The following is a 115,343-nucleotide window of genomic DNA, read 5'->3' as shown; positions in this document are numbered from 1 at the left end:
AGCTCTATGGGCTACAGGGCACGATGCTTGACCAATATATCTCCTTCTGGGGCCGCGTGCTGCGCGGCGATTTCGGGCCGTCGCTCTCGGCCTTCCCGACGCCGGTGATGTCGCTGATCATGGGCGCGCTGCCCTGGACCATCGGGCTTCTTACCCTGGCGCTTGTCATCACCTGGACGCTGGGGAATCTCCTCGGCGCGCTGGCGGGCTATTATCGCTCCAATGTGCTGCTCAAGCTGTCAGGCGCGGCGGTGATGGCTCTCCATCCGGTGCCGGCCTATATCATCGGCCTCGTGCTGCTGCTGGCCTTTGGCTTCATCTGGCCGGTGCTACCGATTTCGGGCGGCGCGCAGATGAACCTGCAGCCTGGCTTTACCTTTGAGTATATCCGCTCGCTGATCCTCCATGGCACGCTGCCGGCGCTGACGCTGGTGCTGGTGGGCATCGGCAGCTGGTTCATTTCCATGCGCTCGCTGGTGTCCAATATCGTCACCGATGACCACGTCGTTTACGCCGAGCTGGGCGGGGTCAACTCATCAAAGATCTTTTTCCCAATATGTGGCGCGCAATGCGCTCCTGCCGCAGTTGACGGGCCTGGCGCTGAGCCTTGGCAATGTGTTCGGCGGGGCCGTGATCACCGAGTTCCTGTTCAACTATCCAGGCGTCGGGCGGCTGCTGATCCAGGGCATTTATCGCGGCGACTATTCGCTGGTGCTGGGGGTGACGACCATGTCGATCATCTCGGTGGCGGTCGCTGTGTTCATCATTGACCTTCTCTATCCGCTCATCGATCCGCGCGTGAGGCTGGGCTGACCATGTTCAAGATTCTGCGCGATCTTTTGCGCTACAATATCGAATTCACCATCGGCTTTATCCTGACGCTGGCGATCTTCCTTTTCGCGCTGGCGCATTTCTGGGCGCCGATGCCGGATACGGCCATTTATCTCCTGCCGCCTGATATGCCGCCTTCGGCCGAGTACTGGTTCGGCACGACGTCGCGCGGCCAGGACGTGCTCTGGCAGATGAGTTCGGCCATCTGGAACACCATGCTGTTCGGGCTGACGGTGACCGTCCTCAGTCGCCTCCTGGCGGTCGCGGTGGGGATGATCTCGGGCTATCTCGGGGGCAAGTGGGACGAGTTCCTGATGACGATCAACGACACGATGATCGCCCTGCCCAACATTCCCATCTTGCTGCTGGTCTATTTCGTCATGCGCGACCAGATGAGCTGGCCGATCCTGGCGCTGACGGCGGCGCTGCTGGGCTGGAACTACGATGCGCGCCTGATCCGCTCGGTGACGTTGAGCCTGAGGAACCGCGAATTTACCCGCCATGCGGTGTTCGCCGGGATGAGCGTGCCGCAAATTCTGGTGCGCCAGCATCTGCCCTATGTGATGCCCGTCATCTTCTTTACGGCGATGAACAATCTCATCTGGGCCATCGGGCTTGAGGTGACGCTGTCGGTGCTTGGGTTCTCGGACATCAACCGGCCGACCATTGGCGGGATGATCTACTGGGCCAACCAGCACCAGGCGATCATTGCCGGCATCTGGTGGTGGATCGCCTTCCCGATCATTGCCGTGGTGCTGCTGTTCCTCGGGCTCTTCCTGCTCGCCATTTCGGTCAACGAATATATCGACCCTCGCAGTCGCCTTAGCCGGATGGGAGCGTAGCCATGCTTGCCGCAGTCGAAAACAAGCCGGTCAGCGTTGAAGCAAAACCCGTGCTGAGGGTGGAAGGCCTCAAGGCCTACTATCAGATGAACTACTTTGGCGTGCGCCGCGAAGTGCGGGCCGTCGACGATGTCTCCCTGACCATCAATCGCAATGAAATCTATGGGATTGCCGGGGAGTCATCCTCGGGCAAATCCTCGCTGATCAAGACCATTGCCGGGGCGATTACGCCGCCGCTGCGGGTGGTCGAAGGCTCGGTCAAATTCGATTTCGGTGGCAAGGAGCTGGACGTCTATGCCCAGCGCCCGGCGATGAAGGCGGCGCGGTGGAAGCATCTTTCTTATGTGATGCAGGGTTCGATGAATGTGCTGAACCCGGTGCGCAAGGTGAAGCATGCCTTTCGTGACTTCGCCTTCAAGCATATGGGGCTTTCCGAAGGCGAGTTTCGGGCGCGGGTGGAGAGTCATCTGCAGCGCATCGGGCTCGATCCAAGGGTGCTGGAATCCTATCCGCACCAGCTTTCGGGCGGTATGCGGCAGCGTCTAACCATTGGGCTCGCGACGGTGTGCGAGCCGGAATTCATCATTGCCGACGAGCCGACGACGGCGCTCGACGTCCTGGTGCAGCAGGATGTGCTGGCGCTGATCAAGGGCGTGCAGCAGCGCATGGGGTCGTCGATCATTTTCGTGACGCACGACATGACGGTGCATGCGGCGATCGCCGACCGGATCGGGATTGTCTATGCTGGCCGGCTTGTCGAAGAGGGATCGACGCTGGATGTCTTCCAGCACCCACAACATCCCTATACCGCGCATCTGATCGCCAGCCTGCCGCGCATTGGCGATACCCGGAAGCGCGTGGCACTGGGTGGCAAGCCGCCGAACCTGGCTGATCCGCCGAGCGGCTGTCGTTTCCATCCGCGCTGTCCGCTGGCGGTCGACAAATGCAAGAGCGAGAATCCGCCGCTGCTGGCACGCAATAGTGGCCGGGTCGCCTGCTGGCGCGCCGGGGAGGTGGAGGCCGCATGACCGCGCTGCTCGAACTTCAGGACGTCAACAAGGACTATCGCGTCGGCGGCTTTCTTGACCGCTCGACGCTGCATGCGGTCAAGCATGTGAGTTTTACGCTCGATGCGGAGAAGCCGGAAATCTTCACCGTGGTGGGGGAGTCGGGCAGCGGCAAGACGACGACGGCGCGCATGATCCTTGGCAATGAAACGCCGACCAGCGGCACGCTGCGCTTCATGGGCAAGGATATTGCCGCGGTGCGCACGCGCAAGGAGCGGCTCGAATTCATGTCGCGGGTGCAGCCGATTTTCCAGAACCCGTTCGAGGCGTTCAATCCGCTGACGACGCTCGACTACTATCTGTTCTCGACCGCTCGGCGGTTTCTGGGGCTGAAGGACAAGGCGGCGGTGGAGGCGGCGACCGATAAATCGCTGCAGCATGTGGGCCTGTCGCTCGCCGAAGTGCGGGGGCGCTATTCGCATGAGCTTTCAGGCGGGCAGTTGCAGCGTATCGCGGTGGCGCGGGCGCTGATCCCGGGGCCGAAGCTGATTGTGGCGGATGAGCCGGTTTCGATGGTCGATGCGTCGCTGCGCATGTCAATCGTCAACCTCTTCCGGGAGCTGCGCGATACGCTTGGCGTCTCGATCATCTACATCACGCACGATCTTTCGACGGCCTATTACATTTCGGATCGCGTCATAATCATGCACAAAGGAGATGTGGTGGAGGCGGGGCGCGCCGAGGATGTGCTCGGCAATCCGACCCACGAATATTCCCGTGCCCTCAGGAGCGCGGTGCTGCCGCCAGACCCGGTCGTTGCCAGCGCGATTATTCGCGAGAAGCTGCGGGCCATCTAGCGCCGGGACCCTGCCATTTGGGCCGCATTGTTTGGAGGAACTTATGGCTGAATCCCTCGAAGGCAAGATTGCCGTCATTACCGGTGCGGCGTCGGGCATCGGGCTCGCGAGCACGAAAGCGCTGCTCGCAGAGGGCGCAACGGTGGTGATGGTGGACTGGAACCGGGAGGGGCTGGAGCAGCTTGCCGGGAGTCTTGGGGAGCGGGCCATTCCGCAGGTGACTAACCTCCTCGATGCGGAGAGCTGCAATGCGATGGTGCCGGAAATCCTGCAGAAGGTGCCGCATATCGACATTCTCTACTGCAATGCGGGGACCTATATCGGCGGCGACCTGACCGAGACGACGCCGGAAGCGATCGACCGGATGCTCAATCTCAACGTCAATGCGGTGATGAAGAATGTGCATGCGGTGTCCCCGCACATGATCGCACGGAAGACCGGCGATATCGTCGTGACCTGTTCGATTGCCGGGCATTTCCCGACTTATTGGGAGCCGGTCTATTCGGGTTCGAAATGGGCGATCACCAGCTTTGTGCAGGGCATGCGCCGGCAGATGGTGCCGCATGGCGTGCGTGTGGCGCAGGTGTCGCCGGGGCCGGTGGTTTCGGCGCTGTTGGCTGACTGGCCGGAGGAGAACCTGCGCAAGGCCAAGGAAAGTGGCAGCCTGATGGACCCCGAAGAAGTGGCCGATGCGATTGTCTACATGCTGACGCGCAAGCGGACGGTGACGATCCGCGACATGATCGTGCTGCCGAGCAATTTTGATCGTGTCTGAGCGGGGCCAGATGTCGTTTTCGGGCAAGACGGTCATTGTGACGGGGGCGGGCAAGGGGATTGGCCGGGCTTGTGCGCAGGTGCTGGCGGAGCGGGGCGCGGAGGTCGTGGCGCTGAGCCGGACGGTGGCTGATCTTGAAAGCCTGCATACCGAGATCGGGTGTCGGACGGTGGTGGTCGACCTCATCGATCCCAAGGCGGCGCGGGCGGCGATGGCGGAGGCGGGGACCTGTGATTTCCTCGTCAACAGCGCCGGGATCAATGTGCTCGAAAGCGTGCTCGACATGACCGAGGCGGGGTATGAGGCGGTACTGGGGATCAATCTTCGGGCCGCGCTGATTACCTGTCAGGAGTTTGCGCGGCGGCGTGTGGAGGCCGGTGGCGGTGGCGCGATCGTCAATATCACCTCCATTGCCGGGCATCGTGGCTTTCAGGATCATCTGGCTTATGCGGCGTCGAAGGCGGGGCTTGAGGGGGCCAGTCGGGTGCTCGCCAAAGAACTCGGGCCGCATGGTATTCGGGTCAATTGCGTGGCGCCGACGATCACGTTGACCGAGCTTGCAGCGGTCGCCTGGAGCGATCCGAAGAAGAGCGAGCCGATGATGGTTCGTCATCCGCTTCAGAGGTTTGCGCTGGCCGAAGAAGTGGCGCACAGCGTTGCAATGTTGCTCTCGGATGATAGCGCCATGGTCTCGGGAGCGGTGCTGCCGATCGATGGTGGCTTCCTCTCCGTCTGACGTTATTTCGCGCTGATTTCTGACGTTCGGAGTGCGTTCCGGCGGCGTCTTTTGGCCTGTGACACCGTGTGCGACGGGCCCTGTCATCGATCCTCCTCCGATCCTTCGTCAATCCGACACGCAGTCTTAGTCAAAGCGCCATGGCTTTGAGAACGACCTGTCATGCGGGGCGCCTAGGAGTCCGCCCGCCAAACGGCCTTAAATTCGGAGACAGGCTAAAATGACTAGCATCCGGCTGCTCAGTGCAGCGTCCACGATCGCAGTGCTTTCCATCGCAGCTGCTGCACCTGCCATGGCCCAGACCAAGTTCGAATTCTGGTATGGCCTTTCCGGCGACCTTTCCGAGCGCGTTCAGGAAATGTGCAAGGGCTTCAACGAATCTCAGGCCGATTATGAGATCGTGTGCGTCAGCCAGGAAAACTACGACAACACCCTGCAGAACACGATCGCTGCCTACCGTGCCAACAAGCAGCCGACGGTCACCCAGATTTTCGACGCCGGTACGCTCGACCTGATGCTCTCGGGCGCCTACATGCCGATCCGCGAACTGATGTCGTCGAACGGCTACGAAATCGACTGGAACAACTACCTCTCCGGTATCGCTTCCTACTTCTCGACCTCGACCGGCGAGATGCTGTCGCTGCCGTTCAACAACTCGACCGCCGTCATCTATTACAACACCGACGCGCTGGCCAAGGTTGGCTTTGAAGGCACGCCCAAGACCTGGGAAGAAGTCGAAACCGTCGCCCGCGCCATGAAGGACGCCGGCTATGAATGCCCGATCGCCTTCGATCCGTCGGGCGCATGGCAGTGGTTCGAACAGTTCTCCGCCATCCACAACCAGCCGATCGCCACCAAGGGCAATGGCTTTGGCGGTCTCGATGCCGAAATGGTCGTGAGCCAGGGCAAGTTCGTGGACCAGCTGACCTGGATCAAGAAGATGTACGATGAAGGCATCATCGTTCATAAGTCCAAGGACGCCGGCGAAACTGCCAACGACGCCTTCGTCAACGGCAAGTGCCAGATCACCTCGTCCTCGATCGCCGACCACGGCACCTTTGGCAAGCAGGCCGCCGAAGGCGTGCACTGGACCAATGCCATGCTCCCGATGTGGTCGGATACCGAACGCACCAACTCGCTGGTTGGTGGCGCTTCGCTCTGGACCCTCAAGGGCAAGTCGGAAGAAGAATACAAGGGCGCTGCCGCGTTCTTCAACTACCTCGCCCAGCCCGAGCAGGCCCAGACCTGGTCGACCATCACCGGCTATGTCCCGGTCACCATGGCTGGCTTTGAAGCCATGAAGGCCAACGGCTTCTACAACGAAGCTCCCTACAAGGGTCGTGAACTGGCCGTTGAATCGCTGACCTTCACCCCGCCGACCGAGAACAGCCGCGGTATCCGCCTCGGCAACTATGCCTCGATCCGTCAGGAAATGGTCAAGACCATGCAGGACGTGCTGTTCAACAACGCTCCGGTTCTCGAAACCCTCCAGGCGTTCGACGCCAAGGGCAACGAAATCCTGCGTCGCTTCGAACAGACCTACAAGGGCGCCCAGCTCCCCTGATCGTCTGATCTGATCGCACGGATGGCCACAGTGCCGTCCGTGCTTTCTCTTTTTTCCTCTGGAGACGGCGATGGAACGACGCGCCTTTTACCGCAACCCGGTGCTGCCCTGGCTTCTGATTGGCCCGCAGCTCCTGCTGGTTCTGGTGTTTTTCTACTGGCCCACTTCGCAGGCCCTCTATTGGGCGTTCACGCTCGAACAGCCCTGGGGCGGCGGCAATAGCTGGGTGTGGCTCGACAATTTCATCGCCATTTTCCGCGACCGCGAATATTGGGCGACCGTTGCGCGCAGCGCGTTCTACGCCATCTGCACGACGGGCCTTTCGATGGCCGTAGCGCTGTTTCTCGCCTGTTTCGTCGATCGCTCGCTCAAGGGCACGAAGCTTTTCCAGTCGGTCTATGTCTGGCCCTATGCCATTGCGGCGCCGGCAGCCGGCGTTGCCTTCCGCTTCATCTTCGCGCCGCAATCCGGCATCATCGGCTCGATCAACCAGATCTGGCCGGGCATCTGGGACCCGTCCACGAATGGCGTGCATGCGCTGGCGATGGTCATCATCTGCCACGCCTGGCTCGGCATCGGCTACAATTTCATCTTCTTTCTTGCTGCCCTGCAGATGATCCCGCGCTCGATCACCGAGGCCGGGGCCATGGATGGCGCGCGTCCGGTGCGGCGCATGTTCGACCTGCAGCTGCCCCTGATCGCGCCGACCGTATTCTTCCTCCTGATCATGAACCTGATCTCGAGCTTTACCGACAGTTTTGGTCTCATCGACACGATGACCGAAGGCGGTCCGGTCGGCTCGACCGAAGTCATGGTCTACAAGATCTATTTCGACGGGTTCAAAGGCCTCGACTATTCGGGCGCAGCTGCCCAGTCGATCGTCCTGATGTTCCTCGTCATCGCGCTCACTTTCGTCCAGTTCAAATGGGTCGAAAAGCGCGTCCACTACAATTGAGGGCGCAGAGATGATCGAACGTTCGCCTGTCTTCAACATCTTCACCTATGCCGCCATGACCCTCGGGCTGCTGGTGGTGCTGGTGCCCTTCTGGATCGTCATCGTGGCCGGCAGCCAGTCGCTGCAGGAAGTGAGCCGCGTGCCCATCGTGCTCTGGCCGTCTTCCCACCTTTGGGAAAACATCCAGGCCGCTTGGGCCCGCGCCGACCTCGGCCCGAAGATGATCAACAGCCTGATCGTCGCGTCCGGCGTCACCTTCGGCAAGATCGTGCTCGCCTCGATCTCGGCCTTTGCCATCGTGTTCTTCGATTTTCGGGCACGCATGGTCTGCTTCTGGATGATCTTCATCACCCTGATGCTGCCGCTCGAAGTGCGCATCGTGCCGACCTATGCGATTGCCGCCAATGCGCTGCTGCCGTTCCAGGTCGTGCTCGATACGCTGGGGATTACCGGCCTTGTGCAGACCCTTTCGAGCGTCCGCATCGGGCTCGAATGGAACCTCCTCAATTCCTATACCGGCCTCATCCTGCCGCTGGTCGCCACGGCGACGGGCACGTTCCTCTATCGCCAGTTCTTCATGACCATTCCCGATGAACTGATCGAGGCTTCGAAGATGGACGGCGCGAGCCCCGTGCGTTTCTTCTTCGACGTGCTGCTGCCGCTCTCGCGCACCAATATGCTGGCGCTTGCCACCATCATGTTCGTGTCGAGCTGGAACCAGTATCTCTGGCCGCTGCTGATCACCACGGACCGCACCAATTACGGCACCGTGGTCATGCAGCTCAAGGCGCTGATCCCGACACAGAATGGTACGCCCGACTGGAACGTCACCATGGCTGGCGCCCTCATCATCATGCTTCCCCCGCTGCTCATCGTTGCGCTCATGCAGCGCTGGTTCGTGCGCGGCCTCATCACCCGAGACAAGTGAGACTTTCATGGCTGCGATCAGCTTTTCCGGCGTCAAGAAGCGCTACCAGAAGAATGACGTCATCCATGGCGTCGACGTGGAAATCGAGGCCGGCGAATTCGTCGTCATCCTCGGGCCATCGGGCTGCGGTAAATCCACTTTGCTGCGTATGATTGCCGGGCTCGAAGAGATTTCCGAGGGCACGATTGCCATCGACGGCAAGGTGGTCAACGAGCTTGAGCCGCGCGAGCGCGGCTGCGCCATGGTGTTTCAGAACTATGCGCTCTACCCGCATATGAGCGTGCGCCAGAATATCGGCTATGCGCTCAAGGTCGCCGGCATGCCCAAGGCGGAGCGCGAGGCCAAGGTGCTGAAGGTCGCGAAATCCGTCAGCCTTGAACCCTATCTCGACCGCAAGCCGGGCGAGCTTTCGGGTGGCCAGCGCCAGCGCGTTGCCATGGCCCGCGCGATGGTGCGTGAGCCGAAAGTTTTTCTCTTTGACGAACCCTTTTCCAACCTTGATGCGAAGCTGCGTGTTGCAATGCGCGCGGAGGTTCGGAACCTCCATCGCAGCCTTGGGGTCACCTCGGTTTTCGTCACCCACGACCAGACCGAGGCCATGACCTTGGCTGACCGGTTGATCGTGATGAATTCGGGTTTTGTCGAGCAGGTTGGCAAGCCGTCCGAGGTTTATCACCACCCGGCGAGCCTTTTTGTCGCTGACTTCATCGGCTCTCCGGCGATGAATCTGGTGCGCGGCTTCTTTGGCGAAGACGGCTATTTCCGCCATGGCAAGGGCGGCATGGTGAACCTGCCGGGTCTCGCCAAGGCGCATCTGAGCCGCGAAGTGTCCATCGGCATTCGTCCCGAACTGGTCCGGCGCGTCGATGCCGGCCACAAGGACGCTATTGCGGCGGTGGTCGACTACACCGAAGAGCTGGGCGCCTCGCGCCTGGTCTATGCCCGCGCCGATGGCAGCCCGATCATTGCCGTCGATAGTGGCACCGATGCGCTGGGCACCGGCATGCCGGTCCATTTCGCGCTGAGCGAAAGCGACATTCACGTCTTCGACCACAGCAATGGCCGCCGGGTCGACCACAATGGTCGCCCGGTTCGCGCCACCGATACTGTTTCTGCCTGATCCCAAGGAGGCCCCAATGGGCAATATCATCGGCACCGGTTTCAATGTCGGCTCTACCGACGGCGAATTTTCGAGCTTTCACGAAGACCTGCGCGCCCTGGCGGAAATGGGCGTCGATACGGTTGAGCTGGGCCTGACCAGCCTCGACCTGATCTCGGGCGGTCGCATCATTCCCGAGCGCGCCGAGCGCCTTGTTGCCATCACCAGCCAGTTCGATTTCCGCTACACGGTGCATGGCCTAGTTTCGTCCAACTTCATGGACCCGGTGACCCAGCGCTACCAGCTCGATGCCGCCAAGGCGCTGGTGGAAGTCTGCGACCGCGTCAATGCGCGCGTGCTGGTGCAGCATGGCGGGTGCCTGCGCGCCGACCAGATCGCCGAACGGGCCGGCGCCGATGAGCGGGAACGCGAAGCGCTGACGGAACTGGGTGATTTCGCTCGCCCCTATGGCGTGCGCATTGCGCTCGAGAACATATTTACGACCGAACTCGGCCAGTATCGCCAGACGCCGAAGGAAGTCGCCGAGACGGTCAAGGCGGTCAACCACTCGCAGGTTGTGGCGCTGATCGATTTCAGCCACGCTTATCTCGAAGCGACTTATCGCGGCCTCGACTTTTTCAGCGAAATCGCCGCCATGGCGCCGGTCGCGGGGCACCTGCATGTGCATGACAGCTTTGGCCGTCCGCAGGGTTTTTATAAGCCGTATCATCCGCAGGAAAACACGGCGATGGGCATCGGCGACCTGCACATGCCGCTCGGCTGGGGCGATATCGACTGGGACCGGATTTTCTCCGAACTGACCTTCCTGCCCGATACCGTCCTGATGATGGAAATTGGTCGCCGTTATCGCGCCGAGCAGCCCGAAAGCCTGCGTCTCGCTCGTGCGCTCGCTGGTCTGGACGGTCAGGCGCTGGAAGCGGCGCAGTAAAGTTCGTCTTCACCAGCGCGGGACATGACAATCGATGGGCGTCGGCCATGTGCCGGCGCCCATTTGTTTTGTGGGGGGAGCCGGCGTTTTCGTGGCGATCTGCGCCCCAAAGGCCGGTTTTGCGGGGCGCGAAGGAACCTGATAAAGCAGGGATAGCCTGCAATGGCGCACTACTTGCGGCACGATCGCACCATATGGGGATGCTTGTCGGGCCAGTGCGGGCTCAGTAATCGAGGCGCAAATGCTCAAGGGAGAGAGTATGTCGCCGTCCACGCTGGGCTCGGTCGAGCTCTGGTCGCGTAGTGCCGAGGATAGCTCTGCCGAGCATCGCTTTGCCGGCACCGGCCACGAGACCTTCGAAAATGGGCCATTCTCGGGCTTCATGGACATGCGGGCCTTGCGCGAGGGGCTCTATGTCTATCGCATCCAGGGGCATGCCCGGCACGCCTATCGGCTGGCTTCAGGGCAACCGGCGGTCGAGGGCACGCTGATCCTGGGCTGCATGCTCGATGGGGTCGGTACGTTTGGGGCGCGGGGCGGCATGAGCCAGACCTGGCGCGAAAGCGGCGCGCTCTATGTCGTTGATCCCACCACGGACCACGTTCTCTACGACCTTCAGCCCGACCGGGCCTGGCAACTGGTTGCGGTGCGTATTGAAATCGAGGCTCTCGCCCAGGGCACGGACCGGGCGGCGACCGAAGTGCTGGCCGCGGTTCGCGCCGGGCAGGACCGGGCCTTCGCCCATTCCCTGCCGCTCGACCGCCCCCTGCGCGCCAGCGCACAGGCGCTGATGACTCCCATCTATTCGGGGCGCATGGCGACGCTGCATGCCGAGGCGCGTACGCTCGAACTGCTGGCGCTGCAACTGGATCGGTTGGCGGGGCGGGCCGATTGGGTGAGCCTGACGGCGGGCGAGCGGATCCGGCTTGGTCAGGCGCGCGATGCCTTGCTGGCTGACCTGCGTGAGCCGCCGAGCCTTGCGGCGCTGGCGGGCGTGGCGCGGATGAGCGAACGCCGGCTCAACTTTGGTTTCCGCACGCTGTTCGGCAGCACGGCCTTTGAATTGCTGCGCGATGCCCGGCTCGACCTGGCGCGCACCCTCCTGGCCGAAGTGCCCGACGTGCCGCTCAAGCAGGTTGCTTTCCGCATCGGCTATGCCGATGCCTCGAACTTCGTCAAAGCCTATCGGCGCCGCTTCGGGGTCACCCCCGGCCTCGACCGGCGGCTGCGCGCCGACTGAGCGCAGGAGCGCCAATGGTGCGCGCCGCCAAAAATGGTGCGCGCCGGGCGGTCAGATTGTTCCGCCATTTTGCCCTCGCTACCCCTCCCTGATCTGCCGCGCCTTGGAGCCGCGGCGCATGGAACAGGGTAGGTCATGCAGTTTGAAGTTTCTTACCGCGCCGGTTCTCGCCGGCTGGCGGTTGGCCTGACATTGACGACGGCATTGGTATCAGGCGGTCCGGCGCTGGCCGCAGGCGAGTTCATCGATCTTGGCTGGATTCCGGGCGAGGTCCGTTCTTCGGAGGCTTATGGCGTCAACGGCGCCGGTACGATCGCGGTGGGCACATCGGTCGATGCGGCCGCCCATTCCCAGGCGGTGCGCTGGGACGCCAATGGTGACTTGATCCTGCTCGGCACGCTGGGCGGCCGCAGCAGCTATGCCACTGGCGTGTCGCTCGATGGCCGGCGCATCGTCGGCACGGCGCTCAATGCGGCGGACGAATATCGGGCCTTTCTCTGGACCGAGGGCACCGGCATCCGCGATATTGGCACGCTGGGGGGCAGTTTCAGCCAGGGTCTTGGTATTTCGGCCGATGGCGGACGGGTGGTCGGCGAGTCTGCCAATGGCGTCGAAGCGCGCCAGCCGTTCCTCTTTATCGATGGGGCCACGACGGGTGTCGCCGGCAATATCGAAATGTTTGCGCTGGGCCTGACGCCCGGCGGGCTCACCGGCTCGGCCCAGGCGATTTCGCGCAATGGCAGTTTTGCCACTGGCTATGTCTGGGGCCAGCACGACGGTCAGGCGACCATCTGGGCTCTCGATGGGGTGGAGGGCGGGTCCTCGCCGGTCACCGGCATCGGTACGCTGGGCGGGATTCATGCCGAGGGGCTGGGGATCAGCAATGACGGCAGGATCGTTGCGGGCCTTTCCTATGATGGCAATAATGACTATCGCGCCTTTCGCTGGGTGGACGGCGAGGGCATGAGCGACCTCGGCACGCTGGGCGGGAGCGAAGCCCGGGCCTTTGCGCTTTCGGCAGATGGCAGCGTGGTCGTTGGCTCGGCCCATGACGAGGACGAAATCAACCAGGCCTTCCGCTGGACCGAGGCGACGCAGATGCAGTCGGTCTCGGACTGGCTTGCGGGGGCCGGCGTCGACATGACGGGTCTCAACCTCACGAGTGCCGCAGGTGTGTCCGATACCGGCGATGTCGTTGTGGGCACCATGCGGTCGCCCGAGGGCGATGATCTGGCTTATCTGGCGCGGGTGTCTGGCGAGCATGCCGGTGTCGTCGACATGGCGGCCTATACGTCGACGCTCTATCAGGCCGGCCAGATCGCCTATGCCGGCCAACACCTGAGCTGGACACCGATGACCGGCGCGCATCATCGCAGCCTGATGGACTATCCCGTTGGCGGCAATGGCGTTTGCGGGTGGAGCACGGGCGATGTCGCGCGCTATTCCAGTGGCGGACGCGATGGGACGATCGGGCTGGTGGAAGCCGGTATCTGCGGCGATTTTGCCGACAATCAGGTCCGCGCCGGGTTGGGCCTTGGCACCAGCCATGGGCGTCAGGCCCTGCCGCTGGGTGGCTCGGCAACTCTGGATGGTCGCTATGTGGTGGGCGAGATCGATTATCGGCCTTCCGATACCGATCTCATTGTTTCGCTCACCGGCATTTATGGCGCCTGGTCGGCGAATTTTGCGCGCGCCTATGCCAATGGGGCGGGCGTCGACCTCTCTTCGGGCTCGACCGATGTGCAGACGGCACTGGTGCGTGCCAAGGCGGAATGGCGCGATGCGGCGACGCTGGGCGCCACCAGTTTCACGCCCTGGGGCTCCTTCACCCTGGGCACCACCCATACGGGCGCCTTTACGGAAACCGGCGGGGGCTTTCCTGCCCAGTTCAATGCGCAGACCCAAACCGCCATTGAAGGGCGGCTCGGGGTGACCGCTACGACGGCGCTCGGGACGGAGACCACGCTCAAGACGACGGTCGAGGCGGTGCATCGGTTCGACAGCACGGGGGGCGCTGTGTCGGGCTCGGTGCCGGGTGCCTTTGCCTTTGATCTGCCGGCGACAGCGCATGGGCAGACCTGGGTGCGCGCGGGCCTGGATATCGACCAGAAGCTGGGACAGAACGCGGTTTTGAGCGTGTCGCTACATGGCGCGACCATGGGCCAGGACGGCGATATTTCCGGTGCGCTCGGCCTGCATGCGGGCTTCTAGAAGGCCGGGCGGTGCATCCTCAGCTTGCCGGCTGCGGCTCGACGGCGCGGCGGGAGTTGAGGATGCAGGCGGCGATGATCAGGCTGCCACCGATCCAGAGCTGGGGGCCGGGGACTTCGGAAAAGAAGAAAAAGCCGAGGAGACCGGCCCAGATGAGGGCGGTGTAGTCGAGCACGGCGAAGACGCTGACTGGGAGGCGGCGGAGGCCGTTGATCAACAGCAGGAAGCCGACGGCGCCGAGGAGGCCGATGAGCGTGCCGAGGCCGGCGATTTTTGGCGTGATTTCGGGCCAGGCGCCGAGGGCGAGCGGGAAGGAGAGGATGGCCGCGATGAGGGATTGGCCCATGGTCATGGCGGCAGGGTCTTCGCGGCTGGAATGGTGCTTTAGGAGCGCGACCACGATCGCGTAAGTGAGCGGGGCGAGGAGCGCGGTGGCCCAGGCAATGGCGTCGCCATTGGCGGAGGCGAAGGGATTGGTCTGGCCGGCAAAGATGATGGTGGCGGAACCGGCGGCGCCGAGGCCGAGGGCGAGCCAGGCGCCGGGGCCGATCTTTTCATGGAAGAAAATGGCGCCGAGGAGGGTCACATAGACCGGGGCGGTCATGCCCAAGGCAGCGACGACGGCGAGCGGCAGGTGGGTGACGGCGTAGAAGAAGAGTGATGCCGTGACGACGAGGAGCGCGGCGCGCTGGGCCTGGCGGCCGAGGTCTTCGCGCTTGGGCCAGGAGGCGCCGGTTAGGGCGATCCAGAGGACCAGCCAGAGTGCAGCGCCGAGATAGCGGAGGAACACGACCTGAAAGGTGGTGAGATCGGCGCCGAGCGCCTTGGCGACCGCATCCATGCAGCACATCAGGACGATGCCGGAGGCGCAGAAGAGCATGCCGCTGAGGGATTTCACCTAGAGATCCTTTGACAGGAAGCTGCGGGTACGGCCCGGGGGGAAATTCGGGAGCGTGCCGAACACCGTGTAGCCGGCCTTTTGGTAGACGTGCAGGGCATGGGGATTGAAGGTGTCGATGTAGGCGCCGTGGCAACCGCGTTGGCGGGCCTCCTGCTCGGCGTTTTCCAGCATTTGCCCAGCAAGACTTTGGCCGCGCTGGTCTTCTTCGACCCAGAGCCATTGCACATAAAGCCAGCCCCAGGCGGTGTAGCCGGAAATGCCGGCCACGAGCTCGCCGTCGCTATCATGCACCAGGACGGCCAGCGGGCGCCGTTCGGCGGGGCCGACATCGGCCTCATTGAAGCTGGTGAGACCCTTGCCGATCCGGTCGAGATCGACGGGGGTAGGTGTTTCCGTGACCTCTATGGAGAGGATGGACATTGTCAGGCCGCCAATTCGCCGCCGGTGAGCGGATGGGGTGCGCCGGTGGTGGTTGGGAAGCTGATGGGGAGGCCGCGGAGGACGCGGACGGCGAGGAAGGCGAAGCATTCGGCCTCGATGGCGTCGCCGCGCCAGCCGACGGTTTCAGCAGGGACAGCTTCGACGCCGGCGCGGGTTTTGAGCATGGCCATAATCGCCGGATTGTGCCTTCCGCCGCCGCAGACGACGAGCTTTTCGGGGCGCTGGGGCAGGAGGTCGAGGGCCTTGCCCACGGCGCCGCAGGTGAAGGCGGTGAGGGTGGCAGCGCCATCATCGGCGCCGAGGCCATCGGCCATGGTGGAAAGGAAGTCGAAGCGGTCGAGGGATTTGGGATAGGCGGCGCTGAGGTAGCGGTGAGTTAGCAGCCTTGCGAGGCGTTCTTCGTCGACCTTGCCGCGCAGGGCCATCTCGCCATTGTGGTCCATGTCGCCGAGGCCGAGGCTCTTTACGAAGTCGTTGATGGGGGCATTGGCGGGGCCGGTGTCGAAGGCGATGAGCTGGTCCTTGCCGTCCCAGAAGGTGACGTTGGCGACGCCGCCGAGATTGAGCACGGCGGTCTTGCCGTCGGTGGCGCCGATCTTCTTGAGGAGGGCCTGGTGATAGAGGGCGGCGAGGGGCGCGCCCTGGCCGCCGGCGCGGACGTCGGCGGAGCGGAAATCATAGGCGACGGGGATGCCGAGAATGTCGTGCATCAGCTTGCCATTGCCGAGTTGGCGGGTGGCGCCGATGCGGCCGGGCTGGGGCGCGCGGTGGAGCACGGACTGGCCGTGGAAGCCGACGATGCCGATGTCTTCGTTTTTGAGGCCAGCGTCTTTGACGAGGGCAGCGACGGCGGCGGATTGGGCGCGGGTTAGAGCGTCTTCGGCCTGCGCAAAAATGGCGGGTTCGGGGCCGTCAAAAGCCCAGGTGCGGGCCTGGGCGAGGGTTTCTTCGAGCTGGTCGCGGATCGATTGGGGATAGGGCGCGAGGGTATAGGCGCCGAAGCTTTCGACGGTTTCTCCGTCCGTGCGGAGGAGGGCGACGTCGATATTGCCGTCGAGCACCGTGCCGGTCATGAGGCCAACGGCCCAGATTGGTTCAAAGGTCATTTGCTTACTCGGCGTTGATGCGGTCGCCCACGGCCCGGCGCAGCGCAAAGATGCCGCTGTCGAAATGGCGGGTGGGGTGGACGCGATTGGTAAGGAGGGTCCAGGCGTGGCCGCGGGCAAAGTCGATCCAGATGCCGGTGCCGGTGAAGCCGGTATGGCCGATGGTTTCGGGCGTGCAGTTGTCGCCGCCGGACCAACCGTCATAGGGCCGTTCCCAGCCATGGGTGCGGCGGGCGCTGAGGGGCGTGCGGATCAGGGCGTCGGGGCCGGCATTGGTGAGTTTGTTGCCGGCGAAGTCGAGCATGGAATGGACGGTGCCGAAGAGGCCGGCATTGCCGGCGCCTTCGAGGGCCGAGCAATTGTCATCGTGGACTTCGCCGACGAGGACGCGGTGGCGCCAGTAGCAGAGTTCGGTGGCGGCGGCGTTTTGCGGATCGGCGGACCAGGCGAAACCGGGGCCGGGGTCCTGCTCGCGTAGCCACTTGCCGTGGATGCGTTCGAGGGCGAAGCCGAGAAGGATGAAATTGATGTCGGAATAGACGGCGGGACCGGCGGGGAATTCGTGCTGCAAGAGGAACGTGCGCAGCAGGTCGGGGTCGCGGCCATAGGTATAAAGCGGGAAGACGGCGGGGAACGGCGTCTGGTGGCCGAGGCACTGGCGGAAGGTGATCTTCCGCTCCCAATTGTCGAGATTGTAGTGGCGATAGTCGGGCAGGATCGTCGTCAGCGGCGCGTCGAGGTCGATGGTGCCGGCTGCGGCGAGGGCGAGGATGCGCTCGGTGGTGAAGGCGACCTTGCTGATCGAGGCGAGGTCGAACCAGGTGTCCTCGGTCATCGGGCGGCTGGTGGGTACGGTCTGGGCAGAGCCGATGGCGCGGGTGGCGCGGTTGCCGTCGCGGTCGATGACGCCGAGGACGCCGCCGGGGATGCGGCCGGATGCGATGGCTTGTTCAAGGACGGGGAAGGCCCGTTCCAGCATGTCTTGCGGCTTGCTCATTTGGTTTCTTCGATGCGAACGCGGTGGTCTTGGCCGGCCTCGCGCCAATTGGCCGGGGGTGGTTCATAACCGGCGGGGCGGACGAGAGAGGGAACCTGGGTGGCGTCGACGGCAAAGTGTTGGCGGCGACGCTCGACGGCGGGAACGGCCGAGATCAGGCGCTTGGTGTAGCTGTGCTGCGGGTCGGAGAGGACCGCGCGGGCCTCGCCGATCTCGACGATCTGGCCGGCATACATGACGGCGATGCGGTGGGCGATGCGCTCGACCACGGCCATGTCGTGCGAGATGAAGAGGTAGGCGAGGCTGAATTCGCGCTGGAGATCGACAAGGAGATCGAGGACGCGAGCCTGGACCGAAACGTCGAGGGCGGAGACGGCTTCGTCGAGCACGACGACATCTGGATTGAGCATCAGCACGCGGGCGATGCAGAGGCGCTGGCGCTGGCCACCGGAGAACTGGTGGGGATAGCGGTTGAGCACGTCGGCAGGGAGGCCGACGCGATCGAGCAGGAACCGCATGCGGTCGCGCAGGGTGTCGTCGAGTTTCTGGCCATTGGCGATGGCGGGCTCGGCCATCAGGGCTTCGACATTGAGGCGCGGATTGAGCGATGCGAAGGGGTCTTGGAAGACCATCTGGATGGGACGGCGCGAGCGGCCGGCCTTGGCGGCGATGGCGCCGCGGTGTTTTTCCACGAGGCCCAGAATGGCGCGGGCGGTGGTGGATTTGCCGGAGCCGCTTTCCCCGACGATGGCGAGGGTTTCGCCGGGCATGAGATCGAAGCTGACGCCATCGACGGCGTGAATGGCGCCCTTGGGCTTGAAGAGACCCTTCTTCACCGGGAAGCGGACGACGAGGTCGTCCACCTTGATGATGGGTTCGCTGGTGGCGGTGCGCTCGTTGTCGGCGCGGACGGCCTTGCCGGAGGTGAAGTGGGGGACGGCGTTGAGGAGGTGCTTGGTGTAGTCGTGCTGGGGATTGTCGAGCACGGCGTCGGTGGTGTTCTGCTCGACGGCGAGGCCGTGTTGCATGACCATGATGCGGTCTGCGATGCCGGCGACAAGGCCGATGTCGTGGGTGATGAAGATCATCGACATGCCGGTTTCGGCGCGCAGCTCGGCCAGCAACGCCATGATCTGGGCCTGCACGGTGACGTCGAGCGCGGTGGTCGGTTCGTCGGCGATGAGGAGGCGCGGGCTGCTGGCGAGGGCCATGGCGATCATGACGCGCTGGCGCATGCCGCCCGAGAGCTGGTGCGGATAATAAGCTAGGCGCGATTTGGCGTCGGGGATGCGGACACGTTCGAGGACTTCGAGAGCGGCGCGCTCCGCTTCTGCGCCGTGGAGGCCGCGATTGAGCCTGAACGCTTCCTCGATCTGGGCGCCGACGGTGTGCACCGGATTGAGCGAGGTCATCGGCTCCTGAAAGATCATGCCGACATCGCGACCGCGAATGGTTCGGAGGACCTTTTCGTCTGCCTTGGCGACGTCGAGGGTCGAGCTATCGCTGCGTTGCAGGATGATGGAGCCATTGGTGATGCGGCCGCCGCCGAAATCGACGAGGCGATTGACCGAGAGGGCGGTGACGGATTTGCCCGAGCCGCTTTCGCCGACGATGGCGAGGGTTTCGCCGGCTGCGAGGTCGAAGCTGACGCCCTTGACCACTTCATTGGCGGCAGGGTTCTGGCCGAAGCCGACGCGGAGGTCGCGGACGGAAAGGAGAGGGGTCATGCTTCTCTCCTCTGGGTGCGGGGGTCGAGAATGTCGCGCAGGGCGTCGCCGGTGAGGTTGAAGCCGAGAATGCCGAGCATGATGGTCAGGGCCGGGAAGATCATCAGCCAGGGGGCCTGGGTCATGAGGTTCTTGCTTTCGGCCAGCATGAGGCCGAGCGATGGGGTGGGCGGCTGGGTGCCGAGGCCGAGGAAGGAAAGACCGGCTTCGGTGAGGAGGGCCCAGGCGAGAGCCAGCGTCACTTGGACGGCGAGCGGGGCGACGAGATTGAGCAGCAGGTGGTGGCTCAAAATATAGGGCTGGGAGCTGCCGAAGGTGCGGGCGGCGTCGACGAAATCGCGCTGCTTGAGCGACAAAGCCGGGCCGCGGACGACGCGGGCAAAGATGGGCGTATAGACGATGGCGATGGCGGCGACGCTGGTCGAGGTGCCGGGGCCGACGATGGCGATGATGAGGAGGGCGAGGAGGATGGCCGGGAAGGCCAGCAACACGTCCATGATGCGCATCAGGATGCCGTCCCACAGCGTGCCCCACCAGGCGGCGAGGAGGCCGATCACGGTGCCGAAGAGGGTGGCGAGGCCAACCGAACAGAAGGCGATGATCATCGACTGCTTGATGCCGACCATGAGGCGGCTAAACGTGTCGCGACCGAGGAGGTCGGTGCCGAACCAATAGGTCGCGCTGGGCGGCTTCAGCCTATCGATGGCGAAGAGTTTTAGCGGGTCATGCGGGGTGAGGCCGACGATGCCGAGCAGGGCTGCGATCAGGTAGAGCGAGATGATGGCGAGGCCGATGCGCCCGGAGGGGTGACGCAGGAAGGCGCGAGCGAGCTTTGACATCAGCGGCCCCCGATCCGGATGCGCGGGTCGAGCGCGACATAGGCGAGGTCGACGAGCAAGTTCACCAGCAAGAAGTTGAAGGCGATGAAGAGGACGGTGCCCTCGACGAGCGCGTAATCGCGCTGGGTGATGGCATCGAGGACGAGGCGGCCGAGGCCGGGCAGGGCAAAGATCTGTTCGACGATAACGGCGCCGCCGAGGAGATAGCCGAATTCGACGCCGGAGAGCGTCACCACCGGAATGAGCGCATTGGGCAGCGCGTGGCGCCAGACGACGCTGCGCTGGGAGGCGCCCTTGGAGCGCGCGGTGCGGATATAATCGTCGCTCAAGACGTCGAGCATGGCCGAGCGCGAAATGCGGGTGACCGAGGCGGCGAAGGCAAAGCCGAGGGTGATGGCCGGGAAGATCAACTGGCCCACGCTGGCGAGCGGGTCGACGGTCAGCGGCGTGAACGTGCCCATGGCGGGGACGAAGCCGAAAAAGACCGACAGGACATAGATGATGAGGACGCCGATGACGAAGCTCGGGGTCGACTGGCCGAGCATGGCGAGCATGCGGACGATGAGGTCGCTGGGGCGTTCGTTGCGGGTGGCGGCGAAGACGCCGAGGGGGATGCCGACGCTGAGGGAGATCAGCATGGACATCAGCGCCAATTGCAGGGTCAGCGGGAAGCGCTCGAGGATGATCGAGAGAACCGGCTTGCCATAGATGGAGGAAATGCCGAGATCGCCCTGGAAGAGGCCGGAGAGCCAGCGCAGATATTGGGACCAGATGGGCTGATCGATGCCGAAATAGGCGGCGAGGGCGGCGCGTTGATCGGGGGTGAGAAGGCCGGCTTCGGTGCCAAGCATGGCGGTGATCGCGTCGCCGGGGACGAGGCGGATCGAGACGAAGACGAGTATCGAAACCCCGAGCAGGATCAGTGGGAACGTCAGGAGGCGTTGCACCACATAATTCATCGAACGCCTTCTCCTGGATAAAAAGGGGCCGGCCCGTAGGCCGGCTCCGAACGTAATACAAAATTACTGGATTGAAACTTCGGTGAGGCCGAACAGCGTGCCGGTCGGCGAGGGGACGAAGCCCGAAACCGTCTTGAGCTGGGCGGTGTAGCCATAGCCAGTGGACAGCCACAGCCACGGGGACTGTTCGACGAGGTGGTTTTCGAACTTGTGGAAGATTTCGACGCGCTTGGCTGGATCGGTTTCGGCCTGGCCTTCACGCATCAGGGTGTCGAGCGTGTCGTCCACGAAGTTGGAAACCTTCAGGAGGTTGCCGTCCTTGGTGAAGTAGCGGTTGTACATCGGGAACGGGTCCGGACGGCCGCCATTCTGGGCGACGGCCATGTCGAAATTGCCGGCGAGCCAGGTGTCGACATAGACGTTGAGTTCCATCATCTCGATTTCGAGATTGACGCCGATTTCCGCGAGTTGGGCCTGAAGCACCTGAGCTTCGGAGGCGGCAACCGGGGGTTCGCCGGTGGCGGCGATGACCTTGGCGGTGAAGCCGGAGACGCCCGATTCAGCCATGAGCTGCTTGGCCTTTTCGAGATCCTGCTCATAGCAGAAGAGCGAGTTCGGATCCTGGGCGAAGGCCGGCATGGTCAGGGGGCCGGTCACCTGGCCCTCGCCGGCGAGGGCTGCGTCGACGATTTCCTGGCGGTTGATGGCGCAGGACATGGCCTGGCGAACCTTCAGGTTGTCCATGGGCGGACGCGAAGGATTGAGCTGGAGCACGTTATAGGCAAGGCCGGGAACGCGGTTGAGCTGCAGATTGGCTTCGTTGGGCACCATGGTGGCAACGAGCGGATCGTTGAGCAGGGCGAAATCGGTCTGGCCGGCGCGGAGCGAGGCGAGGATCGCGGTTTCGTCGGGCAGGACCGAAATGGTGATGCCGTCGATAGCAATATCGCCGCCGGCCCAATCGGGGTTGGCGCTCAGAACTTCGCGGGAATTGGGTTCCCAGCTATCGAGCTTGAAGGGGCCGGAGCCAACGGTTTCGGTGCCGATCTTGCCGGCTTCGATTTCGCTGGCCGGAACGATGGCGGCATTGATGGTCGCCATGGCGACGAGAATCGGCACGTCGGCGGTCTTGAGATTGAACACGACGGTTTCGGCGTCGGGGGTCTCGATCGTGTCGATCGAGAGGAAATTCGAGCGCGCCACGGCGGCGGTTTCTTCATTGAGAATACGCTCGAACGAGGCCTTTACGTCGGCCGGGGTGACCTGAGCGCCGTTGGTGAACTTGGCGTTGGGGTCGAGCTTGAAGGTCAGCGTCTTGGCGTCGGGCGCAAATTCCCAGCTGGCAGCGATTGCCGGAATGACATTGAGCTCGGGGTCAAGGCGCACCAGCGGCTCATAGATCAGTTCGAGCAGGCGAATGGACGGAAAGGCCGGCTGCGTGTGCGGATCGAGACCCGTCGCGTCCTGGCTCCAGGCCATGCGCAGCGTCGCGGCTTCCGCCGGCAGCGCAAAGGCAACCGTGGACAGCGCCGTGGCAATGGCGAGCCCGGTCATGAGCTTGCGAGTATTAGTCCAGTTCATCTTATTCCCTCCTTGCTGTCGGCCTTTGCAGAAAAGGCCAATCTCCTGAAGTGCATTGCTGCTCCAACCCGAAGGGTTGCCCTGTCGGCAGCAATGGTTCGTGACAAGCCTATGAAGTCGCGCCAGCCTGTGTCAACGAGTTTCAGAAAATTGCATTTTTGTGAAACATTGTTTCAGTTTCGGACTGGTTCGAGGTAGGGTGATTGCTGCGTGACGAGCATGAGGGAGCGTGATTTTGGGAATTCAGTCGAGCATTGAAGCTTCGTCGGCAAAATTCACGCCGGCCATGCAGCGGGTGGCCAGTGTTATCAGCGACACGCCGAGCCTGGTGCTCGACAAGACGATCTATGAGCTGGCTGAAACCTGCCAGACATCGGTCGCTTCGGTGGTGCGCTTTTGCCAGATGCTGGGGCTTTCGGGCTATGCGCAATTGCGCATGTCGCTGGCGACGGAACTGGGCAAGGAGACGGCGCAGTATGGGTCGAACCTGATCCTTGGGGCGGAGATCGCCAAGTCGGACACTCTGCGGGAGATGGCATCAAAAGTCGCCTCGCTCGAGATGCTGGCGATCGACGAGACGGTTTCGGGGCTCGATTATGAGGCGCTGGAGCGGGTGGTGGCGGCGCTCGACAAGGCGCAGAGGATTTTGCTGTTCGGTATCGGGGCCAGCCAGTTCGTGGCGCAGGACCTGCATCACAAGCTGTTTCGTATCGGGCGTAATGCGTTTTTGCTGGCTGATCCGCATGAGGCCTGGACGGCGGCATTGCTGTCGCCGCCGGGGACAGTGGCTTTTGGGTTTTCGCACTCCGGGGAGACGGCGGATACGGTGCGTTACATCGAGATTGCGCGGCAGGCGGGGGCGCTGACCATTGCGCTGACGGGATCGCCGGATTCACCGCTGGCGCGGGCGGCAGAGGAGTGTCTCGTCAGCCGGGCGCGGGAGAGCCGGTTGCGGGCGGGGGCGATGGTCAGCCGCATCGCGCAGCTGGCTATTGTGGATTGTTTGTTCCTCGGGGTGGCGAACCAGCGTTACGAGCAGACCGTGGATGCGCTGCAGCGGACGCGGGACGTGACGCATCCGCGGTAGGGTCGCATGCTTCCGTGCCCACTGGCTGTCATCCCGGCCTTGAGCCGGATCCAACCTGAGATCTCAAGATGGGCCCCGGCCTTCGCCGGGGTGACAACCGAGCGGGTGGGGGCTTTGACTGGTTGGACTGCCTCTAGGAGTGGCGGCCCCAGAGCCTACTGACGGACGGATCTATAGCGCCGTCGGTATAGGCGAGGCCGTTGGGGCGATCAGCGGCCAGCAGCAGTGGGCCGTCGAGGTCGACCCAGCGGGCGAAGGGGGCGAGGAGGGAGGCCGGGGCCATAGAGAGCGAGGTGCTGACCATGCAGCCGACCATGATGGCGAGGTTCAGCTCTTTGGCGCGCTGCGCTACGGCGAGGGCTTCGGTGAGGCCGCCGGTTTTGTCGAGTTTTAGGTTGATGGCGTCGTAGCGTCCGACCAGTTGGTCAAGGCCGGCGAGGGCGTGGGCGCTTTCGTCGGCGCAGATGGGGACGGTGTGCTCGATCTCGGCGAGGAGGGCGTCATTGCCGGCGGGGAGGGGCTGCTCGACGAGCTCGACGCGGGCGTTGTGGGCGGCGCGGAGGAGGGATTCCAATTCGTTTGGCTGCCAGCCTTCATTGGCGTCGACGACGAGGCGGGTGTTGGGCACGGCGGCGCGAATGGCGGCGAGGCGGTCGGCGTCGCCGGGAGCGCCGAGTTTCAGCTTTAGCAGCGGCATGTGGGCGTGGCGCGCGGCGGCTTCGGCCATGGCTTGGGGCGTGTCGAGGCTGATGGTGTAGGCGGTTTCGATGCGCGCGGGGGGCAGGATGTTGGCGAGTTTGGCGACGTCGGTGCGGGCGCGCTTTGCTTCGAGATCCCAGAAAGCGCAGTCGATGGCGTTGCGGGCGGCGCCGGGGGGAAGGGCTGACTGAAGGGCGATGCGGTCGAGGCCTGCGGCGAGTTGCGGAGCGAGGCTCAGGATGGTTTCGAGCGTTGCTTCCAGCGTTTCACCATAGCGCGAATAGGGGACGCATTCGCCCTGACCGGTAATGCCGTCCTGTTCCAGTTCCACGCGGATGACGCGGGCTTCGGTCTTGCTGCCGCGGGAAATGGTGAAGCGGCCGGCGATCGGAAAACTCTCGATCTCGGCGCGAAGGCTTGTGCTGGTCATTGGGCAATCCGCAAAAGAAGTGGGGCACTCCTAACAGCGGATGGGTGATGGGATCAACGGCGAGGGGCCGGCGCGGGTGCATCGCGCCGGCTCGCCATTGTCGCTCAGCTTGGCAGGGTCGGGGCGACTTCGCGGGCGGCGGTGCGGACAGCTTCGAGGGTTTTGTCGACGACCTCGTCATTGTGTTCGGAGGAGACGAACCAGGCGCCGCGTTCGAGCACGCGCACGCCCTGGCGGAGGAGGGCCTGGGCGAAGCGGGCATAGCCGGCTTTGTCGGCGCGGGCGAGGTCGCGATAGTTGCGGGCCGGGGCGTCGAGACCGAAGCCGATGTGGAACATCAGTTCGTAGCCGGTGACCTGAGCCTTGATGCCGGTTTCGGCAAAGATCGAGCGGATGCCTTCGCGGAGGCGCGTGCCATAGACCGAGGTCTTTTCGTAGTGCTCGGGGGTGAGAGCCTGTTGCGTGGCGACCATGGCGGCCATGGGGACGGGCTGGGAGTTGAAGGTGCCGCCGTGGAGGACGCCGCCGGTGGCGAACATGTCCATGAGGTCGGCGCGACCGACGATGGCGGCGACTGGGAAGCCGTTGGCAATGGCCTTGGCGAAGATCGAGAGATCGGGCGTGACGTTGAAACGGCCCTGGGCGCCCTTCTGACCGAGACGGAAGCCGGTGATGACTTCGTCGAAGATCAGGATGGTGCCGTATTTGCGGCAGGCGGCCTGCACGCCTTCGAGATAGCCGGGCATGGGCGAAATGGCGCCCTGGTTGCACATGGCGGCTTCCATGAGGACTGCGGCGACGTCGCCGCGCGAGAGGCGCGCTTCGACCGCGGCGAGGTCGTTCCACTGTAGCACGTCGAGGCCATCGGCATCGGCCGGGCTCTGGCCTTTGCTGCCGGGGACGAGATTGGGGTCTTCGGCGGAGCCGGCATCGGCAAGGGAGGGGGCTGTGGACCAGAGGATGTTGTCGAACCAGCCGTGATAGTGGCCTTCGAATTTCACGATGGTGCGGCGGCCAGTGGCGGCGCGGGTGAGGCGCATGGCGGCTTGGGCGACTTCTGAGCCGGAGGAACCGAAGCGCAGGCGCTCGGCGCTGGGGATGCGTTCGCAGATGATGCGGGCAGCTTCGTATTCGATGGGCGACTGGCCGGCAAAGAGAATGCCCTTGTCGACCTGCTGTTTGACGGCTGCCTGCACACCTTTGGGGCTATGGCCGAGGACCATGGCGCCCATGCCGCAATAGTAGTCGATGATCTTGTTGCCATCGACATCGTAGAGGTAGGCGCCTTCGCCATGGGTAAACACCAGCGGGCCGTGGCCCATGCCCAGACGGAAATTGCTGTTCACGCCGCCGGCCACGAAACGGGACTCGGACGCAACGATGCGTGCGGACTCGTCAAACTTCAGCATTTGCTGCTCCTCGAATTCTCTGGGCGCAGGACACACCAGGGCGCGGTCGCGGTAAACGTCGTGCCGTTTCGTGGGACGGAATAGTTTGCGATTTCACGGGGGTCGTCGAGTTGACACGATGGTCGGCATGATCTCCAATCGCGGCGGAGAGAGTGAGGTTGGCGATGGCGAAGGGTTCGGACCAGTATTCGGTTTTGCCGGTGGCAAAGGCGATGCAGGTTTTTGCCTATGTCGCGAGCCAGCCGCATGCCGTGACGCTGGCCGAGGTGGCGCAGGCCCTGTCGCTGCCCAAGACCACGGTGTTCCGATATCTGCAGACGCTTTCGGCTTCGGGCTTTTTTGCGCATGACATCGAGCGGGACCGCTACGGGGTCGGCGAGCGGTTTCGCGCGCTAGCGCAGAAGGATGCCGTCCATCACAGCATCCGGAGTTCGGCCGAAGCCGAGCTCGATCAACTGGTCGACGGCTTTCGCCAGACGGTGAACCTTGGCGTGCTCGCCGAAGATGAAGTTGTCTATGTCGACATTCGCGAGGCGACGCGGTCGCAGCGGTTTCAGGCGCGGATTGGCCATCGTCACCCCGTCCACTCGACGTCTCTGGGCAAGGCCATTGCGGCCTTTCTGCCGGACGAGACGGTCGAACGTCTCATTCGTCCCGAGTTCGAGCAGCGTACGTTTCGCACGCTGACTGATCCGCGCACGTTTCGCCGGCAGGTCGTGGAGACGCGTCGGCGCGGCTTTGCCATGGAAACGGGCGAGAACGAGGATGGCGTCACCTGCATCGGTGTGCCGATCCTCGATGGGCACGGTTTTCCGATAGCCGCCATGAGCCTGTCGGCGCCGGAGAACCGCATGCGCGTGCTGGCTGATCGCGCCGCTGAGGCGCTGCAGGATGCGGCGCGCCGGATTACAGAGGCGCTGCCGCCGGTCGCGCCGACAATCTTGAGCTAGTGGGTCAGCCGATGCGCTCGGCCTGCTGGCGGGTGGCCTTGGCGTAGGCGACGCAGTCGAGCTCGAATTTCAGCTTGGTGCCGAGGACGCCGACGATGGTGCTGCGGCTGGGGCGGGGTTCGCTGAAATATTCGGGATAGATCTGGTTGTAGAGGGCGAGGTCGGCTTCGTCGGCGACGTAGGATTTGACGTTGACGACATGGTCGAGGCTGAGGCCGCCCGCTACCAGGATCGCGCGCAGGTTTTCGATCGAGCGGCGCATTTCGCCCTCAAACGTATCGGTGATGATTGCGCCGCTGGCGCTATCGACCGAGGCCTGACCGGAGACGAACATCAGGTCGCCAGCGATGAAAGCCGGGCTGAAAGGCAGGTGCGAGCGGGCGCCGCTATCGACGAGCTTGAGCATGAATAAAAGTCCTGATCAGTAAACGAAATGGGCCGGGAAGGTGTGGACGCCGCCTTCGCCGCGCCGGTCGTCGAGGTTTTCATAAATGGTCGGCAGCACGGTCTTGAGCCAGGCGCCGCTTTCGACGACGAAGCCGGGGCGGTTGGAATCGAGCCCATAGGGGTAGATGCGCACGGGCTTGGCGAGGGCCTCGGCCATGTGGGCATGCCAGCGGTGGTGCATGTAGCCGCAGATGAGATCGGGCTGGAATTCGGCGATGGTTTCTTCGAGCGGCTTGATGTCGGCCGTGTGGTCTTCCTGATTGACCTCGGCGATGCGCAGGATTTGCACGGCGTCGCTTCCGGCGCAGGCGGATTTGAACTTTTCGAGGCGCGAGGCCTGTTCGGACGAGATGTGGACCGTGTCGAGATAGAGCACGCGATTGGGCTTGGTGCCGAGACGCTCGAACATTTCCTCGAAGGCCGGGCCATAATCGAGGCTGTAGCTGTGGATGCCGGGAAGGTCGATGGCGGCGTCGAGCACGCTGACCTGGCTGGTGGTTTGGCTCAGCGCGGAAATGTCGGTTTCGTCGGTGATACCGGCAAGGACGACCATATCGAGCCGGTCCCAAAAGGTGACGGGCATCTTGTCGTGGGTAAAGCTGCCCATGACGAATTCGTGGCCATCCGAAACGATGCCGCGTTCGAGCGCGATGACGAGGCGGGTATAGAACTCGTTGTTGAAGATGCCGCCGCCGACGATGTTGCGATTGTAGAAGAAGCCGACGCGGTGGTGGGCTTCGGCCCAGGGCGCCTTTTCGAGAAAGGAGCCGCGGCCGACCTGGCGGCGGATGACGCCTTCGGCTTCGAGGTCCTTGAGCGTCTTGATGACAGTGATCAGCGAGAAATCGCAGAACTTGGTGATCTCGTTCTGCGACTCGATCTTGTCCCCGGCCTTGAGACCGGCCGTCTTCCAGCGGCGGAACAAGAGGTCCCGCAATTGCAGATGGCGCGGTGTCAGTTCAACATTCACGGTTCGACACCCCAGGACAGTTGGTTGGCAAGAATCCCGCCATCGATGAACAACATCTGTCCTGTAATATAACGCGCCTCATCGGAAGCAAGAAAGACTGCGGCTCCACCGATATCTTCGGGTTCGGCGATACGGCCGAGTGGAATCTGTCGAGCCAGGGCTTTTCTCAAATCCTCGGAGGCGAGAGCGGCGGCAGTAAGTGGGGTGCGGACGAGGCCGGGGCCGAGGCCGTTTACGCGGATGCCGCGACTGGCGAGGGTCACCGCGAGGGATTTGACCAGCATGAGGACGGCGCCCTTGGAAGTGTCGTAGGCTACGCTATCGCGTTCGGCGGCCATGGAATTGGTGGAGCCGACGCAGATGATGTTGGCGCCGATCTGGTCGGGTTTGACGCGGTTGGCAAAGGCCTGGCTCGCGAAGAGGTAGGCGCGCACATTGAGGGCGAAGGTGCGGTCGAAAATATCCTCGGTGAGCTGGCCGAAGGGGGCATCGAGGAAGGTGCCGGCATTGTTGACGAGTGTGTCGAGCGCTCCCCACTGCTCGTGGGCCGCTTCAATGAGCTGTTCTGCGCCGCCGGGCCTTGAGAGATCGGTTTGTACGAAACGCACTTCGGTGAGGGCAGAAAGTTCGCCGATGGCCTCTTCCGCCCGCTCGTCGCGGATGTGAGAATTGAGGATCACGCGATGGCCGTCATTGGCAAAAGCCTTGGCAATTCCGAAGCCTATGCCCTGCGTGGAGCCGGTAATGCAGACGGTGCGGCGATCCATATTTACACCCGAAACGAAGTGAGTTAACTCATTAGCATAATAACATGCTAATAGAGGTTCCCCAATGGGTGTCAAGCAGAAGTGGGCAGGCGGTCTGGTGGTGACGCCCACGGGAGTTCTGCGTCATGACCTGCTGGTGGAAGACGGCCGGATTCTGGGCGTTGTCGCACCGGAAACGGCGGTCGGGACCGATTGGCGGGTGCTGGATGCCAGCGGGAAACTGCTGTTTCCGGGCATGATCGACCTTTTGCAGCACGGGTTCGATATCAACCTCTATTCGGATGCGACGCCGAATGGCGTGGCGGACTCTGCCGCCAAGTTGCCGGCGCGTGGGGTGACGGCGTTTTTGCCGTCTATCGGCTGCCAGCCACCGGCGGAATTCGGGTCGGTGCTGTCGCGGCTGGCCGAGACTTGTGGACGGGCTGAGGGCGCGCGGGCGCTGGGTATTCACAGCGAGGGGCCGTGCTTCAATTCGCCGGGGGCGCATAATCCGGAGAACCTGCAGCTGCCGTCGGCCGAGTTGGCGGCGATGATGCTTGAAAGGGCTCAGGGGCGGCTCGCCGCGGTGACGATTGCGCCGGAACTGCCGGGTGCGGAACAGTTTATCCACGCGATGAAGGCGGCGGGGGTTTCTGTCCATTTCGGGCACAGCCAGGCGGCGCCGGACGATGTCTCGCGCTATGTTGGCTGGGGCATCGATGCGGTGACGCATATGTATGACGTGATGCGGACCATCCCGCCGGACAATTCGGGCGTGCATGTGTTTTCGCTGCCCGATGCGCTGCTGGCGGAGCGGCATCTGGCGCTGGGCGTCGTGGCCGATGGTATTCATGCGCATCCGAAACTCTTGCGCATATTGGCGCAATTGCCGGCGGATCGGGTGTTTCTTGAAACGGACTCGATGAAATATGCGGGCCTGCCGGGGACGGAGTTCGAGTTCTATCCCGGCTATTTCGTGACGAGTGCGCCAGGCAAGGCGGTAAGGGATCGCAATGGCGGGCTCTGTGGTTCGTCTTTGACCTCGGACGAGGCCATGCGAAACTATGTGTCGATGGCGGGCGCGGATCTGGTGCAGGCGGCACATGCGGCGAGCCTGGTGCCGGCGCGGGTTGTCGGGCGGGAGGCGGACCTCGGCAGTATCGAAGCGGGGAAGCTGGCCGACTTCGTGCTGCTCGATGCAGTGGACCTGTCGGTTGAGGAGACCATTATCGGTGGCAAATCCTACTTTAGGCGCGACCATGCAAAAGCTGCCTGAAACACCGCTGCGCTATCAGGAAGAGGGCAATGTTCACCTCGATTTTCATGGTGCGGTGAACACGACCATCGATTTCATCGTCGAGCGCTATGGCGTCGAAGTGCTGCACGAGATTTTCGCCAAGGTGGGCAAGGATGTTTATGTCGACCTGCGGCAGCATATGCTGGATGGCCATCCGGAGGAGATGGTGCGGCATTGGCGGCATTTCTTCACCCGCGAGGATGCCGACTATGACATTGCGGTGAGTGAGGACGAGATCGTTCTCACCGTGCGGCGCTGCACGGCCTATCACCATGTCGCGAAGATTTCCCCGTCGGTTTCGGCGCATTTCTGTGACCAGACGACCAAGGTGAATGAGGCGATTGCCGAGGGCACCCCGTACCGGATCGATACGGAAATTACCGGGCCCGGCGCTTGCCGGCAGATCATCCGGAGGCGCGCATGATCCCGAGCGACCATTTCACCCGCTTCTATAACGAGGTGTTCAAGTTCCTCGAAAGCAAGGGGCAGGAGGACCTTGACCTCTACTGGCTCGAAATTAGCAAGAACCAGGAAAAGCATATTCTGGACCTGATCAAGACCAAGGGTCTGCAGGGCATGTACGAATATTGGTCGGTGATCGAGGAAGAGGAAAACTGCGAGCTCGACCTGATGGTCGATGAGGACCATCTCGAGTTGCACATGCATGGCTGCCCGAGCCTTGCCAAGGTGATGGACAACGACGCGGCGCCGATGTCGCGCTATTGCGATCATTGCGCCGGCTGGATCGGGCCGATCATGGACAAGACCGGCTATCATCTCGTCTACGACGTCATCAGCCGCACCGAGCCGCGTTGCGTCATGCGCATCTTCAAGGATGCGGAGAAGGCGAAAGAGGCGGAGAAATCGGTGCAGTTGTTGATGGGATGGCCGGGCAAGAAGGCTGCGACCTAGTCCTTCGGCGGTCGGAGGACGTGGCGGGCGGCCACGGCGAGGAGAACCATCAGGGCCGGATGGGCCTCGGTGATGTCTCGCGTTCCGTCGATCAATTCCACCACTGGTAGCGCTTCGCTGTGGGGCGAGGCGGCGATGAGCGGGCGTAGAGCGCGGAGGGCGGTGAAGCTTTCCGCGGTCGGGCCAGTGCCAAGGCCGGCGGCGGCTTGCTGCAAGGTGGCACGGATGCTCTCCGTGCGATTGTCTTTTGCGTCGAGCGATTTGGCCAGTCGGCTCAGCAAGGCCGGCAGGCAGTAGCCGGGCATGCGTTGCTCGCGGCGCCAGTTGCGGGCGAACTGTTCTTCGATGCCGAGGATTTTTGAAATGGCCAGCAGGACCACCTTGCTGCGTGGTTCGCTGATCGGGTTTTCGTCGCCGGCCTGCTCGACATAGATGGCGACGAGGGCGGGGACGCTTTGCCGGTCGCCAAATTTTCCCAGAGCCGACGCAGCTGCGAGGCGACAGTCGATGTCGGCGTCTTCGGCGAGCATTTTCCTGATGGCAGGCAGGTAAGTCTCGGCGCGGATGTCGCCGAGCGAGCGGGCGGCCCGGGAGCGCAGGAGGCGATTGCCGTCGTCGAGGAAGCGGGCGATCTTTGCGGCGCTGGAGCGGGACTGAAGCTGGCCGAGGGAATCGAGGGCGGCATATTGCAGCTCGATCAGGCCGTCATAGGTGAGGATATCTTCCAGGGCATGGATGGCCTTGGGCGTCGGAGGGAGGCGTCCGAGGGCGCGGATGGCTTCGTGGCGGACATCGAAGCTGGGATCGGACAGGGCGGAGATCAGTTCGTCCTTGGCGAGCGTGCTGCCGGTGCCGCCAAAGCTGTAGGCGAGATCGCGGCGGCGCTGTTCCGAGGTAAAACTGGAGAAACGCTGGATGCCCCAGAGGGCGCGCAGGGGATTGCCGGTGGAGAACTGGCCGAGGAAATCGCGAACGCCGGTGGCGCCTTCTTCCTTGAGGAGGGCGAAGACGGCAGCGGAGCTGGCGGTGACGAGGGCGGCGACGAGGAAGAGAATTTCGTAGCCGCCGATATGGGCCGAGCCGAGATTGGTGCCGTTGTGCTCGAAATATTGGACCAATATGCCGGCGAGGACCGTGAGGCCGCCGCCAAAGATGCCGTCACTCGAATAGGCGAGGGCCATATAGCTCTCGCGCTCGGTGGGCGGCACATAGTTGAGCATATAGACGCTGCCGCCGACCATGGCGCCCTGCACCAAAAAGCCGAAGAGGAAGAAGACGAGGCCGACGAGTAGCTCGACGCCGGGAATGCCATCATGGAGGAAGGGCAAGGCGAGGAGCATGACGACCTGCAGCGTCTGCAGGGTGATGCGAATGGCGCGGGTGCCGTGGCGATCGATGAACCAGCCGGCTGCATAGCTGCCGGCGGCGGAGCCGACCGGGATGAGGGCGGCCATGAGCACGATCTGGCCGCTCGATATGCCCAGCCGCTCGCGGAAGAAGAGCAGCAGGAAGATATTGAGCGCCGCGAAGACGAGATACTGGCTGCCGGAGGAATAGAGGAAGGCGAGGAAATTGCGGTCGCGCAGGGGGACGCGCAATTGGCGAATAGCGTCGAGACTGCTGCGGGAGGAGGCGCGCGGGCCGCCGCCGCCGAGGCCGAAGAGGAAGAGGCCGCCGACAGTGCCGATGACGATGCCGATGGCGAAGACGGGGTAGAAGCGTTCGATGCCGTCTTGTCCATCGAGCCAGAGCTGGATGAGGAAGGAGCCGACCAGCGCGGTGGGTAGATAGGCCAGTGCGTTCTTGCCGCTGACCTGGCCGCGCACGAGACGCGGGATGATTTCCTGCGACCAGGGGACCACGGCGGCTTCGGAGAGGGTGCGACAGATGGCAAAACAGATGATGGCGCCGAAGATCAGGGCGAAGGCGACATTGGGCGTGGCGATGAAGAGGGGGGCGATGAAAAGCGGCAGGAGGAAGAGGTAGCGCGCGATGAGGGCGAGGGCGGCGACGCGCTTGGTGCCGAAGTGCAGGATGACCGGCAGGGCGGCAATGCCGAGAACCTGGAAGAAGGGCAGGATGCCGCCGATGAGGCCGATGCGGTCTTTGTCGATGCCGAGTTCTGCCGAAAACAGCACCAGCGGCGCGCCGACGGTGCAGAGCACGGCGGTGCCGGTGAGTACCGAATAGCCGTAGTAGAACGGCATTTTTCTCAGTTTTGCGTAGTCGGTCAGTTCTGGTGTCGTCGACACAATGGCCTCAGAGCCGGATGCGGAAAGTTTTGATGACGTGCTGGCTGTTTTCGACCTGCCAGCAGCAGGCGAGGTATTCGCCATTGTCCAGCGTAAGCAGGCTCGGCTGGCCGAAGCGCAGACTGGCGAATGGATCGGCCTCCCCGTCCGTTGCCCCAATCTCTCGTCGGCGAAAAGGGCGAGTGTGTCCAGCACTTCCAGACGGTCGTGGTGGAGGCGGGAGCGATAGATATTGAGGCCAACGGGGGATTCGCGGTGGGCGTGAATGGTGAGCAGTTCGCTGTGACCGAGGGCAAGGCCGTTGGAGGCCTGGGCGGGGATGCCGGTGTCGAGGGTGCGGAAGGTTTTGCCGCCATCCTCGGAGAGCGCGAGGCGATTTGTCAGGTTGCGACCGGCGGCGATATCGAAGGCCCAGAAGAGGACGGCGATGCGGGTGCCGCTGAAGTCGATGAGGCGGCTTTCCCAGGGGCAACGGCGCTGGGATCGGCGCGGAAGAAGATGGATTTTTTCTGCCAGGTTTTTCCATTGTCGACGCTGGAGATCAGCCAGCCTTCGTGATTGTCGGGGCCGAGGTGGAATGGGGCGCCCGAGCCGAGGAGTTCGCCGGACGCGCGCTGGATGATGGGGCCGGAGAGTTCGAGGCCGACATCTTCGACGATGAAGCGCTCCGGCACCGTCCAGGTGTGGCCGCCGTCGTGGGAGCGGGACAGCTTGTTGTGGAGTGGCAGGAGTTCGTTGGTCTTGGGATCGACGATGGGTGTGAGCGGGGTGGGGCGGAGGAAGACATAGCCGGTGGCGAGAAGGGTGCCGTCGGCGAGGGCAGCGGGCTTGAAGGTTTCGGATTCTTCGGGGGCGAAGGTTTTGGTGTGGAGCGGCGCGGGGGTGCTCCAGGTGTGGCCGTTATCCGTGCTGCGGCTGACGAAGGCGCGCATGTCGGTGGCGTCGAAGGCCTGGCCGATGGAGAAAAGCGCGACGATGTCGCCATTGGTCAAACGGGCAAGGCCGGGAAAGGCGGCCTGGCGGCTGACGAGGAGTGGATCGGGATTGGCGTAGATTGTGCCGGTTTCAACGAGCTGCATTGGGGCTCTCAGGCAAAGGGATTGGAGCGGTGGCGGAATTCGCCGGGCGTGCAACCGCGGCTGCGGTGAAAGGCGGCGATGAAGGTTTCGGCGTGGCCATAGCCGACGAGGCGGGCGATTTCGCCGAGCGTGTAGCGGGTGGTTGACAGCAGGTCTTCGGCGCGGCGCAGGCGCATTTCGCGCAGGTGGCTGCCGGCAGAGGTGCGGTATTGGCGACGGTGGCGCGCGCGCAGGGCGCTTTCATGGACGCCCATCACGGCGGCGACGTCGCTGAGAGTGCGCATCTTGTGGAGGGATTTTGTCGCCTGGCCCCAGGCCATGTCGAGGCCGTCATCGCCGGGTGCAGGCTCGCTGTGGGTGGCGGTGGGGTGATCGAAGCAGTCGAGCATGACGAGGAGGAGCCGGCGGCGGCGTTGCAGGTCCGCCTCGGTGGTCGCGTTGGCGAGATCGAGGCTCAGGCGCAGCATGGATTGGACGTGCATGGCTTCGCCGGGGCGGGGGAGGAGATAGCCGGGGCCGCTGGTTTGCGCGCTGACCAAAGTGAAGTGGCAAATCGAAGCGGTGGCGAAGCCGCCTATGGTGGTGCCGGAGAAGGGGGTGTTGGGCAAGATCAGGAGGCCGCCGGGGGCGCTGAGCGTGATGCTTTCGCCGCCATTGACGCTGAGGCGGACGCTGCCTTCGTGGATCCAGAGCAGGTCATGAAAATCCCACTGCGCCGGGCCGATGGGCATGCGCCGGTCGAAGCGACCGAGGCGGTGCTCGCGCAGAATGATGCTATCGGGATCGACGCTTTGGATCATGTCGGCACAGCACCATGAAGTGGGGTGTGCCGCCACTGATGTGTGACAGGCGCAATCGGAATTCCTAGTTCACTACCGTACTGCTCAACAGACGATGGACGGCGGTTGGTCTCAGATGGTGGCAGAGGGAACCAATAAGGAGAATGCCGATGTCCGTGGCCATGCAGGACCCGCTCACCAGCCTCAAAAGTGATTTCGACCGGGATGGCTTTATCGCCATCAAGCCGCTTTTCGACGCCAGCAAGATGGCGGAGATCAATCGCGAATTCGACCGCTATGTCGAAAGCTGCGTGCCTGAGATGATGGACACGGAAGTGTTCTACGAAGAGAAGGGTGCCAAGGGCACGCTCAAGCAGATGCAGAACATGCAGCACTACGATGCGTATTTTCGCGATCTGCTCGAGACCGACACGATCCGCGAACTGGCCGAGAGCATGCTGGGCGAAAAGGCGCGGGCGGTGAACCTTGAATATTTCAACAAGCCGGCCGGTATCGGCAAGCCGACGCCGCCGCATCAGGATGGGTATTATTTCCATTTCAATCCGCCTGCGGCCGTTACCGGATGGCTGGCGCTGGAGCGGGTCGATCCAGAAAATGGCTGCATCCATTATGTGCGTGGGTCGCACAAAAACGAAGGCTATCGACCGCATGGGCGATCGGAAATCCTTGGCTTTTCGCAGGGGATTACCGATTTCGGCACTACGGACGACAAGGCCAACACGGTGGCCTTTCCGGGCGACGCGGGCACCTTCCTGATGCACCACTCCAAGACCATTCACTGGGCCGGGCCCAATACTTCGCCAACGCGGGCGCGGCGGGCGCTGGGCTTTGTCTATTTCGGGGAGAGCGCCAAGGTGGATGAGGAAGCAAGGGCGGCATATCAGGCGAAGTTGCAGGCCGATCTTCGGGCCGCAGGCAAGATCTGAATGGCAATGGCGGAGCCCCGGAGGGCTCCGCCGCAAACCTCTTTGATCTTGCGGGGGGCTTGGCATGGTCACCTCAATGAAATCACCTTGCCCTGAAGCTTGGTGAAGGGTAGGCGGCGCAGGTCGCTGGTGCAGAGGCCGGGGCTGTCGACGTAAAAGCTGGCGCGCTGGATCGAGTCATAGGCGGCGCGATGCGAGACGGCGGCCTTGATGACGACATAGGTGGCGTCTTCGGGGCGCAGTCCCTGTGAATGGTATTGGCCGAGATCCATGGGCGCGGTCTTGCGCTCGGAGAGCAGGATTTTGGCCTGGTCGTTGGTGATGACGGCGCAGCGGCCCATGCGGATGGTCGTGCCGCCCATGGAGGCGAGGTGCGATTTCGGGTTTTCGAGCTGGAAGACGCCGTCGCTGAGATGCTCGACGATGCCGGTGAAGGGGATCGGCGCGCCGTGATGGGCGTCGGTCTTGCCGCCGATCAGCAGCGAGACTTTTGCGCCCGCTCCGGCGGCAAAGCATTTGGCCACGGCTTCGCGATCTGCGAGGGCGGCGAGGATGTTTTTGCGGCCGGTTTCGAGGAGGGGGCCGAGTAGGCCCGTCGCATCGCCCGGCGTGCCGCCACCGATATTGTCGGCAGGTTCGATAAGGAGGATCGGGCCAGTGCCTGGCGGCAGGACGTCGGCTTTGGCCAGGGCGGTGGCGAGATCGTCTTCGTGCGGGTAACCGGCCTCGATATTGGCTTCGAGGACGCTGACCAGGGTGTCGAGGTGCTTTTCGGCGGCGGCGACCGGACCCTTGGTGACGAGATTGAGGCTGAAGCCGCAATCGGGAATGTCGGAATAGGCGTAGCCGGCCATGACGTTGATGGTGAGGATATTGGGATCGCTGGCCTCGATAGTGCGGGCGGCGGCGAGGACGCTCTTCATCGGGTCATTGGCGGAGCCGACGCCGACGGGCGAGATCACGTATTTGGTCGAACGGTGCAAAGCCTTGATATCGGGCTCGCTGAAGGCGCGGTCGAGCAGTTCGGCGGCAGCCACGGCGGATTCATAGGCGTCGGTATGCGGGTTTTCGCGATAGGCGCGGAGGATCGTCGAGTTTTCCACCATGACTTGCGAAATGTTGCCGTGGAGGTCGAGGACGGCGCCGACCGGCAGGTCGTCGCGGCCGGCTGCTTTCAGGCGGTCGCGAATGGTCTTGATGACGAGGCCTTCGACGTCGTCGGAGCCCTCGCTGACCATAGCGCCGTGTAGGACGAGGAAGATGCCGTCGATCTCATTGATGTGGCGGTCGAGACCGGCGAGGAAGTGCTTGAAAAAGGTCAACCACGTCGTCGGTCACCTTGCCGGCCGGCTGGGCCGCCATCTGGATGGTGGGGAGGACGCGCCAGCCGGCCTTTTCGGCATAGTCGATGAAGCCGGCGCTCGGTGAGCCATTGCCGCGGTTCTGGTCCAAGGCCGCCTGACCGATGCGGATGCCGCCATCTTCGAACTGGGCCATGCCGGTCTTGTCGGCGAGGAAGGTGTGGGTCTCGTGATAGAGGCCGCCGAAAAGCACGGTCTTGGACATGATGGGCCTCAGAAGAAGGTCAGGACGCCGTCGATGACGGTGTAGTCGTCGTCGACGATGGGCAGGAAACTCCATTTGTCGAAGGCGGTGCAGGGGTGGGAGACGCCGGAGGCGACGAGGTCGCCTACCTGCCAATCGGTGTCTGCGCCGAGGCGCACATAGGCGTGCTGGTCGTTGGTGGCGAAGATGGTCGCTTCGCCGACGGGCAGGAAGCCGGTGCCGGGGCGGTAGCGCTTGAAAGGGACGGGCAGGCCTGAATCGTAGGGCACGTCGCGCTTGCCCATGGAGAGGAAAGCGAGGCCGGGTTCGGGCATGGACTGGACATAGGCCCAGGCCTCGAGCGCCGGCTGCAGGTCGGATTTCCAGGAGCGGCGCGGATCGGCCTTGGCCTCGTCCTGCGCCTTCTTGTAGGCGCCGGAATCGTTGGTGACGTAGCAGCCTGAGCGCAGCAGCACGCGGACGGGTAGGGGCAGGTCGAGCGTCGAGAAACGGTCGGCGACGATGTCGAAATAGGAGGAACCGCCGCCCGAGAGAATGAATTCGTCGAGGCCGGCATAGAGGCTTTTGGGCAGGGCGCGGGCGATGTCGACGATGCTCTGGGCGAAGGGTTCGACGAGCATCGGGTCTTTGTCGATGCCGGGGACGACGCCTTCGAAGGTGGCGATGCCGGCGAAGCGCACGAGGTTCTGGTCGCTGCTGGCCAGTTTGTTGGCTAGGGCGAGCGCTTCGGCTTCGGTGCGCAGGCCGGTGCGACCACCCTTGGCGCCGATTTCGAGTAGGACCTTGATTGGGCGGATGGGTACATGCTCACGCAGATGCGTGAGCATGTTGTCGAGCTGACTGGCGGAATCGAGAAAGCACGAAAAATCGAATTCCGGGTCGGCATCGATGAGTGCCGCGATGCCGGCGAGGTGCGCCTTGCCGATGAGCTGGTTGGCGAGGAGGACGCGCTTGACGCCGTAGTGGTGCATGACCTGCACCTGATTGGCGGTGGCGGCCGTCATGCCCCAGGCGCCGCCAGCCAATTGCTCGGCGAAGATTTGCGGGCTCATGGTGGTCTTGCCATGGGGCGCGAGGGACAGGTTGTGGCTCGTCAGATATTGCCCGAAGACGCTGGAATTGTGGTCGAGCGCGCTGCGTTTCAGGAGCATCAACGGCATGGGCAGGTCCTCGCGGAGGACGTTCCAGCCTTTGCCGGCAATGTCGTTCAGCGCGAAGGGTTCGGCCGTCGCCGGGATGCCCTTGGTGCGGCCGTCGAGCAGGGTTTTCTGCAGCGCGTCGAGGTTCATCTTCCCGTCCTAGATGGCGTCGAATGCGGAAAGGACGTCGTCGGCATAGGTGGCGAGAGCCACGACGTCGGCGCCGACGCTGAGGAGGTTGTAGCCCATCGAGACATAGTCCTTCACATTGACCTTGCCGGCGACGGTGGCGGCGATCTTGCCGTGCTTGCGGGCGACTTCGGCGACGCGTTCGCGCACCTTGATGATCTCGGGCGCCTGAATCTGGCCGGGAATGCCGAGGCGGACGGAATAGTCGCCGGGGCCAAAGAAGAGGGCGTCGACGCCGTCGATTTCGGCGATGGCTTCGATTTCATCGAGCGCTTCGGGGTCTTCGATCTGGTGGCAGACGAAGCGTTCCTTGTTGGCGGTTTCGAGATAGTCGAGGAAGCCGACGCGGGTGAACATGCCGTCATTGTTGCCTCCATCGACGGCGCGGCGGCCGAGGGGGGCGAACTTGGTCACGTCGCGCACGGCGCGAGCATCGGCGGCGCCCATGACGTGGGGGACGATGAGGCCGGTGGCATCGGCCTCAAGCGGGCGGATATAGTCGGAATAGCTGCCGCGGGCGACGCGGACGAGGCTGTCGACGTCGTAGATTTTCGCAGCGCGGATCTGGTTTTCGATTGCTTCGAGGCTGGCCGAAGTGTGTTCCTGGCAGAGCCAGAGGGCGTCGGGTTGGGCCTGAGCAAAAATCTCGGCAACCTTGGCGTCGAAGGTGTTGAGCTTTAGCACTTTGGCGACGCCGCCGGCGGCGATGGTGCGCAGGACGCGGCTCTTGCGCATGCGGTGCTGGGTGGCGGGGGTGGCGGAATAGAGCTGCTTTTCGGTCATGGCTGTTACTTTGCGGTGTAGCCGCCATCGACCGGGATATTGGTGCCGGTGATGTAGGCGGAGGCATCGGAAGCGAGGAAGACGATGACGCCCATGAGATCGGTCTCATTGGCCATGCGGCCGAGCTGGGTGCGATCGGAATAGTTCTGCACGAAGGGTGCTGGCTGGTTGGAGAAGAGCCCGCCGGGCGAGAGGCAGTTCACCCGGACATTGTCCTTGCCCAGAATGCTGGCGGCCCAGCGGGTGAAATTGATCATCCCGCCCTTTTCGTAGAAGTAGATGGGCGAGGGATTGGGGTTCATGTCGGTGCCGGCATAGTTGCCCATTTCGACCCCGACCATGCCCATCATCGAGCCGATATTGATGATTGAGCCGTACTTGTTGGCGGCCATGGACTTGCCGAAGAGCGAGGTGATCTTGAAGAGGGCCGAGGCGTTGACGCGGAGGCTCCGGTCATAGGCTTCGAGATCGTGGTCCCAGCCATCGGTGGCAGAGCGAGTGACGGCGTTGTTGACCAGGACGTCGCAGCGGCCGCTGCGCTCGAAAATGGTCTTGTGCAAGGCTTCGATGGAAGCGTCGGAGCTCAGATCAAGCGAGAGGGCGGTGACGTCATTGCCGGCTGCGCGTTCCTCGGCGGCGACTGCTTCGAGCTTGGTCTGGTCGCGGGCGGCGAGATAGGTCGTGGCGCCCGCTCCGGCGAGGGCGGCGACGATCTGGCGGCCATAGAGACCTGCGCCACCGGTGCAGAGGGCAACTTTGCCCTTCAATGAAAAAGTGTCGAGAACGCCCATGGGTCAGGCTCCGAAGCTGGAAAGCAGGATTTCAGCGCCGCCGGCCTCGCGGCTTTCTATGCCGGCTATGACCAGTTGCATCAATTCGCGCGTCTGGGCGAAGGGGACGGGTGGCACGCCGGTGCGCAGGAACCCGACATAGCTTTCGAGCTGCGCCTTGAAGGCGGTGTAGGTGTCCTGGCTGCGGAGGGTCACGCCGCCCTCGGTGCCGGCGAGGGTGATGAAGCCGGAGCCGCCGATCTGGTCAGCGGTGACGGTGATGACGATGTCGATGCCCTTGGAATGTTTCAGGTGCACGACATTGCGCTCATAGGTGCCGGTATTGCGGACAGAGACGAAGCCGGGGCCGGTAATCGGGTAGATCGATTCCAGCGCGTGGATGCCGTAGGTCTCCCACTTCTTGGCCATGGTGGCGAAGACTGTGCGCAGGGGGCCGAATTCGTAGGTGGCGCCGTGATAGGGCGCGAATTCCTTGGCAAAGCGCATGCCCGAAGACGAGATGATCGGCTTGCCCTCGGCGATCCAGTTCGAGAAGGTTTCGAGGTCGGCGCGGTTGTCGCAGAGCGGCTTGTCGATGAAGACGGGGAGGCCGGCCTCGACGAAGGGGCGGGCGCGCTCGACGTGCTCAAAACCCTTGTCGGTGGCGACGATGACCGCGTCGACATGGCCGATGACGTCTTCGGCGCGGGTGACGACATTGGCGATCTTTGCCACTGCCGCGACCTGCGGGGCCTCGGCGGGATTGTCGGTCCAGACGTGGGTGACTTCGACACCGGGAATGCCCAGCGTTTCGGGCGGCTGCTTGCCGATATAGTTGATGATCGCCGGATAGGGGCAAGTCTTCAGCGCTTCGGCGTCGTAGCGGCCGTTGATGATCATCGACCAGGAGAAGGGGTGGCCATTGCCCTCGACCATGCCGAGCATGGCGAGGCGGATGGGGCGGTCGGCGAAGGGAAAGCTCATGGAGGTCACCAGGCGGTCCAGCCACCATCTACGCCCAGCACCTGGCCGGTAATGTAGGAGGCAGCATCGGAAACGAGGAATACGGCGGCGCCGGCGGTTTCATGCTGGCGGCCGATGCGGCCCAGCATGGTTTCGGCTTCAAGATTGGCGATGAAATCGGGATGGGTTTCCTGCACCGCAGCATGCGGGAAGGGACCGGGATAAAGCGCGTTTACGCGGATATTCTTCGGGCCATAGTGGCCGGCCATGTAGCGCACCATCTGGTTGAGCCCGGCTTTGCCGACGCCGTATTCGATGGCGTTGGGGGCCATCTTGCCGGGGTAGTTTTTCGGGTCGGGCGAGACGACGCCATACATGGAGGAATAGAGCACCATGGCACCGCCGGGGGCCATTTTACTCGCCGCGGCGCGGGCGAGGAGGAAGGTGCCGGTCAGGTTGATGCGGTTGGCGAGGTCGAAGGTATCGGCGTCGAGCGCGTCAAAGGTCTTGCCGGAATTGAAGGCGGTGGCGGCGATGAGGCCAGAGAGATTGCCGAAGGCCATGGCCGCGCCGTCGACGCAGGCGAGAATCGAGGCTTCGTCGGCCATGTCGAGGGGCAGGGTGGCGACGCCGCCGGTACCGGGCGCCGCGGCGATGGTGGTGCGGGCGACTTCTAGGCGGTCGATGTCGCGGTCGGCGATGATGACATTGGCGCCTTGGGCCTTGAGCAGCAGGCAGACGGGGGTACCGAGGTAGCCGGCGCCGCCGGCGACGAGGACGCTACGGCCTTCTAGAGAAAACATGTTCGGCCTCAGCGGTTTATCGAGACGATGACGCGATCTCGCCAGGACTTTTTGGCGGCAAGGGCGATCTGGAGGTTCTGGCGCGCTTCGCCGAGGGTCGCGAGATGGCAGGGCTTGCCTTCGAGCGCGTCGAGCATGGCGTTGGCCTGGATGGTGAAGCGGGCCTGATGGGCCTCGGTCGGGACGAGGCCGTCCATGTAGTCGTGGCGATCTTTCCACTGGCCGCTGTCGTCGTCGGCAAAGCTGAGGACGGAGTGTTCGAGGAAGAGATTGCCCGATGTGCCGATGAAAGAGGCCTGATTTATATTGGGTTTCTGGAACTGGTTGATGGTCACATTGGCCATGGCGCCGTTTTCGAAACAGATGTTTACGAGGCAGGTATCCTCGGTTTCGGTGCCTTCAAGAACCAGCCGATCATACATGGCGCCGACGGCGACGGGCTGGCCCATGAGCCAGATCAGCATATCGAAAGTGTGGCTGGCGGCATCGAGAATGGCGCCGCCGCCCATCTCCGGGCGGGCATAATAGGTGCGCTGGAAGTCGGGGCGGTATTTGGGAAATTCCTGCGAGGAATTGACGTAGGCGAGCTTTAGCGAACCGATCTTTCCGTCATGGATTTGTTGACGGACTGCTAGCACCTCGGGGGCGATGCGGCGGATATAGCCGACCCTGGCGAGGATGCCGGCGCTTTCGACGGCTTCGAGCGCGGCGTCGACGCCATCCATGGTCACGGCGAGGGGCTTTTCGACCATGAAGGGGAGCTTCGCGGCGGCGCACTTAAGCATGAGCGGTACATGCAGATGGGCCGGGGCGCAGATGACGGCGAGATCGAAGGCTGAGAGGTCGGCGTCATCGAGATCGGCGTAGCTGCCGACGAGCGAAAACATCGCTTCGGCCTCGGCGCGACGCTCGGGGTGCGGCTCGACGATGGCAAGGCTCGCCCGCCCCGTCGCCGCATAGCCGCGCAGGTGCCGGCGACCAATGCCGCCGCTGCCGATAATCAGAACCCTCTTCATTCGATCCCCATCCCCTCGGATCAAGCGCAATTTATGAATGCCGCTTGACACCCCAAAAAACTATGTTGTTATGTTAATGAGATAGCTTAGGGTGTCAATAACGGTTTTAGCGGCTTAACGAGGGTGTTGGGCCGGAATTCCCGAGAAAGATAGAACGATCTTTCGTCAAACAGACATTCTGCGCTAATTCGTGAAACAATTTTTTCAGGAGGGCCGTCATTTATGTCGAAAATAGCGTCTCCTGAAGCGCCAAAGGTCAATTCTTTCAACGTTCATAGCAGTTTTGGTCGACCAAAGATGAATAATTTGACACCAAATTCAGGTTCGTGGTTGCGTGTAAGGCGCGACCATGAGGAGGAAGCGGTGACTTTGGGGGCGGCTGAAATCGCTGGCATGCTGGCGGAAGAAGTGCATGCGGGCATTCTTGAAGTGGGGGCCATGCTTCCCTCCGAGCGTGATCTTTGCGAGCGCTTCGGCGTGGGCCGGACGACGATCCGCGAGGCGGTGAAGCGTCTCGAAGGCATGCGGCTGGTGGAGCTGCGCAAGGGATATCGACCACGGGTCGCCTATCCCACGCTGACCCAGCTCATGGGCAGTATTTCGGCGGCTTCGGGGCTGTTCTTTCGGGGCACCGAGGGTGGTGCGCATATGGAGCAGGCGCGGCTGTTTCTCGAAACGAGCCTTGCCCGCTATGCGGCGCAATCGGCGACGCCGGCCCAGATCGGCAAGATGGTTGCGGCCATCGAGAAGGGTGACAAGGCGCTCGACGACTTGCCGGCGTTCCGGATTGCCGATGTGGAATTTCACCGGGCGCTGGCCGAAGTGCCGGGCAATCCGATCTTCGTAGCGCTGCACGATGCGTTCGTGGGTGGGCTGATGATGTCGCGGCCGGGGCCGAAGGACGTCGTGAGCCACAACCGGCGCAGCAATGACGAACACAAGGGCGTGGTCCAGGCCATCATCGCGCATGACGCGGAGGCCGCTGTCACCATCCTGACCAAACACCTGACGCGTAATTACGCGATCTACGTCAATCACGTGCTGACCCCGATCGGGGACGGCAACCAGAATTCGGAGGTGTGATCCAGGGTCTTTAACTCGTTGCGGTGTGGAGACCGCGACCGTCCGGCGTCACCGAGTGGGGATTCGGCCCGGACCAAATTGAACAAGTTTCATAACAGGGGAACGCAGATGCAATTCAAGAAACTCATCGCCGTCGGCCTTGCCGCGCTGATGTCGACGACTGCGATCGGTGCCGCCGTGGCCCAGCCGATCAATGAGAACCCATTGTCCGATCCGCGCGTGCGCCAGGCTATTGCCTACGCCATCGACATGGACACCATCATCGAGACCATTTTTGAAGGCCAGGCCGTTCGTGCCATTGGCATGCTTCCAGATGGTCCGAACAAGCCGACCGATCTCATCCACTACGACTACGATCCGGACAAGGCGCGTGCGCTTCTGGCCGAAGCGGGCTGGGATTCAGGCCGCGAACTCGACGTCGTCTATTACTATACTGACCAGGCGACCGCCGACCTGATGGCCGCGCTCCAGGCCTATCTGGCCGATGTCGGCATCACCATGAACTACCGCCTGGTTGAAGGCGACGTTGCTTCGCAGATCGCCGTCGTGCCGGATGATCCGGTGAACGGGCCGTCCAAGGTGACCTGGGACATGCTCTACGGCGCCCGCGCCGCGCTGGCCCTGCAGGAATATTTCAACCGCTACGCCTATGGCCTCAAGCCGATGATCCCGAACATTCCGCGGATGAACGAGCTCGTCGCCAAGGTGAACGGCACGACCGATCCCGAAGTGCAGCGTGAGGGCTACTTCGAGATGGAACACATCATCAATGAGAGTGTGTACCAGATCCCCCTCTACTATCAGCAGCTCTATACCTATGAGAGCGACCGTCTGCACCGCAACGATGCCCCCTATGGCAACGAGCAGTACAACTACAATTGGGGCGTCGAGACCTGGACGATCGATCCTGATGCCTCGGGCAAGGGTGTGCTCTACACCAATGCCGGCCCGGCGCAGTTCTTCGAAGTGCCGTGGCAGAATCTCGGTATCTGGGTCGCGAACAAGTTCGCCTTCGACACCGTGCTCGAGGCTGATGGCGCGCTGACCCCGATTGGCGGCGAAATGGCCGACACCTATGAGATCAGTGAAGATGGGCTGACCTTCACCTTCACGCTCAAGGACGGTCTGACCTGGCATGACGGTGCACCGATCACGGCCGAAGACATCGTCTGGTCGATCGGCGCGGCGGCCAAGTTCCCGGTCACGCATCCGGTGGTGCAGTCGACGCTGAAGAAGATCGAAGGGGCTGATGCCTTTATCAAGGGCGAAGCCGAAACGCTGGCTGGTGTCAGTGCCGAGGGCAATACCGTGACGGTAAAGTTCTCGACGCTCGACCCCAATGTGCTGCTGACCTTCAGCCAGTTTGCACCGCTGCCGTCCAAGCACTTCGAAGGTGTCGACCCGGTGACGCTGCAGCAGGCGCCGTTCTGGCAGAAGCCGATCGGCTCGGGCCCGTTCAAGATCGATGAAGTGGTGATGAACGACTACACCACGCTCGTTCCCTTCGAGGGCTATCACAAGGGCACGCCGAAGATCGAACAGATCATCGCCCGTCCTTCGAGCGACAATGACGGCAACCTCCTGGTCAATGCCCAGGCCCAGAAGGCCGACTTCGGCTACACCAAGGCGGCCGGCGACGTGCCGGGCCTTCAGGCCCTCGACTACATGAATGTCCACCCGATCGACATTCCCTATACCCGCATGCTCTGGATCAACCAGTTCCCGCATCCGACGAAGTGACCCTGACTGTGGGGGCATTGGCAGCAATGCCGATGCTCCCACGTCTTTTTTCCTTTTATTGACGGGGATTGGCCAGACACCATGCTGACCTACATAATCAGGCGCGTCCTGATCCTGATCCCGATGGCTTTTGTCATCTGCTTCCTGGTCTATCTGGGACTTGAACTCACGCCGGGAGACGCTGTCTCCCACATGATCAATCCCGATGCCGCGGGCAGCATGAATCCGACCCAGCTCGAAGCCCTGCGTCAATCGCTGGGGCTCGGACAGCCGTTCCATGTGCGGTTCTGGTCGTGGTTCACCAATCTCCTGCAGGGCAATTTCGGCTACTCGATGAGTGGCGGCGTGCCCATTGCCAATATCATTGCCACGCGCCTGCCGGCGACGCTGGAACTGGCGGCGGTAGCACTGGTCTTTTCGACCCTGATCGGCAGCCTTCTCGGCGTCCTCAGTGCCCTCAAGCGGGGCAGCAAGACCGATAGCGCTCTCACCGTTATCGGCATGCTTGGCGTCTCGATCCCCGAATTCTTCTTCGGTCTTGTTGCCATTTCGATCTTTGCGCTGAACCTGGGATGGTTCCCGGTCGGCGGCCGCTCCATGCCCGGCTATGTCACGCTCTGGGACCGGCTGCCGCATATGGTGATGCCGGCCATGGTGCTCTCGATCATGCTGACGGCAGGCGTGATGCGCTATGCGCGCTCGTCCATGCTCGATGCGCTGAGCCGCGATTTCATCAAGACCGCCCGCTCGAAGGGCCTGCCGGAATGGCGGGTCAATCTGCTGCACGGGTTTCGCGTGGCGCTGACCCCGGTCGTGGTGCTCATCGGCTTCCGCCTGCCGGTTCTCATTGGCGGTTCGGTGATCATCGAGCAGGTGTTTCAGTGGCCGGGCATCGGCAATGAATTCATCTCCGCCGTGCGTTCGCAGGATTATCCGGTGGTGATGACCATCGCGCTGCTCTCGGTCATGGCGGTGCTCGTTGCCAGCCTCATCGTCGATATTCTGACCGCGGTGATCGATCCGCGCGTGCGGCTGGGAGAATAGTCCATGTCAGGCCCCACCTACCCAACCACACGCCGCCGCACCCGGCTCGATGCGCAGTTCGACCGCATCCGCGCCCGTGAAGAAGCCGGCCTTGCCAAGTCCGGCGGCGGCTCGCGCGCGGTCAAGAAATTCCTCAACAATCGCCTTGCCGTCTTTGGCCTTATCGTCTTTGCCATCATCATTCTCTCGTCGATCTTTGCGCCGCTGCTGACGCCCTATGATCCCAACAAGATCGACCTGCGCGGCATGTTGCAGGCGCCGAGCTGGGAGCACTGGTTCGGTACCGACCGGACGGGGCGCGATCTCTTCGCGCGTGTGCTCTATGGCGGCCGGATTTCCATTCTGGTGGGTCTGGGAAGCGCCATCCTGGCCGCGATCATCGGTGTGTTGATCGGCGTCTATACCGGCTATGTCGGCGGATGGCTCGATGCGCTGGCCATGCGCGTCTCGGAAATCTTCATGTCGTTTCCGCAGATCATTCTCGTCTTGATGCTGGTCTCGATCATGGGCCAGTCGCTGGTCAACCTGATGCTGATCTTTACCCTCACCGGTTGGGGCGGCATCTACCGCATGGCTCGTGCGCGCATGCTGAGCCTCCGCGAAGAAGAATATGTGCTGGCCCTGCGCAGTTTTGGGCTTAGCCGCCCGCTGATTGCCTATAAGCACATGCTGCCCAACGCGTTGGGGCCGATCATGGTCAATATCACGCTCTCGACGGCGGCCTTTATTCTGCAGGAAGCGGGTTTGAGCTTCCTTGGGCTCGGCGTGCCGCTTTCCATTCCGACCTGGGGCAATATTCTCAATGTGGCGCAGGACATTCGCGTGCTGCAGACCAATTGGTGGATCTGGCTGCCGGTGGGCATGGTGATCTCGCTCTTCGTGCTGAGCGTCAATTTCATCGGCGATGGTCTGCGCGATGCGACCGATCCGAGCCAGCAGGGGTGATGCGATGACCGCTACTCAAGACATCGCCATCAGCGTGCGCGATCTCAAAACGTTCTTCTATACGAACAACCGCTGCAACAAGGCGCTCAACGGCGTGTCCTTCGACATCAAGAAGGGCAAGACGCTGTGCATTGTGGGGGAGAGCGGCTGCGGGAAATCCGTGACCGCCGCCTCGATCATGCAGCTCTTGCCGACGCTGTCGCGGATCGAGCAGGGCGAGATCATCTATCACGCCGACCGCGGCGACATTCCGCTCCATGCGCTCGAAAAGAACGGGCGGCATATGCGGCGCATTCGCGGGGCCGAGATCGCCATGATCTTCCAGGACCCGATGACGGCGCTGAACCCGGTCTATTCCGTCGGTTTCCAGATCAAGGAAAGCCTCAAATACCATATGAAGATGGTGGGGCAGGCGGCGCATCAGAAGGCGATTTCCCTGCTCAAGGAAATGGGCATTGCCCTGCCGGAAAAGCGGGTGAACGACTTTCCGCACCGCTATTCGGGCGGCATGCGCCAGCGCGCCATGATCGCCATGGCCATGGCCTGCAGCCCAAAGGTGCTGATTGCCGACGAGCCAACGACGGCGCTCGACGTGACCATTCAGGCCCAGATCTTTGAGCTGATGGACAAGCTCAAGCGCGAGCATGGCACGGGGATCATGCTGATCACCCATGACATGGGCGTGGTGGCCGAACTCGCTGACGATGTGGCCGTGATGTATATGGGCAATATTGTCGAGGCGGGGACGGTGGACGAAGTGCTGCGCCAGCCGACCCATCCCTATACCAAGGCGCTGCTCGCCTCGGTGCCGGTGCTCGGCAAGGGCAAGAACCAGGACATCAAAGCTATTCGCGGCTCGACGCCCGATCCGCTCAATCGACCCAAGGGCTGCCAGTTTGCCGGCCGCTGCGACTTCGCAACGGCGCAGTGCCAGACCATGCCCGAAGAAACCCATATTACGCCGACCCATCGGGTCATGTGCTGGCGCTACAAGGAGCTGGTCCCCAATGGTTGAGAACAAGGACGTTATCCTGCGCTTGCGCGGGGTGAAGGCGCATTTCCCGGTCAAGGCGGGCGTGTTCAAGCGCACGGTGGGCCATGTGCGGGCCGTCGATGGCGTTGATATCGATGTCTATCGCGGAGAAGTGTTGGGGCTCGTGGGGGAGAGCGGCTGTGGCAAGACCACGCTGGGCAAGACCATTTTGCAGCTCGTGCGCTCGACTGAGGGCGAGATCGTCTATCGCTCGCCGCAGGACGAGGAATCGGACCTGACCAAGCTCGACAATGCGGGGCTAGTGCCGTTTCGCAAGCGCTTGCAGATCGTGTTTCAGGACCCGCATTCCTCGCTCAACCCGGCTTTTACGATCTTTGGATCGCTGGAAGATCCGCTGAAGAAGTATGGTGTGAAATCGCGGGAAGAACGCCGAAAGATTATTGGCGATCTGCTCGAAGCGGTGAACATGCGGCGCGAATATATGGATCGCTATCCGCATGAATTTTCCGGCGGGCAGCGGCAGCGCATCGGCATTGCGCGGGCGCTGAGCATCGAGCCGGAACTGATCGTCTGCGACGAGGCTGTGTCGGCGCTCGATGTCTCGATCCAGGCGCAGGTGCTGCAGCTTCTTATGAAGCTCAAGGATGAGCGCAAGCTCACCTATATCTTCATCACGCATGACCTCAGCGTCACCGAATATATCTGTGACCGGGTGGCGGTGATGTATCTCGGCAAGGTCGTGGAGCTCTGTCGCTCCGAGGACCTTTTCGCCAATAACCTCCACCCCTATACCGAGGCGCTGCTCTCGGCCATTCCGGTGGCCGATCTCGACAAGAAGAGCGAGCGCATCGTCTTGCAGGGCGACGTGCCGAGCCCGGTCAATCCACCTTCGGGGTGTCCGTTCCATCCGCGCTGCCGCTACGCTAGGGATGTCTGCAAGTCCGTGGTGCCGCCGCTCAAGCGCTATCAAACCGGCGGGCACGAGCACTTTGCCGCCTGCCATCTCATCGATCTGCCGGAAGCGACGGAAGAGCCCGTCGCCATTTCGGCCTGACCTTTCAACCCGGAGACGGAATTGTCTGCACTTTCCAAGATCAAGGGCGTGTTGCCCGCGCTTGTTACCCCGTTCGACGAGCACGAGAATTTTGACGAGGGGCGCATGCGCGCTGTCGTCGATTTTCTCATCAACCGCGGTGTCGACGGGCTCTATGTGACCGGCAGCACCGGCGAGGCTTTCATGATGTCGCCCGAGGAGCGCAAGCGGGCGCTTGAGGTGGTGACGGATGAGGTCAAGGGCCGGGTGCCGGTGATTGCCCATATCGGGGCGATCAGCACGAGCCTATCCATTGATCTGGCCAAGCACGCCGAGAAGGTGGGCGCGGATGCGCTGTCTTCGGTGCCGCCTTTTTATTGGGGGTTTTCGCAGGACCAGATCGTTTCCTACTATACTGACATCACGGCCTCGACCGGGCTGCCGATGTGCGCCTATAACGTGCCGCTGGCGGGGTTGTTTGGCTTCGATCTGATCAAGAAGCTGGCCGATATTCCCGGTGTCGAGGGCATCAAATATACCGCGACCACCCATCACGAGATCATGCGGATCAAGGCCGAGATCGGGTCGGATTTCATCATCTATTCGGGTGCCGACGAGATGGCCATGTCGGGCCTCGCCTTTGGCGCCGATGGCATTATCGGCAGCTTCTACAATTCCATTCCCGAGGTCTATCTGGCGCTGAATGCGGCGGTGGCGGCCGGCGACATGGAAAAGGCCAAGGCGCTGCAGGAAGTGGGCAATGCCATTATCTTCTTCACGCTGGCGCGCAATCCGATTGCGGCGATCAAGCGGGCCATGGCCTGGCAGGGGGCGGATGCCGGTTATTGCCGCAAGCCGTTCGGCAATTTCTACACCGAGGTCGAGGAAGAAAAGCTCAAGGACGAGTTCCGTGCTTTCAAGGCGGAACGCGGCCTGACGGGCGTCAACTTCCTCGACGCGATCTAGAGAATGGTGGGCGAGGCCGAGATGAACGACAATCGAAAGCCTCGCCTTTCCGGCAACTGGGCCTCGCTGCTGCTGCCGATCAATGCGGATGAGAGCATCGACTTCGCACGCTTGTCCCAGGCGATCGATGTGCTGATCGCGGCCGGGGTGGACGGCATCTATTCCAATGGCACGGCCTCGGAATTCTATGCGCAGACCGAGGCCGAGTTCGACGCCATCCAGGCGCAGCTGGCAGAGAAATGTCGCGCGGCGGGGATGAGCTTCATGATCGGCGCGAGCCAGACCGATCCCGTCCTGCAATTGGCTCGGATCCGCCGCGCTGCGGCGCTGCGGCCGCGTGCCATTCAGGTCATCCTCCCCGACTGGTGGCCTGTGTCGAACGAGGAAGCCCGGACTTTTCTGCTGCGGGCGTCGGAGGCCGCTGAAGGCACCGAGCTGGTGCTCTACAATCCGCCACATGCCAAGCGCGTGTTGGCGCCGTCCGACATAGCTGTGGCGACCGCGGGCACTGCCGTTACTGCCACCAAATTGAGCCTTGTGGGCGAGACGTTCTATGCCGAGGCGCGACGGCACCTGCAGCATCTGGCTGTCTTTGTGCCGGGGCATCATCTGGCGACGGGTGTTCGGGAAGGCGTGGCGGCGGGCGCGTTTTCCAACATTGCCTGCCTCTCGCCGCGCGGTGCGCAGCGCTGGACCGACATGATGGCTAGCGATCTCGATACGGCGCTCGAATGGGAGGGCCGTATCCGCGCCTTCATCACCGAGCATATCCTGCCCTTTGCGCAGGCGGGCTATTCCAACGCAGCGCTCGACAAGCTGCTGGCCTCTATTGGAGGCTGGGCCGATGTGGGCACGCGGTTGCGCATGCCCTATGGCTCGATCGATGCGGCCGAAGTGCCGGCGCTACGCCGGGCAGCGCGGGCGCTTATTCCCGAAATCATGAGCGCATGAAGGCGTGAACGTCGGTTCGCGCCGCATCGACCAGGCCTCGGGCCGTGTCGTGGAAGAGGGCTTCGCGCTGCGTGGTGCTGAGGCCCAGTTGGCGGGCGCCGCGCTTCATGGCGCGCAATTGCTCGTAGCGGATATAGGTCATGCGGGGATCGCAATGGCCGAGCGAAAGCTGGTGGTTGGTTTCGGACAGGAAGGCCCAGGCAAAGCCGAAGGCGATGTATTTGCCGCGCATGGGGCCGATCATGTCGTCGCTGCCATACATGACGCGGTCGACGCCGACGCCATCGTAGAGCGCGTCGAGGGCATCGGCCTCGCAGACGGTGGAGGTGTCGTACCAGACATTGGGCAGGCCGCGCAGGCTCGCGGCGGCTTTCTCGATGGCCCAGGCGGAGTAGGAGCGGGCGCAATGGGCGAGAATCCAGCGCACGCGCGGGTATTTTTCGGAGAGGCGCAGCATTTCCGAGATGTTGTCGGGGTCCGAAATGGCCCGGCGCTTGGAGAGATGCATCATGACGATGAGGCCGAGACGATCGGCCAGGGCGATCTGGTGCTCGGGGAGGAAGTCGGTGATCCCGGCCTCGGCGCGGTCGGCATTGGTCGCGTAGACCAAGTAGGGTTTCAGGCCGATGGCGCCGGTGCGCTTGAGAGTGGCGAGGATTTCGGCCTCGCTCATGCCGGGATGGACCAGCATCAGGGCGGCGGAATCTTTGCTCCTGGCGGCTTCATTGGCGACGTAGGTGTTGGAGCCATCGAAGTCGCATTGGCCGGCAAAGGGGAAGGGGAATGCCAGGCGCTCGACCTTTCGGCCCGGCAGGAGGGCGGCGTCGATTTCGTCGGCCAGTTTGGTCGTCACTTCGGGGAAATAGCGGCCGATGCTGGGGGCGTAGGGGCCGGTCTCCTTGTCGGGATTGAGGTTGAAGGCCCAGCGATAAATGTGGGTGTGCACGTCAAAGACGCGCTCCGGTACGAAGCCGTCCAGCTCCTCCGCCCAGATGCGTTGGTCGAGATCGGTGGGCGTGAAATCGTACATGGCGCTGCTCCCCTTTTGCCTTGAACTATCATGTTACACTGATAACAATATAACTAAAGCGCAAGAGGAGGATTTTGTGGGGACGGGACAGGAACTCTGGAACAAGGCCAAACGGCTGATACCGGGCGGAAATATGCTGCTGTCGAAGCGCCCGGAAATGTTCCTGCCCGAGCAATGGCCGGCCTATTTCAGCAAAGCAAAGGGCTGCCGGATCTGGGATCTTGATGGGCGTGAACTGATCGACATGACGATCATGGGCGTAGGGGCCAATACGCTCGGCTATGGGGATGAGCGGGTCGATGCGGCCGTGGTCACCACCGTGATGCGGGGCAATATGTCGACGCTCAACGCGCCCGAGGAGGTGGAGCTGGCCGAGCGACTGGTGGAGCTGCATCCGTGGGCCGATATGGCGCGCTTTGCGCGCACGGGCGGTGAAGCAAATGCGGTGGCCATTCGCATAGCGCGAGCGGCTTCGGGGCGGGATGGCGTTGCCATTTGTGGCTATCATGGCTGGCACGATTGGTATCTGGCGTCCAATCTCGGGGAAGACAATAGCCTTGCGGGGCATCTCTTGCCCGGGCTCGACCCGCAGGGTGTGCCGCGAAACCTGCGCGGGACCGTCTTTCCGTTTGGCTTCAATGATATTGCGGCGCTTGAGGCGCTGATCGCGACCGGGAAGATCGGCGTGATCATGATGGAGGTGGCGCGGACTTTTGATCCGTCACCGGACTTTCTCAAGAAGGTGCGCGAGCTGGCGACGGCTAATGGCATCGTGCTGATTTTTGACGAGTGCACATCCGGGTTTCGGCAGAGTTTTGGTGGGCTGCACAAGCTTTATGGTGTCGATCCCGACATGGCCGTGTTCGGCAAGGCGCTGGGCAACGGCTATGCGGTGACGGCCGTGATCGGGCGGCGCGAGGTGATGGAAGCGGCGCAGAACAGTTTTATCAGCTCGACCTTCTGGACCGAGCGGATTGGCTCGGCGGCGGCGCTGGCAACGCTTGATGTGATGGCGCAGACCCAGTCCTGGGAGGTTATTACCGGGATTGGTCGGGACGTCACCCGGCGTTGGCGGGAGCTGGCGGCAAAACATGGGCTCGATATTTCGACGTCGGGCCTGCCGGCGCTGACCGGCTTTGCCTTCAAGGGGCCGAATGCTGCTGCCTACAAGACGCTGATCAGCCAGGAAATGCTCGACAAGGGTTATCTTGCAGCGACCAGCGTTTACACGTCGGTCGCCCATACGCCTGAGATCGTCGATGGTTATTTCGATGCGCTCGATCCCGTCTTCGCCCTTATCGCTGAATGCGAGGCGGGACGGGATGTCGGTTCGCTTTTGCGTGGCCCGGTGTGCCACGCTGGTTTCAAACGTCTCAACTAGGACTTGTTATGACTCTCGTTCTCAAGGCCCGGCCGGTGGATGCCGCGGCGCTCGCTCCGTATGCCACCGTGCTTCACGCCGCAGATGGAAAGGCGCGGGCTTTTCCCGAGGTGATGGAAAAGGGCGACGTGCCGGGCGCGCATGCCTTTACCATTCTCTGCCCCAAGCCGGTGGAGGGGGCGGTGAGGGTTGCTGCACTCGAGCGGCATCCGCATTCGACGCAGAGTTTTGTGCCCATCAAGGCGGGGCGGTGGCTTGTGCTGGTGGTGCCCAAGACGGCGAGCGGGGAGCCGGATTTGGGTGGGGCGCTAGCCTTTGTCGCCGGGCCTGAGGATGCGATCTGCATCGGGCAGGATGTGTGGCATGCGGGGCTGACGGTTTTCGATCAAGCGGCGCAGTTCGGCATGATCATGTGGAAGGCCGAGAGCGCCGAGGATGGGGTGTTGTGGCAGCTTGCTGAGGCGGTTGAGGTTGAGATTTAGGGGGCGCTTCGCCGCGGGGTCATTCCCGCGAAAGCGGGAATCTCTGTTGGACAGAAAGATTCCCGCTTTCGCGGGAATGACGCGGTGGGGAACGGGATGCCGGTGTGCTCCGAACGGAGTTAGCCGCGCCGGCCTTCCGAGCGGCTTTTGAGCATGCGCAAGAGGGGCTGGTAGTGGTCCACTACAGCCTTGCGATAGGCGTCGCCGTCGCCTGATCGTGCGGCGGCGTACATGTCGCTGTGGGCTTTGGCGGTTTGGCGCAGATCGGCCGGCAGGGCCAGATCAAGGCGCGGAAGCACCGCGGTATGAATATCCCAGAAGGCGGCGACCAACTGGCCGGCGAGCTGGTTCTTGAGCGGCGCAAGCAGCCTCGTGTGGAACTGGCGGTCTTCGTAGAGGAAGGCCTTGCCGTTTTCGGCGCTGGTCAGCATTTGCTCGACGAGACGGGGGATTTCTTCGTCGACCTGGCCCGAATGGGCTTCCACCACATCGTCCGTCAGCGCGAGATCGAGGGATCGGCGCAGGTCGACCACGTCGCGCAGGGCTGCGAGATCGTCGCCGGGCGAGAGCACGCCGCGAAACACCAGGGTTTCGACCAGTGGGGCCAGACTCATCTGGCCGACGACGGTGCCGGTGCCGTGGCGGACTTCGACGATGTCGAGGGTGGCGAGGGTGCGGATGGCTTCGCGCACCGAGGACCGCGAGACCCCCAGCTCCTGGCAGAGCTCGGTTTCGGTTGGGATCGGGTCGCCCGGATGCAGGCCCCGCAATAGAATCAGGCGCTTGATCTCTTCGGCGGTGGTGCTGCGACGCATCCGAGATTCATTGCTGGTCAGCTCGGCAGGACCGTTCATCCCCGATTCCTTTACTTGTCGCCCAACGGGCTGCGCCGCAGTTTTGGCGGTTTGGCCCGGCGAAACAAGAGGGGTTGCGCAGGGCGTCGTTAATCTCTAGAAGACATCAGACGTCTGATGTCAACTGGAGGGTCGTAATCATGCGTGTTAAGGGTTTTGGAATTTCACGGCGTGCACTTTGCCTTGCGGCAGGTGCCTTTGCGTCCATGTGGATGCTGGGAGCCAATGCTTATGCTCAGGACGTGCCGGAAGGCATTGATCCCGATGCGACGATCCAGGCAGCGATTGCCTATGGTCTTTCGGGTACGTTCGACCCGATGAGCGCCTCGGGCGCCGTTACCGTCGGGGTCAACTGGCACCTGTTCGAAGGTCTTGTGGACCTCGATCCGGTGACCCGCGAGCCTTACGCGGCTCTGGCTGCGGAAATGCCGGTCAGCGAAGATGGGCTGACCTATACGATCAAGCTGCGCGATGGCGCGGTTTTCCACGATGGTACGCCGGTGACGGCCGATGACGTGGTGTTCTCGTTCGAGCGCGTGCTCGACCCCGAATCCAAGTCGCTGTTCCGCTCGTTCGTGGCCTTTGTGGACACGGTCGAGCCGGTGTCGGCCGATACGGTCAAAATCACCACGAAATTCCCGTTCTCGCTGTTCAACGAGCGTCTGGGTTCGGTGAAAATCGTGCCGAAGGCTGCGGTCGAGGCGGATGCTGATGCCTTTGGCAAGCAGCCGATTGGTTCGGGTCCCTACAAGCTGGTGTCGGCAACGCCGGAAGCGCAGATCGTTTTCGAGCGCAATGATGCCTATACCGGTCCGCGCCCGGCGCTGGCCAAGGACATGGTCTGGAACCTGATTGCCGACCCCAGTGCGCGCGTCAATGCGCTCTCTTCGGGCACGGTGATGGCTATCGAAGACGTGCCCTATATCGACGTCGACGCCGTGGCGGCCACCTCGACGCTTGAGAAGGCGCAGTCCTTCGGTCTGCTGTTTGCGATGTTCAACACGCAGGCTGAGCCGTTCGACGACGTCCGCGTGCGTCAGGCGTTCTTCTATGCGCTCGACATGGACAAGATCATCGGCACGGGCATGCTCGACAATGCGGTGGCAGCAACCTCGTTCCTGCCGGCCACGCATCCGAACTACCATGAGGCCGCGGTGGTCTATGGCTATGATCCGGAAAAGGCCAAGGCGCTGCTCGCGGAAGCTGGTACGCCGACGCTCGACATCACGCTGATGAGCACGGATCATGGCTGGGTGAAGGACGTGGCGCCGATCATCAAGGAATCCCTTGATCAGGTCGGGTTCAATACGACGCTCGATATCGGGCAGTCGGGCGGCCAATATGGCAAGGTCGATGCCGGCGAAATGCAGGTGATGATTGCCCCGGGTGATCCGTCGGTGTTCGGCAACGACCCCGATATCCTGATGCAGTGGTGGTATGGCGACAATGTCTGGCCGACCACGCGTTACCGCTGGGCGGAAAGCGAAGGCTACAAGGCGCTGACCGCGCTTCTCTCGGAGGCGCAGCGCCTGTCGGGTGATGAGCAGCAAGCCAAGTGGAACGAAGCCTTCGACCTGCTTTCGCAAGAAGTGCCGCTCTATCCGCTGCTGCACCGCCAGCTGCCGACGGCATGGAATGCCGACGAGCTTGAAGGCTTTGCGCCAGTGCCGACCACCGGCCTTTCCTTCCTCGGTGTTGGTGTCAAGGAATAGGCGCCAAACTGCCTGGGCGCCGGTTGTTCTCCCCCGGTGCCCAGGCGGCCTCCTCCAGCTTTTTTAACGCATGTCCCTGGCCCGAAACCGGTGTCCACTTTTGGGAGACATGCTTTTTGCGAGCGAGCCCAAGATGTCAAAAGTGCTCAACTTGATCGGGCGGCGCCTTGTGCAATTGCCGCTCATGATCCTCGGGATCACCTTTCTCGTTTTCTTCGTCATGTCGTTTTCGAAAATCGACCCGGCCATTACCGCTTTGGGCGAGGGAGCTTCCATCGAGGCGCGGCAGGAATATCGGCTCGAACATGGGCTCGATGATCCGCTTCTTACTCGCTATGTGCGCTTTGTGACGGGGCTGGCTCATTTCGATCTCGGGACTTATTCGGCGCGGCAGTTGCCTGTGATCGACGAGGTCGTGCGGGCCTTTCCGGTGACGCTGCAGCTGACCTTTCTCGGGCTGATCTTTGCGGTTGTGGGGTCGCTGGTGTTGGGCGTCGTCGCGGCCATTTATCGCGATCGCTGGCCGGACCAGGTGATCCGGGTGCTCTCTATCGCCTCGCTCTCGACGCCGTCGTTCTGGCTGGCGGTGCTGCTGATCCAGCTGCTGGGCAACAAGGTCGGGATTTTTTCCATGTTGCCGACTTCGGGCAAGCTGCCGGTTCTTACCGAGGACTTTGGCGGCTGGTTTTATCGCATGTTGCTGCCGGCGGTGGCGCTGGCTGTGCCGGTGATCGGGCAGCTTTCGCGCGTGGTGCGGACCGCGGTCGTCGAAGAACTGGACCGGGACTATGTGCGCACGGCGCTGGGGGCGGGCATTCCGCGCTATGTCGTTGTCGGACGCAATGTGCTGCGCAATGCGCTGATTACTCCGATCACCGTGCTGGGTCTTAGGATCGGCTACCTCATGGGTGGCGCGGTGGTGATCGAGATCATCTTCAATATCAATGGGATGGGCATGCTGATCATGAACGGCGTGACGAATAACGAGCCCAATCTGGTGCAGGGCGTGACCCTCACCGTGGCCCTCGCCTTTGTCGTGATCAATGTCGTCGTCGACCTGCTCTACGTGCTGGTCAACCCGCGCATCAGGACGATCTGATGATCAGGACCGAAACTACGCAAAAACTCTCCGTGCCGGGCATGCGGCTTGCAGGTCTGCGGCATCTGTCGATGACTTCCAAAATTGCGTTGGGCCTGCTGGTCGCGGTCGCGCTGATGGCGGTATTCGCGCCTGTCATCGCGCCATTCGATCCGCTGGCGACGGGGCTGACGCGCGGTCCGGCGGCGCCGGATGCGGTGCATTGGTTCGGGACGGACCGGCAGGGGCGCGATGTGTTTTCGCGGCTCGTGCATGGCGCGGGTTCTTCGCTGGTGATCGGGCTGGCGGCGACAGGTGTGGCGCTGCTGGCGGCTTCCGTGCTGGGCGCCATTACGGCCACGGCGCACAAGTGGGTCGCCGAAGTGCTGATGCGCGGCCTCGACATGGTCATGTCGTTTCCGGGCATTGCGCTGGCAGTGATGCTGGTGACGGTGTTTGGGCAGTCGCTGCCGGTACTCGTCCTGACCATCGCCTTTCTCTATACGCCGCAGCTTACGCGCGTCATTCGCGCCAATATCATCGGGCAGTTCGGCGAGGATTATGTTGCGGCCGTGCGGGTTATGGGGGCTTCGACCCCGCGCATCTTGATCCGGCATGTGGCGCGCAATTGCCTGGCACCGATCCTGGTCTTTGCCACCGTACTGGTGGCCGATGCGATCGTGTTTGAAGCGTCTCTGTCGTTCATTCAGGCCGGTGTGCCTGATCCTGAGCCCTCCTGGGGCAATGTTATGGCTTCTGGCCGGCAATTGGTGATGTCGGGCGGTTGGTGGCCGACGCTGTTTGCTGGTGCCCTGATCACCGCGACGGTTCTGGCGCTGAATATTCTGGCTGAGGGCATGACGGACGCCATGGCGGCGCCGCGCAGTCGTACGCAGGTTAACGCTGCAGCTGTCGAGGCGGCGATCGATCGGGCGGAAGCGCCAAAGGTTGGGGCATCTGCAGCGCCGGTGGTTTCGCTGGAAGAGCGGCTGGCACAGTTGCGCAGCGTGGAGAGAACGCGCACGGATCGGCTGGTTTATGCCGGTGGACAGGCGCCGCTGCTGGAAGTGCGCAATCTCAGCATCGCTTTTCCGCGGCATGGCTCGGTCAATGTGGTGGACGACGTTTCGTTCAGCGTGCGGCCGGGTGAAACCATGGCGCTGGTGGGCGAGTCTGGGTGCGGCAAGTCGATTACTTCGCTTGCCATCATGGGGCTGCTCGATCCGCGCGCGAAAATCTCAGGCGAAATCCTGTTTGAGGGGCAGAACCTGCTCACCATGACCGAGCGGCAGCGCAATGGGCTGCGCGGCAAGGGCATTGCCATGATCTATCAGGATGCCCTGTCGTCGCTGAACCCGGCCATGCTGATCCGCTCGCAGATGAAGCAGCTGACGTCGCGGGGCGGGACGCGCAGTGCGGAGGACTTGCTGGAGCTGGTTGGGCTCGATCCCAAGCGGACGCTGAATTCCTATCCGCATGAGCTTTCGGGCGGGCAGCGGCAGCGTGTGCTGATCGCGATGGCGCTGACGCGGAATCCCAAGCTGGTCATTGCCGACGAGCCGACGACGGCGCTCGATGTGACGGTGCAGAAACAGGTGGTGGAACTGCTCAATCGGCTGCGTGAAGAGCTGGGTTTTGCCATGCTGTTCGTGTCGCATGACCTGGCGCTGGTGGCCGAAATCTCGCACCACATTGCGGTGATGTATGCGGGCCAATTGGTGGAGCAGGGCAGCAGCCGTGATGTGCTCACCCAGCCGATCCATGAATATACGCGGGGCCTGCTCGGCGCGGTACTCAGCATCGAGGCAGGGGCGTCGCGCCTGCATCAGATTAGAGGCGTGGTACCCTCGCCGCGCGAGTTCCCCAAGGGGGATCGGTTTGCGCCGCGTTCGTCTGATCCCAAGCGCAATGCCGGGGTGGTGCCGGTGATGCGGCAGGTGGCGGGGACATCGCACTTCTATGCCGCCCATCCTGAAGACGAAGCTGTTGCAGCGCTGGAGGCAGGCCGATGAGCACGCCCGTTATTGAACTGCGCGAGGTCTCTGTCGATTTTCGCACTCGTTCGTCGCTCTTCAAGCCACAGGTTTTGCGCGGCGTGGATACCGTTTCGCTCTCGGTGCGCCGGGGGCAGACGCTGGGGATTGTTGGCGAGTCCGGATCGGGCAAGTCGACGGCGGCAAAGGTGCTGGTCGGGCTGATCGAACCGAGCGCCGGACAGGTGCTGTTCGGCGGGGAAGTTGTTCGCCGCTTTGATGCGGCGACGCGGAAGCGCATTGGCCGGGTTGTGTCGGTGGTGTTTCAAGACCCGGCGACGGCGCTCAATGCGCGCATGCTGGTGCGCGATGCGCTGACTGATCCCCTGGAAGTGCATGGCATTGGCGATGCGGCCAGCCGGCGGGCGCGGGTGGCGGAGCTTGTGGGACTGGTGGGCCTGCCGCAATCGGTGCTCGATGCCATTCCAGCCCAGCTTTCAGGCGGGCAGAGACAGCGTGTCGCCATTGCCCGGGCACTGGCGCTGGAGCCCGAGATTATCGTCGCAGACGAACCGACTTCGGCGCTCGACGTTTCGGTGCGGGCGCAGATCCTCAACCTGCTGCAGGACCTCAAGCGCGAGCTGGGGCTGGGCATGGTGTTCATCTCCCATGACATCCAGACCGTCCGCTATATCGCCGACGATATTGCGGTGATGCGGCACGGCAAGGTCGTCGAATTCGGACCGGGCAGCCAGGTCCTTTCCAATCCTTCGCAGGACTATACGCGCACGTTGCTCGAAGCGGCGCCGAGCCTGTTGCAGGCGCAGACAACTCACTCCCAACCCTCATCTCTCTCGATCTGAGACCTAGAAAGACCATGACCAAGCACATCTATCAGGGCATCATTCCCCCCATCGTCACGCCGCTCAATGCCGATGGCAGCATCAATTATGGTGACCTCGAAAAGCTCGTCGAGCATCTGATCGTCTCGGGCGTCGATGGTATTTTTGCGCTGGGATCGACGGGGCAGGTGGCCTATCTCACCGATGCCGACCGCGTGGCCATTGTGAAGGCCGTCAGCAAGGCGGCGGCGGGGCGGGTGCCGGTGATTGCCGGGGCCATCGACTTGACGGCGGCGCGCATTGCCGAGGGCGCACGGGCGCTGGTGGCGGCAGGGGCCGATGCTATCGTCGCGACGGCGCCGGTCTACACGATCAATGACGAGGCCGAGGTGGCCGACCATTTCCGCCTGATCCGCGCCGGTATCGATGTGCCGCTCTTTGCCTATGACATTCCGGTGCGCGTGCATCGCAAGCTCTCGGCCAAGCTCCTGGTTGAGCTGGGCAAGGAAGGGGTCATTGTCGGGGTGAAGGATTCCTCGGGCGACGATGTCGGCTTCCGCCGGCTGATTGCCATGAACGAGGCGGCGGGCCATCCGCTGGCGCTGTTTACCGGCCACGAAGTGGTCGTGGACGCCATGGCGCTGATCGGGGCCGATGGTGCCGTGCCGGGCCTCGCCAATGTCGATGCCGGCGCCTATGTCCGCCTTTGGGCGGCAGCAAAGGCGGGCAAGATCGACGAAGCCATTGCCGAGCAGGATTATCTCAATCGCCTGTTCGAGATCGTCTTCTGCTCGACCGGACGGTCGGGTGACGCGGCGGGGGTTGGCGCCTTCAAGGCGGCAATGGCCGAAGTGGGCCTTCTGAGTTCGGCGACGATGACAGCGCCGATCAAGCCGCTCGATGGGGCGACCATCGACAAGATTCGCGCCATCGTGAAGGATGTCGGCCTCAAGAATCGGGCTGCGTGAGAGGCGTTGAGATGAGTGTGCTGCAACGGCTGAAAGGCGGCCTCGTCGCTTCGTGCCAACCCGTGGACGACGGTCCCATGGACCGGCCAGAGATCGTTGCAGCCATGGCCCAGGCGGCCGTGGCCGGCGGGGCGGTCGGACTGCGCATTGAAGGGGTCGACAATCTGCGTGCCGTGCGGCCGCTGGTCGATGTACCTATCATCGGCATCGTCAAGACCGACCTTGCCGATAGCCCCGTGCGGATCACGGTGACGGTGGAAGATGCTTTGGCGCTGGCTGATGCCGGCGCCGATATCATCGCCTATGACGCGACGCCCCGCGCGCGAACCAACGCGCGGGAAGAGGTATTGGCGGCCATTCTTGCGCAGGGCCGATTGGCGATGGCCGATTGCGCTGCGCTGGAAGACGGGCAGGCTGCTCTTCTGGGCGGCGCATCGGTGCTCGGCTCGACCCTTTCCGGCTACACGGCTGAGACAGAGGGCCGGCATGAGGGGCCGGATTTTGAACTGATCGCCGCCTTCAAGGCGCTGGGCGGCTTCGTCATGGCGGAGGGGCGGATCAATACGCCTGACCTGGCGGCGCGGGCTCTGGCAGCGGGTGCTGATGCAGTTACGGTGGGCAGCGCGTTGACGCGGCTCGAGCATGTCACCGGGTGGTTCGCCGCGGCCGTTCGGGGCGCCAAATGAGCGTTTCGGGTTTTGCGGTTGACCTTGGCGGCACCAAGACGGCGGCGGCTCGGATCGAGGACGGGCAGGTTGTGGCCCGGCTTCAGACGTCTACTGATGCCGGCGCGGCTATGGACGTGCAGGTCGAGGTGATCGCCGGCCTCCTCGCCGAGCTCGGCTATGGTCACGGCGAACCCCTGGGCGTTGCCGTGACGGGGCGTGTCGACCGGCAAGGGGATTGGCACGCCATCAATACCGGGACCCTGCGGGGGATCAGCGCCGCACCCCTCGGCGCCACGTTGCGCCGCCGGTTTGGTCATCGGACGCATTGCGTCAATGATGCCGCTGCCGCGGCCTTGGCCGAAGCGCGGTTGGGGGCAGGGCGCGGGACCTACAATTTTGCCTACTTGACGGTTTCGACTGGCGTTGGCGGAGGGCTGGTTCTGGGCGGCAGGCTGATCGACAGCGGCAATGGCCTGGCCGGGCATGTCGGCTTTGCCGGGAGCCGTCTTGGCGATCAGCGTTGTGGCTCGGGGCGCCTGGGAACCGTGGAGAGCGTGGCGGGCGGACGGGCGATCGCGGCGGCGGCGGGACTGCCCGATGCGCGCTCGGTTTTCGAACATGGTGGCTTTGATGGCATCGTGGATCGGTCTGCTGCCGCCATCGCTGGCTTGATTGGCGATCTTACCGCGATCCTGGGACTGGACCGCGTGGCAGTCGGCGGCAGTATTGGACTGGCGCCGGGCTACCTGCCGCGTGTGCTCCGGCATCTTGAGGATGAACCGGCGCTTTTCCGCCCAGAGGTTGTGCCGGCCGAACTGAACCATGACAGCGGACTGGTTGGTGCGCTGCTGATCGCTCAAGAGGCGTCGGCGGGCTGATGCCCTCTCCAGTGGCCTGACCCGGTCGCTAACCGCACGATCCGAAGACACAAAATAGTGAAGAGGCCGGCCGGTGTCGGGGTTTCAAATTCCCGAGAAATCAACGGCTTGACTATTTGTATCGATTTCAAATTGAACTTTTTCTTTCGGATCGGACCAAGGTCTGATCGGCAGGCGACCAACGTCAATTTCGGCTTGGCGCCTTTTGTCTGAATATTGGTGCGACCATCGTGAATAGAACGCTTCGACTGGCTCGGCTCTAATTGCACTTGAGGGGGCAAGGAGAGCGAAATGACGCATCAGTTTATCCATAGAAGCGATTTCCCTTTGTCATTGAAAAGACTGGCGGATCGGTCGATTGCCTCAGGGCGGATGCGTGAATTCTCGCAGGGCGAGACGATATACGAGTCGGGCATGAACGACATCGTCGGCTATGTCGTTTCGGGGGCAGTCAAGCTGGTAACGTTCCTGCCCGATGGCCGGTCCAATATTATCGGAGTCATCGAAGCGCCCGGTTTTTTCGGACGTATCTTTGGCGTGGCCACCGAATTTACCATTGAGGCGGCGAGTTGTGTGATTGTTGCTTGTTTCGAGCGTTCGGCTTTCGAAGCGCAACTGGTCGCGGACCCCGAACTCGAACACTTCATTCACATGGAAAACCTCCACCAGCTCGACGAAGCGCATGAGCGCATTCTCGTCCTGGCCTGCACGAGTGTCATCGAACGCGTATCGACCTTCATGATGCTGAAACTGCTGGCCGGTTCGGATCAGGATCGCAAGGCGGGCATCGTCCATGTGCCGATCAATCGGCGCGACTTTGCCGCCTATCTCGCGACCACCGAGGAGAGCGTCAGTCGCTCCATTCAGGCCCTGGTCCGCAGAGGGACCATTGCCGTGATCAACAGCGCCAATTTCCGCATCCTGCGGCGAGCCGACCTGATTGCGATCTCGCGCCAGGATGAGGAGCATCTCATTGAAATGGTGCGCAGCCGCGGAAAGAAAACGACGGAATCGGCGATGTCGCTTGAGCGCACGGATGGGTATGGACGCGCCGGCTTGCCGGCATCCCAGGCGGCGTCGTGGGTGTGATCGTTGGAGCGGAATCTGCAGCGCGTCGCGATCTCAGGGGTTCGCTTCCTGCGCTTTAGCTCTTTGTTTCCACGCATGTCTTGTTCCGAAGCCGGCGACGATTCTCGGGAGATATGCTGCAGCGCTTTGGGAGGTCGACATGGCGATACTCGTCACCGGCGGGGCCGGATATATCGGAAGCCACATGGTGCTCAACCTCGCCGATGCCGGCGAGACGGTCGTGGTGCTCGACAATCTCGTGACCGGCTTTGACTGGGCGATCGACAGCAGGGCGATCTTCGTGCGGGGCGATGCGGGGGATATCGCACTGGTCGGGCGGCTGATCGAGGAACACGACATTTCCGAGATCGTGCACTTTGCCGGCTCCATCGTGGTGCCGGAATCCGTGGTCGATCCGCTCAAATATTACGCCAATAATACGGCGACATCCCGCAACCTGATCGATGCGGCGGTGCGCGGCGGCATCAAGCATTTCATCTTTTCCTCGACGGCCGCGGTCTACGGCATGACAGGGCTCGAGCCGGTGGTCGAGACAAGCCCGCTCAACCCCATGTCGCCCTATGGGCGTTCAAAACTCATGACGGAATGGATGCTGGCCGACGTGGCGGCCGCCCATCCCATGACCTTCGGTGTCTTGCGCTATTTCAACGTGGCCGGTGGCGATCCGGGCATGCGTACGGGGCAGTCGACGCCACATGCGAGCCACCTGATCAAGGTGGCCTGCCAGACGGCCTTGGGGCAGCGGGACCACATGGATATCTTCGGGACCGATTTCGACACGCCGGACGGAACGGGCGTGCGTGACTATATCCACGTCACCGATCTTATCGCCGCGCATGCCTTGCTGCTGAAGCATTTGCGAGCGGGGATGGAAAGCAGCACCATCAATTGCGCCTATGGGCAGGGGTACTCGGTGCGCCAGGTGATCGACGCGGTGCGCGAGATTTCCGGCGTTCCCTTCCGGGTCAATGAAGCGCCACGACGTGCGGGCGATCCGGCCTCGGTGACCGCAACCGGACAAAAGGCGCGCATGCTGCTGGGCTGGGTGCCGCGGCTCAACGATCTCTATACGATTGTCGATACGGCTTTTGCCTGGGAACGGCATCTGATGCTGCGTAACCGCTGAGGCATAGCCTCGGCGTTTCCGCGGCTTCAGCGCCGGTCACGAGCGGGCGTCTGCCTGCTCCTGGCTCAGTCGGGAGGCGATGACGACCTCAACGCGGTTGCGTGCCTTGAGCTTGAGCATGAGGCCGGTCATGTAGTGTTTGACGGTCTTTTCGCTGATGTGGAGCGCGGCTGCGATCTCGCGATTGGTCCGGGCCTGCATGAGGTGGCCAACGATCTGCTTTTCGCGCACATTGAGGCGGACGGCCTCGTCCAGTGCCTGTCGGCGCGCCCGGTCGCGGAGGCCATTCATGACTTGGCTGGCATATTGGCGGGTGACGAACATCTGGTCTGCCATGACGGTATCGATGGCTTCGAGAAGTTCGGAAGAGGGGCTGCCCTTGAGGGCAAAGCCGGTGGCGCCGGCATCGAGCGCCTTGAGCGCGGATTCGATGCTGCAATAGGCGGTGAAGACAACAACCTTGGTATCCGGGGCAGTCGCCCCGATCTGGGCAATGGTCCGGAAAACGTCGCCCGGCATGCTCAGATCCATGATGATGACATCAGGGGAAAGGGTCCTGACCAGTTCCATGCTGGCATCGGCGCTGTCGGCTTGACCGACGATCTCGTGCCGATCGCTACCGGAGAACAGTGAGACCATGCCAGCAAGCAAAACCGGATGGTCATCGGCGATGGCGACTCTGATTGCTTTCCTCATTGCACAAAAGCAGTACTTGCCTGCAACCCCCGTTTTCCTCGTACTTCGGAGCCTACGACTTTATTAATGACCGGTAAATTCCCTTTATTTGTGAGTTTGCAAATGTGATTAACCCGAATGTCAGTAGTACTTACTCTTCACGGAAGGCGCGGGAAATCTGATCGGTGAAGGGTTTGACGAAATAGGCGATGGCGACCTGTTCCTGGGTCTGGACGAAGACCTCCACCGGCATGCCGGGAATGAGCCCGCGGTTGCCGAGCACCGAAAGGTCGCCGGTGACACTGGCCTCGGCGACATAGTAGCTCTGCCCGCTCTGCGGATCGCTGGTGGCGGCCGCAGAGACGCGTGAGACCACGGCGGGGATTTCCGGTGTCGTGCGTTGGTCGAAGGCGCTGAAGCGGAGTTTTATTTCCTGGCCGGGCAGGATCTGGTCGATATCGTTGATGGCGACGCGGAACTCGATCGAGAGATCGGCATCGTCGGGCACGATGGTGAGCAGGCGTTCGGCCGAGCCGATGACACCGCCCAGGGTGGTCACGGCCAGCTCGTTGACCGAACCACTCACCGGGGCGCGGATCAGGGTTCTGTCCAGGCGATCCTCGATCGCCACGAGGCGGTCGTTCAGCTCGGCAATGTTGGCCGTTACGGTGCGCAGCTCGCGTTGGGCCTCGGTATAGGCAACATCATCGATCGCCAGGATCTGCAGATTGATTTCGCTGATGCGGGCGGTGGAGCGGGCTATGCTGGCGGTCAGCTCGCCCTGGGAGCCAAGCATGCGCGCCAGTTCGCGATCGGCGGAATTGAGGCGGGTGGCTTCGATCAGGCCCTTTTCGGAGAGCGCGCCCATGCGGTCGCGTTCCTCGCGCGCAAGTGCAAGTTCGTCGGCGAGGGCGGTGGCCTGGAACTGCAGGCCGCCGATTTCCTCCTCCAATTGCGACACTTGCAGCTGGAGCTGTTCGCGCTGGGACTCGCGGTTCCGGGTCGTGCTTTCGAACAGCTGCTGTTCGCCGTGCAGGATCAGGATGGCATCGGGATAGGTCGAGAGGAAATCGAGCGGAAACGAGATTTCCCCGGCAGCGTCGCGCTCGGCGATCAGCCTTGCCTGCCGCGCCGACAGTTCGGCCAGCTGGCCCATGATGATCGAGCGCTCGGTGCGGATCTGCACGTCGTCGAGACGCAGCAGGACTTCTCCGGCATCGACATGCTGGCCCTTGTGGACGTTGATGGCCTGGATTACCCCGCCATCGGGATGCTGGATGATCTTGACGTTTTCGGCGACCAGCACGGTACCGCTGGAGATAACAGCGCCCGACAGCTTGGCCGTGGCGGCCCAGCCGCCAATGCCGGCGAGGAGCAGAATGGCTGCGATACTGCCGGTTATCACACGTCCACGCAGCGAGAAGTCCGAACTCTTGACCTTGCTATGCGTCGGGTTGGCACGAGGATAGGGTGCCGCCATGTCCATGGAACTCATCTGTTTACTCCGGGTCGCCGGTTAAGCGACTTGATTGCCGATCGCTAGAGGCAAGTGGACGCCATCCAGGGTTATGGAGATTTCATAGAAGTCGTTTCGGTCGACGTCGGCCTCGATGATGGTGTGGTCGATATCGTCGTAGGTCGCATAGGTGACGCGGATCGGCAGGCCGGCCTCGAAGCCGTCGTCGATGGCATCGTAGACGTCGCCAAAGCGCTCTTCTTCGAGCCGCTCGGCCCGGCGGGATATCTCGTACTGGGCAACGTGAATGCGGTCGCCAACGACGAAGTCGAGAATGCCGAAGACGATCTGGTGGCTCAGGGTGGGTCTTTCATCGGCTACGGCAAAGATGAAGAGGTCGTGGCCCTCTCCACCCGCAACGATGGCCGCGGTGGCGCCGAAGACGAAGGTGTCATTGCCCTCGCCGCCGATGATCTCCTCGATGCTCTCGAAAAGGTCTTCGCCGATCTCTTCGCTCAAGGCGGTGCCGGCCTCGAAGTCGAGATGAATGTCGGCAGTGAAGGTCGAATAGTCGAGCGTATCATGGCCCTCGCCGCCATCGACGCGGTCGTTGCCGGTGCCGGGGGCGATGATGTCGTCCCCTTCATCGCCATCGAGAATGTCGTCGCCTTCGTTGCCTTCTATTGTGTCGTCACCTTCGTCGCCGTGGATAACATCGTCGCCCTCGCCACCCTTGGCGGTGTCGTTTCCGGCTCCGGCGGCGACGGTGTCGTTGCCTTCATTGCCTTCGATGACATCGTCGCCTTCGCCGCCATGGATGATGTCGTCACCGGCGCCACCCTCGATGGTGTCGTTGCCTTCGTCGCCATGGATGATGTCATTGCCGGCTTCGCCGAAGAGCAGGTCATTGCCGGCGCCGCCGCCGATGGTGTCGTTGCCCTCGCCGCCGAAGATGATGTCATTGCCCTCGTTGCCAAAGAGGGTGTCGTCGCCGTCCCCGCCAATGATGTGGTCGTCGCCGAGCCCGCCGGTGACGCTGTCATTGCCGGCGCGGGCGTCGATGATGTCATGGCCGGGCAGAGCGTCGATGTCGTCGTCCCAGGGGGTGCCGGCATAGACGTCGGCATTGGCGGTCAGGTGCACCTGGTTGCGGACGATCTCGAGACTGGCGGTCTGCACGATCTCGATCAGGCCATCGCTGATCTCATAGGTGAAGGTGACGAGACCGAGCATGCCGGGGAGCGTCGTCAGGGTCCAGCCTGCACCGGTCTGCACCAGGGTGGCGCCAGTGACGGTGAGGTCGTTGATGGTCAGAATATCATTGTCGGGATCGCTGGCCCCGAAGAGCAGTTGGGAGAGGCCGATCAGGACCACCTGGCCGGCAAAGACGTCGTGGAGGCGGACCGGGCCCAGAACGGTGGGGGCGCGGTTGGTGCCATTGTCGTCGTCATCATCCTCGTCGTCGTCATCGGGGTCGGCATTGTCATTGTCGCCGTCGTCCTCGCTGGGGCTCGGGGTGTCCTGATGAGGCTTTGGACCAGAGGAGGACGGGGTGATGTTCGGTTCGGCGCGATCGAAGAGGGCAGCATTGTCGTTCTGCGGCCGGTAGTGGACGGCAGCAGGGAAGAAGGGGGCGACATTGGGACCCAGGAAGTCGAAGGAGGCCGCGGTATAGTGGAAGGCGATCGGGTCGGGCATGGTAAAAGCCTCGTCCCAGCCCAGGGCCGCGTGACGGACTGAACTCCTCGGATGCTCTTCCTCGATGCCGCCGGTGGTCATGAGATCGACCCCGGGGCCGCCGGGTTCGTGGCGGGTGCCGCGGGGAGCGCCGCTATTGGCGGCGGGATTGGCTTCGGTGCCCGGAGACACGTGGTCCTGGGCGTCAGCGGGAAAGACGCTTTTCACATAGGCGGCGATGCCGGTGAAGAACAGCGCCAGATAGACCGGCAGGCGCGAGGTTTTCTCGGGAACGTTGAACTCGAGCTTTTTCCTGAGGTCGGCCGGATCGGATTTTTGGTGCTGCTGCTGGCTGGATTTGGCCTCGATGATCATGCCATGCCTCCCGTTTCCGTCCGCGGCTCGACCACTTTGAGGCCACCGGCATTGGTATTGAGGTTGGCCTGGCGCTGGCCGGCAACGATCTCTTCCTTGGGACCGAAGGCGGTCAGCCGGCCATTCTGGATGACCGCCACCATGTCGACCTCGGCCAGGATCGAGGGGCGATGGGCAACGACAATGGCAATGCCGCCACGGGCCCGGATCTGGCGGATGGCCAGGTTCAGCGCCTGTTCGCCCTCGGCATCGAGGAAGGCATTGGGTTCGTCCATGATGACCACGAAGGGATCGCCATAAAGCGCCCGGGCCAGACCGATGCGCTGGCGCTGGCCGGCCGAGAGGGCGGTGCCCATGGGGCCAAGCTGGGTGTCATAGCCATCGGGGAGCCTGACGATCATCTCGTGCACGCCCGCCGCCTTGGTGGCCGCGACAATGGCGCGGGCATCGCGCTGCGGGGCCAGGCGGGTGATGTTTTCCACGATCGTGCCATCGAGCAGAGCCACGTCCTGGGGGAGATAGCCCACATATTGGCCGAGCTTGTCCTCGTCCCACTGGGTGAGGTCGGCCTCGTCGAGACGGATGGCACCGCGCAGGGATGGCCAGATACCGGTCAGGGCGCGAACCAGCGTGGTCTTGCCGCCGCCGCTGGGGCCGATCACCCCAAGACCCTGGCCGGCATTGAGCTCGAAGGCGACTTCGGTGAGGAGGACCCGGCCACTGGCCGGCGCGGCCACCGAGATCTTGTCCACTTTGAGCGACTTGGACGGGGCCGGCAGGTCAAGCGGCTTGGTCATGTTGGAGAGGGCCACCATGGTATCGCGCAACCGCTTGAACGCCTGGCGGGCGGCAACGACGCCCTTCCAATTGCCGATGGCCATGTCGATGGGGGCCAGGGCGCGGGAGGAAGCGACCGAGACGGCGATGATGGCGCCGGCAGACATCTGGCCCTGAATGGTCAGGTAAGCACCGACGCCCAATAGGGCCGATTGCAGCACCATCCTCAAAATGCGCGAGAAGGCGCCAAAGGTGCCGATGACATCGCTGGCGCGGGTCTGCAGGGTCAGGTGGTCCTGGTTGACCTCGTTGAAGCGGCTGACGGCCCGGCCGGCAAAGCCCATGGCCTTCAGGATATCGGCATTGCGGGCATTCGAGTCAGCCACGGCATTGCGGGTGAGGAAGGCCTGTTGGGCGGCGGCGGCGAGTTTGCGCGACTTGAGTTCGGTCCAGATGGTGAGGAGGGTCAGGACAAAGGCGCCGCCGAGCGTCAGGGCGCCGAGCACGGGGTGGAGGAAGTAGACGAACAAAATGTAGAGCGGCACCCAGGGCAGATCGAACAGGGCCACCGGGCCCTGGCTGCCCATAAAGGTGCGGATGGTGTCGACGTCGCGGCCGCGTTCCAGGGCCTCGCCGGTGGAAAAGCCGAAGCGGGGCATGTCGACGCTGACGCGATGGGCAATGGGGGCCAGCATGCGATCAAAGCGGGCCCCGATGCGCACCAGCAATTGGCTGCGCACGATGTCGAAGACGCCCTGGAAGAGATAGAGCCCGATAACGAGGATGGAGAGCGCCAGGAGGGTCGGGATGGAGCCGCTGGTCAGGGCCCGGTCGTAAATCTGCAGCATGTAGAACGAGCCGGTCAAAGCCAGCACATTGATGATGCCCGAGATCCAGAACAGGAAGACCGCGACGCCCTTGAACTCCCGGCGCAGCATCTCGTCGCCGCGATGTTCGGCTAAAACCTTTGTCGTCGATGCCATGATCAGCCCCCGGAATGGTGGATTATCGAAAGGAAAAAGCCCGGCCGGTTAAACCGGCCGGGCAGTTGGAGGCTAAAGGTTGAAGTCGGTGCCGGTCAGGGCGTGGTTGCCGGCAATGCTGATCCGGAACTCGGGGGCATTGTCCCCGGCCGTATTGCCCGAGATGACGGTATATTCCCCATCCTCCCGCGTCTCATGGGTGACCACGATCTGGCCCGGGGCCGTGGTGGAGGTTTGGAGGGTGAAGCTGTTGTTCCCCGCCACCCCGGCATTGGCATCGATCCCCGAGAGGTCGATCTTGTCGCCGGCCTCAAAGCCCTTGATCGTGTCGCCATGGGCGGCAGTGGCCGAACCGAAGACGAAGATGTCTTCACCCGCTCCGCCATCCACCACATTGACGGCATTGCTCATGGTGATCACGTCATCGCCCGAGCCGGTGGTGACATTCTCCACCCCATAGAGCGTATCGGTGCCGCTCTGGCTCGACACCGCGCTGCCGCGGCCACCCACCCCGGTGCCCAGGTCCACCGTGGCATTGGCGGTGAGGAAGGCCAGGTCCAGCGTGTCATTGCCGGCATCACCCGAGATCTCGCCACCATAATAGGTGTCATTGCCATCGTTGAGCGAACCGACGAAGAGGTCGTTGCCGGCGCCACCGAAGACGGTGTCGTCATCTGCCCCGGCATCGATGAGGTCATTGCCCGAACCACCGAAGAGGCGATCGTCACCCGCCTCGCCATAGATCAGGTCATCGTCATCGCCGCCGAAGACATCGTCGTCGCCATCATCGGCAAAGACCACATCGCGACCCGCCCCGGCATCGACGAAGTCATCACCGGCACCGGCCCGGATCACGTCCACTCCGGCATTGGCGATGATGTAGTCCGTCCCGGCAAAGCCGAACACCAGGTCCCCACCAGACGTCCCCAGCAACACATCATCCTGGGGCGTCCCAAGTACAGGACCACCGGCAGACGAGGCGTCGTCATCATCGTCATCGTCGCAGTCGTCGTCATCTTCGTGATCGTCGTTCTCGTCGTCCTCGTCGTCGTCACCACCGATCTGCGGGCCGTCGCCGGTCGCCACGTAGGAAATGCTGTGCTGGCCATTGGTCAGCGTGGTCACGCCGTTCTCGTCAGTGGTTTCGTCGAAGTCGTCCAGCGTCATCCCCTCCGGCAACTCGATCACGTCCTGGGGTCGCAAGCTGCCCACGATCGTGTCGTGGCCGCCATTGGACTTGAACACGATGCGATGTGCCGAACTCAGGGCCGAGATATCGACCGTGTCGTCGCCAGCATTGCCGTCGATGGTGATCGTGCTGAAGTTGAGGCTAGTGAAGGGCGAATTGAAGTTGCCGATCACCTGGATCGTGTCGCCGTTCGCTGCGCCACCATCGGGGGTATTCGGGTTGTTCCCGTTATTCGCCGTGGTGTTCAGCGTGTTAACACTGATCTCCTCGATATTGTCGAGCTCGGCGATGACGGTCATCGTCGCCCCCACCGTGCGGGTGATGATGATTTCGCTGTCGGCCCCGGTCACCGGGATGCCAGCGTCGAGAGCTGCCTGCCTGGCGTAAATCCGGAACGTTTCGGTGAGGCCGCCACGTCCGTTCACCACGAAGGTATCGGCGCCGCCTTCCTGTCCGTTGACCATGTCGAAGCCGTCGGTGTCGCTTCCGGCCAGGTTGGTGTTCCACACGATCGTATCGTTGCCGGTACCGCCCAGGATGATGTCATCGCCTGTGCCAGCGACGATCGTGTCACTGCCGTCGCCGGCATTGATATTGTCGTTGCCGCCATTGCCGTTGATCGTCGTGCCCAATGTATCCCCGACGATGATGTCGCTGGTGCCCGTACCAGTGATCGTGCCGGTCTGACGGACGACGGTCACCAGGTTGGCAGCATCCGTAAGAGCACCATCGCTGACGACGTAGTTGAAGGAACCGCCGGCCGGACCGGTCGTAAGATCCGAGACGGTCACTACATCCACGCCGAGAGCCGGCGCATTGAGGCCGCTCTGCGAGCCCACCGCGGTGATGCTGAGGGCGCTGCCTTCGGGATCCGTGTCGTTGGCCAAGAGGGCCGACCGCGCGATCGAGAAGGTTGTCCCGGCAGCCACGTTGGTGATGACGGTGTCGGCATTGCCAACGGGTGCGTCGTTCTGTGCCACGACCGAGATCGTGGCCGTGGCGATCGCGCTGTTGAGCAGGCCATCATTGACCGTCACCTGTAACACACGGGCAACCGTGCTTGGGTTGTTCGATGGGTTGTTGAACCGCACCTGCTGCAGCGCTGTCTGGTACGCGGCGGGCGAAGCATTGCCCGTCAGTGTCAATGTGATCTGCCCGGCGACATTGGCGACTGCCGCCGTGATTCCGGCAGGCAAGCCTGCGGCAGAGAGGGTGTCGCCGTCGCTGGCATTGGTCAGCACCACCCGGGCCGAAGCGATGGTCGTGCCGTCGTCGGTGATCACCGGCCCGGCAACGATGGCCACGCCGCCGCCGTCTTCGGTGAAAGTACCGGCGTAGTTGTTGCCGGGGGCACCGGGAACGGGCGTAAGCGTGTCGATCTCGGTCTGGATGTTGACGTTGTCGATATAGAAATTGTCGTCGCCTTCCAGGCTACCATTGGCAATAAAGCGGATTTGAGTGTTCGCTCCGGTCAGCCCCGCGGCCAATGTCTGCGAGAAACTACCGGTAGTGTCGCCGCCGAACGTGCCGATCGTGGTCCATGCGCCGGTCGTAGAGTTTCGCGCCTCGACAGACACGGTCTCATTGCCGCCATCTAGATCGTCTGCCTCCCAGGAGAATGAGAGCGTTGCCCTCGTTACGCCCGCGAGATTGACAGCACGAGCCACATATTCGCCGCCGTCCGTTGCGTTGTTAAACTGTAGCCGGCCCCCAGCTACCTGGATGTCGCCCGCCGTAGGGCTGCCGGCCCCAGCCCCGTCGTTGGTCTCGGTCCAGTTTCCATTCCAGTTCGAGGCGCCGTTGTTGAGGTTGTAAGCGTTCGATGCGAACTCGTCGCGATAGGCCTGAGCCACCGTGGCGGTCGTTGTGGCCGTAGTTGGGCCATGCAGGTCCAGCGTTGGCACTTGCAACAGGACGTCCTGGTCGGTGAAATCAAGCACTTCGACGTTCCGCACGGTGTCGGTGCCGTCAGCCTGCGTGCCGCCGACATGGGCTACCGTTATGGTGCCGTCTGGGCTGAAGTCGATATCGTATTCGGCCCGGGCGCCCGAGAAGACCGCCCGGTCGACATCGGCGATGCCGTCGCTGTCGGTTTGGTCATTGCTGTTGCGGATGGTCCGCACGATTCCCAGCTGCGCCGGATTGATCGAACCGTTGAACATCGAGGCGGCAAGCGTCGTCATCGAGTTATGCAGGGCGATCGGGGCGCCTTCATGGTCCACGTCGCCGGGGGCGTAGACCCCGATCTGCACGTCGAGCCACTTGTCACCATCGAGGATGTCGTCGCCGCCATTGCCGCGCATGGTGTCGCTGCCGTCGCCGCCGAGGATGATGTCGCCAGCATCGAAGGTCGTGACGCCAGCGCCGAGCAGCTCCTGCAGGCCCTGGATGAGGGCGATGCCTTCGGCGGTCAGCACGCTGCCGCGATAGCCGGTCGTGCCGCCTTGTGCCAGCGGCGCACGGTCTGCGGCCAGATCCTCGGTACCGGTCAGGATATCGTTGAACTTGGTACCTGACAGACCCTCGACCGATTCATACTCGTCCAGCGCTGCATTTTGGGGCAGGACAGGCGCTTCGTCGAAGATGATGGGGATCGAAAGATCCGCATTCACCGCTAGCGTATTGTCCTTGTAGGTCGCCCAGTCGAAGCCAGACATGCCCACCATTTTGCCGCGGCCGGCGCTGCCGACCATGATGTCATTGCCGCCTTCGCCGATGAACTCGTCGAAGCCGCCATCACCCAGGAACACGTCGTGGCCGTTGATCTCGTCCTGGGCGAAGACTTCGTCGAAGTTGTCGCCAGGTGCGCCGTCGAACGTGCCGGTTTCGATCCAGTCACTGCCCTCGTTGCCGAGAATGCGTTCGGCATTCTTGTTGCCATAGACGAAGTCGTCGCCTGTGCCGGCAAACACTTCGGACCCCTCGTCGGTGCCGAGGAAGATGAAGTCCGTCCCGGCGCCACCAAGGATCAGGTCGAGGCCGGGGCCGGCGTGGACGACGTCATTGCCGTCGCCGGCCTTGACGTTGTCGTCGCCGCCAATGTCGACGATGATATCGTCGCCGGCACCGGCATTGATGATGTCGTTACCGAACCCACCTTCGAGCTTGTCGTTGCCGCCGTCACCATGCAGCGTATCGTCGCCGATGCCGCCAATCAGGGTGTCGGCACTGTCCGTGCCGCCCAGGACGACGTGGTCGCCCCCGGTATAGCGCAGATAGTTGGTGTCAGCTCCTGGCGTTGCCGGGTTGTTGCGGATGACCAGCTGGGTTAGCAGGCCCGGCCCCAAGGGGTCGAGCGAGTCCAGCACGCCATCGCCATTGGAGTCATTGAACTGCCTGGCTTGGTTGACCTCCAGGATCAGCCCCGGAGCCGAGAAGACGTCGGAGGGCAGATGGGTTGCGTTGGTGTTGCGCATGATCATGGCGGCGAAGGAGTTCGCCTCCATCTCGCCGAACAGGTGCAACCCGTCGAGCCGCTGCAGATAGTAGAAGCGGTCGCCGCTTTGCAGGTTCTCCATCTGGCGTTCGAAGACGAACTGGAATGTCGAACCGAGCATGCCGCCGAACGGCATGGTCCTTTCAGCGAGGCCGCCGATCCACAGATCGACATTGTCGAGTCCGCCAAGCGTGTCGTCGTTCGCACCGACCCCGTCGGGTGCGTAGGTGCCCGTTGCATTGAGGAAGTCGAGCCGGTCAGTTGGTACGGTCAGCCCGCCGACAGAATTGCCGGTAATGATCGTCAGGGCAGCGTCGCGCTTGCCCTCGATTGTGGTCTGTCCGGTGATCAACGGATGCGTGCCATAGGCCGCGATGAAGTTGATGATCGAGACTTCGTTCTTGAGGTTGAGGGCGAAATCCGTCCAGCTCTCATAGGGTTTTAGCTGGGCGTCCTGGTTGGTCATTTCGTAGAAGGAACGGCGCGCGTCCTGCAGGGTCGGCACACCGGTATCGCGACCACGCGCCAGGTTGATGGTTGCAAGGTCGAGCGGCAGGCCCAGGAGATTGTTGCGCAGGGCGCTGGTGACGAACTCGTCGATATGATTGCCGGTTTGCCGGGTCATGCCGCGGATGATGTCACCGGCAGCGACTGCGTCATTCACCGTGCCGTTGGTGTCGAACTGGACCGGGTTCAGGAAGCCCTGGATCAGGCCAATATGGTCGGCGTTGAAATTCGCGTCGAACCTTTCGATATCCTCGTTCAGCATGGAGTGGCCGAAACGGTAGACGGTGTGGGCGAATTCCGCGACGATCGTGGGATCGAGGGTGGTGTCAAAACCGTCGGGCACGAGGAATGTGTTGATCGACGGCGTGACCTTGCGCGCGAACTCCTCGAAGACGAGGTGCTGGTACTGCATTTCGGTGCCGAACTTGGCGGCCTGGAACAGGCGCTCGCCATCCCACACCAGGGCGCTGATCTGCCCCACGGTCGTCGGGACGGTAGCCACATCGACTTCCAGCCACTCATTCAGGAATGCCACGGCCTCGGCGTGACTTGCGCCGCCCAGCAGCATGGCCTGGGCGTCGGCCACCACCACTTCCTTGGTGTGGTCGGCCAGCCGGTTGTGCTCGGCATGGAACACATGGTGCACCGCCGTCAGGCCGATATTCTCGTTGACACGGCCGTCGCCGGCGATGAAGTGCCGGTCGAGCAGTTCGTCGTCATAGTTTCCGTCAGTTTGCGAGCCATCGCCATTGTCGAGACCGATCGTGATGTCGCCATCGGCGAGACCGTCAGGCACGGCATTGTGGGCGATGTCCGCCAGGAAGGCCTGATTGGTGCGAACAATGCCGACAAGGCTGACGCCCAATCCGCCATTGGCGGCTGGATTGCCCTCGACCGTAAGGTCGTCGGCGGTATTGGGTATGCCGTCCGGGCCAATATCGGTGACTGCGAGCGGGAAGCCGTTGGTGCCGCGGATGAAATTGCCATAGGGGTCGGTGCGCAGCAGCGGCACGCTACCCACGTCCTGGTCCAGGAGCTCGAAGCCCAGCATGTCGCTGGTCTGGACCTTGAGTTCACCCCAGTTGGCCATGCCGCCATTGTTGCCTTCGATCAGGTGGCCCGTTGCTCGTGGACCATCGGCGGTCATCACATATTGGCGCAGGAACACCTGATGCGAGGGATGGGACGTATAGGTCTGATTCTGGTCGACATAGGCCGTCGTCGTATTGACCGGCCGGCCATCGTCGAGACTTTCATCGACCAGCGGCGTCGCGGGGTTGTCCCCGAGGATGCCATCGGCGCCAGGTGAGGTGGTGGCGCGGGTCAGCACCATGAAGTTGTTTGGATCGTCGGCGGTTCCGGCAATGTTGTCGGCCCCGTCAAGGTCGGGATTATAAAGTGGATCGTCCGTCGTCAGCGGGATGAAGACGGTCCCGTTCCCGCCCTTGTTCACGAGGTCCAGACCATGATCGAAGAATTGGCCGAACAGGGTGAACCAGGAGTTGAACGGCGCTGACAGGCCCTCGTCGGGCGCGATATTGGGCAGAACCACATTGGCGCCGCTCAATTCGACGCCGTTGGCGGCGAGCAAGTCATCGAACGAGACACCCGGGCCGGCGCCATCGGCGTCCAGCGCACGGGCATCGGCAAGTGCGGTCTGGGCGGCCTGGAGAACCACCAGGGCGGCAGCGGCGGCGGCGTCGAGCGCCGGGCTGGGAGGAACGGCCACGTCGGCCGCCGCCTGCGCTTCCGAATAAGCGTCGAGTGCGTCGTCTACCGCCTTGAACAGGGGCTTGAGCGGCTCGTAAGCAGCCATGATGGAGGACGCAATGACCAGCAGGTCACCGGCAATGCCGTTGCGCGTCAGCGCCGTCACGATCGCAGCCGGGTTGCTCAGCGTTTGATCGACGATGAGGTTGCTGGTGGTGCGGACCGATGGGTCAATGACGTCGCCGGGAGTGGCGTTAGGCCCAGCGCCATCGGCGTCGTTGCCCGGTGTGTAGGGAAATGGAAATTGCACAACGCCGTTCGGGACATTGGGGCCATTGGTGTCTACCGGGCCCAGGACGGTGCGAAACTCCGGCGGCACGAGCTCATTGAACTCGCGGTCCGAGGCGCCCCATTGTTCCTGGCCGGGCAGGAGGTGGTTGTAGCTGCCATCGACCGTGCGCAGGCCCCAGGCGATGTTGTAGGCCGGAATGGATCCTCCGGGCCCAAACAGCGGCTTAGCCACATTCAGCGGGTCGCCGGTCGAAATGCCCTGTCGAAATGCGGCATCGGCTTCCGAAATCTTGATCTGCTTGAGAATGAATTCAAGGTCGCTCTTGATATAGGTAACCATCACTACCCCTCCGGCGCAAAACGCAGCCTGCAATAGGCGGCTTTCACCATCCCTGGCCCCGGCGACTGCCGCGGCCTTCATCGGAGAAGGATAGTGCCCAACATCTCGGCTGGGCGTCAGGTCGGAACGTCTAGCCGATCGGCGGCATAAAGGTCCGACGCTGAACTAGACTTTTGGCCCGTCGGAAACTGTACTTAAGAACAGGTACTCGGCTCGAGATTGGTGAGTTCTTCTGTCAGTATTATTTTGTATCTCACTGATCTGCCTTGAATTTATTTGCGCCCGGGAAAATCTCGCTATTAACCCCTGTTCGAGGGGAGGGCTGGTAGAGGCAATACTGTAGGTATACTATCGAATTGGTTGAGAACGGCGTTGCGTGCGGAGCGAGATTTGACCGATCGGCGAGGCGTGTTCAAAGGGGTGCTGAAGCGCTGGAAGCGGCTCCCACTCGCCCACCAGTTCGCCCTTTATGGTAGCGCCGTCACCGTGGCCGCCATGCTCCTGTGCGGTGTGCTGATCACCAGCGCCATGACCGAAATTACGCTCGCGCGCCGCGGAACGGTGGTGCCCGCCCTCGTCGAGGGGATGATCGACCCGCATATCCAGCAACTTGGCTCGGATGGACGCCTGGCCGAGAGCGACCGGCTGGCGCTGGACGCGATGATGAATGACGAGACCCTTCTGGCCGAGTTTCCCTATCTCGACCTGTGGCTCGCGGACGGCACCATCCTTTATTCCAACAGTCCGGAACTGGAAGCGCGCCAGCTTGAAATGCCCATCAAGGTGCAGCGCGCCTTTGCGGGCGAGATTGGTGTCGATTTCACCGATGTCAGTTCGGAAGACTATGCCGAGCACGGTTTTACGACCGATTTCATCGAGGTCTATTTCCCCCTGCGCAACCGCGAAACCGGGGACATCGCCGCGGTTGCCCAGCTCAGGGAGGTGACTGCGTCGCTCGAAAAGGATCTCTGGTCGCTGACCCTGTCGAGCTGGGCGACGGCGGCCACGATAGGCCTGATCGTCATGGCGGCTCTCTTCGGCATCGTGCTCGAAGGCAGCCGCAAGATCGAGCGGCAGGGGCGGATTCTCAACCGACGACTGGCGCAATCGCATGCGCGTGCGGTCCGGCATCGTGAACTGAAGGCGGTGGCGCAGCGCGCCTCGCTGAGCGTGACCGAATTTACCGACAAGCATTTGCGCACCATTGGCACGGACCTTCATGACGGGCCGGCCCAAACGATCGGCTTTGCGGTATTGCGGCTCGATCAGATCCGCCGGCTGGCCAAGAAGGACGAGCGGGAGGCGGTTGTCGCCGAGATCGAGGATACGCTGGGGGGCGCGCTTTCAGAAATCCGCGCCATCGCCTTGGCGCTGGTCTTGCCCGACATAGAAGATCTCAATCTGGCGCAGGTCATCGAGCGCGCAATACAACAACACATTCGTCGCACCGGTATCACCATAGACGTGGACAGCCGCGTAGAACCGGTTCATGCTGCCCCTGAATTGTGTGTTTGTGTGTATCGATTTATCCAAGAGGGTCTGAATAACGCGTTCCACCATGGTCTGCCGGAGGGGCAGACGATGACTGCGACAATGCAGGGAGGGGTGCTAAAATTGTCGATCACCAATAAAAATCTAACAGACTACGTGGAACAAGCCGACCATCGGGGCATTGGCCTTTATGGTCTGCGGGCGCGCGTCCAGAGTATCGGTGGCAACCTGGCTTTCGTGCAGAAGGATGGCCAGACTCGCCTCGAGATGTGGGTGCGAAATGTCTAGGCTCCGGCAGCGGTCGAACTCAAAATGATCAGGATCGTGGTCGTTGACGATCACCCGATGTTCCGGACTGGATTGATCCAGGCCGTGACGGTCGAGGGTGATATTTCGGCCGTTGGCGAGGGTGGCAGCGCCGCAGAAGCGGTCGAACTGGTTGCCTCGCTGAGGCCGGATGTACTTTTGCTCGATGCGCAGATGGCCGACGATGGCCTCGAGCGCATACCCGACATCGTGCTCGCCCATCCCGAGACCCGGATCGTGGTGGTCACCGCTTCAGAAGATGAGAACGATATTGCTCGCGCCGTCGAGGCGGGGGTCTATGGCTATGTGCTCAAGGGTACTACCGGCTCCGATATGCGCAGTATCGTGCGCCTGGTGAACAAGGGCGAGAACGTCATTCCCAAGGACATGTTCGGGCGGTTGCTCGGCATGTTGCGGACCAAGTCCGCCCCTGCCGCGCGGGCGGGCGACGCCAAGCTTTCGAAACAGGAAACGCAGGTCCTGCAATTTCTGGCGCGGGGGCTCAGTAATCGGGAGATCGGGGTGCGACTCGATATCACCGAGCGCACGGTGAAGTTTCATCTGTCGAACACCTTCTCCAAACTGCAGGTGCGCAACAGGGTGGAAGCCAGCAATACGGCTCGTCGGATGTGGCCCAGCCTCGAAAACTAAGGCGCGTCGTGATCTGCCGGATCGCTTGTTGCGCTTAGGAGTCCGGTGCTTGCGCATGTCGCCCGAAGCCGGAAGCGCTTTCTAAGACGTGCCCTTGGGCCAGACCTGTCTTCAGCGTTCTATCGAAGGCACTGGCCGGGTTTTTGACCGGGACGGGGTCTTGCCTCGACCTTTGCCGGTGTCAGCCAGGGGCGGCGGGCTTTCGGGGATGGACAAGTCAGCGCGCCCGGCGAGACTGCGCTCGAGCTTATGCGTGCGCTGGGCCAGCACCTGATATTGCGCAGCTATCAGGCCCTCGGCCATGCGCGCCTTGCGCAATTGCTCGCCTTGTTCCTCGAGCATTCGGCTGCGCCGGGACGTCACGATACCCACCATGAGCGCCGCAAGGACCCAGGAGAGCGGGTCGGCCCAGGTCAGGCGAAAGTATTCGGCATGAGACATGTCGAAGGGGCGCGTTGGCAGGCCGTTGAAATAGGAGATCGCGGTTGCGCCCATGGCGGCGAGGACGCCGCCGAGCACGCCATATTGCGCGCTCAGCAGGATGGCGATGAAGAGGAAGGGATGCACGGGCCAGGAGGCAAATGACATCAGGCCGGAATGCTCGATGAGGGCCACCCCGCCCAGCAAGAGGATGCCTTCGGCAAAGGCGAGCACGTTTGACCGGGATGACGAAACGGCAGTTATCGGGGGCTCTCGGACGGTGCCGGAAATAACCGGATTGTCGCTGCTCATATCGGCCTCTCAATAATCTACGTTCTGCAATGAATCAGCCGGTAATGGCTGGGTTGTTGACGACGAAAGTCAGGCGGTTGAGGGTGCCCAAAGCGCGGCGCATGGCGGCATAGGCCAGGGTTCCGCTGGCGATCGAGGCCAGGACGTAGCCGAGTCCGAGATAGTCGGGATTGCTCAGCATGATGGCCGTGCCGGCCGCGTTCAGGGCCAGGAACAGGACCTGCAGCCAGAGATAGGCCTTGCCGTATTGGACGAAGAGGATGACCCCGCAACTGGCCTGGAACAGGAAGTGGAAGGCGGCCCCGACAAGCGCCAGGCGCAGCACGGAAATGGCGTCATAGGGCAGGCCGAGCAGGTCGGCGAGAAGGGGCGCCATGACCGCCAGGGACACGCTGATGGTGAGCTGGATGAGGAAGGCTGAGAAGACCGTGTCGACGGCGTTCTGCGCCAGGCTCGCTCGCTGCTCGTCGATCTGACGCAGCGTTCCGCCCGAATGCACGATGTCGCGATAGTGGCGGTAATTGTTGAAGAAGGTTGTTTCGAGCCAGACCACCAGGATCGACATCACCGGCACGATGGACAGATAGGCCATGAACATGGGGCTGTCGTAGCGGGCCGAGTAAATGAGGCCATCGGCAACGGCCGTCCCCTCGCTCGATTGCCAGACGATGATCTTGTCGATCCAGACGGCGAGGGCACTGCAGATGCCGGCGGCGATGAACGTGCCTGATACGGGACGGATTTCGCGCAGTTTTGCCGGCAGATCGCGCAGCGCTGTCAGGGGGCCGGGAAAGGTCTTGAGGATGAGGAAGTTGAGAATGCAGAACGAGATGCAGAGACCGATACTGAAGCCGATGAGCATGCCGCCGGGGCCATTGCCGAGTGCGGCTGCCGAGGTGCCGAAGATGATGGAACAGCTCAGGCCCAAGGCAAAGGCCGAGGTCACCGTGCCGTATTGCTTGATGGCGGCGACGAAGGACATGGCGAGCCACAGGTGGGACACCTGAACCACGCAGATGATTGCTGCAAGGCCAAGGCCAAGCGGCAGGCGGATGAGCATGAAGAAGACCACGGTTCCGCCGATCAGCGACAGCAAGGTGGTGATAAAGACGGCGGCGAGATAAATGCCGTGCACTTCCTCGAAGCGACGCAGGAAGAGAATGCGTGATACCCGCAGCGTCGCATCGAGCGAGATCGGCGAGGTGATGACGAGGGACAGGGCGAAGCTGTAGATCACCAGGATGCTGAAGACCTTCAGGTCCGTGGGATCGAGCAGTGGCCGCCCCAGGATGTGCAGCATCGCCAAGCCGATCATGATGACGATCCAGGGGCCCGAGGCGATCATGATCGCATGACCGCCAGCGAGGGATCGCGAGGCCAGATTGTCCTGGCTGCTCAGTTTTTTCAGTGCAAACCCTATCCCGGCCATCACGACACCATTTGGGGTTGAGGCGCGAAATTGCGCCCATAGAGTGCGCCATAGGCGTCGGCGACGGCCTCGGCGCGATAGTGCTTGCGCACGCGGCGTTGCAGATTGTCGCCATAGGCGTGGAGGCGTTGCTGGTCGGCGAGCAATAGGCCGATGGCCAGGGCGATTTCGTCATTGGCGCCCACGGGGGCGACCATGCCGCCCGGGCCGATGGATTCCCCGTCGTTGGCTGGGCCTTCGAGGATTTCGCGACATGCCCCGACGTCGGTGGCAATGCAGGGAACGCCTGCCGCGCCGGCTTCGAGGATAACGAGGGGGAGGGCCTCGCTGATGCTGGTGAGAACCAGAACGTCGATGCGCCCGAGATAGTCGACGACATTTACCGGGCCGGTGAAGGACACGGTGTCCGCCAATTGCCGCCGGTTGACCTCGGTGATGCAGCTTTGCGCATATTCGGGGTCCTCATCCATCGGGCCAATGACGAGGGCCTGGAGGTCCGGGAAGCGTCGGCGCAGCCGTTCGGCGACGTCGATGAAGGTCTGCACGTCCTTGATGGGCGTGACCCGGCCGATAAAGGCGATCGTCGGGCGGTCATGCGAGATCGGCTTGATCCGGCCGAAGCGTTCTGAATCGACCCCGTTGGGAATGACACTCAGCTTTTCGGGGCCGGCACCAAGCGCCAGCTGGAAGGTCTGGTTGGCCTCATAAAGCGCCACGATCTCGGTGGCCGAATTGTAGGCGACGCGGGCAAAGCTCTCAAAGCCGCGGGCCCAGAGTTCGCGGATATCCTTGCGGTCATCGGAGAGGTCGAGGCCGTTGTCGATGCTGTTGGAAATCCAGTCGGCCATCAGGATCTCGATGCGGCGTTCGTTGGAATAGATGCCGTGCTCGGTGATGAGGGTCTTGCGGCCGGTTTCGATGGCAGCGCGCGCACCGATGAGGCCGGCATAGCCGGTGGAAACAGCGTGATAGATGCGGGCCTGGGGCAGGGGGCAGGTCAAGACCCGGAAAAGGCCGCCGACCAGCGTCCGCCAGGCCCAGAAATAGCCCAGGAACGAGGCATGGGCCATGGAGCCATAGTGGTAGCACATGGTCTGCCAGGCTTCCGGCGAGTTGAGCAAGGTATCGAGCGAGACGCGTCGTCCCGGGGGCCGAGAAGCTTCATCAACTCGCTGAGCTGGCGCGTGTCGCCGTCGGTCAGCAGGTGGCCGATGAGTTCGCCGGTATATTCCGGGGTCGCCGCCGGCCAGTCGTGCGTTGTGCCCATATTGTTGTCGTCGAGCCGGACGTGTTCGATCGAAAGCAGGTTGTCCGGCCTGGCATAGCGCGGCTCGCTGGTCGGGGCGCCCGGCAGGATCGCAAGGACCGTGAACGTGAGTTCGGGATGCGAGCGGATCAGCCAGTCGATCCAGGTGGAGACGCCCCCGGCGACGTAGGGGTAGCAACCCTCCGCTATCAGGCAGATATCGGCGATAGGTTCCGGCGCATTGGCCGGCATCATGTTCACGTCACGCCACATAATTGAAACTCCCCAAAATTTCGCAGAACGCTGTGCGCCGCGGTCAGATCGCCGCGGGGCGACCCAGCGTGGCCTGGATGACGTTTTCACTCATGTTCGACAATTGGCGGCGCCGACTGCGGCCCCGCGTATGGGCAGCGACGGCGGCGGCCTGAACGCGGACGCGTTGATCGGTGCTGCGCAGGGCCAGAGCCAGGGCGACCTCGACGAATTTTTCGTCGTCCTCGATCGCGAGATAGGCCAGGAGGCCCTGTTTTTCCTGCATGGTCCCGGTGCTCAGGAGCGCATCATAGGGGCGCGGCAGGCGAGTCTGCGGACTGATGAGACGCCCGTCGATGATCATGTCGACCAGTGTGACGGCCGGCTCTTCGACGGGGGCAATGGTATTGTACCATTTGTCCAGCGCGTCGGCCTTGGGCCGCCAGATCGGCTGGTCCCCGAGCAGGGCCGCTGCAGCGCCGATCGGCCCGCCGGCAAAGGTCAAGAGGGTGAAGGTCTGCAGCGATCCGGTGTCGATCCTGGCCCGTTCGAGGCAAACGATCACAAAGACGAGGGCGGCGACGATGCCCAGGTGCCCCAGCGCCACCGTGCCCCAGCCATTGCCGGCCAGCGCATAGGCGCTGAGCAGGATTTCGCCGATGAGCGTGGCGATCTGCAGGGTCCTGATTGCCACGGTGCTGCCGCTGCCATGGACGGCTGGGTCGGGAACCAAATTCTGTGCACTGATATGCTCGTTCATGACAGCACTCCCAAAATAGAGGCCTGTTCGCGGCAGGTCGTTCGAGATCAGGCTATGAGGGGGCAGGTCGGACCGCATTGATGGCCGTCAATGCCGTGCTGGTGGCACTGTCCTATCTGTGGGAACGGCGCAGGAGCGGCCTGCGCAACGCCCGGCGGAAAAGATGAGCATCAGCGAAATTCTCAGTTCGAGATCCGGAAGACTGCATTCCGTGCCGATGCTTGGCGCCTCGGTGATGATGCATCTGGCGCTGGCCGTTTCGGCGAGCCCGGTTTGCGCCACGCCTGTGCGCCCCCATCTCTCCGACGCCCGCAGCTGGGGCTATCAACTGCAGATGGTGGACCCCGATCTCGTCGCAGATTCGCCCTATGATCTCATGGTCATCGACTATGCGCGCGATGGCTCGGCAGAGCAGGCGTTCAGCCGATCCGAGGTCATGGCCATGAAGCGCAAGCCCGATGGCGGCGCGCGCATTGTGCTGGCCTATCTCAGCATCGGGGAAGCCGAGGACTACCGCTCATACTGGAACCGGAGCTGGCAGACTTCGCCACCAGGCTGGCTCGGGCAAGAAAACCCGGATTGGCCGGGCAATTATGCGGTGCACTACTGGGATCCTGCCTGGCAGAGCGTGATCCTGGGCGGGCCGGAAGCCTATCTCGACAGCATCATGGCGGCGGGCTTTGACGGGGTCTATCTCGACCGAATCGATGCCTTCGACGTGTCCGACCCAGCGGTCTCACGGGCCAGCCGCATGCAATTGATGGTCGAGTTCGTCTCGACCATTGCCGCCTATGCCCGCAGCGCCCATCCCGGTTTCATTGTCGTCGGCCAGAATGCCGAAGAGCTGTTGAACTATCCCGACTATGCGGCGGCTATCGATGGTGTCGGCAAGGAAGACCTGTTCTTCGGCCTCGATGGCGACGGCACGCTTAATTCCAAGGGCGAGCTGCGCGCCAGCCTGACGCCGCTGCAGCGCTTTCTCGCCTCGGGCAAGCCGGTCTTTCTCATCGAATATCTCGATACGGCGGAATCGAGGGCCCTGGCTCACAAGAATGCCGATGCCCTCGGGGTTCCGCTTTTCATCGGCAGCAGGGAGCTCGACGATGTCCGGTCCCGTTAGTTTCCAGGATCCCAAACAGCTCTATCGCGCCGTGCCGGCGACCCCGACGCGGCCAGACCGGACGCTGCTAGCGATCATGCTCCTCGCCGTCGTGAGTCTTGCAGGCACGCTGGCCTTGCTCCCCGGCACCGAAGAAAAGGCCGAGGGCCTTCTTGCAGAGGGCCGCTATGGCGATGCGATTAACATTCTCGTCGCTGTTGAGGAGGATCGTCCGCTCAACGATTATGAGGGCTATATGCTCTTCAGGCTCTATATGCTGGCGCGACAGCCCGATAGCGCTGCTCTGCTGCTCAGTCAGCAGCCGGCGTTGCATGTCGACAATATCGAGGCTCTGCGCGAGCTCAGCGATCTCTACCGGCAGATGGGCGATGTGCATGGCGAGATGACGATCCTGCGCCGGATCTACGACGCCAGTCCCAGCGATGCCGATTTTGCGCGGCTGCGCGTGCTCTATCGCCTGACGGGCGATACCTCCGGCGAGGCGTCCTTATTGACCCGGGCGGTCGCTGACGGCCGTTCGGATGCGCCATCTCTGGAGCGGCTCGCCTATCTGCAGGCCCTGTCTCCCAATGGCGCAAGCGCGGCCGTCTGGGTCGCTCCATCGGGCAGTTTCTGGCGATTTGAGGCTGCGCGATCCGCGCAAGTCCTAGCCCTGACGAACCTGCCTTCCCCTGCAACCCCATTACTTACGGCGATTGAGTAGGAACCATTATGGCCATTGTTCTTGACGGAGCACTTCTCGACTGGACGGCTGACGACCGGCTGGAAACCGCCGCCACCACCATTGCCGGCTATGCCCTCTATGGACGGCTGGAAGGGGACGTTTTCTACTTCGCCCTCAGTTCGCCCCAGGCGATTGGCGCAACCTCGACGCTTTGGCTCAATACCGATGCCAATATCAATACCGGCTACAAGGTCTGGGGTTTTGCGGCGGGTGCCGAGTTCAATGTCAATTTCGGCGCCAATGGCGTGCCCCGGCTCTATACGGGGGCCGATGGGCAGACCCTGGTCGGTGATCTCACCTATGCGATGAGCGCTGACCGCCGGGTGCTGGAGATCGCCCTGCCCAAGAGCCTTTTGGGGGCGAGCATATCGAGCGTCGGCATCATGGCCGACATCAACAATACCGTCTTCCTGCCAGCCGACTATACCCAGGCGGCCTATACGATCACGACGCCGGCGCCGAGCGTCTTTGATGGCCTGCTGACCGAATGGACCGTGGATCAGCGCCTCGACAATGTGCCGGGAAAGACCGTTGCGGGCTATGAGCTCTATGGCAAGGTGGCGGACGACAGCTTCGTCTTCGGGCTCAAAAGCGCGGTGCCGATCGGGCCGAACACCACCTTCTGGCTCAATACCGACAACAATACCGCGACGGGCTACCAGATCTGGGGCTTTGCTGGCGGCGCGGAATTCAACGTCAATATCGGGGCGGATGGCGTCGCGCGACTCTATAGCGGGGCCGACGGTCAGACGCTGGTTGCAACGCTCGACTACAAGATAGCCTCGGGCGGGCTCAGCATGGAGTTTTCTGTACCCAAGGCCCTGCTCGGGCCGGCGGTAAACAGCGTCGTGATCCTCGCCGATATCAACAATTCCGTCTTCCTGCCGCCCAGCTATTCGAGCGGTGGCTATGTGCTGACAACACCAGTGGTGGTGCCCCCCGGACCCTATGATGGCCTGCTCACCGAATGGACGGCGGCGCAGCGGCTTGATACCGGCGCCGGCGTTGTTGCGGGCTATGAGCTCTATGGCACCGTGAGCGAGGACAAGTTTGTCTTTGCGCTCAAGAGTGCCGTTGCCATTGGGCAGAACACGACCTTCTGGCTCAATACCGATGCCAATGTCGCCACCGGCCACCAGATCTTCGGCTTTGCCGGCGGGGCGGAATTCAACGTCAATATCGGAGCGGACGGAGTTGCCCGGCTCTATAGCGGCGCCGATGGCCAGACCCTGGTCGGCCAGATCGATCACAAAGTTGCCCCGGATGGCATGAGCATGGAATTTGCCGTCCCCCGCAGCCTGATCGGCGCTTCTGTTACGGCGATCACCCTTCTGGCCGATGTCAACAATTCGGTCTTCCTGCCGACCACCTATGCCAATGGCGGCTATACGCTGGTTGATCCGGCTTCGATCCCGCCGAGCCAGTTCGATGGTGTGCTGACGGAATGGACGGCCAGCCAGCGGCTTGAAACGCCGATGACGACGGTCGATGGCCATGAGTTCTATGGCCAATATAGCGACGGCCAATTCACCTTCGGCTTCAAGAGTGCCGTTGCCATCGGGCCGAATACGACCTTCTGGCTCAATACTGATGGCAATGCGGCCACCGGTACGCAGGTCTTCGGCTTTGCCGGGGGCGCCGAGTTCAACGTCAATATCGGCTCGGACGGGGTGGCACGCCTCTATAGCGGTACGGCCGGGCAGACTCTGGTCGGGGCCATCGACTACAAGTTGGGGCCGGATGGGAAGACGATCGAATTTGCCGTGCCCAAGACGATGATTGGCGCCGCGGTCACCTCGGTCAGCATTCTTGCCGACGTCAATGACAGCGTTTTCCTGCCGGCCAATTATCTCTCGCCCGCCTATACGGTTTACGATCCGGCCTCGTTGCCGGCGGTGACTGATACCGGCAACAAGATCGCCATCGTCTTTTCGCAGACCACGGCCAACAACTATTTCAGCCCGATGGCTTATACCCAATTGGTCATGGCGGCGCAGAGCCAGGCCATGGCGGCCGGCATTCCCTTCGATCTCGTATCCGAGGCCGATCTCGCCGACCTCTCCAAGATGGTCAACTACGACGCGATCGTGTTTCCCTCGTTCCGCAACGTGCCGGCCAATCACCAGGCCATCTACGATGTGCTGACCAAGCTTGTGTACCAGTACGACGTTTCGCTCATCGCGGCCGGCGACTTCATGACCAATGACGCCGCCAATGCGAGCCTGCCCAACAATGCCTATGAGCGCATGCAGACGCTGTTCGGGCTCAACCGTACGGGTGGGGAGAGCGGGGTAACGGTCAATATCGAGGCCACTCCGACGGGCCACGCCATTACCGAGGGCTATGGCGCGAACGGCGCCATTCATACCTATACCGGGGCGGCGACGTCGTATTTCTCGGCCGCCAATCCCACTGCGGGTTCTGTCAGCGTGATTGCCGAGCAGGTGGTCAATGGAACGACCCATGGCGCCGTGCTGGGCACGGTTACCGGCAGCCGCAATGTGCATTTCTCGACTGATGCGCTGCTGGGTGACCTTAACCTGCTGGGTCAGGCCATAGACTGGGTCAATGAAGAGGTGGCTGGTCCGACCGTGTCGTTGAATATGACGCGGAACACTTCGCTCTTTGCTTCACGCAACGACATGGACCAGAGCCAGGAGAGCTTTGACGTCGACGGTGGCATCTATGACGCTATGCTGCCCTTCCTGCAGCAGTGGAAGACCGACTACAATTTCGTTGGCTCCTATTACGTCAATGTCGGCTTCAATCCGCCCGACCAGGAAACCAACTGGCTCATCTCATCGCAGTATTACGACGCCATGCGCGCCATGGGGAACGAGATCGGGTCGCACTCCTATACGCACCCTGAAGACACTAATTTCCTGCTGCCCAATGTCCTGACGCAGGCGCTGCTGGATCAGCGTATCGCTCAATATGCCGCAAGGCCGGGTGGCCCCGGCATTGTCGGGGAGGCGCTGGCCTCGATGACGCTGGCCCAGGTCAATGCCAAGCTGGCCCAGGTGCTCGCGGCGCCCAATCCGAGCGCACTCGATGCGACCTCGAAGGCCTTCCTTGAGGCGACCTACACCTTCCAGTTCGCTACAGCCCGTGCGGTGCTGGAGGCCAATCTTGGCTATTCGGTTGGTGGCGCGGCTGTGCCCGGCATGCCCGAGCAATTGCTGCCGGCCCAGCAGATCATCCAGTATTACGACTATCTCTCTGGCGGGGCTTCCATGCTTGGCGCCGGCTATCCGGGGGCCATCGGCTATCTGGCGCCGGGCGCCGATGGCCAGGTCTATATTGCCCCAAACATGTCCTTTGACTTTACCCTGATGGGATGGCTGGGGCTGACCGTCGAGCAGGCCGAGGCAAAGTGGGCGGCCGAATGGGCTCAGCTCACCGCCAATTCCGACATGCCCATCGTCGTCTGGCCCTGGCACGACTATGGCGTGACTGCCTGGTCGCTGGATGAGGGCCAGACCTCGCCCTATACCGCAGCGATGTTCACCAATTTCATCGCCGCGGCCCATGCCGCCGGCACTGAATTCGTGACACTGGCCGATCTGGCGGCGCGCATAAAAGCATTTGAGCGCACCGATTTCGGCTTCAGTGTCGCTGGTGACGTGATCACCATGCACGCCACGCCCCAGCAGGGCCAATTGGGTACGTTTGCGCTCAATCTCGATGACCTTGCCGGCAAGGTGATCAAGTCGGTCACCAACTGGTACGCCTATGATGCCGACAGCGTCTTCCTCGATGCTGATGGCGGCACCTTCACTGTGCAGCTGGGAACGAGTGTGGACGACGTCACCCACATCACTTCGATCGGTTCGCGTGCCCAGCTCGTGAGCCTGACGGGTGACGGCACCAATCTCGACTTCACCATTGCCGGGGAAGGGCGCATTACAATCGATCTCAAGCAGACCGTCGGCTTTACCTATCAGGCGACCGGCGCGACGATCGTCGGCCAGACGGGCGATATCCTCACGCTCGATCTTGGCGCCATCGGCAGCCACACGGTTGCCTTGCGGCAGGTTCCGATCAATCGGGCGCCCACTGATATCGTTGTTTCCAACCAGGTGGCCCTGCCGGAGAACACGGCCGCGCGGACCAAGATTGCCGATCTGGCGGTGATTGACCCCGATACCGACCCGTTGCTGCGCATGAATGTGGTGACGGTCTCTGATGCCCGCTTCGAGATCGATGCCTCGACCGGCGCGCTCTATCTCAAGGCGGGACAGGCGGTCAATTTCGAGGCGGGCGCAACCATTGCCATGACCTTGACGGCGACCGACGGGCCCCTGAGCCTGTCCAAGGCCATCGTGCTCACGGTGGTCAACGTCAACGAAGCGCCGACCGGTGCGCCAACGGTTGCCGGATCGGCTGTCGAAAACGTGCTTCTGAGTGCGGGCACTGCGCTGATCGCGGACCCGGATGGGCTCGGCGCCTTCACCTACCAATGGCAGCGCGGCAATGGCACGGTGTTCACCAATATCGCCGGGGCGACGGCCGCAACCTATCGCCTGGTGCAGGCGGATGCGGACCAACTGGTCCGGGTCGCCGTGTCCTATCGCGATGGCAGCCTCACCACCGAGACGATCTTCTCGGCGCCCACGACCCAGGTGGTCGATGTGCTCGCCAATACGACGCTGACGCCGCTGATGGCCAATACCGCGCGTACGATCACCACGGCCGAGCTTGTCGGGGGCGGGATCACCGGTACGGTGACGATCAATTCGCTCACCGCATCGATTGGCACCCTTGTGGCGCTTGGCAGCGGGCAGTGGACCTATACGCCGCCAGCCAACAACGATACCGGGGTCACTTTCAGCTATACCGCGACAAACGGCACGAAGCTGGCCCAGGGCACCGCAGCGATGGATCTGCTGCCGTCCAACACGATCATGGGTACGGCCGGCGTGGACAATCTGGCCGCGCGGGCCACGGCCGATACCTATCGGGGCCTTGCCGGCGGGGATACGATCTCGGGCGGGGCCGGCAATGACACGATCTATGGCGATGAGGGCAATGATATCGCGGGTGGTGGTGACGGGAATGACGTTTTCTTTGCCACGCTCTCGGACGGCAATGATCGCTATACCGGCAATGGCGGGACGGATCGGTATGACCTGTCCGGCACCACGGCCGCAGCGACGGTGAACCTGACCAATGGCACCGCCTCAAGCAGCCAGACCGGCAGCGACATTCTCGCGACCATCGAAAATGTCACGGGTGGTTCGGGTGCCGATACCATTACCGGTTCTTCGGCCGCCAACGTTCTCGATGGCGGGGTCGGCGCCGATATCCTGCTCGGCATGGGTGGCGCCGATACACTTGTCGGCGGGGTTGGTGCCGACCGTCTCACCGGCGGGACCGGGCGCGACGTGATGACGGGCGGTGCCGACAACGACACCTTCATCTTCACCGCCACCTCGGAAATGGGCAATACGACCACGACGCGCGATGTCATTACCGACTTCACGCCCGGCCAGGACAAGTTCGACTTCTCGGCCATCGACGCCAATACGCTGCTGCTGGGCAATCAGGCCTTTTCCTTCCTTGCCCCGCAAGGGGCGGCGTTCACTGGGGTTCGGGGCCAATTGCAGTGGCGGGTGGAGGACCCGGCGGGGACGACGAACGACAAGACCATTGTGCTCGGCGACATGAACGGCGATCGCGTCGCCGATTTCCAAGTCGAGCTGACCGGTCTCATTCAATTGGGGGTTGGCGACTTTATCCTGTGACCCCCTTTCGATGACGCCCCCACGTCATCGCGCAGATGCCCGGCAACCCCCACGCCGGGCATTTGTGTTTCCGGCGTTGACTGCCATCAATGCCGGGGCAAACAACCCCGCCTAGCCTGAGCACAGCCTCATCTCCCAGGGAGACAAAGATGTGCGGAATCGTTGGAATTGCCGGCTGCAAGCCGGTGGCCGATCGCCTGGTCAGCGCCTTGGCGCAGCTCGAATATCGGGGCTATGACAGCGCCGGAATTGCGACCCTCGACCACGGCGAAATCCAGCGCCGACGCGCCCCTGGAAAATTGGTCAACCTTGCCAATAAGCTTACCCTTGATCCCTTGGCGGGCACGATCGGGATCGGGCACACGCGCTGGGCAACGCATGGTGCGCCGACCGAACTCAACGCCCATCCGCATGCGACGCCGCGCGTCGCCGTGGTACACAATGGGATCATCGAAAACTATCGCTCACTGCTGGTGGAATTGGCGGCCGATGGCTATCTGCCGCTGACTCAGACCGATAGCGAAGTGGTGGCCATGATGGCGACGCGGTGGATGGATCTGGGTCTATCGCCGGTGGCCGCCGTTCAGGCGACCGTGTCGAAACTGCAGGGGGCGTTTGCACTGGTTTTCCTCTTCCACGGTGAGGAGCAGATGTTGGTCGCAGCGCGTCAGGGTTCGCCGCTGGCGGTGGGCTATGGCGATGGGGAAATGTTCCTGGGTTCGGATGCGCTGGCCCTGTCGCTCTTTACCGATAAGGTGACCTACCTCGAGGAAGGGGACTGGGCCGTCGTGACGCCGGGCCAGGCGGCGATCCGCAGCCGCGAGGGTTCCAATGTCAACCGCGTGGTGCACCAGACCAATGCCTCGTCCAATATCGTCGAGAAGGGGCCCTATCGCCACTTCATGCTCAAGGAAATTCATGAGCAGCCGGATGCGGTTTCGCGGGTCATTGGCCGGTTCGTCGATCGTGGTGCGCGGACGCTGGCGGTGCAGGACCCGCTCTCCTTCGATTTTGCAGATCTCTCGCGGATGACGGTTTCGGCCTGTGGTACGGCTTATCTAGCAGGTGTGGTCGGCAAGTACTGGTTCGAGCGCTATGCGCGCCTGCCGGTCGATATCGATGTGGGTTCCGAATTCCGCTATAGGCAACCGCCATTGGCGCCCGAGGGGCTGGCGCTGTTTATTTCGCAATCGGGTGAGACGGCCGATACCTTGGCGGCCTTGCGCTATTGCGCGGCGAATGGCCAGCACATCGCCAGCGTCGTCAATGTCGAAGAATCGACCATTGCCCGCGAGTCCAAGTCGGTGTTTCCGCTGCGGTGCGGGCCGGAAATCGGGGTTGCTTCCACCAAGGCGTTTACGACGCAGCTGACGACGCTCGCCTGTCTATCGGTTGTGGCAGGCCGGGCGCGTGGCGTGTTGGATAGTGGCAAGGGGGAAGAGCTGGTGACGGCGCTCGAAACCTTGCCCGGTGCCATCGCCAATGCGTTGTTGGCTGAAGATGAAATTGCCGAGATCGCCAGGAGCATCAGCAAGGCCAGCGATGCACTGTTCCTTGGGCGGGGGCCGCTCTATCCGATTGCCTTGGAAGGCGCGCTCAAGCTCAAGGAGATCTCTTATATCCATGCCGAGGGCTATGCGGCGGGGGAACTCAAGCATGGCCCCATTGCGCTGGTCGATGAGACCATTCCGGTCATCGTCATTGCGCCATCTGACGAGCTTTCGGAAAAGACCGTTTCCAACATGCAGGAGGTAGCCGCGCGGGGCGGGCGCATCGTGCTTGTGACCGATCCCAAGGGTGCGGAAATGCATGGCGGCATGGCGCAGCAGTGCATCGTTTTGCCGGAGGTGCATCCGTTCGTGGCGCCTATCGTGGCGGCGATTGCCGTGCAGTTGCTGGCCTATCATACGGCGGCGCATCTCGGCGCCGATGTGGACCAACCGCGCAATCTCGCCAAGTCGGTGACGGTGGAATAGGGCCGGGAAGTATTTGCGGCAAAAGGGACAAGTGCACTTGTCCCTTTTTGTCGGCGATCCCATTCTCTCCTGCAAAGGAGAGTCTTTGGTATGACCAATCCGTTTTTCGAAGAGTGGGCGACGCCCTTTGGCGTGCCGCCCTTTGCCGAGATCAAGACCGAGCATTTCAAGCCGGCTTATGAGGCGGCGCTGAAGGCGCATGAGGCCGAGATTGCGGCCATTGTCGGCGATGCGGATGCACCGAGTTTTGAGAACACGATTGTCGCGCTGGAACGGAGCGGCGCGCAGCTTGATCGGGTTGATCTCGTTTTCTCCCAGCTTGGGTCTGCCAATACCAATGAGACCTTGCAGGGCATCGAGCGCGACCTGGCGCCGGTTGTGGCCCGCCACTGGAACGCGATTTTCCTCAATCCCGCGCTCTTTGCGCGGATTGATGCGCTTTATCAAAAGCGCGCGGAACTGGGACTCGATGCCGAGGCGTTGCGGGTGTTGGAGCGCTACCACCTCGATTTCGTCCGTTCGGGGGCGAAACTGTCGCTGGCCGACCGCGAACGCTTTGCCGGGATCGTCGAGCGGCTTGCCGTGCTCGGCACGGAATTCGGGCAGAACGTGCTGGCCGATGAGCAGAACACGGTCTTTGCCTTGAGCGAAACCGAGGTTGAGGGGCTGCCTGATTTTGCGCGAGCCGCTGCCGCCGAAATGGCGCGGGATCGCAAGCTCAACGCGCCCTATGCCGTGACCACGTCGCGCTCCAGCGTCGAGCCAGTGCTGCATTTTGCGCGGGATCGCGCCGTGCGCGAAAAGGTCTGGCGTGGCTTTGTGACGCGAGGCGCAAATGGCAATGCGAGCGACAATCACGCCATAATCGGCGAAATCCTGCGGTTGCGCGGTGAGCAGGCGAAGTTGCTCGGCTATGAGAGCTATGCCGCATATAAGCTCGCCGACAGCATGGCCGGCACGCCCAAGGCGGCGCGGGGGCTGCTCGAACAGGTGTGGAAGCCGGGCCGGCAGCGAGCGCTTGACGATCGGGTGGCGCTGCAGGGGCTGATCGACGAGGAGGGCGGCGATTTCAAACTCGCCGCCTGGGACTGGCGCTACTATGCCGAGAAGCTGCGGCTGGCGCGCTTCGATTTCGACGAGAACGAAATCAAGCCCTATCTCGAACTGTGGAAGGTGGTGGAGGCCGCGTTTCATGTGGCCTCAAAGCTCTTCGGCGTGAGCTTTGTTCCGCGCGAGGATATCGAAGGCTATCACCCTGATGTGCGCGTCTGGGAAGTGCAGCGCGAAGGGAAAACGATCGGCATTTTCTATGGCGATTATTTTGCCCGCGCCGGCAAGCGTAGTGGCGCCTGGATGACCTCGTTCCGCAAGCAGGCCAAGCTCGACGGTGCGGTCATTCCGCTTGTCGTCAATACCTGCAACTACCTCAAGCCGCCTGAGGGGCAGCCCGCCTTGTTGTCGCTCGACGAGGCGCGGACAGTGTTCCATGAGTTTGGGCATGGGCTGCATGGTCTCTTGTCGAACGTCACCTATCCGCGCATTGCCGGCACCAGCGTGGTGCGGGATTTCGTGGAATTGCCATCGCAGCTTTATGAGCACTGGCTGGAGTCCAAACCCGTGCTGGCGCGTCTGGTGCATTATCGCACCGGCGAGCCTATCCCGCAGGCGCTGCTCGACAGGATGACGGCGGCGGGCAAGGCCAATAAGGGTTTTGAGACGGTGGAGTTCGTGTCTTCGGCAATCCTCGACATGGACTATCACTCAGCCATCATTGGCGAGAACGAGGATATTCCGGCGCTGGAGCGCAAGACGCTCGACGATATCGGCATGCCCAAGGAAATCGCGCTGCGCCATGCCAGCACGCATTTCCTGCATCTCTTCTCGGGCGATGGCTATGCGGCCGGCTATTACAGCTATCTGTGGTCAGAGGTGCTCGATGCCGATGGCTATGGCGCCTTCGAGGAAGCGGGTGATCCTTTCGACAAGGAAACTGCGGATAGGCTCTACAAATATGTCTATTCGGCCGGCGGCTCGCGCGACTATGCGGAGGCCTATCGTCTCTTCCGTGGACGCGATCCCGATGTGAAGGGGCTGCTGGAAGATCGCGGGCTGGCTGATTTGATCCCGATTGAGGATGGCGTGGCGGGGTAGCCACCCCATTCCACTAAATCCACCGGCTGTCATCCCGGCCTAGGGCCGGGGTGACAATCGAGTGTTTGCTTGCGTCGGAGGCCTACTGAAGCGTCAGCACGAAGCGGAACTTTGCGTCGCCTTCCCACCACATGGGGAAATTGGTGCCCCATTTGTTGTTGTAGAGATTGACGCGAAGTCCGCCGGAGAAGTCCGGGCGTTCGGCCTGGAAGGGGATGAAGGGCGAGGCGGCGGGCGCTACCAGCGCTGCGTCGAGCAGGGCCAGGTTCAGCACCTGCCCGCCGGCATTCACCTCGACTGCCTCGACCGCCTGCAGTTGGCCGCCGCCCTTGCGGGCTATGGCTTGGCTGTCATGCCAAAGGCCGAGTTTCTGCAGTCGCCAGCTTTCGCCGCCCTGCGGAGTGAAACGAAAGAAACCGGCTTCGGGCATGCGATTGGCCGGCTTGCTGCGCAGGGTTAGGATCACTTCGACCTGTCGGTCGTTGATCCCGCGAAGGGTGATGTCGCAGCGGGCGGGGGCGCCGATTTCGGCATGTGCGTCCGCGGGCAGGGCCGCGATGCTGGTGGTGCCGCCAATGCCCTGAGAGACAGGCGACACGGCTTCGGTTCGTGCCGTCTTCGCGCTGCTAAGGCCGGGCTTGTCGTGGTCAAGAATGGCCCATTCCTGACGGTGCTGCAGATAGGAATCGAGGTGCTTTTGGAGCTCGGTCCAGTCGTAGCTTTCGTGGGTGTAGCCGAAGAGTACGCCGTCCTTGCCGGCGATGCGTGTGCCATTGGGAGCGGTGAGGGCGGCGATGCTGCCTGTGGTGGGGTCAAGCTCGGCGGTCCAACCGCCGTCACTTAGGCTTGCCGCACTGCCTGTGGGTTCGGCGGCCGGTGTCACCGTTGTTTCGCTGAGCACGCGATCGGCAGCCTGTCGGTCGGCGGTGTCGAGTTCAGCGAGCGCGGTGTCGATATAGGCGCGCTGCTCGGCCCAGGATTGTTCGGAATAGGCGAAACGGTAGTCGGCCTTGCGTGCCTTGTCGAAGTCGGCGCGGTCCCAGGCCCTGTCGTCGCGGAGATAGGTTTTGATGTCGACGCCCCAGGTGTGTTCGGCAACCTGGGTCAGGCCGCGGGCAAAGGCGCGGCGGGCTTCGGTCGGTTCCCAGCCATCATAGAGACGCTGAAGGGCGCGGAAGCGGGCGAGTTTTTGTGGATCAGTGGCGGTGCCGTGGATCCAGCTATCGCCAATTTCCTCGGTGACAACCGGAAACTCTTCGCGGCGGCTCCACATCTCGGAGCCGAAGGCGTCGAGCGTGGAGGCGGTGACCACGGCATCAGGGTTTTCGTGGCGGATGTGGCGCAGGGCCTCGACGGTCTGGCCGACGCTTTGTGGGCCGATATTGTCGTTCGTATGGGCGAAGCTGAGGCCGATTTCCGGGCCGGCGGGAAAGTCGGTGGCGCCGTAGGATGCCTGGTACATCACCACGACCTCTTCGCCATGTGGCGCGCGCCAGCGGAAGATCGGCGGCACGTCGGGGACGGGGCTCGCCGTGTTGACGCCCAGATGCAGGAAGTTGACGCCGGCTTCGGCGAGGAGTGGCACCATGCCGAGCGTATGGCCGGGAACGTCGGTCATCTTGGCGGCCGTGGTGTGGCGGCCAAAGCGCTGGTCGAGCTCCTGCGAGAAGGAGAGCCCGGCGCGGAACAGGGCCGGCGACATCAGCTCGGTATGGGTGGTGAAGGGCAGGGCGTGCCAGGTGATCAGGCCTCGCTCGATGGCGCGTTCGAGCTTTTTGACCCGTTCGGCGTCCTGCGAATGCAGATGATCCCAGATCAGCCAGGCGCCCGTGGTCCAGATGAATTCGGGCTGATCAGGGTTCTCGGCGAAAAAATGCTCGCCGGTGGCGATAGCCTGGGGGATGAACTGATTGTGGTACTGCGCGCGAACGCGTGAGGCGTGATCGGTGAAGCCGATATCGAGATGGGTCTTGAAGACGAGGTGGATCTTTTTGGTCATGGCAAAGAGGTTCAGCCGACGGTGCCGCGTACGACAAGCCGGGTGTTGAGGGTTTCCTGGAAGCCCGGAGCATCGGGATTGTTGAGGCGGCGGAGGATCAGGCGGACGAGGGCGCGGACGCGCTCGTCGAGATCGAATTTCACCGTGGTGAGATTGTAGCTTTTCCAGTGGGACTGGGCGATGTCGTCGAAGCCGATGACTTTGACATCCTCGGGCACGCGCAGTTTTAGTTCGTGGCGGAGGGCATCGATGACGCCGAAGGCGCCGACGTCATTGGCAGCGAAAATGGCATCGGCGCCGTCGCCAACGCGGAAGAGATCGATGGTCGCCTGGTAGGCGGAGTCATAGCTGAAATCGCCGCGCGCCACGACGGGCGGCGCGAGGCCGCGATCGGCCATGACCTGGCGCAGGGTGCGCTCGCGCGAGGTATTGGCGCGGGATTTTTCGGCGCCGGAGAGGTAGGCGATGCGTCTGGCCCCAAAGCCCTGAAGCAGGGCGACGGCCTGATCGATACCATCGCGCTGCAGCACGTTCAGCCGATCATGCAGGGGGTCGTCTTCCGCCTCTTCGCTGGTGCCGGGCAGGGGGTAGTGCACATAGATGGGCACGGCGCGGTCGAGGAAACGCGCGAGCGTATGTGGCTTCACGTTCTCGACGAAGGCGATAACCGAGTCTGGATTGAAGCCGCGCATATAGGCGAGCAATTGCTCGTCCATGGAATAGTCGGTGCGCGTCTTGAACAGCAGAGTGGCAAAGCCCTCGGCCTGCAGGGCCGTGGTCAGTGCGTCGATCTCCTGGCTTTCCCAATGGCTGCACACATCGGGCACGATGACGCCGACAAGATGCGAACGCCCGCTGACCAGGGCCCGGGCGGCCCGGTCTGGCGTGTAGTTCAGCTCCTGCGCGATCTTCAGGATCAGCTCGCGTTTTTCAGGCTTGAGCGAGGTGTGCGGATTGAAGGCGCGTGACACGGCGACGCGCGAAACCTGGGCTCGCGCGGCAACCATTTCGGCAGTCGCCCGCCCTCGCGGGGCCTGCTCAGTGTCGGTCACGATAATCCTCCCATCCACTCGCTAGGAGTGAAAACGTGTTCAATTCAATGGCTGTAAGGGAGCCGGGAGTCAAGTTAGCCGTGAAGCGGTTGACTCGCAATGTCAGCCTTGATTGTCACCGGAATGTCTCGGAAGCCTGCCATACAGCAAATGTGCTCGTTACACCCGTTTTCTCCTCTGCGAATTCTCCGCATTGACGAGAAATGAAAACGTGTTCATTCTGTGATGGTCGGACGCGGGGAGCGTTCTGGCCAAGATCGGCTACCGGAGAATTCGGAGCCACCATTTCGGGAGGATTACCTACGATGAATAATCGTATGCGCGCGCTTGCGCTCGGCCTTATCGGCGCCACCTCGGTTGCCATTCCTGCCTTTGCCGTGGATCTCAATGTCACCTGCCGCTGTGTCATCGGCGGCGTGAACAGCGGCACCGCCCAGTGGATCGAAGAAAGTGTCATTCCGGCTTTCGAGGCGGCCCATCCTGATGTCAATGTGACGCTCAACCAGTTCGGCGGCGAAGATGCGCAGCTCACCCAGCAGCTGGCGCTCGACTTCTCGACCGGCGCCGGCCCCGACGTTTCCGCCTTTGATGGCTTCCTCATTCCCTCCTTCGTGGAAGGTGGTCTGCTGAAGGCGCTCGACGAAGTGGCTGGTCCAGAAGTCAATGACTGGTCCGGCTGGGCGGCACTGTCCGATGGTTCACGCTCGCTGATGGAATATCAGGGCAAGTTCTACGGCATTCCGCTCGGGACCGACGTGCGCATGATCCACACGCGCAAGGACATTCTGACCGAAGCCGGCATCGATGGTGAAAACTGGCAGCCTACGTCGTGGGAAGAGGTGCTCGACGCCGCCCGCGCCATCAAGAAGATCAAGCCCGACAGTTTCCCCATCCAGCTCAATGCGGGCGTTGCGATGGGCGAAGCCACGACCATGCAGGGCTATTGGCTGGCGCTGCTCGGCACGGGCGAAAAGGTGACCGACGAGAACGGCAAGTTCGTCGTTTCGAGCCAGGGCATTTTGGACACGCTCAATCTCTACAAGACCATCTATGTCGACGAGCAGCTTGGTGACCAGCGCGCCCAGCTCCTGGCCGATGGCCGCAATCGCTCCTTCGCTAATTTCCGTGATGGCGTGACGGCACTGCTGTTCGAAGGCGACTATTTCTACCGCTCGGTCACGCCGGAAGGTGCGGAATTTGCCGTGCCGAACCGTGACGAAGTCATGGGCTGGGCCAAGATTCCGGCCAAGGAGCCGGGTGCAGGTATTCGCGGCCAGGATTTCGTGACCATTTCGGGTGGTACGGGTTTTGTGATCAACCCCGCGACTGACTCGCCCAAGGAAGCCTGGGCTTTCCTCTCGTTCATGAACGAGCCGGAAATGCAGAATGCCTTCCAGGCCATCCAGCCGCGCATTACCGCCCGTACGGATATCGAAATCCCGAACAGCCCGTTCCTCACGGCAACCAGCCAGACGCTGCTGCCGCTGACCACGGCGCGTCCGAACGATCCGAACTACAATGCGGTTTCCTCGGAAATCCAGCGCATGACCGAAGCCGTGGTTTCGGGCGAACTCTCGCCGGAAGACGCCATGGCTCAGTACAAGGCGGCCGTGATCGCCATCGTCGGCGAAGACAACACCGTCAGCCTGCTCTAGTCCTCCCACGTCGACCCGGTGCCCTTCGGGGTGCCGGGTTTGCGGGAGTTTTTTGACGTCGCTACGTGGCGGCGCGACTGATTACACATGCCGGCAGGTCCGCATGTGCTCACGACTGACCCAGACCTGTGGGGCCATCCATGACCACCGAACCCATCGAGGCCAAGCCGAAGAAGGTGCGCAATTTTGCGCTGCTTTCCAATCGCGCCGGCGCCGCCTTCCTGACGCCTGCCGGCCTTTTGGTCTCGGTCTTCGTCATCGTGCCCTTCTTTTGGGTGATCTTTGTTTCCTTCACCAACCGGACGCTGCTGGGGCGCACCGCGCTCAATCCCGAGTTCGTCGGTCTGGCTAACTATCTCTCGCTCTTTGACCCCGCGACTTTCTTCCAGCGCGGGCAATTCGGCTTCTCGCTGATCCTGACGACGCAATTCGTGCTGGCTTCGGCGCTGCTGGGCCAGGCGCTGCTCGGCCTGTTGCTGGCCTGGCTGATCCAGACCGTGCCGCCATGGGTGAAGCGCATTACGGAAACCTTTGTCATTGCCGCCTGGATCCTGCCCGAGGTGGTCATCGGTTTTGCCTGGTTCGCGTTCCTCGATCGCGATCAGGGCACACTCAATATGCTGCTCGAAGGCCTTGGCTTGCCGCCCGGCGACTTCCTGTTGCAGCAACCCTTCTGGGTCATCGTGGTGTTCAACACCTGGCGCGGCGCTGCTTTCTCGATGATGCTGTTCAACTCGGCCTTTTCGTCGATCCCGCCAAGCTATTTCCAGGCCGCCGACGTTGCCGGTGCCTCGTCGTGGCAGAAATTCCGCGACATCGGACTGCCGCTCATTCGCGGGCATATCGTCACCGATCTCATCCTCATCACCATGTGGACGTTCAATACCTTCACGCCGTTCCTCTTGACCAATGGCGGGCCGAGCTACCGGACGGAGCTGGTGTCGATCTACAATTATCGCGTTGCCTTCCAGGATTTTCAGTTCGGCAAGGGTGCGGCGGTGGGCGTGATCATGATGCTGATCAACCTGGCTTTCGCGTTGATCTACCTCAGCATCGGCCGCAAGAAGAGGCGCTGACCATGAAGCTCACCATTCCCGCCTTTGTCGGTCGCATTGCCTTTTCGGCGCTCGCCGCGCTGATCGGCGCCATCTTCGCGCTGCCGCTGCTGTGGTTCCTCTTTGCGCCGTTCAATGCGCGCGCGGAGCTGGGTCTGGCTCTGCCTGACCCATGGACGCTCAACAATTTCGTGACGGTCTTCGGCAATTCCTATGCCGTGCAGGCGCTCTGGAACAGTTTCATCCAGGCTGTCGGCGGGGTCATCCTGGTGGGTGCGGCGGCGACGCTGGCTGCCTATGCGCTCAGCCGCTCGTCCATCCCCGGCAAGGGTGCGGTGACCTATATCCTGCTGCTGTTCTCGTCGGTCGTGTCGGGTTCCGCGGCCATGGTGCCGATCTTTCTCATAGTCTCGGCCGCGGGCCTCATGGATACCCATCTCGCTGTGATCCTGACCTTTGCTGGCGGCCTCCTGCCGACGGCCATGTTCATCCTGCGCGATTTTATCGACTCGATCCCGAAATCCTACGAGGAAAGCGCCATGGTGGCGGGAGCCTCGCCGGTGCAGGCCTTTTTCGATGTGGCGCTACCGGTCATCCGGCCGGGCATCGTGGTCGTCGTGGTCTGGGGTTTCGTGAATATCTGGGGCTCGTTCCTGATCCCCTTCATTCTGCTCCGCAGCGACAGCAATATGCCGGCCTCGGTCGCCATCTACTCGTTCTATTCGGAAGCGGGCACGCCCATCGTCACGCTCCTGGCAGCCTATTCGCTGATCTATTCGCTGCCTGTCATCGTTCTCTATCTCTTCGTCAGCTGGAAGTTCGGCTTCCGGTTCTTCGGCGGCATCAAGGCTTAAGCACTTATGGCATCTGTTGAATTCAAAAACGTCACCAAGAGCTTTGGCGAGTTCAAGGCGGTCGCGGACGTCAGCTTCGATATCGGCGATGGGGAATTCGTCTGTCTCCTTGGTCCCTCTGGCTGCGGCAAGACCACTTCGCTGCGCATGTTGGCAGGGCTCGAAACCCCGACTTCGGGGAAAATCCTGATCGGCGGGGAAGAAGTTACACATCTCCACCCCAAGGATCGCAACATCGCCATGGTGTTTCAGGACTATGCGCTCTACCCGCATATGAACCTGGCCGACAATATCGCCTATCCGCTGAAAGTCCGCGGCGAGCCGGTGGCGCAACGCCATGGGCGGGCCAAAGAAGTCGCTGATGTCCTCAAAATCGGGCACCTGATGGACCGTCTGCCGAGCCAGATTTCCGGCGGCCAACAGCAGCGCACCTCGCTCGCCCGCGCTTTGGTCTATCCGGCAAAGGTCTATCTTTTCGACGAGCCGCTTTCCAATCTCGACGCAAAGCTGCGGCTCGAAGCGCGTGGTTTCCTCAACCACCTGCAGCGCGACATGGGCATGACGGCTGTCTACGTGACCCATGACCAGGCCGAGGCCATGGCATTGGCGACGCGCATTGCCGTGATGGATCAGGGGCATATCGTGCAGTTTGCCTCGCCGATCGAAATCTATCGCCGGCCGGCCACGACCTTCGTTGCGAACTTTGTCGGCAACCCGCCGATGAATCTGGTCGAGGTGGAAGGCGCGCAGGTCGATGGCAAGCTGGTGCTGAAGGCTGAGGGGCTGACCATAGCCGGCCTTGCCATGACCGATGCCATCGGCAAGGCATTGACGGCGAGCGGCAAGCTGACGCTGGGGGTGCGGCCGGAGCATCTGGGGATCGCCGCGGCAGGCGCCGTCAACACCATCACGGCGCCGCTCTTTGCCAATGAAAATATGGGGCCGGAAAGCCTCGTCACCGTAGACCGTGGCGACAGCGCCCGCGTTACGGCGCGCATCTTCACCGATGATCATCTTGATCTGTCCAAGGTGGTGACGCTCGGTTTCTCGGCCGAGCACGTCCATCTCTTTGATAGCGCCGGCAAGCGTATTCCGGCCTTGGGAGAATAGGCCTTGTCCAAGACTATCACCGCACATGTGACCCGCACCGATCAGGCGCGGAATCCATACTTTTACATTCCATTCGAGGTTCCATTCGGCACGACGCGGATCGATGTGACGCTGGCCTATCCCAAGGCCGAGGATTGCATCATCGATCTCGGCGCCTTTGATCCCCGCGATAAGGGTTATCCGACCCAAGAGGGCTTTCGCGGCTGGAGCGGTGGCGCGCGTGATCGTTATTTCATCGCCACCGACGATGCGACACCGGGCTATATCCATGGCGAAATACAGCCGGGGACCTGGAACGTCATTCTGGGCCTTTACAAGGTTCCCGAGGTTGGCGCCGATGTCAGCGTAACCATCAGCTTGGATGCGTCGCCGCGAAAGCTGGAACCGCAGCCGGCGCGGACCTTCCCAGTGCGCAACACGGCTGGCTGGTACAAGGGTGACCTCCACTGCCACACCTTCCATTCCGATGCGCGCGGCGCGCCGGAATTGCTGCATGCGGCGGCGAAACAGGCCGGGCTCGATTTCCTCGCCATCGCCGATCATAACACCATCACCCAGAGACGGTATTTTCACCCCCAGTCCTCGCCTGATCTCGTCTTCGTGCGGGCGATGGAAGTGACTACGGCCGTTGGACACGCCAATGTCTATGGGGTCGATGAGTGGATCGACTTCCGCATGACAAAGCCGTCCGATGCGCATGTGCTGGAAAAGCTGGTGCATGAGAAGGGCGGGCTGCTCTCGATCAATCACGACAAGCCCACCATTCCCTGGGACTACGAGTTTCCCGCCGCCGACTGCCAGGAAGTGTGGCAATCCACCTGGATGGCCTGGAACTGGATTTCGCTGGAACGCTATCAGCAGCGCTTGGCGGCAGGCCTGAAGCTCTCGGCTATCGGCGGCTCGGACTATCACCAGCCCGACCGTCTGCTGCCCGAAGGCCCGCTGGTTCTGGCTCGTCCGACCACGGTTTTCTGGCTGCCCGAACTGAGCGAAGACGCCGTTCTCGCCGCGATGAAATCGGGCCATGGTTATGTGACCGAAAGCCCGACCGGGCCGCATCTCGAAATCCGCTGCGGGGGCATTGTCATGGGCGGCACGGCTGCCGGCCTCTCCGAGATAACCGCCATTGTTCGGGGCGCCGCGGGCGACCGGCTTGTGCTGATCGATGCCACCGGCCCCATCGCTGACGTCCCAATTTCGGGTGAGGACTGGCAGCAGAATATCGCCGTCAAAAACCCGCAAAAATTCGTTCGGGCAGAAATCGTCGCGGTCGCTAGTCGTGAAAGGCTGGTGGCCGAGTTCACTGGCGCTCTCGAAGGCCGCGAACTGCCTTGGCGACTCAAAGGTGCTGATCTGGCCGACCAGCCGATCCGCCGCGCCCTCAGCAATCCAATCTATATCGGTTCCTGATCCATGCTTATCGGCAACGCGCCCTGTTCCTGGGGCATCGCCTATCCTACCGGCAATCACTATTCGTGGTCGCAATATCTCGATGAGGTGGCCGAGGCCGGCTATCGCGGTACTGAACTGGGGCCGCTCGGTTTTTTGCCGAAAGATGCGGAACTGCTGCGCGACGAATTGGGCAGGCGCAATCTGACGCTGATTGGCGCGACCCATGTCCACACCTTTGGCGATGCGGCCTCCGTGCCGGTGCTGATGGCGACCTTGCGCGAGCTTTCGACGCTGCTGAAGACACTGGGTGCCAGGCATCTCGTCATCATGGATGAGAGCAATTGGTATCCGGCGGGCCAGGAAGGTGTACTCGACGAGGCCGGTTGGCAGGGGCTCGTCGGAATGGTGCGCGACGCTCAGAAGCTGGTCGAAGGCGAGTATGGCCTGAAACTCAGCTTTCATCCGCATATCGGCACGGCGGTGGAGAAGGAGGCGCAGATCGATCGGCTGCTGTCCGATACGGAAATCGATCTCTGCTTTGATACCGGGCACCATGCCTTTTGGGACCAAGATCCTGTTTCCTATATGGAAAAGGTGTTTTCCCGCATTGCCTACATGCACCTCAAGAATGTCGATCCGCGCGTACGCGCCCGGGTTCTGGCGGGGGAACTGTCTATCGCAAAATCCTATGGTGCGGGGGTGATGTGTCCGCTGCCTGACGGGGCGGTGGATATTCAGGCGGTGATGCGTCTTCTGGCCGAGCGGGGCTTTGATGGACCCATCGTGGTCGAGCAGGATGTCGCCGAAAACGCCGCGGAAACGCCGCTGCAACTGGCGGCGCGGAACCTTGTCTATATGGAAGGGATCGCGGAATGAGTGCGGTTCTCAAGGTTGGCCTCATCGGGCTCGGCGAGGTCGCCCAGCTTATGCACCTGCCGCTGCTGGCGGACGATAATCGCTTTGAGATCAATGCGATAACCGACGTGTCGCCCAGTCTCGTCGACTATGTGGCGAACCGCTATGGCGTGCCGACGCGGCATGCGAGCGCTGAGGCGCTGATTGCCGATCCGGAGCTGGATGCAGTGTTCATCCTGACGCCGGATCATCTCCATGCCGAGCTGCTGGAAAAAGCCATTCGTTCGGGAAAGCACGTCTTTATCGAGAAGCCTGCTTGCCTGACCGCGGCGCAGCTTGAGCCGCTGCTATCGCTGCCGAAACGGCCGGGGCAGGTGGTGTTCGTGGGCTATATGCGGCGGTTCTCGCGGGCCTTTGCGGAACTCAGGAAGCGCTTGCCGCCATTGGAAAAAATCCGCCACGTGCGGGTGCGAGATATCATTCGCGAGGCGCCGTTTTTCGTGGCGCAGACACGCAACGTCTTCAAGCCCAAGGATGTGCCGGGTGAGTTGATCGCCGAAGGCCGGGCGCGGACGCAAACCATGCTGCGTTCGGTGATGGGCGAGGATTGCCCGCCTGATGCGCTGCGGGCCTATCAGGTGCTTACGGGCTTGAGTTCACACAGCTTTTCGGCAATGCGCGATCTGCTCGGCAAGCCAAAAGGGGTGCGTTACGCGACCCAGCACAATGGCGAAACGGTGATAGCGCTCTTCGACTATGGGCATTTCACCGCGCTCTATGAGGCGGTGATCGACGATGTCTCGCGGTTCGATGCGGGTATCGAGGTGCTGACCCAGACTCAGCATTTCAAGATGAACTACGACACCCCCTATATCCGCAACCTGCCGACGCGGTTGGAAATCACAAGTTCGACGGATACGGATACCGGTACGGAAGTGATCGGGCCGATCTATGAGGACCCGTTCCGTATTGAACTTGGCGCGTTTTTCGATAGTGTTGCCAATGGCTTACCGGCGACGACCAGTCTTGAGGATTCCATGGAGGACCTCAAACTCTTTGCCGAGGTCGGCCGACATTTTCGCTAATAAACCTTGGCATTCAGTGGCTTGCTAATATTAGCTGATTGTGTATTAGCTTTTTCGGCATCTAGCTCTGAGTGTCATGCCTCCTTCAACCCGCACATTGGCGAAGCCTGCCCGTTCCGGAAAAGAGAGCGGGTCGAATTCGCGCCGGGTTACGATGACCGATATTGCGCGGGAGGCCGGCTGCTCCCAGGCGACTGTATCATTCGTCATAAATGATGCCCCGGGGATAAGATTATCGAGCGAGACGCGACAGAGGGTGCTCGAGACGGCGCGGCGGCTGGGTTATGGCTTGCCGCAGGCGAAGGTGGCGGTGGAGGCCAAGCGGGTCCGCCGCGCTGGAAGGATCGGGTTTATTGTCGATCAGCTCGCGACGAGCCCCGAAGCAGTGCAGGCGATTGAGGGGTTGAGCCAGGCGGCGCAGGGGGCGGGGGATCTCGTTTTCGTTTCGCAGAGCCGGAACGATCCCGAGGTCGAGGCGGAGCTGATCGAAACCTTTGTCGAACAAGGGGTTTCGGCGCTGGTCTATATGACCATCTTTACCCGCGAGGTGGAGCTGCCGCTGGCGCTCAGAAACCTTGATATGCCGGTGCTTTTGCTCAATTGCTATACGACGGGGCAGTCTTATCCCGCTGTGGTGCCGAGCGAAATTGCCGGTGGCCAGCGGGCGACGCATCATCTGATCACGCGCGGTCACCGGCGGATTGCGACGATAACGGGCGAGATCTGGATGGAGGCGGCGCAGGATCGGCTTAAGGGGTATCGGCGGGCGCTGGCGACGGCGGATATTCCGTTCGATGCGGACCTGGTGTTTTCGGGCGATTGGTCGGCCAGCGCCGGCTATGAGGCGACGCGGAAAATCCTGGATTTGCCAGAGGTGCCGACGGCGATCTTTTGCCAGAACGATCGCATGGCGATCGGCTGTTATGAGGCGCTGAAAGAGGCGGGGTATGAGATCCCGCGGGATATGTCGGTGGTCGGGTATGATGACGAGGAAATTGCGCGGCATCTGCATCCGCAATTGACGACGTCGGTGCTGCCGCATCGGGCCATGGGGCAGTGGATTGCCGAGCAACTGGCTGATGGGCCTGATGATGATCGCTATCCGCTGACGAAGTTGGAGTGCCCGCTGGTGGAGCGGGCTTCGGTGGATAAGCCGCGGGGGTAGGGCCGCGCCCTCGTGGTTCGAGGCTGCGCTTCGCTTCGCACCTCACCATGAGGGCTAATGCAGCATCAAGACCTTGGTGGCGCTATCGAATTCCTCTCGACGTACTCGCACTCAATCTTAAGTTTTTGCATGCGCTCGTCGGCGTCGAGGTCGTCAAAGCCGTCTAAAAGTTGGCCGACGGCCCAGCGGGCCATTTCGTCGTGGGGGAGGACCATGGTCGAAAGCGGCGGGTCCATGCTGGCGGAAATGTCTTCGTTGTCGAAGCCGACGATGGAGAGGTCTTCCGGGATTTGCAGGCCGAGGATGCGGGCGGCTTCGTAGCAGCCGATGGCCATGCGGTCGTTGAAGCAGAAGATGGCCGTGGGGCGATCGGGGCGAGAGAGCAGGGCCAGGGCGCGCTCGCGGCCGGCGCGGATGGACCAGCCGCCGAGGGTGACGAGGCTTTCATCGACCGGCACTCCGGCTTTTTCCATGGCTTGCCTGAAACCCTTTTCACGATCGATGGCGGCTTCGGCGGTGTCGTGTTCTCCGGCGAGGTGGGCAATGCGCCGATGGCCGGCCTTGAGAAGGGCTTCGGTTGCCATATAGCCGCCGACGATGTCGCCGGGCACGACTGCGGGGTGTTTCAGGCGCTTTTCGTAGCAGTTGAGAAGGATCAGCGGCAGGGCGGAAAAAGCATTGGGAACAACGACTTCGCGCGTCATGAGCGTTGTGTAGATGGCGCCGATGGCGTTTTGGGCGACCAGCATGTCGAGGCCGGCCTGTTCGAGGGCGGGGCTGTTGCCGGTGCAGAAGGTGGCGACGGTGACGTCCTGCAGGGCGGCTTCGTCACGGGCGCCTTCGAGGAATTGGGCGGCGAAGGGGGTCGTCGACACTTCATCGATGAAGAGACCGATGACGCGCTGGCGGCCGGCGGGGACGGCGTGCGCCTTGCCGCGGCGATAGCCCAATTGCTCGGCGGCTTCCTGCACGCGGCGGCGGGTGGCTTTCGAGACTCGGGCATTGGGGACGCCATTGAGCACCAGCGAGACCGTGGCCTGGGAAACTCCCGCCAGTTCGGCCACTTCGTGCATGGTCGCGCGCTTTTCCACCTGAGCTCCCTGGTGCGGGGATAGATTCCCCTCTGTGTAAGCCAATTGCTAGCAGACTGTTAGCACCGAGGTCAGCGTTTCAGCGAGTTGGTTACAGCCGCGCGCGGACCCTTTTTACATCAGTGATGCTGTCATTTTCACCCTCTTGCCAAGCGGGTCGTTTCGGCCATATGGTGATAATAATATAACTAATACGCTTAAGGGTGGAGATTATGAATCTTGGTCGTGCAGTCGCCACGGAGGCCGTCGACGCGCCGCGCAAGAGCTTGTCGCTGGACGGTGTCTGGCAGTTCAAGCACGAGGATGGTCCCTGGCGCGAGGCGCACGTGCCCCAGCCCTGGCAGGCCGAATTCTCCGACCTCGTCGATACCTTTGGTCATGCCGTCTACAAGCGCAGCTTTGCTGTGCCGGCGGGCTGGGACCGGCAGGAGCTGGTGTTGCACTTTGGTGCGGTGAGCTACTATTGCGAAGTGTTCCTCAACGGGCAGAAGCTCGGGAGCCATGAAGGCGCCTTCCTGCCGTTCGACTTCGTGCTCGACGCGAAACTCCTGCGCCCGACCAATGAAGTTGAAGTGCGCGTGACCATGCCGTCGGCCGATCACCGCGCCTTCCCTGACTTCCCGTTTGGCGAAGTGCCGCATGGCAAGATTTCCTGGTACGGCCGGATTGGTGGCCTCTGGCAGTCGGTATCGCTGGAAGCGCGCGATGCGCGCCGGCTTGAGGCGGTTGTCATCACTGCCGGCACCGATGGCATTGTCAAAGCTGCGCTGGATTTCTCGGCTGCAGCCGTGGGCCTGCCGGTGGCACTGGCCGTGCGCGATGCCGGTGGCAATGTGGTGGCCGAGAGCTCGGTGACGGCGGCGGCTTCGGTTGCGGTTGAGCTGGCGGTTACGGCACCAAAGCTCTGGGGCATCGATCAGCCCAATCTCTATACGTTGACCGTGTCGCTGGGCGATGATGTCGACGTGGTGGAAGAGCGCTTTGGCTTCCGCTCGGTCGAGACGCGCGACGGCAAGATCCTCCTCAATAGCGAGCCGATCTATATGCGCGGCGCGCTGGATCAGGACTATTATCCGGACGGCATCTACACGCCGCCCTCGCTCGAGTTTCTGGAAGACCAGGCCAAGAAGGCCAAGGAACTCGGTCTCAATACGCTGCGCTGCCACATCAAGGTGCCGGACCCGCGCTACTATGACGTGGCCGACCGTTTTGGCCTGCTCGTCTGGACCGAAATTCCGAACGTGGCGAATTTCACCTCGAAATCGGCGCAGCGCATGCGCGACACGATGACGGGTATTTTGAAGCGCGACCGCAACCATCCCTCGATCATCGCCTGGACGATCATCAACGAGGACTGGGGCACCCGCATGCTCGAAAATGCCGAGCATCGGCAGTGGGTGAAGGATACCTATGACTGGCTGAAGGCCGAGGATGCTACGCGCCTCGTGGTGGACAACTCCGCCTGTTTCCCGAACTTCCACGTCAAGACCGACCTCAATGACTACCACTATTACCGCTCGGTGCCGGAGCGCCGGCAGGAGTGGGACGACATCACCGCGCAGTTTGCGGCCGGCGCCGACTGGACGTTCTCAAGCCTTGGCGATGCGGAGCGGAAGGGCGATGAGCCGTTGATCGTTTCCGAATTCGGCGTCTGGGGCCTGCCTGATCCCAAGAAGCTGCGTCGCGAGGATGGGTCGGAGCCGGATTGGTTCGAGACGGGATCGCTCTGGGGCGATGGCGTGGCGCTGCCGCATGGTATCGAGGATCGCTTTGGTGCGCTCGATCTCGCCAAAACCTTCGGCTCGTTCGATGCCTTTATCGAGAACGTGCAGTGGTATCAGTTCATGAACCTGCGCTACGAGATCGAGGAGATGCGCCGCTACTCCTCGATCATGGGCTATGTGATCACCGAGCTGACGGACGTGCATTGGGAGGCCAATGGCCTCTTGGATATCGAGCGCAATCCGCGCGTGTTCCACGATGTGTTTGGGACGATCAACGCTGACATCGTCATCGTGCCGCGTCCGGCGCGTTACTCGGCATATCTGGGTGAAACGCTCGATATCGAGCTGAAAATCGGGACCGGCGGTCTTTCCATTCCGGCCGGCGCGGTGCTGCGCTGGAGCGGCGAGGTTTCGGGTTCTGTTGCAGTGCCGGCGACGGGCAAGGTATCTACGGCTGATCTCGGCAAGATTGGTTTTGCCCTGCCTGCGGGCGGCGGCAATCGTGTGCTGTCCATAGAATTTGTGCTGGAGGCCAACGGTTCGGTCCTCTCGCGCAACACTTGCGAGATCGCGCTTTATGCAAAGCGCGATACGGCCGGGCGACCCTCCATCGCTGCCGCCGATTCCTCCCTCGCAAGCTATGCCAGCGGCCTCGGCTACCGTGTGGTACCGGCTGCCGAGGCCGATGTGGTGCTGGTGCATGCCGTGAATGGCGACGATGTCGAAGCCATCAAGGCGGGCGCGCGCTACCTGATCCTGGCCGACGGGACCGTTGAGACGAATAAGAACCTGCGGACGGACATGCCGGACGGGGAACTGCCGCATCGCTCGATTGTCGCCGATGGCAAGAAGTTCCGGCCGAGTCTCGATCAGCATCTGCCGGGGATCAGCCTTGTCGAACGCGATGGCACGATCTGGCGCGGGGACTGGATTGCCGGGTTCTCGTGGGTTCGACGCGAGGGGGCGTTTGCGGACATTCCGGGTGGGCCGATCTTTGATCTGAGTTTTTCCGATGTCGTGCCGCATCACCTGCTGACGGGCTTCAGGCCCTGGGAGTTTGGGAACAACGTCATCTCGGGGATGGTTTGCGGTTGGGTGCATAAGCCGGCGGCGATCATTGGCGAGAAGCGGGTTGGCCGCGGTGGGGTTGTCGCGACGACGTTTAGGCTGCTGCGTGAAAATGCCGGGGCTGATCCGGTGGCGGCGGCGCTGTTCGATGGGCTCGTGACGACGGCGGCGGAGCTGCCGGTGGATAAGGGTTCGCTCTAGCCAAACTAGCTCCTCTGCGGAGGAGAGAACCCCTCACCCTGGAAATCCGCTGAACGCGGATTTCCTGTCCCTCTCCCACAAGGGGCGAGGGGACAGCCGGTGGCTGGGGAGGCACTGAGTTCCCTTCTCCCCTTGTGGGAGAAGGTGCCCCGCAGGGGCGGATGAGGGGTGTGGCGGTAGCCAGCCTGATAACCGGAAGACAGCAAAGCTGCGCTGGTTGAAGAGGAGGAAAGAGATGGCCGATATCGTCCTTCGGGATGTCAGCAAGTCCTATGGCGCCGTACAGGTGCTGGACAGCGTCAGCATGCATATCCGCTCGGGCGAGTTCATCGTCTTTCTTGGGCCTTCGGGCTGCGGAAAGTCGACGCTGCTGCGGATGATTGCCGGGCTCGAGGCGGTCAATGCGGGCGAAATCCATATCGGC

General features: G+C 62.4%; 92 protein-coding genes and 3 pseudogenes (2 of these 95 only partly in view). 55 read left to right on the top strand and 40 right to left on the bottom strand.

What is annotated here, in order from left to right:
* The 13 genes and pseudogenes from NVV77_RS17615 to NVV77_RS17555 form a co-directional block, all read left to right on the top strand.
* Nucleotides 1–813: pseudogene (locus NVV77_RS17615) on the top strand (ABC transporter permease) (it extends 193 nt beyond the left edge of the window).
* Between the two features lie 2 nt (nucleotides 814–815).
* Nucleotides 816–1,673, top strand: a complete 858-nt coding sequence (locus tag NVV77_RS17610; RefSeq protein ID WP_295415260.1) for an ABC transporter permease — start codon at nucleotides 816–818, stop codon at nucleotides 1,671–1,673.
* Nucleotides 1,674–1,675: 2 nt separating this feature from the next.
* Nucleotides 1,676–2,701, top strand: a complete 1,026-nt coding sequence (locus NVV77_RS17605) for an ABC transporter ATP-binding protein (RefSeq protein ID WP_295415259.1) — start codon at nucleotides 1,676–1,678, stop codon at nucleotides 2,699–2,701.
* Nucleotides 2,698–3,537 carry an ABC transporter ATP-binding protein gene (locus NVV77_RS17600; RefSeq protein WP_295415258.1) on the top strand — a complete coding sequence of 280 codons (840 nt, stop codon included), beginning with the start codon at nucleotides 2,698–2,700 and terminating at the stop codon, nucleotides 3,535–3,537. The genes NVV77_RS17605 and NVV77_RS17600 overlap by 4 nt, the downstream gene beginning before the upstream one ends.
* 43 nt (nucleotides 3,538–3,580) lie before the next feature.
* Nucleotides 3,581–4,312 (top strand): SDR family oxidoreductase, encoded by a 732-nt coding sequence (locus NVV77_RS17595; protein WP_295415257.1) that lies wholly within the window; start codon nucleotides 3,581–3,583, stop codon nucleotides 4,310–4,312.
* A 10-nt stretch (nucleotides 4,313–4,322) separates the two neighbouring features.
* On the top strand, nucleotides 4,323–5,048 hold the full coding sequence (locus tag NVV77_RS17590; RefSeq protein WP_295416194.1) for an SDR family oxidoreductase: 726 nt from the start codon (nucleotides 4,323–4,325) through the stop codon (nucleotides 5,046–5,048).
* Nucleotides 5,049–5,268: 220 nt separating this feature from the next.
* Entirely contained in the window at nucleotides 5,269–6,612 is a 1,344-nt protein-coding gene (locus NVV77_RS17585; RefSeq protein WP_295415256.1) for an extracellular solute-binding protein, read from the top strand.
* A gap of 70 nt (nucleotides 6,613–6,682) precedes the next feature.
* Complete coding sequence (locus tag NVV77_RS17580; RefSeq protein ID WP_295415255.1) at nucleotides 6,683–7,567, top strand: ABC transporter permease subunit; 885 nt, start codon at nucleotides 6,683–6,685, stop codon at nucleotides 7,565–7,567.
* 10 nt (nucleotides 7,568–7,577) lie between these two features.
* Nucleotides 7,578–8,495, top strand: coding sequence for an ABC transporter permease subunit (locus NVV77_RS17575; protein ID WP_295415254.1), 918 nt, complete (start codon nucleotides 7,578–7,580; stop codon nucleotides 8,493–8,495).
* Nucleotides 8,496–8,502: 7 nt separating this feature from the next.
* The gene (locus NVV77_RS17570; RefSeq protein WP_295415253.1) at nucleotides 8,503–9,615 is read left to right on the top strand and encodes an ABC transporter ATP-binding protein; all 1,113 of its coding nucleotides are present in this window, start codon (nucleotides 8,503–8,505) and stop codon (nucleotides 9,613–9,615) included.
* 16 nt (nucleotides 9,616–9,631) lie between these two features.
* The gene (locus NVV77_RS17565) at nucleotides 9,632–10,543 is read left to right on the top strand and encodes a TIM barrel protein (protein ID WP_295415252.1); all 912 of its coding nucleotides are present in this window, start codon (nucleotides 9,632–9,634) and stop codon (nucleotides 10,541–10,543) included.
* 259 nt (nucleotides 10,544–10,802) lie between these two features.
* Complete coding sequence (locus tag NVV77_RS17560) at nucleotides 10,803–11,783, top strand: AraC family transcriptional regulator (protein ID WP_295415251.1); 981 nt, start codon at nucleotides 10,803–10,805, stop codon at nucleotides 11,781–11,783.
* 135 nt (nucleotides 11,784–11,918) lie between these two features.
* Nucleotides 11,919–13,994, top strand: coding sequence for an autotransporter domain-containing protein (locus NVV77_RS17555; protein ID WP_295415250.1), 2,076 nt, complete (start codon nucleotides 11,919–11,921; stop codon nucleotides 13,992–13,994).
* A 19-nt stretch (nucleotides 13,995–14,013) separates the two neighbouring features.
* Here NVV77_RS17555 and NVV77_RS17550 read toward each other — a convergent pair whose 3' ends face one another.
* From NVV77_RS17550 to NVV77_RS17515, 8 genes are all read right to left on the bottom strand, one after another.
* The gene (locus tag NVV77_RS17550; RefSeq protein ID WP_295415249.1) at nucleotides 14,014–14,892 is read right to left on the bottom strand and encodes a DMT family transporter; all 879 of its coding nucleotides are present in this window, start codon (nucleotides 14,890–14,892) and stop codon (nucleotides 14,014–14,016) included.
* Entirely contained in the window at nucleotides 14,893–15,315 is a 423-nt protein-coding gene (locus tag NVV77_RS17545; RefSeq protein WP_295415248.1) for an N-acetyltransferase, read from the bottom strand. It abuts the gene before it with no gap.
* A gap of 2 nt (nucleotides 15,316–15,317) precedes the next feature.
* Nucleotides 15,318–16,442 (bottom strand): anhydro-N-acetylmuramic acid kinase, encoded by a 1,125-nt coding sequence (locus NVV77_RS17540; protein WP_295415247.1) that lies wholly within the window; start codon nucleotides 16,440–16,442, stop codon nucleotides 15,318–15,320.
* A 4-nt stretch (nucleotides 16,443–16,446) separates the two neighbouring features.
* Nucleotides 16,447–17,439, bottom strand: coding sequence for a serine hydrolase (locus tag NVV77_RS17535; protein WP_295415246.1), 993 nt, complete (start codon nucleotides 17,437–17,439; stop codon nucleotides 16,447–16,449).
* Nucleotides 17,436–19,166 carry an ABC transporter ATP-binding protein gene (locus tag NVV77_RS17530; protein ID WP_295415245.1) on the bottom strand — a complete coding sequence of 577 codons (1,731 nt, stop codon included), beginning with the start codon at nucleotides 19,164–19,166 and terminating at the stop codon, nucleotides 17,436–17,438. Before NVV77_RS17530 ends, NVV77_RS17535 begins: the two co-directional genes overlap by 4 nt.
* Nucleotides 19,163–20,005, bottom strand: a complete 843-nt coding sequence (locus tag NVV77_RS17525; protein ID WP_295415244.1) for an ABC transporter permease — start codon at nucleotides 20,003–20,005, stop codon at nucleotides 19,163–19,165. Before NVV77_RS17525 ends, NVV77_RS17530 begins: the two co-directional genes overlap by 4 nt.
* Complete coding sequence (locus tag NVV77_RS17520; RefSeq protein ID WP_295415243.1) at nucleotides 20,005–20,964, bottom strand: ABC transporter permease; 960 nt, start codon at nucleotides 20,962–20,964, stop codon at nucleotides 20,005–20,007. Before NVV77_RS17520 ends, NVV77_RS17525 begins: the two co-directional genes overlap by 1 nt.
* A 63-nt stretch (nucleotides 20,965–21,027) precedes the next feature.
* The gene (locus tag NVV77_RS17515) at nucleotides 21,028–22,545 is read right to left on the bottom strand and encodes an ABC transporter substrate-binding protein (RefSeq protein ID WP_295415242.1); all 1,518 of its coding nucleotides are present in this window, start codon (nucleotides 22,543–22,545) and stop codon (nucleotides 21,028–21,030) included.
* 229 nt (nucleotides 22,546–22,774) lie between these two features.
* Between NVV77_RS17515 and NVV77_RS17510 the strand changes: the two genes are divergently transcribed.
* Nucleotides 22,775–23,632: a MurR/RpiR family transcriptional regulator gene (locus tag NVV77_RS17510; RefSeq protein ID WP_295415241.1), complete on the top strand. Its 858-nt coding sequence runs from the start codon at nucleotides 22,775–22,777 to the stop codon at nucleotides 23,630–23,632.
* Between the two features lie 133 nt (nucleotides 23,633–23,765).
* On the opposite strand, the gene dgcA is transcribed toward NVV77_RS17510, so the two are convergent.
* Nucleotides 23,766–24,761, bottom strand: a complete 996-nt coding sequence (gene dgcA / locus NVV77_RS17505) for an N-acetyl-D-Glu racemase DgcA (RefSeq protein ID WP_295415240.1) — start codon at nucleotides 24,759–24,761, stop codon at nucleotides 23,766–23,768.
* A gap of 104 nt (nucleotides 24,762–24,865) precedes the next feature.
* A complete protein-coding gene (locus tag NVV77_RS17500) occupies nucleotides 24,866–26,170 on the bottom strand; it encodes an aspartate aminotransferase family protein (RefSeq protein WP_295415239.1) in 1,305 nt (434 codons plus the stop codon).
* 164 nt (nucleotides 26,171–26,334) lie between these two features.
* Between NVV77_RS17500 and NVV77_RS17495 the strand changes: the two genes are divergently transcribed.
* Nucleotides 26,335–27,120, top strand: a complete 786-nt coding sequence (locus tag NVV77_RS17495; RefSeq protein WP_295415238.1) for an IclR family transcriptional regulator — start codon at nucleotides 26,335–26,337, stop codon at nucleotides 27,118–27,120.
* 4 nt (nucleotides 27,121–27,124) lie between these two features.
* Here the strand turns inward: NVV77_RS17495 and NVV77_RS17490 are convergent, their stop codons facing one another.
* Genes NVV77_RS17490 through NVV77_RS17480 form a run of 3 tightly spaced genes read right to left on the bottom strand, consistent with a single transcriptional unit; the run spans nucleotide 27,125 to nucleotide 29,304 of the window.
* Complete coding sequence (locus tag NVV77_RS17490; protein WP_295415237.1) at nucleotides 27,125–27,526, bottom strand: RidA family protein; 402 nt, start codon at nucleotides 27,524–27,526, stop codon at nucleotides 27,125–27,127.
* Between the two features lie 15 nt (nucleotides 27,527–27,541).
* Entirely contained in the window at nucleotides 27,542–28,537 is a 996-nt protein-coding gene (locus NVV77_RS17485; RefSeq protein WP_295415236.1) for a GntR family transcriptional regulator, read from the bottom strand.
* Nucleotides 28,534–29,304 carry an SDR family NAD(P)-dependent oxidoreductase gene (locus NVV77_RS17480; protein WP_295415235.1) on the bottom strand — a complete coding sequence of 257 codons (771 nt, stop codon included), beginning with the start codon at nucleotides 29,302–29,304 and terminating at the stop codon, nucleotides 28,534–28,536. The genes NVV77_RS17485 and NVV77_RS17480 overlap by 4 nt, the downstream gene beginning before the upstream one ends.
* A gap of 64 nt (nucleotides 29,305–29,368) precedes the next feature.
* Here NVV77_RS17480 and NVV77_RS17475 point away from each other — a divergent pair, with 64 nt between their 5' ends.
* Genes NVV77_RS17475 through NVV77_RS17465 form a run of 3 tightly spaced genes read left to right on the top strand, consistent with a single transcriptional unit; the run spans nucleotide 29,369 to nucleotide 31,492 of the window.
* Complete coding sequence (locus NVV77_RS17475; protein ID WP_295415234.1) at nucleotides 29,369–30,559, top strand: amidohydrolase family protein; 1,191 nt, start codon at nucleotides 29,369–29,371, stop codon at nucleotides 30,557–30,559.
* A complete protein-coding gene (locus NVV77_RS17470; RefSeq protein WP_295415233.1) occupies nucleotides 30,543–31,004 on the top strand; it encodes a hypothetical protein in 462 nt (153 codons plus the stop codon). Before NVV77_RS17475 ends, NVV77_RS17470 begins: the two co-directional genes overlap by 17 nt.
* Nucleotides 31,001–31,492 carry a hypothetical protein gene (locus NVV77_RS17465; RefSeq protein WP_295415232.1) on the top strand — a complete coding sequence of 164 codons (492 nt, stop codon included), beginning with the start codon at nucleotides 31,001–31,003 and terminating at the stop codon, nucleotides 31,490–31,492. Before NVV77_RS17470 ends, NVV77_RS17465 begins: the two co-directional genes overlap by 4 nt.
* On the opposite strand, the gene NVV77_RS17460 is transcribed toward NVV77_RS17465, so the two are convergent.
* The 3 genes from NVV77_RS17460 to NVV77_RS17450 all read right to left on the bottom strand — a co-directional run bounded on the left by NVV77_RS17460 (nucleotide 31,489) and on the right by NVV77_RS17450 (nucleotide 35,623).
* On the bottom strand, nucleotides 31,489–33,744 hold the full coding sequence (locus NVV77_RS17460; RefSeq protein ID WP_295415231.1) for an MFS transporter: 2,256 nt from the start codon (nucleotides 33,742–33,744) through the stop codon (nucleotides 31,489–31,491). The genes NVV77_RS17465 and NVV77_RS17460 overlap by 4 nt on opposite strands.
* Nucleotides 33,745–34,124: 380 nt before the next feature.
* Nucleotides 34,125–34,823 carry a sialidase family protein gene (locus NVV77_RS17455; protein ID WP_295415230.1) on the bottom strand — a complete coding sequence of 233 codons (699 nt, stop codon included), beginning with the start codon at nucleotides 34,821–34,823 and terminating at the stop codon, nucleotides 34,125–34,127.
* A gap of 8 nt (nucleotides 34,824–34,831) precedes the next feature.
* The gene (locus NVV77_RS17450; RefSeq protein ID WP_295415229.1) at nucleotides 34,832–35,623 is read right to left on the bottom strand and encodes a helix-turn-helix transcriptional regulator; all 792 of its coding nucleotides are present in this window, start codon (nucleotides 35,621–35,623) and stop codon (nucleotides 34,832–34,834) included.
* 149 nt (nucleotides 35,624–35,772) lie between these two features.
* Here NVV77_RS17450 and NVV77_RS17445 point away from each other — a divergent pair, with 149 nt between their 5' ends.
* Nucleotides 35,773–36,549 (top strand): phytanoyl-CoA dioxygenase family protein, encoded by a 777-nt coding sequence (locus NVV77_RS17445; protein WP_295415228.1) that lies wholly within the window; start codon nucleotides 35,773–35,775, stop codon nucleotides 36,547–36,549.
* Nucleotides 36,550–36,617: 68 nt separating this feature from the next.
* On the opposite strand, the gene NVV77_RS17440 is transcribed toward NVV77_RS17445, so the two are convergent.
* The 8 genes and pseudogenes from NVV77_RS17440 to NVV77_RS17405 all read right to left on the bottom strand — a co-directional run bounded on the left by NVV77_RS17440 (nucleotide 36,618) and on the right by NVV77_RS17405 (nucleotide 43,778).
* Nucleotides 36,618–37,190: an MlrC C-terminal domain-containing protein gene (locus NVV77_RS17440; protein ID WP_295416192.1), complete on the bottom strand. Its 573-nt coding sequence runs from the start codon at nucleotides 37,188–37,190 to the stop codon at nucleotides 36,618–36,620.
* Between the two features lie 96 nt (nucleotides 37,191–37,286).
* Nucleotides 37,287–38,046: pseudogene (locus NVV77_RS17435) on the bottom strand (M81 family metallopeptidase); the annotation flags it as partial.
* A 77-nt stretch (nucleotides 38,047–38,123) separates the two neighbouring features.
* Nucleotides 38,124–39,404 (bottom strand): amino acid deaminase, encoded by a 1,281-nt coding sequence (locus NVV77_RS17430; RefSeq protein ID WP_295415227.1) that lies wholly within the window; start codon nucleotides 39,402–39,404, stop codon nucleotides 38,124–38,126.
* A 9-nt stretch (nucleotides 39,405–39,413) separates the two neighbouring features.
* Complete coding sequence (locus NVV77_RS17425) at nucleotides 39,414–40,226, bottom strand: aldolase/citrate lyase family protein (RefSeq protein ID WP_295415226.1); 813 nt, start codon at nucleotides 40,224–40,226, stop codon at nucleotides 39,414–39,416.
* Between the two features lie 5 nt (nucleotides 40,227–40,231).
* Entirely contained in the window at nucleotides 40,232–41,017 is a 786-nt protein-coding gene (locus NVV77_RS17420) for an SDR family oxidoreductase (protein WP_295415225.1), read from the bottom strand.
* Nucleotides 41,018–41,020: 3 nt separating this feature from the next.
* Nucleotides 41,021–41,980, bottom strand: a complete 960-nt coding sequence (locus tag NVV77_RS17415) for a Gfo/Idh/MocA family oxidoreductase (RefSeq protein ID WP_295415224.1) — start codon at nucleotides 41,978–41,980, stop codon at nucleotides 41,021–41,023.
* Nucleotides 41,981–41,985: 5 nt separating this feature from the next.
* Nucleotides 41,986–42,762, bottom strand: a complete 777-nt coding sequence (locus NVV77_RS17410; RefSeq protein WP_295415223.1) for an SDR family oxidoreductase — start codon at nucleotides 42,760–42,762, stop codon at nucleotides 41,986–41,988.
* 8 nt (nucleotides 42,763–42,770) lie between these two features.
* Nucleotides 42,771–43,778 carry a Gfo/Idh/MocA family oxidoreductase gene (locus NVV77_RS17405; RefSeq protein WP_295415222.1) on the bottom strand — a complete coding sequence of 336 codons (1,008 nt, stop codon included), beginning with the start codon at nucleotides 43,776–43,778 and terminating at the stop codon, nucleotides 42,771–42,773.
* A 363-nt stretch (nucleotides 43,779–44,141) separates the two neighbouring features.
* Between NVV77_RS17405 and NVV77_RS17400 the strand changes: the two genes are divergently transcribed.
* The 8 genes from NVV77_RS17400 (at nucleotide 44,142) to NVV77_RS17365 (ending at nucleotide 52,534) form a co-directional block, all read left to right on the top strand.
* Nucleotides 44,142–44,861: an FCD domain-containing protein gene (locus NVV77_RS17400; protein ID WP_295415221.1), complete on the top strand. Its 720-nt coding sequence runs from the start codon at nucleotides 44,142–44,144 to the stop codon at nucleotides 44,859–44,861.
* A gap of 108 nt (nucleotides 44,862–44,969) precedes the next feature.
* On the top strand, nucleotides 44,970–46,601 hold the full coding sequence (locus NVV77_RS17395) for an ABC transporter substrate-binding protein (protein WP_295415220.1): 1,632 nt from the start codon (nucleotides 44,970–44,972) through the stop codon (nucleotides 46,599–46,601).
* An 81-nt stretch (nucleotides 46,602–46,682) separates the two neighbouring features.
* A complete protein-coding gene (locus NVV77_RS17390; protein WP_295415219.1) occupies nucleotides 46,683–47,645 on the top strand; it encodes an ABC transporter permease in 963 nt (320 codons plus the stop codon).
* A gap of 3 nt (nucleotides 47,646–47,648) precedes the next feature.
* The gene (locus NVV77_RS17385) at nucleotides 47,649–48,590 is read left to right on the top strand and encodes an ABC transporter permease (protein ID WP_295415218.1); all 942 of its coding nucleotides are present in this window, start codon (nucleotides 47,649–47,651) and stop codon (nucleotides 48,588–48,590) included.
* Nucleotides 48,591–48,594: 4 nt separating this feature from the next.
* Nucleotides 48,595–49,605 carry an ABC transporter ATP-binding protein gene (locus NVV77_RS17380; protein ID WP_295415217.1) on the top strand — a complete coding sequence of 337 codons (1,011 nt, stop codon included), beginning with the start codon at nucleotides 48,595–48,597 and terminating at the stop codon, nucleotides 49,603–49,605.
* The gene (locus NVV77_RS17375; RefSeq protein WP_295415216.1) at nucleotides 49,598–50,638 is read left to right on the top strand and encodes an ABC transporter ATP-binding protein; all 1,041 of its coding nucleotides are present in this window, start codon (nucleotides 49,598–49,600) and stop codon (nucleotides 50,636–50,638) included. The genes NVV77_RS17380 and NVV77_RS17375 overlap by 8 nt, the downstream gene beginning before the upstream one ends.
* Before the next feature lie 21 nt (nucleotides 50,639–50,659).
* Nucleotides 50,660–51,583, top strand: a complete 924-nt coding sequence (locus tag NVV77_RS17370) for a dihydrodipicolinate synthase family protein (RefSeq protein WP_295415215.1) — start codon at nucleotides 50,660–50,662, stop codon at nucleotides 51,581–51,583.
* Between the two features lie 21 nt (nucleotides 51,584–51,604).
* The gene (locus NVV77_RS17365) at nucleotides 51,605–52,534 is read left to right on the top strand and encodes a dihydrodipicolinate synthase family protein (protein ID WP_295415214.1); all 930 of its coding nucleotides are present in this window, start codon (nucleotides 51,605–51,607) and stop codon (nucleotides 52,532–52,534) included.
* Here NVV77_RS17365 and NVV77_RS17360 read toward each other — a convergent pair.
* Nucleotides 52,521–53,564, bottom strand: a complete 1,044-nt coding sequence (locus NVV77_RS17360) for an amidohydrolase family protein (RefSeq protein WP_295415213.1) — start codon at nucleotides 53,562–53,564, stop codon at nucleotides 52,521–52,523. The two genes, NVV77_RS17365 and NVV77_RS17360, sit on opposite strands and share 14 nt — an antisense overlap.
* A 76-nt stretch (nucleotides 53,565–53,640) precedes the next feature.
* On the opposite strand from NVV77_RS17360, the gene NVV77_RS17355 reads away from it, so the two are divergent.
* Nucleotides 53,641–54,945 (top strand): aminotransferase class III-fold pyridoxal phosphate-dependent enzyme, encoded by a 1,305-nt coding sequence (locus NVV77_RS17355; RefSeq protein WP_295415212.1) that lies wholly within the window; start codon nucleotides 53,641–53,643, stop codon nucleotides 54,943–54,945.
* Between the two features lie 8 nt (nucleotides 54,946–54,953).
* Nucleotides 54,954–55,427, top strand: coding sequence for an ureidoglycolate lyase (locus NVV77_RS17350; RefSeq protein WP_295415211.1), 474 nt, complete (start codon nucleotides 54,954–54,956; stop codon nucleotides 55,425–55,427).
* A gap of 119 nt (nucleotides 55,428–55,546) precedes the next feature.
* Here the strand turns inward: NVV77_RS17350 and NVV77_RS17345 are convergent, their stop codons facing one another.
* Nucleotides 55,547–56,281, bottom strand: coding sequence for a GntR family transcriptional regulator (locus tag NVV77_RS17345; RefSeq protein WP_295415210.1), 735 nt, complete (start codon nucleotides 56,279–56,281; stop codon nucleotides 55,547–55,549).
* Between the two features lie 206 nt (nucleotides 56,282–56,487).
* On the opposite strand from NVV77_RS17345, the gene NVV77_RS17340 reads away from it, so the two are divergent.
* The 7 genes from NVV77_RS17340 (at nucleotide 56,488) to NVV77_RS17310 (ending at nucleotide 64,400) form a co-directional block, all read left to right on the top strand.
* Entirely contained in the window at nucleotides 56,488–57,993 is a 1,506-nt protein-coding gene (locus NVV77_RS17340) for an ABC transporter substrate-binding protein (RefSeq protein ID WP_295415209.1), read from the top strand.
* Nucleotides 57,994–58,126: 133 nt separating this feature from the next.
* Entirely contained in the window at nucleotides 58,127–59,092 is a 966-nt protein-coding gene (locus NVV77_RS17335) for an ABC transporter permease (RefSeq protein WP_295415208.1), read from the top strand.
* Nucleotides 59,092–61,083 (top strand): dipeptide/oligopeptide/nickel ABC transporter permease/ATP-binding protein, encoded by a 1,992-nt coding sequence (locus NVV77_RS17330; RefSeq protein ID WP_295415207.1) that lies wholly within the window; start codon nucleotides 59,092–59,094, stop codon nucleotides 61,081–61,083. The genes NVV77_RS17335 and NVV77_RS17330 overlap by 1 nt, the downstream gene beginning before the upstream one ends.
* Nucleotides 61,080–61,907: an ABC transporter ATP-binding protein gene (locus NVV77_RS17325; protein WP_295415206.1), complete on the top strand. Its 828-nt coding sequence runs from the start codon at nucleotides 61,080–61,082 to the stop codon at nucleotides 61,905–61,907. The genes NVV77_RS17330 and NVV77_RS17325 overlap by 4 nt, the downstream gene beginning before the upstream one ends.
* Nucleotides 61,908–61,921: 14 nt before the next feature.
* The gene (locus NVV77_RS17320; RefSeq protein WP_295415205.1) at nucleotides 61,922–62,854 is read left to right on the top strand and encodes a dihydrodipicolinate synthase family protein; all 933 of its coding nucleotides are present in this window, start codon (nucleotides 61,922–61,924) and stop codon (nucleotides 62,852–62,854) included.
* Nucleotides 62,855–62,865: 11 nt separating this feature from the next.
* Nucleotides 62,866–63,540 (top strand): putative N-acetylmannosamine-6-phosphate 2-epimerase, encoded by a 675-nt coding sequence (locus NVV77_RS17315; protein ID WP_295415204.1) that lies wholly within the window; start codon nucleotides 62,866–62,868, stop codon nucleotides 63,538–63,540.
* The gene (locus tag NVV77_RS17310) at nucleotides 63,537–64,400 is read left to right on the top strand and encodes an ROK family protein (protein WP_295415203.1); all 864 of its coding nucleotides are present in this window, start codon (nucleotides 63,537–63,539) and stop codon (nucleotides 64,398–64,400) included. The genes NVV77_RS17315 and NVV77_RS17310 overlap by 4 nt, the downstream gene beginning before the upstream one ends.
* A gap of 84 nt (nucleotides 64,401–64,484) precedes the next feature.
* Here NVV77_RS17310 and NVV77_RS17305 read toward each other — a convergent pair whose 3' ends face one another.
* A complete protein-coding gene (locus tag NVV77_RS17305) occupies nucleotides 64,485–64,712 on the bottom strand; it encodes a hypothetical protein (protein ID WP_295415202.1) in 228 nt (75 codons plus the stop codon).
* Here NVV77_RS17305 and NVV77_RS17300 point away from each other — a divergent pair.
* Nucleotides 64,692–65,489, top strand: coding sequence for a Crp/Fnr family transcriptional regulator (locus NVV77_RS17300; protein ID WP_367178646.1), 798 nt, complete (start codon nucleotides 64,692–64,694; stop codon nucleotides 65,487–65,489). The genes NVV77_RS17305 and NVV77_RS17300 overlap by 21 nt on opposite strands.
* Before the next feature lie 139 nt (nucleotides 65,490–65,628).
* Nucleotides 65,629–66,615, top strand: a complete 987-nt coding sequence (galE, locus tag NVV77_RS17295; protein WP_295415200.1) for a UDP-glucose 4-epimerase GalE — start codon at nucleotides 65,629–65,631, stop codon at nucleotides 66,613–66,615.
* A 36-nt stretch (nucleotides 66,616–66,651) separates the two neighbouring features.
* Here galE and NVV77_RS17290 read toward each other — a convergent pair whose 3' ends face one another.
* The 5 genes from NVV77_RS17290 to NVV77_RS17270 form a co-directional block, all read right to left on the bottom strand.
* The gene (locus NVV77_RS17290) at nucleotides 66,652–67,311 is read right to left on the bottom strand and encodes a response regulator transcription factor (protein WP_295415199.1); all 660 of its coding nucleotides are present in this window, start codon (nucleotides 67,309–67,311) and stop codon (nucleotides 66,652–66,654) included.
* Between the two features lie 130 nt (nucleotides 67,312–67,441).
* The gene (locus NVV77_RS17285) at nucleotides 67,442–68,785 is read right to left on the bottom strand and encodes an HlyD family type I secretion periplasmic adaptor subunit (protein ID WP_295415198.1); all 1,344 of its coding nucleotides are present in this window, start codon (nucleotides 68,783–68,785) and stop codon (nucleotides 67,442–67,444) included.
* 21 nt (nucleotides 68,786–68,806) lie between these two features.
* The gene (locus tag NVV77_RS17280; RefSeq protein WP_295415197.1) at nucleotides 68,807–70,798 is read right to left on the bottom strand and encodes a cadherin-like domain-containing protein; all 1,992 of its coding nucleotides are present in this window, start codon (nucleotides 70,796–70,798) and stop codon (nucleotides 68,807–68,809) included.
* Nucleotides 70,795–72,558 carry a type I secretion system permease/ATPase gene (locus tag NVV77_RS17275; RefSeq protein ID WP_295410010.1) on the bottom strand — a complete coding sequence of 588 codons (1,764 nt, stop codon included), beginning with the start codon at nucleotides 72,556–72,558 and terminating at the stop codon, nucleotides 70,795–70,797. Before NVV77_RS17275 ends, NVV77_RS17280 begins: the two co-directional genes overlap by 4 nt.
* 72 nt (nucleotides 72,559–72,630) lie before the next feature.
* Entirely contained in the window at nucleotides 72,631–80,031 is a 7,401-nt protein-coding gene (locus NVV77_RS17270) for a peroxidase family protein (RefSeq protein ID WP_295415196.1), read from the bottom strand.
* A gap of 372 nt (nucleotides 80,032–80,403) precedes the next feature.
* On the opposite strand from NVV77_RS17270, the gene NVV77_RS17265 reads away from it, so the two are divergent.
* Nucleotides 80,404–81,810, top strand: a complete 1,407-nt coding sequence (locus tag NVV77_RS17265) for a histidine kinase (RefSeq protein WP_295415195.1) — start codon at nucleotides 80,404–80,406, stop codon at nucleotides 81,808–81,810.
* Nucleotides 81,811–81,834: 24 nt separating this feature from the next.
* Nucleotides 81,835–82,479, top strand: a complete 645-nt coding sequence (locus tag NVV77_RS17260) for a response regulator transcription factor (protein WP_295415194.1) — start codon at nucleotides 81,835–81,837, stop codon at nucleotides 82,477–82,479.
* A 111-nt stretch (nucleotides 82,480–82,590) separates the two neighbouring features.
* Here the strand turns inward: NVV77_RS17260 and NVV77_RS17255 are convergent, their stop codons facing one another.
* From NVV77_RS17255 to NVV77_RS17235, 5 genes and pseudogenes are all read right to left on the bottom strand, one after another.
* Nucleotides 82,591–83,211, bottom strand: coding sequence for a hypothetical protein (locus NVV77_RS17255; RefSeq protein WP_295415193.1), 621 nt, complete (start codon nucleotides 83,209–83,211; stop codon nucleotides 82,591–82,593).
* Nucleotides 83,212–83,245: 34 nt separating this feature from the next.
* Nucleotides 83,246–84,640, bottom strand: a complete 1,395-nt coding sequence (gene pelG / locus NVV77_RS17250) for an exopolysaccharide Pel transporter PelG (RefSeq protein WP_295415192.1) — start codon at nucleotides 84,638–84,640, stop codon at nucleotides 83,246–83,248.
* Entirely contained in the window at nucleotides 84,640–85,761 is a 1,122-nt protein-coding gene (pelF, locus tag NVV77_RS17245) for a GT4 family glycosyltransferase PelF (RefSeq protein WP_295415191.1), read from the bottom strand. Before pelF ends, pelG begins: the two co-directional genes overlap by 1 nt.
* Nucleotides 85,762–85,913: 152 nt before the next feature.
* A pseudogene (locus tag NVV77_RS17240) lies at nucleotides 85,914–86,138 on the bottom strand (DUF3492 domain-containing protein); the annotation flags it as partial.
* Nucleotides 86,139–86,202: 64 nt separating this feature from the next.
* Nucleotides 86,203–86,898 carry a hypothetical protein gene (locus NVV77_RS17235; RefSeq protein WP_295415190.1) on the bottom strand — a complete coding sequence of 232 codons (696 nt, stop codon included), beginning with the start codon at nucleotides 86,896–86,898 and terminating at the stop codon, nucleotides 86,203–86,205.
* Between the two features lie 217 nt (nucleotides 86,899–87,115).
* Between NVV77_RS17235 and NVV77_RS17230 the strand changes: the two genes are divergently transcribed.
* The 5 genes from NVV77_RS17230 to NVV77_RS17210 all read left to right on the top strand — a co-directional run bounded on the left by NVV77_RS17230 (nucleotide 87,116) and on the right by NVV77_RS17210 (nucleotide 98,613).
* Nucleotides 87,116–88,018, top strand: a complete 903-nt coding sequence (locus NVV77_RS17230) for an MJ1477/TM1410 family putative glycoside hydrolase (protein ID WP_295416190.1) — start codon at nucleotides 87,116–87,118, stop codon at nucleotides 88,016–88,018.
* Nucleotides 88,002–88,721: a tetratricopeptide repeat protein gene (locus NVV77_RS17225; RefSeq protein WP_295415189.1), complete on the top strand. Its 720-nt coding sequence runs from the start codon at nucleotides 88,002–88,004 to the stop codon at nucleotides 88,719–88,721. Before NVV77_RS17230 ends, NVV77_RS17225 begins: the two co-directional genes overlap by 17 nt.
* A gap of 8 nt (nucleotides 88,722–88,729) precedes the next feature.
* Nucleotides 88,730–94,486 carry a M10 family metallopeptidase C-terminal domain-containing protein gene (locus tag NVV77_RS17220; RefSeq protein ID WP_295415188.1) on the top strand — a complete coding sequence of 1,919 codons (5,757 nt, stop codon included), beginning with the start codon at nucleotides 88,730–88,732 and terminating at the stop codon, nucleotides 94,484–94,486.
* A gap of 149 nt (nucleotides 94,487–94,635) precedes the next feature.
* On the top strand, nucleotides 94,636–96,462 hold the full coding sequence (glmS, locus tag NVV77_RS17215) for a glutamine--fructose-6-phosphate transaminase (isomerizing) (protein WP_295415187.1): 1,827 nt from the start codon (nucleotides 94,636–94,638) through the stop codon (nucleotides 96,460–96,462).
* A 90-nt stretch (nucleotides 96,463–96,552) separates the two neighbouring features.
* Entirely contained in the window at nucleotides 96,553–98,613 is a 2,061-nt protein-coding gene (locus tag NVV77_RS17210) for a M3 family metallopeptidase (protein ID WP_295415186.1), read from the top strand.
* A gap of 82 nt (nucleotides 98,614–98,695) precedes the next feature.
* Here the strand turns inward: NVV77_RS17210 and NVV77_RS17205 are convergent, their stop codons facing one another.
* The gene (locus tag NVV77_RS17205; protein ID WP_295415185.1) at nucleotides 98,696–100,612 is read right to left on the bottom strand and encodes a DUF5054 domain-containing protein; all 1,917 of its coding nucleotides are present in this window, start codon (nucleotides 100,610–100,612) and stop codon (nucleotides 98,696–98,698) included.
* An 11-nt stretch (nucleotides 100,613–100,623) separates the two neighbouring features.
* On the bottom strand, nucleotides 100,624–101,664 hold the full coding sequence (locus NVV77_RS17200; RefSeq protein WP_295415184.1) for a LacI family DNA-binding transcriptional regulator: 1,041 nt from the start codon (nucleotides 101,662–101,664) through the stop codon (nucleotides 100,624–100,626).
* Nucleotides 101,665–101,969: 305 nt separating this feature from the next.
* On the opposite strand from NVV77_RS17200, the gene NVV77_RS17195 reads away from it, so the two are divergent.
* From NVV77_RS17195 to NVV77_RS17160, 8 genes are all read left to right on the top strand, one after another.
* Nucleotides 101,970–103,319 carry an extracellular solute-binding protein gene (locus NVV77_RS17195; protein ID WP_295415183.1) on the top strand — a complete coding sequence of 450 codons (1,350 nt, stop codon included), beginning with the start codon at nucleotides 101,970–101,972 and terminating at the stop codon, nucleotides 103,317–103,319.
* A gap of 176 nt (nucleotides 103,320–103,495) precedes the next feature.
* Complete coding sequence (locus NVV77_RS17190) at nucleotides 103,496–104,395, top strand: carbohydrate ABC transporter permease (RefSeq protein WP_367178666.1); 900 nt, start codon at nucleotides 103,496–103,498, stop codon at nucleotides 104,393–104,395.
* Between the two features lie 2 nt (nucleotides 104,396–104,397).
* Complete coding sequence (locus NVV77_RS17185) at nucleotides 104,398–105,228, top strand: carbohydrate ABC transporter permease (RefSeq protein ID WP_295415181.1); 831 nt, start codon at nucleotides 104,398–104,400, stop codon at nucleotides 105,226–105,228.
* 6 nt (nucleotides 105,229–105,234) lie between these two features.
* Nucleotides 105,235–106,338, top strand: a complete 1,104-nt coding sequence (locus NVV77_RS17180) for an ABC transporter ATP-binding protein (protein ID WP_295415180.1) — start codon at nucleotides 105,235–105,237, stop codon at nucleotides 106,336–106,338.
* Nucleotides 106,339–106,341: 3 nt separating this feature from the next.
* On the top strand, nucleotides 106,342–107,748 hold the full coding sequence (locus NVV77_RS17175; protein ID WP_295415179.1) for a CehA/McbA family metallohydrolase: 1,407 nt from the start codon (nucleotides 106,342–106,344) through the stop codon (nucleotides 107,746–107,748).
* 3 nt (nucleotides 107,749–107,751) lie between these two features.
* Complete coding sequence (locus tag NVV77_RS17170) at nucleotides 107,752–108,606, top strand: sugar phosphate isomerase/epimerase (RefSeq protein ID WP_295415178.1); 855 nt, start codon at nucleotides 107,752–107,754, stop codon at nucleotides 108,604–108,606.
* Nucleotides 108,603–109,670 (top strand): Gfo/Idh/MocA family oxidoreductase, encoded by a 1,068-nt coding sequence (locus NVV77_RS17165; protein WP_295415177.1) that lies wholly within the window; start codon nucleotides 108,603–108,605, stop codon nucleotides 109,668–109,670. The genes NVV77_RS17170 and NVV77_RS17165 overlap by 4 nt, the downstream gene beginning before the upstream one ends.
* A gap of 76 nt (nucleotides 109,671–109,746) precedes the next feature.
* Nucleotides 109,747–110,835, top strand: coding sequence for a LacI family DNA-binding transcriptional regulator (locus NVV77_RS17160; RefSeq protein WP_295415176.1), 1,089 nt, complete (start codon nucleotides 109,747–109,749; stop codon nucleotides 110,833–110,835).
* A gap of 65 nt (nucleotides 110,836–110,900) precedes the next feature.
* On the opposite strand, the gene NVV77_RS17155 is transcribed toward NVV77_RS17160, so the two are convergent.
* A complete protein-coding gene (locus tag NVV77_RS17155) occupies nucleotides 110,901–111,926 on the bottom strand; it encodes a LacI family DNA-binding transcriptional regulator (protein ID WP_295415175.1) in 1,026 nt (341 codons plus the stop codon).
* Between the two features lie 212 nt (nucleotides 111,927–112,138).
* Here NVV77_RS17155 and NVV77_RS17150 point away from each other — a divergent pair, with 212 nt between their 5' ends.
* Complete coding sequence (locus NVV77_RS17150) at nucleotides 112,139–114,919, top strand: glycoside hydrolase family 2 protein (protein ID WP_295415174.1); 2,781 nt, start codon at nucleotides 112,139–112,141, stop codon at nucleotides 114,917–114,919.
* A gap of 235 nt (nucleotides 114,920–115,154) precedes the next feature.
* On the top strand, nucleotides 115,155–115,343 hold the beginning of the coding sequence (locus NVV77_RS17145; protein ID WP_295415173.1) for an ABC transporter ATP-binding protein. Its footprint extends 894 nt past the window's final position; 189 of the gene's 1,083 nt are visible here — the first part of the coding sequence; the start codon lies at nucleotides 115,155–115,157; the stop codon falls past the right edge of the window.

Origin of the sequence: Devosia sp., assembly GCF_024707125.1 — a bacterium.
Lineage (GTDB): Bacteria > Pseudomonadota > Alphaproteobacteria > Rhizobiales > Devosiaceae > Devosia.
Note: the sequence above shows the minus strand (reverse complement) of the source record. Positions and strands in the feature narration are given on the sequence as shown.

Coding starts and splice junctions, on each gene's coding strand:
- NVV77_RS17335 (WP_295415208.1), top strand. CDS start 58,127: ATGTCAAAAGTGCTCAACTTGATCGGGCGGCGCCTTGTGCAATTGCCG.
- NVV77_RS17425 (WP_295415226.1), bottom strand. CDS start 40,226: ATGACCGAAAAGCAGCTCTATTCCGCCACCCCCGCCACCCAGCACCGC.
- NVV77_RS17285 (WP_295415198.1), bottom strand. CDS start 68,785: ATGAGTTCCATGGACATGGCGGCACCCTATCCTCGTGCCAACCCGACG.
- glmS (WP_295415187.1), top strand. CDS start 94,636: ATGTGCGGAATCGTTGGAATTGCCGGCTGCAAGCCGGTGGCCGATCGC.
- NVV77_RS17220 (WP_295415188.1), top strand. CDS start 88,730: ATGGCCATTGTTCTTGACGGAGCACTTCTCGACTGGACGGCTGACGAC.
- NVV77_RS17150 (WP_295415174.1), top strand. CDS start 112,139: ATGAATCTTGGTCGTGCAGTCGCCACGGAGGCCGTCGACGCGCCGCGC.
- NVV77_RS17300 (WP_367178646.1), top strand. CDS start 64,692: ATGACGCATCAGTTTATCCATAGAAGCGATTTCCCTTTGTCATTGAAA.
- pelG (WP_295415192.1), bottom strand. CDS start 84,640: ATGGCCGGGATAGGGTTTGCACTGAAAAAACTGAGCAGCCAGGACAAT.
- NVV77_RS17230 (WP_295416190.1), top strand. CDS start 87,116: ATGCTTGGCGCCTCGGTGATGATGCATCTGGCGCTGGCCGTTTCGGCG.
- NVV77_RS17590 (WP_295416194.1), top strand. CDS start 4,323: ATGTCGTTTTCGGGCAAGACGGTCATTGTGACGGGGGCGGGCAAGGGG.
- NVV77_RS17565 (WP_295415252.1), top strand. CDS start 9,632: ATGGGCAATATCATCGGCACCGGTTTCAATGTCGGCTCTACCGACGGC.
- NVV77_RS17450 (WP_295415229.1), bottom strand. CDS start 35,623: ATGATCCAAAGCGTCGATCCCGATAGCATCATTCTGCGCGAGCACCGC.
- NVV77_RS17420 (WP_295415225.1), bottom strand. CDS start 41,017: ATGGGCGTTCTCGACACTTTTTCATTGAAGGGCAAAGTTGCCCTCTGC.
- NVV77_RS17410 (WP_295415223.1), bottom strand. CDS start 42,762: ATGTTTTCTCTAGAAGGCCGTAGCGTCCTCGTCGCCGGCGGCGCCGGC.
- NVV77_RS17520 (WP_295415243.1), bottom strand. CDS start 20,964: ATGAATTATGTGGTGCAACGCCTCCTGACGTTCCCACTGATCCTGCTC.
- NVV77_RS17365 (WP_295415214.1), top strand. CDS start 51,605: ATGAACGACAATCGAAAGCCTCGCCTTTCCGGCAACTGGGCCTCGCTG.
- NVV77_RS17360 (WP_295415213.1), bottom strand. CDS start 53,564: ATGTACGATTTCACGCCCACCGATCTCGACCAACGCATCTGGGCGGAG.
- NVV77_RS17495 (WP_295415238.1), top strand. CDS start 26,335: ATGGCGAAGGGTTCGGACCAGTATTCGGTTTTGCCGGTGGCAAAGGCG.
- NVV77_RS17475 (WP_295415234.1), top strand. CDS start 29,369: ATGGGTGTCAAGCAGAAGTGGGCAGGCGGTCTGGTGGTGACGCCCACG.
- NVV77_RS17235 (WP_295415190.1), bottom strand. CDS start 86,898: ATGAACGAGCATATCAGTGCACAGAATTTGGTTCCCGACCCAGCCGTC.
- NVV77_RS17270 (WP_295415196.1), bottom strand. CDS start 80,031: ATGGTTACCTATATCAAGAGCGACCTTGAATTCATTCTCAAGCAGATC.
- NVV77_RS17465 (WP_295415232.1), top strand. CDS start 31,001: ATGATCCCGAGCGACCATTTCACCCGCTTCTATAACGAGGTGTTCAAG.
- NVV77_RS17305 (WP_295415202.1), bottom strand. CDS start 64,712: ATGGATAAACTGATGCGTCATTTCGCTCTCCTTGCCCCCTCAAGTGCA.
- NVV77_RS17185 (WP_295415181.1), top strand. CDS start 104,398: ATGAAGCTCACCATTCCCGCCTTTGTCGGTCGCATTGCCTTTTCGGCG.
- NVV77_RS17470 (WP_295415233.1), top strand. CDS start 30,543: ATGCAAAAGCTGCCTGAAACACCGCTGCGCTATCAGGAAGAGGGCAAT.
- NVV77_RS17395 (WP_295415220.1), top strand. CDS start 44,970: ATGCAATTCAAGAAACTCATCGCCGTCGGCCTTGCCGCGCTGATGTCG.
- NVV77_RS17320 (WP_295415205.1), top strand. CDS start 61,922: ATGACCAAGCACATCTATCAGGGCATCATTCCCCCCATCGTCACGCCG.
- NVV77_RS17325 (WP_295415206.1), top strand. CDS start 61,080: ATGAGCACGCCCGTTATTGAACTGCGCGAGGTCTCTGTCGATTTTCGC.
- NVV77_RS17560 (WP_295415251.1), top strand. CDS start 10,803: ATGTCGCCGTCCACGCTGGGCTCGGTCGAGCTCTGGTCGCGTAGTGCC.
- NVV77_RS17255 (WP_295415193.1), bottom strand. CDS start 83,211: ATGAGCAGCGACAATCCGGTTATTTCCGGCACCGTCCGAGAGCCCCCG.
- NVV77_RS17535 (WP_295415246.1), bottom strand. CDS start 17,439: ATGAGCAAGCCGCAAGACATGCTGGAACGGGCCTTCCCCGTCCTTGAA.
- NVV77_RS17575 (WP_295415254.1), top strand. CDS start 7,578: ATGATCGAACGTTCGCCTGTCTTCAACATCTTCACCTATGCCGCCATG.
- NVV77_RS17540 (WP_295415247.1), bottom strand. CDS start 16,442: ATGACCTTTGAACCAATCTGGGCCGTTGGCCTCATGACCGGCACGGTG.
- NVV77_RS17170 (WP_295415178.1), top strand. CDS start 107,752: ATGCTTATCGGCAACGCGCCCTGTTCCTGGGGCATCGCCTATCCTACC.
- NVV77_RS17605 (WP_295415259.1), top strand. CDS start 1,676: ATGCTTGCCGCAGTCGAAAACAAGCCGGTCAGCGTTGAAGCAAAACCC.
- NVV77_RS17385 (WP_295415218.1), top strand. CDS start 47,649: ATGTCAGGCCCCACCTACCCAACCACACGCCGCCGCACCCGGCTCGAT.
- NVV77_RS17580 (WP_295415255.1), top strand. CDS start 6,683: ATGGAACGACGCGCCTTTTACCGCAACCCGGTGCTGCCCTGGCTTCTG.
- NVV77_RS17585 (WP_295415256.1), top strand. CDS start 5,269: ATGACTAGCATCCGGCTGCTCAGTGCAGCGTCCACGATCGCAGTGCTT.
- NVV77_RS17490 (WP_295415237.1), bottom strand. CDS start 27,526: ATGCTCAAGCTCGTCGATAGCGGCGCCCGCTCGCACCTGCCTTTCAGC.
- NVV77_RS17310 (WP_295415203.1), top strand. CDS start 63,537: ATGAGCGTTTCGGGTTTTGCGGTTGACCTTGGCGGCACCAAGACGGCG.
- NVV77_RS17225 (WP_295415189.1), top strand. CDS start 88,002: ATGTCCGGTCCCGTTAGTTTCCAGGATCCCAAACAGCTCTATCGCGCC.
- NVV77_RS17210 (WP_295415186.1), top strand. CDS start 96,553: ATGACCAATCCGTTTTTCGAAGAGTGGGCGACGCCCTTTGGCGTGCCG.
- NVV77_RS17480 (WP_295415235.1), bottom strand. CDS start 29,304: ATGGATCGCCGCACCGTCTGCATTACCGGCTCCACGCAGGGCATAGGC.
- NVV77_RS17595 (WP_295415257.1), top strand. CDS start 3,581: ATGGCTGAATCCCTCGAAGGCAAGATTGCCGTCATTACCGGTGCGGCG.
- NVV77_RS17500 (WP_295415239.1), bottom strand. CDS start 26,170: ATGCTGAAGTTTGACGAGTCCGCACGCATCGTTGCGTCCGAGTCCCGT.
- NVV77_RS17375 (WP_295415216.1), top strand. CDS start 49,598: ATGGTTGAGAACAAGGACGTTATCCTGCGCTTGCGCGGGGTGAAGGCG.
- NVV77_RS17205 (WP_295415185.1), bottom strand. CDS start 100,612: ATGACCAAAAAGATCCACCTCGTCTTCAAGACCCATCTCGATATCGGC.
- NVV77_RS17165 (WP_295415177.1), top strand. CDS start 108,603: ATGAGTGCGGTTCTCAAGGTTGGCCTCATCGGGCTCGGCGAGGTCGCC.
- NVV77_RS17610 (WP_295415260.1), top strand. CDS start 816: ATGTTCAAGATTCTGCGCGATCTTTTGCGCTACAATATCGAATTCACC.
- NVV77_RS17405 (WP_295415222.1), bottom strand. CDS start 43,778: ATGAAGAGGGTTCTGATTATCGGCAGCGGCGGCATTGGTCGCCGGCAC.
- dgcA (WP_295415240.1), bottom strand. CDS start 24,761: ATGACCAGCACAAGCCTTCGCGCCGAGATCGAGAGTTTTCCGATCGCC.
- NVV77_RS17350 (WP_295415211.1), top strand. CDS start 54,954: ATGACTCTCGTTCTCAAGGCCCGGCCGGTGGATGCCGCGGCGCTCGCT.
- NVV77_RS17600 (WP_295415258.1), top strand. CDS start 2,698: ATGACCGCGCTGCTCGAACTTCAGGACGTCAACAAGGACTATCGCGTC.
- NVV77_RS17545 (WP_295415248.1), bottom strand. CDS start 15,315: ATGTCCATCCTCTCCATAGAGGTCACGGAAACACCTACCCCCGTCGAT.
- NVV77_RS17390 (WP_295415219.1), top strand. CDS start 46,683: ATGCTGACCTACATAATCAGGCGCGTCCTGATCCTGATCCCGATGGCT.
- NVV77_RS17530 (WP_295415245.1), bottom strand. CDS start 19,166: ATGACCCCTCTCCTTTCCGTCCGCGACCTCCGCGTCGGCTTCGGCCAG.
- NVV77_RS17260 (WP_295415194.1), top strand. CDS start 81,835: ATGATCAGGATCGTGGTCGTTGACGATCACCCGATGTTCCGGACTGGA.
- NVV77_RS17330 (WP_295415207.1), top strand. CDS start 59,092: ATGATCAGGACCGAAACTACGCAAAAACTCTCCGTGCCGGGCATGCGG.
- NVV77_RS17555 (WP_295415250.1), top strand. CDS start 11,919: ATGCAGTTTGAAGTTTCTTACCGCGCCGGTTCTCGCCGGCTGGCGGTT.
- NVV77_RS17275 (WP_295410010.1), bottom strand. CDS start 72,558: ATGGCATCGACGACAAAGGTTTTAGCCGAACATCGCGGCGACGAGATG.
- NVV77_RS17280 (WP_295415197.1), bottom strand. CDS start 70,798: ATGATCATCGAGGCCAAATCCAGCCAGCAGCAGCACCAAAAATCCGAT.
- NVV77_RS17180 (WP_295415180.1), top strand. CDS start 105,235: ATGGCATCTGTTGAATTCAAAAACGTCACCAAGAGCTTTGGCGAGTTC.
- galE (WP_295415200.1), top strand. CDS start 65,629: ATGGCGATACTCGTCACCGGCGGGGCCGGATATATCGGAAGCCACATG.
- NVV77_RS17455 (WP_295415230.1), bottom strand. CDS start 34,823: ATGCAGCTCGTTGAAACCGGCACAATCTACGCCAATCCCGATCCACTC.
- NVV77_RS17315 (WP_295415204.1), top strand. CDS start 62,866: ATGAGTGTGCTGCAACGGCTGAAAGGCGGCCTCGTCGCTTCGTGCCAA.
- NVV77_RS17515 (WP_295415242.1), bottom strand. CDS start 22,545: ATGAACTGGACTAATACTCGCAAGCTCATGACCGGGCTCGCCATTGCC.
- NVV77_RS17160 (WP_295415176.1), top strand. CDS start 109,747: ATGCCTCCTTCAACCCGCACATTGGCGAAGCCTGCCCGTTCCGGAAAA.
- NVV77_RS17345 (WP_295415210.1), bottom strand. CDS start 56,281: ATGAACGGTCCTGCCGAGCTGACCAGCAATGAATCTCGGATGCGTCGC.
- NVV77_RS17290 (WP_295415199.1), bottom strand. CDS start 67,311: ATGAGGAAAGCAATCAGAGTCGCCATCGCCGATGACCATCCGGTTTTG.
- NVV77_RS17380 (WP_295415217.1), top strand. CDS start 48,595: ATGACCGCTACTCAAGACATCGCCATCAGCGTGCGCGATCTCAAAACG.
- NVV77_RS17195 (WP_295415183.1), top strand. CDS start 101,970: ATGAATAATCGTATGCGCGCGCTTGCGCTCGGCCTTATCGGCGCCACC.
- NVV77_RS17340 (WP_295415209.1), top strand. CDS start 56,488: ATGTGGATGCTGGGAGCCAATGCTTATGCTCAGGACGTGCCGGAAGGC.
- NVV77_RS17445 (WP_295415228.1), top strand. CDS start 35,773: ATGTCCGTGGCCATGCAGGACCCGCTCACCAGCCTCAAAAGTGATTTC.
- NVV77_RS17430 (WP_295415227.1), bottom strand. CDS start 39,404: ATGAACCTCGACGCGCTGCAGAAAACCCTGCTCGACGGCCGCACCAAG.
- NVV77_RS17570 (WP_295415253.1), top strand. CDS start 8,503: ATGGCTGCGATCAGCTTTTCCGGCGTCAAGAAGCGCTACCAGAAGAAT.
- NVV77_RS17525 (WP_295415244.1), bottom strand. CDS start 20,005: ATGTCAAAGCTCGCTCGCGCCTTCCTGCGTCACCCCTCCGGGCGCATC.
- NVV77_RS17415 (WP_295415224.1), bottom strand. CDS start 41,980: ATGAGCTTTCCCTTCGCCGACCGCCCCATCCGCCTCGCCATGCTCGGC.